The sequence below is a fragment of the Cupriavidus sp. 05L411 genome, assembly GCF_056398045.1.
The window spans coordinates 1-112,790 of the sequence record NZ_JBFTOQ010000017.1; the positions used below are offsets into that span (position 1 = coordinate 1).

At 66.1% G+C, this 112,790-nt stretch carries 107 protein-coding genes (1 of these 107 running past the window's edge); 54 read left to right on the forward strand and 53 right to left on the reverse strand.

Translation table 11 applies throughout. The annotated features are described in order from the left end of the window. The first annotated feature begins 408 nt into the window (after window positions 1–408). The 4 genes from AC1DQR_RS20590 (at window position 409) to thpR (ending at window position 3,491) form a co-directional block, all read left to right on the forward strand. Window positions 409–705 (forward strand): hypothetical protein, encoded by a 297-nt coding sequence (locus tag AC1DQR_RS20590; RefSeq protein ID WP_150986516.1) that lies wholly within the window; start codon window positions 409–411, stop codon window positions 703–705. 129 nt (window positions 706–834) lie between these two features. Further along, window positions 835–2,328: an AlkA N-terminal domain-containing protein gene (locus AC1DQR_RS20595; protein WP_416053331.1), complete on the forward strand. Its 1,494-nt coding sequence runs from the start codon at window positions 835–837 to the stop codon at window positions 2,326–2,328. Further along, window positions 2,325–2,858, forward strand: coding sequence for a methylated-DNA--[protein]-cysteine S-methyltransferase (locus tag AC1DQR_RS20600; RefSeq protein ID WP_416051213.1), 534 nt, complete (start codon window positions 2,325–2,327; stop codon window positions 2,856–2,858). Before AC1DQR_RS20595 ends, AC1DQR_RS20600 begins: the two co-directional genes overlap by 4 nt. Before the next feature lie 63 nt (window positions 2,859–2,921). Next, a complete protein-coding gene (gene thpR, locus AC1DQR_RS20605) occupies window positions 2,922–3,491 on the forward strand; it encodes an RNA 2',3'-cyclic phosphodiesterase (RefSeq protein WP_477133701.1) in 570 nt (189 codons plus the stop codon). Window positions 3,492–3,512: 21 nt separating this feature from the next. Here the strand turns inward: thpR and AC1DQR_RS20610 are convergent, their stop codons facing one another. Then, window positions 3,513–4,151 carry a LysE family translocator gene (locus AC1DQR_RS20610; protein ID WP_477133702.1) on the reverse strand — a complete coding sequence of 213 codons (639 nt, stop codon included), beginning with the start codon at window positions 4,149–4,151 and terminating at the stop codon, window positions 3,513–3,515. 124 nt (window positions 4,152–4,275) lie between these two features. Between AC1DQR_RS20610 and AC1DQR_RS20615 the strand changes: the two genes are divergently transcribed. Beyond that, window positions 4,276–5,214, forward strand: a complete 939-nt coding sequence (locus tag AC1DQR_RS20615; protein ID WP_416051211.1) for a LysR substrate-binding domain-containing protein — start codon at window positions 4,276–4,278, stop codon at window positions 5,212–5,214. Between the two features lie 225 nt (window positions 5,215–5,439). Next, window positions 5,440–6,189 carry a flagellar brake protein gene (locus AC1DQR_RS20620; RefSeq protein ID WP_416051210.1) on the forward strand — a complete coding sequence of 250 codons (750 nt, stop codon included), beginning with the start codon at window positions 5,440–5,442 and terminating at the stop codon, window positions 6,187–6,189. 32 nt (window positions 6,190–6,221) lie between these two features. Here the strand turns inward: AC1DQR_RS20620 and AC1DQR_RS20625 are convergent, their stop codons facing one another. Then, entirely contained in the window at window positions 6,222–7,319 is a 1,098-nt protein-coding gene (locus AC1DQR_RS20625) for a diguanylate cyclase (RefSeq protein WP_477133703.1), read from the reverse strand. A 38-nt stretch (window positions 7,320–7,357) separates the two neighbouring features. Continuing rightward, window positions 7,358–8,206: an IclR family transcriptional regulator domain-containing protein gene (locus tag AC1DQR_RS20630; RefSeq protein ID WP_174423415.1), complete on the reverse strand. Its 849-nt coding sequence runs from the start codon at window positions 8,204–8,206 to the stop codon at window positions 7,358–7,360. Window positions 8,207–8,627: 421 nt separating this feature from the next. Between AC1DQR_RS20630 and AC1DQR_RS20635 the strand changes: the two genes are divergently transcribed. Beyond that, complete coding sequence (locus AC1DQR_RS20635; RefSeq protein ID WP_477133704.1) at window positions 8,628–9,149, forward strand: hypothetical protein; 522 nt, start codon at window positions 8,628–8,630, stop codon at window positions 9,147–9,149. 16 nt (window positions 9,150–9,165) lie between these two features. On the opposite strand, the gene AC1DQR_RS20640 is transcribed toward AC1DQR_RS20635, so the two are convergent. Then, complete coding sequence (locus AC1DQR_RS20640; RefSeq protein ID WP_416051207.1) at window positions 9,166–9,948, reverse strand: IclR family transcriptional regulator; 783 nt, start codon at window positions 9,946–9,948, stop codon at window positions 9,166–9,168. 214 nt (window positions 9,949–10,162) lie between these two features. On the opposite strand from AC1DQR_RS20640, the gene AC1DQR_RS20645 reads away from it, so the two are divergent. Further along, a complete protein-coding gene (locus AC1DQR_RS20645; RefSeq protein ID WP_477133705.1) occupies window positions 10,163–11,533 on the forward strand; it encodes an MFS transporter in 1,371 nt (456 codons plus the stop codon). Between the two features lie 57 nt (window positions 11,534–11,590). Beyond that, complete coding sequence (locus AC1DQR_RS20650) at window positions 11,591–12,031, forward strand: type II 3-dehydroquinate dehydratase (RefSeq protein WP_477133706.1); 441 nt, start codon at window positions 11,591–11,593, stop codon at window positions 12,029–12,031. Window positions 12,032–12,055: 24 nt separating this feature from the next. Here the strand turns inward: AC1DQR_RS20650 and AC1DQR_RS20655 are convergent, their stop codons facing one another. Next, window positions 12,056–12,601 (reverse strand): cupin domain-containing protein, encoded by a 546-nt coding sequence (locus AC1DQR_RS20655; RefSeq protein WP_477133707.1) that lies wholly within the window; start codon window positions 12,599–12,601, stop codon window positions 12,056–12,058. Window positions 12,602–12,806: 205 nt separating this feature from the next. Here AC1DQR_RS20655 and AC1DQR_RS20660 point away from each other — a divergent pair, with 205 nt between their 5' ends. Both AC1DQR_RS20660 and AC1DQR_RS20665 read left to right on the forward strand, forming a co-directional pair. Further along, window positions 12,807–13,217, forward strand: a complete 411-nt coding sequence (locus tag AC1DQR_RS20660; protein WP_477133708.1) for a copper resistance protein CopQ — start codon at window positions 12,807–12,809, stop codon at window positions 13,215–13,217. Between the two features lie 210 nt (window positions 13,218–13,427). Next, window positions 13,428–14,417, forward strand: coding sequence for a VTT domain-containing protein (locus tag AC1DQR_RS20665; protein ID WP_416051203.1), 990 nt, complete (start codon window positions 13,428–13,430; stop codon window positions 14,415–14,417). Between the two features lie 12 nt (window positions 14,418–14,429). Here AC1DQR_RS20665 and AC1DQR_RS20670 read toward each other — a convergent pair whose 3' ends face one another. The 7 genes from AC1DQR_RS20670 to AC1DQR_RS20700 form a co-directional block, all read right to left on the reverse strand. Then, window positions 14,430–15,128, reverse strand: a complete 699-nt coding sequence (locus AC1DQR_RS20670; protein WP_477133709.1) for a hypothetical protein — start codon at window positions 15,126–15,128, stop codon at window positions 14,430–14,432. Window positions 15,129–15,248: 120 nt separating this feature from the next. Beyond that, window positions 15,249–16,208: a DUF1177 domain-containing protein gene (locus tag AC1DQR_RS20675; protein ID WP_477133710.1), complete on the reverse strand. Its 960-nt coding sequence runs from the start codon at window positions 16,206–16,208 to the stop codon at window positions 15,249–15,251. A 326-nt stretch (window positions 16,209–16,534) separates the two neighbouring features. Continuing rightward, window positions 16,535–17,683, reverse strand: a complete 1,149-nt coding sequence (locus tag AC1DQR_RS20680; protein WP_477133711.1) for a porin — start codon at window positions 17,681–17,683, stop codon at window positions 16,535–16,537. A 138-nt stretch (window positions 17,684–17,821) separates the two neighbouring features. Further along, window positions 17,822–18,577 carry a dipeptidase PepE gene (gene pepE, locus AC1DQR_RS20685; RefSeq protein ID WP_416051199.1) on the reverse strand — a complete coding sequence of 252 codons (756 nt, stop codon included), beginning with the start codon at window positions 18,575–18,577 and terminating at the stop codon, window positions 17,822–17,824. 34 nt (window positions 18,578–18,611) lie between these two features. Further along, on the reverse strand, window positions 18,612–19,796 hold the full coding sequence (locus AC1DQR_RS20690) for an aminotransferase class V-fold PLP-dependent enzyme (protein WP_477133712.1): 1,185 nt from the start codon (window positions 19,794–19,796) through the stop codon (window positions 18,612–18,614). Between the two features lie 45 nt (window positions 19,797–19,841). Continuing rightward, on the reverse strand, window positions 19,842–21,431 hold the full coding sequence (locus AC1DQR_RS20695; protein ID WP_477133713.1) for an OPT/YSL family transporter: 1,590 nt from the start codon (window positions 21,429–21,431) through the stop codon (window positions 19,842–19,844). Between the two features lie 66 nt (window positions 21,432–21,497). Continuing rightward, window positions 21,498–22,232, reverse strand: coding sequence for an IclR family transcriptional regulator (locus AC1DQR_RS20700; protein WP_416051196.1), 735 nt, complete (start codon window positions 22,230–22,232; stop codon window positions 21,498–21,500). Window positions 22,233–22,431: 199 nt separating this feature from the next. Here AC1DQR_RS20700 and AC1DQR_RS20705 point away from each other — a divergent pair, with 199 nt between their 5' ends. Continuing rightward, a complete protein-coding gene (locus AC1DQR_RS20705; protein WP_477133714.1) occupies window positions 22,432–25,281 on the forward strand; it encodes a hypothetical protein in 2,850 nt (949 codons plus the stop codon). On the opposite strand, the gene AC1DQR_RS20710 is transcribed toward AC1DQR_RS20705, so the two are convergent. From AC1DQR_RS20710 to AC1DQR_RS20740, 7 genes are all read right to left on the reverse strand, one after another. Continuing rightward, window positions 25,278–26,042: an IclR family transcriptional regulator gene (locus AC1DQR_RS20710; RefSeq protein ID WP_174423430.1), complete on the reverse strand. Its 765-nt coding sequence runs from the start codon at window positions 26,040–26,042 to the stop codon at window positions 25,278–25,280. The genes AC1DQR_RS20705 and AC1DQR_RS20710 overlap by 4 nt on opposite strands. Window positions 26,043–26,144: 102 nt before the next feature. After that, window positions 26,145–27,215, reverse strand: coding sequence for a nucleotidyl transferase AbiEii/AbiGii toxin family protein (locus tag AC1DQR_RS20715; protein ID WP_477133715.1), 1,071 nt, complete (start codon window positions 27,213–27,215; stop codon window positions 26,145–26,147). Next, on the reverse strand, window positions 27,196–27,603 hold the full coding sequence (locus tag AC1DQR_RS20720; RefSeq protein WP_183034867.1) for a DUF6088 family protein: 408 nt from the start codon (window positions 27,601–27,603) through the stop codon (window positions 27,196–27,198). The genes AC1DQR_RS20715 and AC1DQR_RS20720 overlap by 20 nt, the downstream gene beginning before the upstream one ends. A 244-nt stretch (window positions 27,604–27,847) precedes the next feature. Next, window positions 27,848–29,158 carry an MFS transporter gene (locus tag AC1DQR_RS20725; RefSeq protein ID WP_477133716.1) on the reverse strand — a complete coding sequence of 437 codons (1,311 nt, stop codon included), beginning with the start codon at window positions 29,156–29,158 and terminating at the stop codon, window positions 27,848–27,850. A gap of 412 nt (window positions 29,159–29,570) precedes the next feature. Then, the gene (locus tag AC1DQR_RS20730) at window positions 29,571–32,585 is read right to left on the reverse strand and encodes a c-type cytochrome (RefSeq protein WP_477133717.1); all 3,015 of its coding nucleotides are present in this window, start codon (window positions 32,583–32,585) and stop codon (window positions 29,571–29,573) included. Beyond that, on the reverse strand, window positions 32,582–33,088 hold the full coding sequence (locus AC1DQR_RS20735; protein ID WP_174423434.1) for a (2Fe-2S)-binding protein: 507 nt from the start codon (window positions 33,086–33,088) through the stop codon (window positions 32,582–32,584). The genes AC1DQR_RS20730 and AC1DQR_RS20735 overlap by 4 nt, the downstream gene beginning before the upstream one ends. Before the next feature lie 84 nt (window positions 33,089–33,172). Continuing rightward, a complete protein-coding gene (locus tag AC1DQR_RS20740) occupies window positions 33,173–34,327 on the reverse strand; it encodes an FAD-dependent monooxygenase (RefSeq protein ID WP_416051191.1) in 1,155 nt (384 codons plus the stop codon). A gap of 381 nt (window positions 34,328–34,708) precedes the next feature. Between AC1DQR_RS20740 and AC1DQR_RS20745 the strand changes: the two genes are divergently transcribed. From AC1DQR_RS20745 to AC1DQR_RS20760, 4 genes are read left to right on the forward strand one after another with little or no spacing between them, the layout of a single operon-like run. Then, window positions 34,709–35,461, forward strand: a complete 753-nt coding sequence (locus tag AC1DQR_RS20745; protein ID WP_043352885.1) for a maleate cis-trans isomerase family protein — start codon at window positions 34,709–34,711, stop codon at window positions 35,459–35,461. Between the two features lie 28 nt (window positions 35,462–35,489). Next, window positions 35,490–36,332, forward strand: a complete 843-nt coding sequence (locus tag AC1DQR_RS20750) for an alpha/beta fold hydrolase (RefSeq protein WP_416051190.1) — start codon at window positions 35,490–35,492, stop codon at window positions 36,330–36,332. 29 nt (window positions 36,333–36,361) lie between these two features. Continuing rightward, window positions 36,362–37,420: a 2,5-dihydroxypyridine 5,6-dioxygenase NicX family protein gene (locus AC1DQR_RS20755; RefSeq protein ID WP_416051189.1), complete on the forward strand. Its 1,059-nt coding sequence runs from the start codon at window positions 36,362–36,364 to the stop codon at window positions 37,418–37,420. Then, the gene (locus tag AC1DQR_RS20760) at window positions 37,413–38,072 is read left to right on the forward strand and encodes an N-carbamoylsarcosine amidohydrolase (protein WP_477133718.1); all 660 of its coding nucleotides are present in this window, start codon (window positions 37,413–37,415) and stop codon (window positions 38,070–38,072) included. The genes AC1DQR_RS20755 and AC1DQR_RS20760 overlap by 8 nt, the downstream gene beginning before the upstream one ends. A gap of 44 nt (window positions 38,073–38,116) precedes the next feature. Here AC1DQR_RS20760 and AC1DQR_RS20765 read toward each other — a convergent pair whose 3' ends face one another. After that, complete coding sequence (locus tag AC1DQR_RS20765) at window positions 38,117–38,869, reverse strand: TetR/AcrR family transcriptional regulator (RefSeq protein WP_183033307.1); 753 nt, start codon at window positions 38,867–38,869, stop codon at window positions 38,117–38,119. A 162-nt stretch (window positions 38,870–39,031) separates the two neighbouring features. Between AC1DQR_RS20765 and AC1DQR_RS20770 the strand changes: the two genes are divergently transcribed. Further along, the gene (locus AC1DQR_RS20770) at window positions 39,032–41,296 is read left to right on the forward strand and encodes a xanthine dehydrogenase family protein molybdopterin-binding subunit (protein WP_477133746.1); all 2,265 of its coding nucleotides are present in this window, start codon (window positions 39,032–39,034) and stop codon (window positions 41,294–41,296) included. A 7-nt stretch (window positions 41,297–41,303) separates the two neighbouring features. Here the strand turns inward: AC1DQR_RS20770 and AC1DQR_RS20775 are convergent, their stop codons facing one another. The 3 genes from AC1DQR_RS20775 to AC1DQR_RS20785 all read right to left on the reverse strand — a co-directional run bounded on the left by AC1DQR_RS20775 (window position 41,304) and on the right by AC1DQR_RS20785 (window position 43,287). Then, a complete protein-coding gene (locus AC1DQR_RS20775) occupies window positions 41,304–41,816 on the reverse strand; it encodes a MarR family winged helix-turn-helix transcriptional regulator (RefSeq protein WP_416051186.1) in 513 nt (170 codons plus the stop codon). A gap of 103 nt (window positions 41,817–41,919) precedes the next feature. Then, window positions 41,920–42,891: a CDF family Co(II)/Ni(II) efflux transporter DmeF gene (gene dmeF / locus AC1DQR_RS20780; protein WP_416051185.1), complete on the reverse strand. Its 972-nt coding sequence runs from the start codon at window positions 42,889–42,891 to the stop codon at window positions 41,920–41,922. A 117-nt stretch (window positions 42,892–43,008) separates the two neighbouring features. Next, window positions 43,009–43,287, reverse strand: coding sequence for a metal/formaldehyde-sensitive transcriptional repressor (locus tag AC1DQR_RS20785; RefSeq protein WP_416051184.1), 279 nt, complete (start codon window positions 43,285–43,287; stop codon window positions 43,009–43,011). A 53-nt stretch (window positions 43,288–43,340) separates the two neighbouring features. Here AC1DQR_RS20785 and AC1DQR_RS20790 point away from each other — a divergent pair, with 53 nt between their 5' ends. Both AC1DQR_RS20790 and AC1DQR_RS20795 read left to right on the forward strand, forming a co-directional pair. Beyond that, on the forward strand, window positions 43,341–43,604 hold the full coding sequence (locus tag AC1DQR_RS20790) for a hypothetical protein (protein ID WP_416051183.1): 264 nt from the start codon (window positions 43,341–43,343) through the stop codon (window positions 43,602–43,604). Beyond that, window positions 43,597–44,037 (forward strand): YbaN family protein, encoded by a 441-nt coding sequence (locus AC1DQR_RS20795; RefSeq protein WP_416051182.1) that lies wholly within the window; start codon window positions 43,597–43,599, stop codon window positions 44,035–44,037. Before AC1DQR_RS20790 ends, AC1DQR_RS20795 begins: the two co-directional genes overlap by 8 nt. Before the next feature lie 15 nt (window positions 44,038–44,052). Here AC1DQR_RS20795 and AC1DQR_RS20800 read toward each other — a convergent pair whose 3' ends face one another. After that, on the reverse strand, window positions 44,053–44,730 hold the full coding sequence (locus AC1DQR_RS20800; RefSeq protein ID WP_416051181.1) for a TetR/AcrR family transcriptional regulator: 678 nt from the start codon (window positions 44,728–44,730) through the stop codon (window positions 44,053–44,055). An 81-nt stretch (window positions 44,731–44,811) separates the two neighbouring features. Here AC1DQR_RS20800 and AC1DQR_RS20805 point away from each other — a divergent pair, with 81 nt between their 5' ends. After that, complete coding sequence (locus tag AC1DQR_RS20805; RefSeq protein ID WP_416051180.1) at window positions 44,812–45,828, forward strand: LLM class flavin-dependent oxidoreductase; 1,017 nt, start codon at window positions 44,812–44,814, stop codon at window positions 45,826–45,828. Window positions 45,829–45,859: 31 nt separating this feature from the next. Here AC1DQR_RS20805 and AC1DQR_RS20810 read toward each other — a convergent pair whose 3' ends face one another. The 3 genes from AC1DQR_RS20810 to AC1DQR_RS20820 all read right to left on the reverse strand — a co-directional run bounded on the left by AC1DQR_RS20810 (window position 45,860) and on the right by AC1DQR_RS20820 (window position 48,069). After that, the gene (locus tag AC1DQR_RS20810) at window positions 45,860–46,387 is read right to left on the reverse strand and encodes a GNAT family N-acetyltransferase (protein WP_416053330.1); all 528 of its coding nucleotides are present in this window, start codon (window positions 46,385–46,387) and stop codon (window positions 45,860–45,862) included. A 14-nt stretch (window positions 46,388–46,401) separates the two neighbouring features. After that, entirely contained in the window at window positions 46,402–46,989 is a 588-nt protein-coding gene (locus AC1DQR_RS20815) for a helix-turn-helix domain-containing protein (RefSeq protein ID WP_043352911.1), read from the reverse strand. A 159-nt stretch (window positions 46,990–47,148) separates the two neighbouring features. After that, window positions 47,149–48,069: an EamA family transporter gene (locus AC1DQR_RS20820; protein WP_477133719.1), complete on the reverse strand. Its 921-nt coding sequence runs from the start codon at window positions 48,067–48,069 to the stop codon at window positions 47,149–47,151. Between the two features lie 115 nt (window positions 48,070–48,184). Here AC1DQR_RS20820 and AC1DQR_RS20825 point away from each other — a divergent pair, with 115 nt between their 5' ends. Continuing rightward, window positions 48,185–48,967 (forward strand): AraC family transcriptional regulator, encoded by a 783-nt coding sequence (locus AC1DQR_RS20825; RefSeq protein WP_416051178.1) that lies wholly within the window; start codon window positions 48,185–48,187, stop codon window positions 48,965–48,967. 684 nt (window positions 48,968–49,651) lie between these two features. Beyond that, window positions 49,652–50,485, forward strand: coding sequence for an IclR family transcriptional regulator (locus AC1DQR_RS20830; RefSeq protein ID WP_416051177.1), 834 nt, complete (start codon window positions 49,652–49,654; stop codon window positions 50,483–50,485). A gap of 35 nt (window positions 50,486–50,520) precedes the next feature. Here AC1DQR_RS20830 and AC1DQR_RS20835 read toward each other — a convergent pair whose 3' ends face one another. After that, window positions 50,521–51,435, reverse strand: a complete 915-nt coding sequence (locus tag AC1DQR_RS20835; RefSeq protein ID WP_416051176.1) for a 3-hydroxyacyl-CoA dehydrogenase family protein — start codon at window positions 51,433–51,435, stop codon at window positions 50,521–50,523. A gap of 289 nt (window positions 51,436–51,724) precedes the next feature. On the opposite strand from AC1DQR_RS20835, the gene kce reads away from it, so the two are divergent. The 11 genes from kce to AC1DQR_RS20890 all read left to right on the forward strand — a co-directional run bounded on the left by kce (window position 51,725) and on the right by AC1DQR_RS20890 (window position 61,411). After that, window positions 51,725–52,657: a 3,5-dioxohexanoate:acetyl-CoA acetone transferase gene (gene kce / locus AC1DQR_RS20840; RefSeq protein ID WP_477133720.1), complete on the forward strand. Its 933-nt coding sequence runs from the start codon at window positions 51,725–51,727 to the stop codon at window positions 52,655–52,657. A gap of 41 nt (window positions 52,658–52,698) precedes the next feature. After that, a complete protein-coding gene (locus AC1DQR_RS20845) occupies window positions 52,699–53,520 on the forward strand; it encodes a cyclase family protein (protein ID WP_150992334.1) in 822 nt (273 codons plus the stop codon). 11 nt (window positions 53,521–53,531) lie between these two features. Continuing rightward, window positions 53,532–53,906, forward strand: coding sequence for a cupin domain-containing protein (locus AC1DQR_RS20850; protein WP_477133721.1), 375 nt, complete (start codon window positions 53,532–53,534; stop codon window positions 53,904–53,906). Between the two features lie 37 nt (window positions 53,907–53,943). Next, complete coding sequence (locus AC1DQR_RS20855; RefSeq protein WP_416051173.1) at window positions 53,944–54,687, forward strand: SDR family NAD(P)-dependent oxidoreductase; 744 nt, start codon at window positions 53,944–53,946, stop codon at window positions 54,685–54,687. A 190-nt stretch (window positions 54,688–54,877) separates the two neighbouring features. Beyond that, window positions 54,878–56,089, forward strand: coding sequence for an ABC transporter substrate-binding protein (locus AC1DQR_RS20860; RefSeq protein WP_477133722.1), 1,212 nt, complete (start codon window positions 54,878–54,880; stop codon window positions 56,087–56,089). 8 nt (window positions 56,090–56,097) lie between these two features. Further along, on the forward strand, window positions 56,098–56,835 hold the full coding sequence (locus AC1DQR_RS20865) for an ABC transporter ATP-binding protein (RefSeq protein WP_416051171.1): 738 nt from the start codon (window positions 56,098–56,100) through the stop codon (window positions 56,833–56,835). Beyond that, the gene (locus tag AC1DQR_RS20870; protein ID WP_416051170.1) at window positions 56,828–57,526 is read left to right on the forward strand and encodes an ABC transporter ATP-binding protein; all 699 of its coding nucleotides are present in this window, start codon (window positions 56,828–56,830) and stop codon (window positions 57,524–57,526) included. Before AC1DQR_RS20865 ends, AC1DQR_RS20870 begins: the two co-directional genes overlap by 8 nt. Beyond that, the gene (locus tag AC1DQR_RS20875) at window positions 57,523–58,395 is read left to right on the forward strand and encodes a branched-chain amino acid ABC transporter permease (RefSeq protein WP_416051169.1); all 873 of its coding nucleotides are present in this window, start codon (window positions 57,523–57,525) and stop codon (window positions 58,393–58,395) included. Before AC1DQR_RS20870 ends, AC1DQR_RS20875 begins: the two co-directional genes overlap by 4 nt. Beyond that, complete coding sequence (locus tag AC1DQR_RS20880; RefSeq protein WP_416051168.1) at window positions 58,392–59,471, forward strand: branched-chain amino acid ABC transporter permease; 1,080 nt, start codon at window positions 58,392–58,394, stop codon at window positions 59,469–59,471. Before AC1DQR_RS20875 ends, AC1DQR_RS20880 begins: the two co-directional genes overlap by 4 nt. 90 nt (window positions 59,472–59,561) lie before the next feature. Then, window positions 59,562–60,680: a porin gene (locus AC1DQR_RS20885; protein ID WP_416051167.1), complete on the forward strand. Its 1,119-nt coding sequence runs from the start codon at window positions 59,562–59,564 to the stop codon at window positions 60,678–60,680. Between the two features lie 44 nt (window positions 60,681–60,724). Then, complete coding sequence (locus AC1DQR_RS20890) at window positions 60,725–61,411, forward strand: DAPG hydrolase family protein (RefSeq protein WP_416051166.1); 687 nt, start codon at window positions 60,725–60,727, stop codon at window positions 61,409–61,411. 406 nt (window positions 61,412–61,817) lie between these two features. Here AC1DQR_RS20890 and AC1DQR_RS20895 read toward each other — a convergent pair whose 3' ends face one another. After that, complete coding sequence (locus AC1DQR_RS20895; protein ID WP_416051165.1) at window positions 61,818–63,389, reverse strand: methyl-accepting chemotaxis protein; 1,572 nt, start codon at window positions 63,387–63,389, stop codon at window positions 61,818–61,820. Between the two features lie 284 nt (window positions 63,390–63,673). Here AC1DQR_RS20895 and AC1DQR_RS20900 point away from each other — a divergent pair, with 284 nt between their 5' ends. From AC1DQR_RS20900 to AC1DQR_RS20945, 10 genes are all read left to right on the forward strand, one after another. Continuing rightward, complete coding sequence (locus AC1DQR_RS20900) at window positions 63,674–64,639, forward strand: aldo/keto reductase (RefSeq protein WP_150992316.1); 966 nt, start codon at window positions 63,674–63,676, stop codon at window positions 64,637–64,639. Between the two features lie 27 nt (window positions 64,640–64,666). Next, window positions 64,667–65,428 carry a haloacid dehalogenase type II gene (locus tag AC1DQR_RS20905; RefSeq protein ID WP_416051164.1) on the forward strand — a complete coding sequence of 254 codons (762 nt, stop codon included), beginning with the start codon at window positions 64,667–64,669 and terminating at the stop codon, window positions 65,426–65,428. Between the two features lie 263 nt (window positions 65,429–65,691). Then, entirely contained in the window at window positions 65,692–67,716 is a 2,025-nt protein-coding gene (locus AC1DQR_RS20910) for a sigma-54-dependent Fis family transcriptional regulator (RefSeq protein ID WP_477133723.1), read from the forward strand. A 260-nt stretch (window positions 67,717–67,976) separates the two neighbouring features. Next, entirely contained in the window at window positions 67,977–69,101 is a 1,125-nt protein-coding gene (locus AC1DQR_RS20915) for an ATP-NAD kinase family protein (RefSeq protein ID WP_477133724.1), read from the forward strand. A gap of 11 nt (window positions 69,102–69,112) precedes the next feature. Next, window positions 69,113–70,117 carry a thiamine pyrophosphate-dependent dehydrogenase E1 component subunit alpha gene (locus AC1DQR_RS20920; RefSeq protein WP_416051161.1) on the forward strand — a complete coding sequence of 335 codons (1,005 nt, stop codon included), beginning with the start codon at window positions 69,113–69,115 and terminating at the stop codon, window positions 70,115–70,117. 60 nt (window positions 70,118–70,177) lie between these two features. After that, window positions 70,178–71,194, forward strand: coding sequence for an alpha-ketoacid dehydrogenase subunit beta (locus tag AC1DQR_RS20925; RefSeq protein WP_006157630.1), 1,017 nt, complete (start codon window positions 70,178–70,180; stop codon window positions 71,192–71,194). Next, window positions 71,194–72,306: an acetoin dehydrogenase dihydrolipoyllysine-residue acetyltransferase subunit gene (locus AC1DQR_RS20930; RefSeq protein WP_416051160.1), complete on the forward strand. Its 1,113-nt coding sequence runs from the start codon at window positions 71,194–71,196 to the stop codon at window positions 72,304–72,306. The genes AC1DQR_RS20925 and AC1DQR_RS20930 overlap by 1 nt, the downstream gene beginning before the upstream one ends. A gap of 133 nt (window positions 72,307–72,439) precedes the next feature. Continuing rightward, complete coding sequence (locus AC1DQR_RS20935; RefSeq protein WP_477133725.1) at window positions 72,440–73,216, forward strand: SDR family NAD(P)-dependent oxidoreductase; 777 nt, start codon at window positions 72,440–72,442, stop codon at window positions 73,214–73,216. A 65-nt stretch (window positions 73,217–73,281) separates the two neighbouring features. Then, window positions 73,282–74,037: a lipoyl protein ligase domain-containing protein gene (locus AC1DQR_RS20940; protein WP_416051158.1), complete on the forward strand. Its 756-nt coding sequence runs from the start codon at window positions 73,282–73,284 to the stop codon at window positions 74,035–74,037. 133 nt (window positions 74,038–74,170) lie between these two features. Then, on the forward strand, window positions 74,171–75,328 hold the full coding sequence (locus AC1DQR_RS20945) for a CaiB/BaiF CoA transferase family protein (RefSeq protein ID WP_416051157.1): 1,158 nt from the start codon (window positions 74,171–74,173) through the stop codon (window positions 75,326–75,328). Between the two features lie 323 nt (window positions 75,329–75,651). On the opposite strand, the gene AC1DQR_RS20950 is transcribed toward AC1DQR_RS20945, so the two are convergent. From AC1DQR_RS20950 to AC1DQR_RS21010, 13 genes are all read right to left on the reverse strand, one after another. Beyond that, entirely contained in the window at window positions 75,652–76,488 is an 837-nt protein-coding gene (locus AC1DQR_RS20950) for a shikimate dehydrogenase family protein (protein WP_416051156.1), read from the reverse strand. Between the two features lie 94 nt (window positions 76,489–76,582). Then, window positions 76,583–78,031: an NADP-dependent succinate-semialdehyde dehydrogenase gene (gene gabD / locus AC1DQR_RS20955; RefSeq protein ID WP_416051155.1), complete on the reverse strand. Its 1,449-nt coding sequence runs from the start codon at window positions 78,029–78,031 to the stop codon at window positions 76,583–76,585. 127 nt (window positions 78,032–78,158) lie between these two features. After that, entirely contained in the window at window positions 78,159–78,899 is a 741-nt protein-coding gene (locus AC1DQR_RS20960) for an SDR family NAD(P)-dependent oxidoreductase (protein ID WP_416051154.1), read from the reverse strand. Window positions 78,900–78,913: 14 nt separating this feature from the next. After that, on the reverse strand, window positions 78,914–80,314 hold the full coding sequence (gene lpdA, locus AC1DQR_RS20965) for a dihydrolipoyl dehydrogenase (protein ID WP_416051153.1): 1,401 nt from the start codon (window positions 80,312–80,314) through the stop codon (window positions 78,914–78,916). A gap of 10 nt (window positions 80,315–80,324) precedes the next feature. Then, window positions 80,325–81,557, reverse strand: a complete 1,233-nt coding sequence (locus AC1DQR_RS20970; RefSeq protein WP_477133726.1) for a pyruvate dehydrogenase complex dihydrolipoamide acetyltransferase — start codon at window positions 81,555–81,557, stop codon at window positions 80,325–80,327. 1 nt (window position 81,558) lies between these two features. Then, window positions 81,559–82,047, reverse strand: a complete 489-nt coding sequence (locus AC1DQR_RS20975; protein WP_416051151.1) for a VOC family protein — start codon at window positions 82,045–82,047, stop codon at window positions 81,559–81,561. A gap of 45 nt (window positions 82,048–82,092) precedes the next feature. Beyond that, window positions 82,093–84,282, reverse strand: a complete 2,190-nt coding sequence (locus AC1DQR_RS20980; protein ID WP_416051150.1) for an alpha-ketoacid dehydrogenase subunit alpha/beta — start codon at window positions 84,280–84,282, stop codon at window positions 82,093–82,095. Window positions 84,283–84,340: 58 nt separating this feature from the next. Next, window positions 84,341–85,165, reverse strand: coding sequence for an SDR family NAD(P)-dependent oxidoreductase (locus AC1DQR_RS20985; RefSeq protein WP_416051149.1), 825 nt, complete (start codon window positions 85,163–85,165; stop codon window positions 84,341–84,343). Further along, entirely contained in the window at window positions 85,162–85,896 is a 735-nt protein-coding gene (locus AC1DQR_RS20990; protein WP_253932153.1) for an ABC transporter ATP-binding protein, read from the reverse strand. Before AC1DQR_RS20990 ends, AC1DQR_RS20985 begins: the two co-directional genes overlap by 4 nt. Then, on the reverse strand, window positions 85,893–86,651 hold the full coding sequence (locus AC1DQR_RS20995) for an ABC transporter ATP-binding protein (protein WP_253932152.1): 759 nt from the start codon (window positions 86,649–86,651) through the stop codon (window positions 85,893–85,895). Before AC1DQR_RS20995 ends, AC1DQR_RS20990 begins: the two co-directional genes overlap by 4 nt. Next, complete coding sequence (locus AC1DQR_RS21000; RefSeq protein WP_416051148.1) at window positions 86,648–87,943, reverse strand: branched-chain amino acid ABC transporter permease; 1,296 nt, start codon at window positions 87,941–87,943, stop codon at window positions 86,648–86,650. Before AC1DQR_RS21000 ends, AC1DQR_RS20995 begins: the two co-directional genes overlap by 4 nt. Window positions 87,944–87,945: 2 nt before the next feature. Then, complete coding sequence (locus tag AC1DQR_RS21005) at window positions 87,946–88,887, reverse strand: branched-chain amino acid ABC transporter permease (protein ID WP_477133727.1); 942 nt, start codon at window positions 88,885–88,887, stop codon at window positions 87,946–87,948. 115 nt (window positions 88,888–89,002) lie between these two features. After that, entirely contained in the window at window positions 89,003–90,250 is a 1,248-nt protein-coding gene (locus AC1DQR_RS21010; protein WP_477133728.1) for a branched-chain amino acid ABC transporter substrate-binding protein, read from the reverse strand. Between the two features lie 425 nt (window positions 90,251–90,675). Between AC1DQR_RS21010 and AC1DQR_RS21015 the strand changes: the two genes are divergently transcribed. Further along, complete coding sequence (locus tag AC1DQR_RS21015; protein WP_477133747.1) at window positions 90,676–91,380, forward strand: FadR/GntR family transcriptional regulator; 705 nt, start codon at window positions 90,676–90,678, stop codon at window positions 91,378–91,380. Between the two features lie 77 nt (window positions 91,381–91,457). Here the strand turns inward: AC1DQR_RS21015 and AC1DQR_RS21020 are convergent, their stop codons facing one another. Continuing rightward, on the reverse strand, window positions 91,458–92,015 hold the full coding sequence (locus tag AC1DQR_RS21020) for a hypothetical protein (protein ID WP_416051145.1): 558 nt from the start codon (window positions 92,013–92,015) through the stop codon (window positions 91,458–91,460). A gap of 106 nt (window positions 92,016–92,121) precedes the next feature. Continuing rightward, window positions 92,122–93,018, reverse strand: coding sequence for a LysR family transcriptional regulator (locus AC1DQR_RS21025; RefSeq protein ID WP_174423471.1), 897 nt, complete (start codon window positions 93,016–93,018; stop codon window positions 92,122–92,124). 116 nt (window positions 93,019–93,134) lie between these two features. On the opposite strand from AC1DQR_RS21025, the gene AC1DQR_RS21030 reads away from it, so the two are divergent. From AC1DQR_RS21030 to AC1DQR_RS21050, 5 genes are all read left to right on the forward strand, one after another. Further along, the gene (locus AC1DQR_RS21030; protein ID WP_043352961.1) at window positions 93,135–94,256 is read left to right on the forward strand and encodes a muconate/chloromuconate family cycloisomerase; all 1,122 of its coding nucleotides are present in this window, start codon (window positions 93,135–93,137) and stop codon (window positions 94,254–94,256) included. Between the two features lie 37 nt (window positions 94,257–94,293). After that, complete coding sequence (catC, locus tag AC1DQR_RS21035) at window positions 94,294–94,572, forward strand: muconolactone Delta-isomerase (RefSeq protein ID WP_416051144.1); 279 nt, start codon at window positions 94,294–94,296, stop codon at window positions 94,570–94,572. 97 nt (window positions 94,573–94,669) lie between these two features. Continuing rightward, on the forward strand, window positions 94,670–95,656 hold the full coding sequence (locus tag AC1DQR_RS21040; RefSeq protein WP_477133729.1) for a tripartite tricarboxylate transporter substrate binding protein: 987 nt from the start codon (window positions 94,670–94,672) through the stop codon (window positions 95,654–95,656). A gap of 7 nt (window positions 95,657–95,663) precedes the next feature. Beyond that, window positions 95,664–96,452 carry a 3-oxoadipate enol-lactonase gene (gene pcaD / locus AC1DQR_RS21045; RefSeq protein ID WP_416051142.1) on the forward strand — a complete coding sequence of 263 codons (789 nt, stop codon included), beginning with the start codon at window positions 95,664–95,666 and terminating at the stop codon, window positions 96,450–96,452. Between the two features lie 165 nt (window positions 96,453–96,617). After that, complete coding sequence (locus AC1DQR_RS21050; RefSeq protein WP_416051141.1) at window positions 96,618–96,824, forward strand: FitA-like ribbon-helix-helix domain-containing protein; 207 nt, start codon at window positions 96,618–96,620, stop codon at window positions 96,822–96,824. Window positions 96,825–96,903: 79 nt separating this feature from the next. Here the strand turns inward: AC1DQR_RS21050 and AC1DQR_RS21055 are convergent, their stop codons facing one another. Together AC1DQR_RS21055 and AC1DQR_RS21060 are read right to left on the reverse strand one after the other, a co-directional pair. After that, a complete protein-coding gene (locus tag AC1DQR_RS21055) occupies window positions 96,904–97,740 on the reverse strand; it encodes a DUF3047 domain-containing protein (RefSeq protein ID WP_416051140.1) in 837 nt (278 codons plus the stop codon). Window positions 97,741–97,863: 123 nt separating this feature from the next. After that, a complete protein-coding gene (locus AC1DQR_RS21060) occupies window positions 97,864–98,607 on the reverse strand; it encodes an SDR family oxidoreductase (RefSeq protein ID WP_477133730.1) in 744 nt (247 codons plus the stop codon). A 157-nt stretch (window positions 98,608–98,764) separates the two neighbouring features. On the opposite strand from AC1DQR_RS21060, the gene AC1DQR_RS21065 reads away from it, so the two are divergent. Beyond that, entirely contained in the window at window positions 98,765–99,688 is a 924-nt protein-coding gene (locus AC1DQR_RS21065) for a LysR family transcriptional regulator (RefSeq protein WP_416051136.1), read from the forward strand. 14 nt (window positions 99,689–99,702) lie between these two features. On the opposite strand, the gene AC1DQR_RS21070 is transcribed toward AC1DQR_RS21065, so the two are convergent. From AC1DQR_RS21070 to AC1DQR_RS21095, 6 genes are all read right to left on the reverse strand, one after another. Further along, entirely contained in the window at window positions 99,703–99,885 is a 183-nt protein-coding gene (locus AC1DQR_RS21070) for a hypothetical protein (protein ID WP_174423480.1), read from the reverse strand. Window positions 99,886–99,970: 85 nt separating this feature from the next. Then, complete coding sequence (locus AC1DQR_RS21075; RefSeq protein ID WP_416051135.1) at window positions 99,971–103,066, reverse strand: efflux RND transporter permease subunit; 3,096 nt, start codon at window positions 103,064–103,066, stop codon at window positions 99,971–99,973. 1 nt (window position 103,067) lies between these two features. Beyond that, window positions 103,068–104,249, reverse strand: a complete 1,182-nt coding sequence (locus AC1DQR_RS21080) for an efflux RND transporter periplasmic adaptor subunit (protein WP_416051134.1) — start codon at window positions 104,247–104,249, stop codon at window positions 103,068–103,070. Between the two features lie 21 nt (window positions 104,250–104,270). Next, on the reverse strand, window positions 104,271–105,521 hold the full coding sequence (locus AC1DQR_RS21085; RefSeq protein ID WP_416051133.1) for a TolC family protein: 1,251 nt from the start codon (window positions 105,519–105,521) through the stop codon (window positions 104,271–104,273). Between the two features lie 625 nt (window positions 105,522–106,146). Next, the gene (locus AC1DQR_RS21090; protein ID WP_416051132.1) at window positions 106,147–106,839 is read right to left on the reverse strand and encodes a DUF746 domain-containing protein; all 693 of its coding nucleotides are present in this window, start codon (window positions 106,837–106,839) and stop codon (window positions 106,147–106,149) included. A 174-nt stretch (window positions 106,840–107,013) separates the two neighbouring features. Next, window positions 107,014–107,619 (reverse strand): response regulator transcription factor, encoded by a 606-nt coding sequence (locus AC1DQR_RS21095; RefSeq protein ID WP_150984423.1) that lies wholly within the window; start codon window positions 107,617–107,619, stop codon window positions 107,014–107,016. A gap of 80 nt (window positions 107,620–107,699) precedes the next feature. Between AC1DQR_RS21095 and AC1DQR_RS21100 the strand changes: the two genes are divergently transcribed. Then, window positions 107,700–109,337 carry a sensor histidine kinase gene (locus tag AC1DQR_RS21100; protein ID WP_416051131.1) on the forward strand — a complete coding sequence of 546 codons (1,638 nt, stop codon included), beginning with the start codon at window positions 107,700–107,702 and terminating at the stop codon, window positions 109,335–109,337. A gap of 54 nt (window positions 109,338–109,391) precedes the next feature. On the opposite strand, the gene AC1DQR_RS21105 is transcribed toward AC1DQR_RS21100, so the two are convergent. Next, a complete protein-coding gene (locus AC1DQR_RS21105) occupies window positions 109,392–110,726 on the reverse strand; it encodes an MFS transporter (protein ID WP_416051130.1) in 1,335 nt (444 codons plus the stop codon). A gap of 111 nt (window positions 110,727–110,837) precedes the next feature. On the opposite strand from AC1DQR_RS21105, the gene AC1DQR_RS21110 reads away from it, so the two are divergent. From AC1DQR_RS21110 to AC1DQR_RS21120, 3 genes are all read left to right on the forward strand, one after another. Continuing rightward, window positions 110,838–111,866 (forward strand): asparaginase, encoded by a 1,029-nt coding sequence (locus AC1DQR_RS21110; protein ID WP_477133731.1) that lies wholly within the window; start codon window positions 110,838–110,840, stop codon window positions 111,864–111,866. Next, entirely contained in the window at window positions 111,863–112,570 is a 708-nt protein-coding gene (locus AC1DQR_RS21115) for a GntR family transcriptional regulator (protein WP_416051128.1), read from the forward strand. Before AC1DQR_RS21110 ends, AC1DQR_RS21115 begins: the two co-directional genes overlap by 4 nt. Before the next feature lie 128 nt (window positions 112,571–112,698). After that, window positions 112,699–112,790, forward strand: partial view of an IS1595 family transposase gene (locus AC1DQR_RS21120; RefSeq protein WP_477133732.1) — the 5' portion only. The gene runs 874 nt beyond the window's last position; 92 of the gene's 966 nt are visible here — the first part of the coding sequence; it begins with the start codon at window positions 112,699–112,701; its stop codon lies off the right edge, out of view.

Consider the following 112,790-nt stretch of genomic DNA (forward strand, 5'->3'; position numbering starts at 1 on the left):
TATCTCGCGCACCCCCGTGCCTCGCCTTGCTAATACCCTGATTTCCACTGCTTGCTCCTGTGTCAGCATCGGCGGCAAATCCGCCATCCTCCATCAGGTGGGTCAGTTTTACTTCGGCGGGGTGGGTCATTTTTACATCGGCGCTAACATGTGGCCGTTGGCTAGCGTAGCGGGTGTGACTTTTTGTTGCGGCTGGGTTCGGCTGCATGGCCCCACGATATACTCCGCTCGTTGCTGCAACCACAGCGGCCGGGTTTGACAGCCCGACGACAAAAAACGCTGTCAAACACGCTCGCAAAGGAGGCACTCCCATGCCCCAGTCTTCATTCGCCCATTCCGGGCAAATCGCATCCCCCAAGCTCCCCGTCATCCACCAGCGCCTGCGCGCCTCCCACCGGAGGGTGCTCGATGTATAACTACCCGCGCTACAACATCACCGCCCAACGCACGGGCCGCGATACCTTCCTGACCGCGCATGCCCCATCCGAAAGCCCGCTAAGCCTCGCTGCCGAAAAAACCGCGCAGCTCAATGCGTTGTTGTCTGTCGCTGTCGAGAACGCGGCGGGCGGCACTTTCTGCAACCTTGGTGAGGAAACCCAGGCCCATCTGCTTTCGCTGGTGGCCGTGCTTGCGCACGAGACGCTGGTGTTGAGCGAACTGGCCGCCGCGATGGATGAGCCGAAGGGCGAGATTGGCGACGGATGATGCCAGCGCGCTGCTGTGCTGCTGCTGTGCTGGTGGTCTTCGTGTCGGAGTGGCAGGTCAATACACGCCGCCGAGGCAAATGTCCGAATCCAGCTAGTTCCGCCTTCGCAACGGAGTAGCATGCTGGCTATGAAACTCGATCCGGATACCTGCTACAAGGCCGTGGCTTCGCACGACCGCCGCTTCGACGGGCGCTTCTTCGTGGGCGTGTCGTCCACCGGCGTCTACTGCCGGCCGATCTGCGCGGTGCGCACGCCCAAGCGGGAGAACTGCACCTTCTACGACAGCGCCGCCGCGGCCGAGAAGCAGGGCTTCCGGCCCTGCCTGCGCTGCCGGCCCGAGCTGGCGCCGGGACATGGGCTAGCCGACTTGTCGGGGCGCCTGGCCCAGGCCGCGGCCACGCTGATCGACGAGGGTTTCATGGTGGATGCCGGCGTGGCCGGGCTGGCCGCGCGCATCGGCATTACCGAGCGCCACCTGCGCCGGCTGTTCGATGCGCAGTTCGGCGTCTCGGTGCTGGAGTATGCGCAGACGCAGAGGCTGCTGCTGGCCAAGCGTCTGCTGACCGATACGGGGCTGACCGTGACCGACGTGGCGCACGCCGCTGGCTTTGGCAGCGTGCGGCGCTTCAACGATGTGCTCAAGACGCGCTACGGGCTGACGCCCATGGCTATGCGCAAGCGCGCCGCCGACAACGTGGCCGACGAGCTGGTGTTCGAGCTGGGCTACCGCCCGCCGATGGCGTGGGCCGCGTTCCTGCAATTCCTGGGCGTGCGCGCGGTGGATGGCATCGAGCAGCTTGGCGATGGCAGCTACGCGCGCACGCTGGCGATCGACAGCGGCGGCCGCATGCATGTGGGCTGGCTGCGGCTGGAGCATGTCGCGCGCCGCCATGTGATCAAGGTGACGTTGTCCGGCTCGCTGGCGCATGTGATTCCGCAAGCGCTGGGCCGCGTGCGGCGCTTGTGCGACCTGGGCTGCCGGCCCGATGTGGTCGATCAGCATCTGGGCCCGCTGGCTGCCGAAGCGCCCGGCATGCGCTTGCCGGGCGCGGTGGATGGCTTCGAGATCGCCGTGCGCGCGGTGGTGGGCCAGGTGATCTCGGTGAAGCACGCGCGCACGCTGCTGGCGCGGCTGGCCGAGCGCTACGGTTTGCCGCTGGCGCAGCCCACGCCGGTGCTGCGCGTGACGTTTCCCGGCGCGGCTGCGCTGGCTGGCGTGCCGCCCGAGGCCTTGCGTGAGATCGGCATCCCGCTGGGCAAGGGCCGGGCCATTCATGCTATCGCTGCCCGCGTGGCGGCGGGCGAGCTCAAGCTGGAGCCTAACGCTGCGCCGGAAGACACCATGGCGCGCCTGCGCGAGGTGGAAGGCGTGGGCGACTGGACCGCGCAATACGTGGCCATGCGCGCGCTGGGCTGGCCGGATGCCTTTCCTGGCACCGACTATGTCTTGCGCAAGGTGCTCGGCATCGCTACCGTGCGAGGCATGAACCAGCACGTTGCGCAGTGGGCGCCGTGGCGCGCCTACGCCGCCATCCACCTGTGGCGGCGCTACGAAGAAGGCAAGTCGGACAACTCGGAACGAGACGACAAGACAAGAGACACAACAAGGAATACACCATGATTGCCTACCGCATCGTCGCCAGCCCGTTGGGCGAAGTGCTGCTGCGCGTCGACGGCGCGCGCTTGAGCGGGCTGTTCTTCTCCGGGCAGAAGTACTACCCGGCGGCGGCCACGCCGGACACCAACGTGCCCGCCGCCGCGAAGCCTGTCTTCGAGCAGGCCGCCGATGAGCTGGCCGATTATTTCGCCGAGCGCCTGCAGGCCTTCACGGTCCCCATGGTGCTGGGCGGCAGCCCGTTCCAGCACGCGGTCTGGCAGGCACTGTGCGAGATCCCGTTCGGCGAGACCACGTCATATGGCGAACTGGGCGCCGGGCTGGGCCTCGCCCCCACCCATGCGCGCGCGATCGGCGGGGCGGTGGGGCGCAACCCTTTGTCGGTGATCGTGCCTTGCCATCGCGTGCTGGGCGCCAGCGGCGACCTCACCGGTTATGCCGGTGGCACCGACCGCAAGCGCGCGCTGCTCCGGCTTGAAGGCACGGCCGCAGCCATGGCACTGCCCATCCTGCGTCAGTCGGCGTTGGCGTTTTGAGCCAGCGGCATCGCGCCGCTGTGCTTGACCACCCGCGCCAGGCCGTCACGGGAGGTGAGACCGATGGCACGTTTGTTCGTGGCGATTGAGGTTCCGCCAGCGCTGGCGGCCGCGTTGCTGGCTCGCGTGCCGCGCGTGGCGGGCATCCGGGCGGCGGCGCCGCATCAGGTCCATCTCACGCTGCACTTCCTCGGTGAGCAGGACGACGCCACCGCGGCATGCATCGAGCAGGCGCTTGGGGGCGTCTGCGGCGCGGCCTTTGCGCTCACGGTGAAAGAGGCCGGCTATTTTCGCGGGCGGCGGGCGAGTGTGCTGTGGGCGGGCGTGGCGCCCAATGCGGCGCTGGACAGCCTGCATGCGCAGATGGCGCAGGCGCTTGCCGGATGCGAGGGCACAACGTTACCCGATGCTGGCTTGCAGCAGCGTGCGGGCTTCCACCCCCACATCACGCTGGCGCGCTGCGGGCCTGCCGTGGCGGATACCGCGCTGCAGGCATGGCGCGACGCGCAGGCCATGCTGGTGTGCGAGCCGTTCCCTGTGGCGCGCTTCATCCTGTATCAAAGCCACCTGCGCGCGGGCGGCGCGCAGCATGTATGCCGGCGTGCGTATGGGCTGGATCCGGCGCCAGGCTGATGCCGCCGGCAACGGCTGGCGTCATGCCAGGTTGCCCAGGCCAAGCGCTACCCCCAGCGCCAGCAACACCGAACCAATCGCCCGATCCAGCCAGCGCTGGCGCCGCAGCATGGCGGCGCGCAACGCGGGCGTGGAAAAGCAGCACGCAATCAAGCCAAACCAGGCCAGGTGCGCCAGCGACATGAACAGGCCATAGCCGAACTGCACGGCCAGCGGCGTTTGCGCATTCACCACCTGCGTATAGGTGCTGACCACGAACAACGTGGTCTTGGGATTGAGCGCATTAGTGAGAAAGCCCATCTTGAGCGCGCCGAGCGCTGTCAGCGCAGGTGTGCCCGCATCCGCACCGAGCGGCGGCGCATTCGGGTCCGGCGCGCGCTTGCGCAAAGTCTGGATGCCGATCCAGATCAGGTAGGCGGCGCCGAGCAGCTTCACCACCGTCAACAGGTTGTGCGCGTGCTCCATCAACAACGCCACGCCAAACATCGTGTAGAAAACGTGCACCTGTACGCCAAGGGCGATGCCGAGCGCGCACAGCAGCCCGGCCTTGCGGCCATGCACGAAGCTGTTGCGCATCACCATGGCGAAGTCGGGGCCCGGGCTGATCACGGCCAGCACGGTGATGGTGGCGACGGCCAGCAGTTCGGTGAGAGGGTGCATTTTGTACGAGGATCCTTGACCGGATAGAAATCGGGTTCCAGGCATTCTCTGCGTTGATATGTGGCACCACAATCGATTTATACTCGTGCAAATCCGTGAGAAAAACTGACACATCAAGGCGAGCATGCACTGGCTGGGCGGGATCCGTTTCTTCGAGGCCGCGGCGCGGCACCAGAGCTTCATGCGGGCTGCGGACGAACTGCACCTGACCCACGGCGCGGTCAGCCGCCAGATTCGCCAGCTGGAGGAAGCGCTCGGCGTGGCGCTGTTCGAGCGCCGCAACCGCGCCGTGTTCCTGACCGAGGCGGGGCACATCCTGCATGCCGCCGCCACGCAGTCGCTCGAAGTGCTGGGCGCGGCCGCGCAGCGCATCCGCGCGCATGCGCAGCCCAGGGCGCTGGTCTTGTCGTGCGAGCCGACCATCGCCATGCGCTGGCTGATTCCCCGCCTGCCGCGCTTTACCGAGGCGCATCCGGAGGTGACGCTGCACCTGATGGCCGCCGGTGGTCCGGTGGACTTCGCGCGCAGCGGCGTGGACCTGGCGCTGCGCCGCAACGATTTTCATGTGGGGCCGGAGCTGCATGCCCATGAAGTTGCCGAGGAATGGGTGGGCATGGTCTGCCGCGCCGGGGCCAGCGCCGGGGCGTCGTCCCACCGGCTGCACACGCGCTCTCGCCCGGATGCCTGGCAGCGCTGGGCCAAGGCCGCCGGCGGCGCGCAGCGCTTTGGCGCGGATGCCTGGTACGAGCATTTCTACCTGACCATCCAGGCCGCCGCGGCCGGGCTTGGCTGCGCGATCGCGTCGCGCCTGATGGTGGCCGACGAACTCGCCGACGGCCGCATCGCCGCGCCGCGCGGCTTCGTGCGCGACGGATCTTGCTATCAGTTGCTCTCGCCAGTGGCGTTCGAGCACGATGCGCGGCGTCGCGCGGTCAGGGACTGGCTGTGCCAGGAGGCGCAAGCATCGCTCGGCGCGGATCCGGGCCAGGTGGCCGCATCGCCACATCCAGCACGCGGGGCCAAGGGCGCGGCAAAACGTGCTGGGCGCAAAGACGGCAAATGAGGCGCGAACCCGCCCCGGCGGGCTACCCCACGGAAGTCTGGCTCAAGTTTTGCCACACTTCGCCGTTGTTCAAACAAGAGCTTGCGCAGCAGCAGGCGTCGCGCTTAACATGCGGCGCTAGCCGCTCGCCCCCGTCTGCATCCGGGTACGCGGGCAGCCCGAATTCCCCCGTCGCAAGCCAGTCTGGCGCGACGCAGGCCTCTCTCAGACGTTTGCGTGATTTTCATGAGTCTCCAAGATTCCCCGGAGCAATCCGAGCTTGACGCCGGCGCGTTGCCAGACGACCGCTATCGCCTTACCCATTCCTCGCAGATCGGCACCGTGCTGCGCGACCTCGCCTGGCAGAAGTGCATCCTGAACGTGCGCGCGCGTACCGCCCACGAGATGGTCACGTCCGTGCTGCATGTGGATCCGGCCAGCCGCACCTTTGTCTTCGACTGGTGCTCCACCGAGCCCGAGCGGCAGGCGCTGCTGGCTTCCAACGAGAATGCCTTCTCGGCATCGCTGCGCGGGGTGCCCGTGAACTTCATGATCGGCACGCCCGAGATCACCCAGTACAAGGGTGGCCCGGCATTTTCCGCGCCGTTCCCGGAGAAGCTCTATCACTTCCAGCGCCGCCGTCATTTCCGCGCACGCACGCTGGTCACCAAGGGCTACGTCTGCACCATCAAGATGAGCGACGGCACCGTGCTCAAGCTCGATATTGCCGATCTCTCGCTCTCGGGTGTCGGGTTGCGCTCCAAGACCGTGGACGCCACGCAGCTGCCGGTGGGCACCACCATCCCCGGCGTGCATCTGGATTTTGGTGCGCTGGGCAAGCTGGACCTGAGCCTGCAAGTGGTGGGGCACTGGCTGGCCGGGCGCGATGACAGCGCCATCCACCATTTCGGCTGTGCGTTCTCCAACCTTGACGGCCGCATGGAGAATTTCCTGCAGCGCCTGGTGTTTGCGCTGGAGCTTGCCAGCCGCGGCTAAGCGCATCTGGCCGCTGCTTGCGCTGTTTTCGCTCAACCCGCGCTGATGCGAATCCGGTTGCGGCCGGCCCGCTTGGCTTCGTAAAGCGCGCGGTCCGTGTGCGCCAACCATTCGTGGTGGCCCGCCATGCCGGCATCAAAGGCGGCCACGCCAAGGCTGGCGGTGTGGCCGCGCAGCGCGGCAATGCCCGCCCCGCAAGCCGCGCCCGGCTGCAGCGAGCGCGACAGACGCTCGGCCATTTCCACCGCCTGCGTCAGGCTCGCGCCACTGAGCAGCACGCCAAACTCCTCGCCGCCGTATCGTCCCACCAGGCATTGCCGCGCTTCACCGCGGCCAGCCGGGCCGTGCTGTGCGGCGTGCTGCACTACCAGCGCGGCAAAGGCCTTGAGCGCTTCGTCGCCGGCCAGGTGGCCGTGGGTGTCGTTGAGCTGCTTGAAATGGTCGATGTCGAGCATCACCAGGCTGGCGGTGCTGCGCCGCCCGGTCTTGCAGGCCTGGAACTCCGCGGCCAGCATGGCCTCCCAATAGCCCCGGTTGAGCACGCCGGTGAGGCCATCCAGGCGGCTGTTGGCCTCGATCGCCTTGCCGTGCGCGGCCAGGCGGCGGGAGATGCTGTAGGTGGTGCGCCCCAGCGCCAGCGGGTAGAGCACCAGCATCGGCAGGCTGGCGACGATGGTGGCGAGGTTGGCCTCCGGATGCCAGGCCGCGCCGAAGGCCACGATACCCGCCAGCACCCCCGCCAGGTGCCACCCCAGGCCATGCAGCAGCAGGCGTGTGCCGCCTGCCGCCACATTGTTCATGCTCATCATCGACAGGATCAGCACGCTCGGCAGCAGGTTGAATTTCATGGCTGCGGCCCAGATGCCACCGAGCACGGCATCGATCATCATGTTGTGGATTTCCGCCCGGAACGGCACCTCGCTGCGCCTTGAGCGCCAGGCAGCGGCGTGCGGCCAGACAAAGCCGTGCAGGAACACCAGCGCCAGCAGCCAGTGCGGCGCGCCCGCTTCCAGCATGGCCGCCGCCACCGCAAAGAACCCGATCGCCAGCCCGATGGCGCGCATGGCGTAGACCCGCCGGACAAAACGCATGCCCTTGCCTGCCAGCGGGTTAAGGGGGCTTTGCGCCATGAGTCTGCGGTTCCTTGTCGGTTTTGGTTTCAGGCGGCTCAGGCGGCGATCAGCTTGCCGATCGCCACTGCCGCTTCGCGCATCGGCGGCAGCAGGCGCGAGATCATCTCTGCTTCCGATACCTGCGCCGCGCGCACGCTGACGCTGATGCCCGCCATGACGCTGCCCGAGATGCCGCGCACCGGTACCGCGATGGCGCGCAGGCCGGGCTCCAGCTCTTCGTCGATCAGCACATAGTCCAGTTCGCGCGCATGCGCAAAGCTGGCCTCCAGCTCGGGCCGCGAGATCTTGGTCTGCAGCGTGCGCGGGCGCAGGTCGACGTGATCGAAGAAGTCTTCCAGCGCCGGCTCGGCCAGGTGGGCCAGCAGCATGCGGCCGATCGATGTGCAGTACGCCGGTAGCCGGCTGCCCATGCCGAGCGAATAAGTGAGCACCCGCTGCACCTCCGAGCGCACCAGGTAAAGGATGTCAGTGTCGTCCAGGATGGCCAGTGCCGAGGTCTGCTGGATGCGCGTGCTCAGCGCGTCGAGGATCGGCTGGGCCAGCGACACCAGCGAAGTCGACGAGAAATAGGCATGGCCCAGGTGCAGCACGCGCGGGCGCAGCGCGAACTGGCCGCCTTGCTGGCTGACGTAGCCAAGCTGCTCCAGCGTGTACAGGCAGCGCCGAACCGATGCGCGCGAGAGCTGGGTGCGCTGCGCCACCTGGGAAATGGTGAGCGGGCGCTTACGCTCGGAGAAGGCTTCGAGCACGCTCAAGCCGCGCGCTAGCGACAGCATGAAATTCGGGTCGCCGGCAAAACTGTTGAGAAGGTCGGCCTGGGGGCGGGCGACGCGGACAGTGGCGGCCGTTGCCTGGCCAGGGCTGCTGGGAATGGGGGCGTCCATGTGGGCGAGTGCGCGCGGGTTGTTCGATAATCGCGCATCTTAAACCGGCTGGGCGCCTCGGGCCAGCGCTTTTGTTGCGGCCGATCCCCATTTTGGTGCGGGGATCGGGTTGGCTGGTAAAAAAACGTCGCCGTCTCAAGGGCACGGCGACTGGAAGGGTGTGTCATCAAGACGGGGGTCTCAGCGACATGTCCAGCATAGGACGCGGCGGTTAGACATTAAATACAACTTCCGAGGGGATTCATGCCTCGCTATGTCTCAGCCGCCGGGCGCGCGTGACGCCTGGCGCCCCCCGCCGTGGCGAGGGGGGTAAAATCGCGCCTTTGATGCCGCCGCCGTCCCGGTCCGCCCCCGCCAAGCATCGCGTGGCGCCCCGGCCAGCGCCCGCAGCCCACCGCGCAGCCCCGAATTGAAGCCAGCCATGACCCATCAGCCCGAACTCTCCCCCGAAGCCGACGACCTGGACGCCGCCGGGGACAACGCAGAAAAGATCCAGGAGCCGCGCCTGTGGCGTGCCGACGGCTGGACTGCCCGCGTGATCAAGAACGAGGACGACGACGGCTGGGCCGTTGCCATGATCAAGGACGGCGAGCCCGAGCCCGCCCTGGTTGGCCCCTGGACCATGGGCCGCGACAAGAAGAACCCCAAGCCGCTGGACACCAACGCCTTTTCGACGCTGGTCAAGACGGCTTCCGAAGTGCTGCGCCGGCACGAGCAGCAACTGCACGCCATGCTGCACAAGAGCGTGATCGTCGACACGGACACGGCGCGTATCAGCGTGACGCTCGACATCGTGCCCGACGAAGACAATCCTTTCGCGGTGCTGCGCGCCACCGACGAACTCGGCGATGAACTGGCCCAGGTGCGCGTGTCGCCGGGCTTCAAGCTGAGCAAGGCCAGCGCCGCGGACTGGATCGAGAACGAGTACCGCAAGCCGCGTTGAGCGGCCAGCAGAAGGCTCACACAGCGCGGTTGAACAGCGCCGAGGCCGAGCTTGCCAGCGCCAGTTCCGCGGCGGCGGCAAGCAGCGCCGGGCCCAGCGCCTTCATGCGCTGCTCGGTCAGCCGGCTCAGCGGGCCCGCAATGCTGATCACGCCGATTGCCGGATAGCCCCCACGGCGCTGCACGGGGGCCGCCATGGCCGTCATAGCTGGCGCAAAGACTTCATTGATCGTGGCATAGCCGCGCTCCCGCGCCCGGTGGATGAAGCCCAGCAGGGCCTTGATGGTGGTGGGCGCATTAGGGCCGTACTGATTCGGCTGCCCGAACCCTTGCCGCGACACCAGCTCCAGGGCGCGTTCGTCCGTCATGGTCTGCATCCAGGCGTGCCCCGTCGCGCTGCACGAAAGAATCGTGTCCATGCCCATGTCGGGGTCATAGCGCAGTCCCCGCAGCGCGCCTTGCGCCTTGGCCACCCAGGTCAGGCGATCCCCATCGACAATGGCCAGGCGCACCAGCTCGCCCGACGTATCCGCCAGCCGGTCCAGCCTGGCCTGCGCGATGTCCACGATGCCGGACGTTGCTAGAAAGCCCAGCCCCATTCCCACCAGCTTGGTTGTCAGGATGTAGTCGCCGTGGTCCCGCATCTGGCGTACATAGCCCGCATTCTTGAGGTCGACCAGCAGGCGGTGGCACGCGCTGCGCGGGATGTCGAGATCGTCGGCGATGGCGGCGAGCGGCACGGCCTCGACCTGGGTGCAAAGGTATTCGAGGATGCCTAGTGTGCGTAGTACGCCTGACATGGCGAACTCCCTGCTGACGTCAATATAGTTCGTGACTATCCAATACGAATTTCAATGCGTCAAGATTGGAATAGTATTCACGAACCCTTGCTAGCATGCTTTCACCGATCCAACCGGCACGAAGGCAGAAGCGCGAGAGCGTTGGACGGCTTCAACGAACATCGGAAGGGCAGCGACGCCTACCCTTCCCAGGAAGTGAATGCCAGGAGACAAAATGACTGCAGAGACACTACGCCCGGCCAATGCAGCGATGCGCACGCGCGCCGTGGCGGCCGCCACCATCGGCACCGCATTAGAGTGGTTCGACTTTACGCTTTACGGGGCACTGGCGGCCACCATCCTGCCCAAGCTGTTTTTCCCGGCCATGGAGCCAACATCCGCGCTGCTGGCATCGCTGGCCACCTTCGGCGTTGGCCTGGCGGCACGGCCCCTCGGTGCCATCATCTGCGGCCACCTTGGCGACAAGCTCGGGCGCCGCAACCTGCTGCTGGGCACGGTCACGATCATGGGGCTGTCCTCCGTGCTGATGGGCTTGCTTCCCACCTACTCGCAGATCGGCGTCTGGGCGCCGGTGTTGCTGGTGCTGTTGCGCATCCTGCAGGRCTTCGCGCTCGGGGGCGAATCGACCGGCGCGCAACTCATGGCTATCGAGCACGCCAGTCCGGACCGGCGCGGCAAGTACTCCGGCCTGCTAGGCCTTTGCTCTCCGCTGAGCCAGATACTTGCCAATGGCGTGCTGTTGCTGCTTGCCTCCACGATGTCAGCGGAATCGTTCGACGCCTACGGATGGCGGGTGCCGTTCCTGCTGAGCTTCATCCTGGTGATCGTCGGCGTGTATATCCGCCTGAAGGTCAGTGAAACGCCGGCATTCGTCGAGCTGCGCAAGAGCCAGGTGGCCGAGGTGGGCAACCCGCTGCGCGATGCATTGCGCCTGCACGGCAAAACGGTGTTGCGCTGGATGCTGTTCTTTTGCGGCCCGGCGGCGATTTTCTACCTCATCGTCGTGTTCTCGCTGAGCTACATCACCAAGACGCTTGAAGTGCCGAAGCAGACCGGCTTCCTGCTGCTGATGGGCGCCAATGTCTGCGCCATCGTCGGCGCGCTGGCGGGTGGCATGCTCAGCGACAAGATCGGCCGCAAGAAGGCGCTGGCCATTGGTTCCGTCGCAACGCTGCTGATCTTGTTCGTCTACTTCCAGATCCTCGACACCAAGAGCTTCCTGCCGATGCTCGCCATCATGGGCCTGTTCCTGGGCTTCACCCAGTTCCAGAGCGGCATCCAGCCGGTCGCCTTCGCCGAAGCGTTTCCGACCAATGTCCGCTATTCGGGATCGGCGCTTGCGTACACCGGCGCAAACCTGATTGCCGGCGGGCCGATGCCGGTGGTCGCGGTGTGGCTGCTGCAGGTTTGCAACGGCTCGCCGTGGGGCGTGGTCGCCGTCTGCGTCGTGTTCAACCTGATCTCGCTGGCCATGATCCTGACGGCGCCCGAGACGCGTGGCGTCGACATGAACCGCTCCGATGCACCCGGCGTCATCGCCGAGGGCGCTCGGTTCATGCCGATCGGCACGCGCAAATCTCACTAACCCTGCAAATCCCACTAACTCATTCAGCGCGCGGCGCCTTGCCGCGCGCCACAAATCATGACCGAACTCGTCTATGTCCTGAATGGCTCCAACCTCAACATGCTGGGCAAGCGCGAGCCGCACCTGTATGGCACGACCACGCTTGCCGAGGTCCAGCAGCGGGTTGCGGCGCTGGCGGATGAACTGCGGATCGCGTGCGATTTTCGCCAGACCAACAGCGAAGCCACGATGGTGGACTGGCTGCAGGAAGCGTTTGAGAAGAACGCGGGCGTGGTCATCAATCCGGCCGGATTCTCCTTCGCCTCCATCCCCGTGCTGGATGCTGTCAAGCTGATCCAGCGTCCGGTGATTGAGCTGCACATCACCAATATCCATGCGCGCGAGGAGACCCATCGCCATTCGCTGATCTCGCGCGCAGCCACCGGCGTGATCTGCGGGCTTGGCGTTGCCGGCTACACGCTGGCGCTGCGCGCCATGGCCGACGCCCTGCGCAGCTAGTACGACGCCAGGCGTTTTAGCGCCTCAGCGTTGTGGCGCAGGGGCGAGCCGCGCGATCAGTGCGGCATGGCGCGGGTGCGATGCCAGCAGGCTGCCGGCATCGGCCAGCTCGAACTCGCTGAACTCAAAGCCCGGTGCCACGGTGCAGCCCACCAGCGAGAAGCCATCCGGATCGCTGCGCTCGGCGGCGAACCAGCAGCCAGCCCCGACCACGGCCTGGAACACCGCGTCGTCATCGGCGAGCGCGTCGCCCAGCCGGTGCGTGGTGAGGCTGCCGTCTTGCTCCAGCACATGCACGTTGAGCGGGCAGCCCGCGTAGAAGTGCCACACCTCGTCGGAGCGGATGCGATGCCAGGCGGAGTAAGCGCTGTCGCACAGCAGGTAGTAGATCGCGGTGGAGGCGGCATGTGTGGCGGGGTTGCCTGCCCCTTCACGCGACACACGCACGGCGTCGCGATGGGTCTCGCGGTAGTAGCCGCCTTCCGGATGCGGCTGCAGGCTGAAGCGCTGGATCAGCTGGTCTTTGTCTTTGTCTTTGTCTTGGTGTTGCGAGTCAGGTTGGGCAGGCATGCGCGGGGCTCCGGGATCGGTAGCCGCCATCATGCCCGCTTGCCGGCGCGGTAAGCAACCAGCGTCGTTGTGCATCCACGCCGCGCTTCGCCGCGTATCTGGTTTAACCGCGCGATTCACGTGTGGCCGGACCAGCGCAAGGCGCTGCTCCCCTGCAAGCCAGCCGCGATCCGCCGATCCGCCGATCGCCCAGAAGGAGATTGCCATGACCCGCCATTTCTTCAAGTTGTTGATGACTTCGGCCGCACTTGCCGGCATTGCCGCCACGGCGGCTCCGGCGCAAGCCGCTGGCCCCAGGGACAGTGCCGTGTCCGGGGACCGCTACGGCTACGTCTTCCATGCGTCGCGTTTCGATGTCTTTAGCGATGGCGCGCGCCTGGACCCGGCCGCTCCGGCGACGGGCGCGGACGGCAGCCGCCGGAGCAAGCCGGATCCGTTCTCGGACGGCGCGCAGAAGCTGGCTGGCATGGACCGCGGCGGCGTTTCCGCGGATCCGTCGCGCACGGTCGATCCGTTCCAGGACGGCGCGCAGAAGATGGCCGGCATGGACCGCAGCGGCCCTTCCGCGGATCCCGCGCGTCAGTTCGACACCTATCAGGACGGCGCGCATGCCTGACCATCAGAGCAATAACCGGAGCGCTGGCCCGCGGCCTCGCAGGCGCCTCGTTCAGGGTTTTTGAAGCTCGCATGCAAGGTGGCGCGCTGCACCGAGCCACCTTGGTGGCACACTACTGCCTATGCCCGTCGGCGCGAGCATCCTCGCTCGCGCTGATTATCTTGAGGGGGCGAAAACGGCCATAAAATGGCCATAGTGCGGGAGATCGGTGTGGGTGAATTGCAGTCCTTGCTGGAGAGCCACGGCGTGATGCTCGTGTTTCTCAATGTGCTCGCCGAGCAGGCCGGGCTGCCGGTGCCGGCCGTTCCCATGCTGTTCGTTGCCGGCGCGCTCGGCATGCGCGAGGGCGGCCCGGCGCTGGGCGCCGTGCTGGCGGCCGTTATCCTGGCCTGCCTGATTGCCGATACGGCCTGGTACTTTGCCGGCAAGCGGCTCGGGCAACCCATGCTGCGCACCATCTGCCGCGTTTCCATCTCGCCTGACAGTTGCATCCGCCAGACCCAGTCGCTGTACCTGCGCGTGGGTCCGCGCTCGCTGGTGTTCGCCAAGCTGCTGCCGGGCGCCGGCGCATTGTCCACCGCCATGGCCGGCATGACCTCCACGCCGTTCGCGGTGTTCCTGTTCTACGACGCCATCGGGGCGCTGGTGTGGGCCGGCGGCGCGCTGCTGGTTGGCGTGGTGTTCACCGATTTTGTCGAAGTCATCCTGGACGCCTTCAGCACCTATGGCCCGGTGGCCGTCATGGTGGTGTTGGGCGCCTTCGCCGCCTTCGTCGCGTGGAAGTTCTGGCGGCGCGTGCGCCTGTTGCGCCGCACCCGGCGCGTGCCCCGCATGTCGGTGGGGGAGCTGGAAGCGCGCCGGCTGGGCGATCGCTTCCCGCTGGTGCTTGACGTGCGCAGCGACGCGGTGGAGCGGATCCCCGGCGCGATGATCATCGACCTGAATGCGCCGCTGGAATTACTCTCCGAGCATCCGACCAGCATCGACATCGTGGTCTACTGCGCCTGCCCGCATGAGGTGTCGGCAGCGGTGCTGGCGGAACGCCTGAAGGCGGCCGGCTACGCCAATACCTGGGCGCTGGCCGGCGGCTTCGACGAATGGAAGCGCCTGCATGGCGAAGCATTGCAGGCCGCTGCCACCGAGGGCGATGCCGCAGCGGCGCTTGCGCCACACACGGGTGGTCCCGGCGCGCTGCGCTAGCGCAGCGCGGGGTCAGCAGCCAACCCAGTAGGCGTAGCCCACCAGCCGGTCGCCGAGGAAGTACAGGCGGTACTGGTCGCCGTCGCCGTCCAGCGTGTAGAGCGTGGTGTAGGCGAGCTGCTCGAGCGGGTCGCCCTCGTCGCGGTCGGACGGGCTGCGTACCTTGCCCGGTGCCTCCGCCAGCTTCCAGCGCGGGTTCTTGCGCAGGGCCGTGTTGAGCTGCGTCAGCGTGGAGGCCGCGGTAACGTCCTGGCTTTCCAGCTTGAGCGTCAGCCCGGCCGGGATGCCGTGCAGCGCGCGGATCACGGCGTCGCCGCTGCGGCCCACTTCGATCAGCGCATCGGGGTAGTGGTAGTCCATCAGGTGCTCTTCGTCGAGCGCCGTGCCGCATTCATCCTGGTTGGGCGTGATGTCCGGCGGCTTGCCCCACGCCGCCTGCACGTCCGCCATGCTGGTCAGCCCGCGCAGSGCGACCAGCGGGCGGGCCAGCGGCGCGGGCRCAAAGCTGGGCCCGTCGTCCGGCTGGGCCGCGTCGTCGGCGCGCGCCGCCTGCGCATCCGATGCGGCAGCGGCGGATGGGGAYGTGGCGGAGGTGGCCGGAGCCGGTTCATTGCGTTCGCAGCCAGGCAGCGCGGCTAGCGCGGCGCAGGCGGCGAGGGCGGACAGGCAGCGGGACAGCGCGGGGCTGTCGGTGTCGTTCAGGTGGAGCATGTTGCAAGAATAGCCGCTAAGGCGGCGACTGCGTCAGGAGCGCAACCATACACCGAAGCGCGCCCGCTGAAAATGCCCGCGTGTGGCTTGCCGCACGTCCGGGCACCGCTGCGCCTGGTTTCAGTGCGCCGCGCCGGCGCGCTGGAATCCTGTCATGTCGGGATAGATCGCGCGGATCTTGCCCCATTCCACCACGTTGAAGAACTGGCACTTGCCAGCGCCGAAGCGCTTGGCCACTTCCACGCAGAAGCGCACCGCTTCGGCAATGTCGATCTCGTGGTTGGCGCTGGTGGCGCTGCCCGAGACCACCGACTGCGCGGTCAGCGCCACGCCTACCACCGGAGCGGCGGTGGCCACATGCGGCTGCATGATGCTGTTGAAGTGGTACAGGCCGTTGTGATAGGGCGTGATGTCCTGCTGCGAGATCGGGAAGGTCACTGCCGGGCAACCGGTGGTGGATTCCATCGTCGCCACCAGGTCCGGGCTCACGCGCAGGATATAGCCCTGCATGGCGGTGGGCGAGATCGCAAAGCCGCGGTGCTTGATGATGCTGTTGCCCTTGGAGGCATCGAGCGACAGGATCGCATCCATTTCCGGCAGCACCTGGTACTGGTTCATGGTGTCGGACGACACCGGCATGCCCATGAAGGGCACCGGATCGTGCGGCTGCATCGACACGTTGGTGGACAAGTGCGTGGTCACGATGACGTCGCCGGCCAGGTGGTCGCCCTTGTGCTTCATCTGCGCCAGCTTGAGCGCCACGGCCAGGCTGCCGATCGGGCCGTCCGCGTCGGACACCAAGCCTACCAGCTCCGGGCGCGCGCCGATGGCGCCATTGCGGCCGATCACGCCTAGCGTGGGGGCTTTGCCGCCGCCGCGCTTGCCTTGGGTGCCGGGGATGACGATGGTGATGAAGTCGGTGGTGTTTGTGGTGGGTTCCGGCGGGGCGTTGTTGATGGTGACGACGTCTACCGTTACGCCGGCGGTGGTGTAGGCACCGAACAGTTCGCGGACAACTGCGCCGTTGGCGTTGGGGCTGTCCAGGGCTTCGTGGATGACCAGGGTTTGTTGCAGGGTCATGGGGGTCTCCTTGAATGGGTTGGGTTGAAGTCAACTTCAAAGGCCTAAGGTCAAAGGCTTTGAGTCAAAGACTTAGAGTCAAAGGCAGTTTCACCACCCCTGCGGGGCGGTGACCTACTTTCTTGTCTTGCCAAGAAAGTAGGCAAAGAAGGCGCCCCATACGGCCAGGGCACACCTTGACGGCTCGCTTCGCATCGCGCTTGGGTGTTTCCCGCCCGAAGGGGCGGGAAACACGGCTACCACAGTTGGTTGATCTTGCAGCTGGGGGAGAGGGCGGGCGCCGGATATGCCGCCGTCATTCCAATCCGCGTTGGCCTGCCGTACCTTCAAAACAAATGGCGCATGCCTAGCATCACGGTGGTCTGGTTGTTGCGGCCGTCCAGCTTCTTGCCGCTGTCGCCGGTCCAGTTGGTCGTTGCGTTGCCGAACAGGCCGGACCAGTCGCCATGTACCCAGTCATACGCCAGCGCCAGGTAGAGGTCGGTGCGCTTGCTCAAGGCGTAGTCCGCCACGCCGTAGGCCGTGGTGCGGTTGCCGCTGAAGGCGTCGGCGCGGGTGCGGTCGTGCATCACACTGGCGGTCAGCGTGACGGCGGGGGTGACCGTGTAGTTGGCACCCACGGTGAAAAAGTCGTCGCGCCGGCTGCTGCCGAACACCGAGTTGAACGCGGCGCGGTTAGTGGCCGTGGCGGCGGTCGACATGCTGGTGATGGTGGCGGTATCGGTGCCGCCCTTGGACGAATCGAAACCAGCGTCGCGGTCGCTGTAGATATAGTTGGCGAACAGGCTCGCGCGGCCGACCGAGGCCTTCAGCCCGGCCAGGTAGATGCGCGCGGCGCGGCTCATGCTGTCGCGGGTTTGCTGGAAGTTGCCCACGGCCACGAGCGGGCCCGAGGCGTACTTCACGCCCAGCGAGACCGACGACATCGCGGAGCCCTTGCCGGCGGTCTCGCCCAGCGCGTACTCGGCAATCAGCGCCACCGGGCCGTAGTTGCCGGTGTAGCTGATCGCGTTGTCATAGCGCTGGCCGGTCAGGAAGACCATCCACGCATTGGACGGCGCGGCGCCCACGCCGAGCGGGTCCACGTAGTACAGCATGGTGTTGGCCGTGGTGTACTGCCGGCCCAGCGCCACTTCGCCGTAGCGCTTGCTGCCGATCTTCACATAGGCCTGGCGCCCGAACAGCTGGCCCTGCTGGTCGAGCTTGCCGGTGTCCGCCAGCAGGCCGTTTTCCAGCACGAAGCCCGCTGACAGATCGCCGCCCAGGTCTTCGCTGCCCTTCAGGCCGAAGCGGCTGCCGGACAGAAAGCCCTCGCCACCCTGTTGCAGGCCAGCCAGCGCGCTGCCGTTGGGGTCCGAATGGGTCTGGTAGGTGAGCGCGGTGTCCATTACGCCGTACAGCGTGACGCCGCTCTGCGCCATTGCGGCGGCGGGCAGGCTCAATGCGAGCGCGCCAAGCCAGTGCTTGTTAGTCATGGTGTTTCCTCCTCCAAGGGTAATAGGGGGCCCGCGCAGGGGTCTTTCGCCCTGCGTCGGGGTGTGGCATGGGTGGTTTGGCGCCGCGAGGCGCCTGGAATCAGGTCCCGGATTCAGTCCCGGATTCAGGCCCGGAAATCAGGCCCGGAAGTCTTGCCAGCCGTCCATGCCGGCCGGCCCGGTGATACGCGACAAAGGGAAGGTCTCGCCCTCGCGCAGCGTCTGTACCTGTCCCTCGGCCGTGAAGTGCAGCGCGTGGCGCTCGCCCAGCACCGTGCCGTTGCTGCCGTCGGAGAACAGCGCGGAGCCCTCCGGCAGCGCGAAGACCTGCTCCGGCGCGTTGATGTGCAGGAACTCCGCCAGGCGCTCTTCGCGGCTTTCGCCGTTATGGCCGGCGGGCTTGCCGCTGATGAAGTGCGGGTTGATCTGGAACGGCACCAGGCGCAGCGCGCGCAGCGAGGGTGGCTGCACGATGGGCATGTCGTTGGTGGTGCGGATGGTCGGGCAGGCCACGTTGCTGCCGGCGCTCCAGCCCACGTACGGCGTGCCGGCCTGTACCTTGGCGCGGATCGCGTCGACGAGATCGGCGTCGTACAGGCGCTTGAGCAGCGCGAACGTGTTGCCGCCGCCAACCGCGATGGCTTCGGCCTCGTCCACCGCGCGGCGCGGGTCGGCGCTGTGGTGGATGGACGCCAGCGTGTAGCCCAGGCGCTCGAACACCGGCTTGACCATGCCTTCATAGGTATCGAAGCTGAAGCTCACGCCGGCGAAGGGGATGAACAGGACCTTGCGTGGCTCGTGCCTGAGCAGGGCATGGATCTGCGCGTCAGCGTGTTCGAGGTAGCCGAGGTTGTCCTTGCGGGAGCTGCTCATCAGCAAGATGCGTTGGTTCATGTCGGGTTCCGGTAGTTCAGTCGTGATGTCAGGCTCAGGCCACGGCGGCGGCGATCAGTTCGGCCACGCGGTCGATTTCCTCATGGGTATTGAAGTAATGCAGCGAGACGCGTGCCATGGTGGACACGCCGTAGCGCGCCAGGATGGCATCGGCCATGAAGTTGCCGGCTTCGATGATGCACTGCTGCTGCTCCAGCGCGGCTACGATCTTGGCCGGGTCCACGCCGCGCACATTGAAGGGCACGATGCCGATGCGGTCGGCGGCATTGGATGGGCCGTAGAGTTCGAAGCCGGCGACGGCGGAGAGCTTTTCCACGGCGTAGGCGGTGAGATCGCGCACGCGTGCTTCGATGGCGTCGATGCCGATGTGCTCGGCATAGCCGATGGCGGTGCCCAGGCCGAGGATGGCCGGCACGATCGGGCAGCCGGCTTCAAACCGGCGTGCGCCCGGCACCAGCGACAGCGCGCCGGTGGCGCGGTCATAGCTGCCGTTCCACCAGCCCACCAGCGCGGGCTCGATGGTCTCGATCAACGCGCGGCGCACATAGAGAAACCCCGATCCTTCGGTGGCGCGCAGCGCCTTGCGCCCGCAACCGGCCAGGAAATCGCAATCCAGCGCCTGCACGTCGGCGCGCAGCATGCCCACGCTTTGCGCGGCATTGACCAACGACAGCACGCCATGCGCGCGTGCCACCGCGCAAATGGCGGCGGCCGGCTGCACCGCGCCGGTGGAATTGGGCAGGTGCGAGAACGTCAGCAGGCGCGTGCGCGGCGTGACGGCGGYGGTGAAGCTGTCGGGGCTCAGCAGACCTTGCGCATCGGCCGCGACCATCTTCACCACGATGCCGTGGGTTTGCTCCAGGCGCTTCCACGGCAGCAGGTTGCTGAGCATTTCCGTGTCGGCCACCAGCACTTCATCGCCCGCTTGCCAGGCGATGCCGCGCGCCACGATGGAGATGCTCTCGGTAGCATTCTTGGTGAAGGCGATCTCGTCGGCGGCCGCGCCCAGCAGGCCGGCGAGTTGTGCGCGCACGGCCTCCACGCGGGCATAGGTGGCCTTGCGGAAGGCCGGCAGGTAGATGCCAACGTGGCCGGTATCGAGCAGGTACGCGCGCACCGCGTCGAGCACGGCGTCCGGCGGCAACGAGGCCGCCGCGGTATCGAGATAGATGGTGGAGGCCGTCAGCGGGGTGTCGGCGCGGATTGCTTGGATGTCCATGAAACGTCTCTGGGTGATGCGGGAAAGAAGGTGCTTCGGCAAGGCTTACTTGCGCAGCTTGGTGACCGAGCCGAAGAAGCTGAACAGCGCGTCGCCCGCGATCACGCCGCCGGCGAAGGCGCTTATCTCCGCGATATCGCGCTCGCCACGCAGGCGCAGCAGCACGAAGCGGATCAGCAGCCCTGCGAGTACGGCCCAGCCGGCCAGCGGCGAGGCGATCAGCATGCCGGTGGACAGCAGGATGCCAAGCTGGCGCCTGGAGCCGCCCAGCCACTGCAACAGCGCGCCCGGAATGGCCCAGATCACCAGGTTGCGCGCAATCTCGGCGGACGAGCCGGCCTTGATCGATGCGGCATAGACGCGGTCCACCGGCGGCAGCAGGCCCTGCGAGAAGAAGGTGCCGTGGAACACCAGCACCACCACGGCCGCCACGGCAAAGCCGATCATCGCGGCGAAGAATTGTTGCTTGCGCCCGGCCAGCTCCGCCTCCATGTCGCGGCCTTCGCCACGCAGCAGGTAGCCGGTCTTGAGGTCGTAGCCCATGTCGGCAAAGGCCGGGCCGGTGGCCGCGGAGAAGCCCACCAGCACTGCCAGTGCCGTCGGCGGGAAGCCGATCAGGATGCCGATGGTCAGCGTGATCAGCGCCACCGCGAAGGCCGGGAACCAGCCCGAGTGCATGGCCGCGATGCCCACGATGAGCTCGTGCACATAGGCGGCAAACGCGGCGTAGAGCACGAATGCCACCAGCATGCCGAGCGACATGTCGGAGACATGGCCGGCCAGCACCGAGATCAGCAGCGCGATGGCCAGGTAGACCAGGAAGCCGCCCGGGAGAATGCGGCTGGCGCGCGCGGCCGGGACTTCGATGGTGCGCGCGTCGGCGGCCGGGGCGTTGCGCGACTTGTGGATCTCGCGTGCCACCTGGAACAGCGCCACCAGCCCGGCGCCGATCATCAGGCCGTGCGGGATATAGGCCTTGGCAATGTCGATGCCGAGTAGCGGCACCGAATAACCGCGCGTCAGCAGCCCCAGGCCAAACATGGTCAGCGCGGCCAGGTTGCCGAGGAACGCAGCGCCAAAGGCCGACATCGGGATGCCCAGCCAGGCTCCGCCCACGCCCACCGCGATGCCCAGGCCGAGAAAGGCCGCTTTGCGCCCGCCACGGTCGCCAGCCCAGATCGCCTCAGCGGTGGCGATGCCGGCCGGCCAGGTGCCGGTCGCCGGGAAGATCTTGCTGCCGAACAGGAAGTACAGCATGGCGCCGTCGACAAACATGGCGATCACCGCGCCGATCAGCATGGGCGTGGCCAGCTCCGGCATGCCCATGGCGTAGGGCACGCCGAGCGGGATCATCAGGGAATTGGCCGCGCCGAAGGTGGCCGAGGAAATCGCCGTCTGCACCAGGTTCTGGCGCTCCAGCACGCGAAAGCGCCGCGTGATCTCCAGCGGGATGCGCGAGAACACAATGGCGATCAGCGCGCCGATGATCGATGTATTGGCCGAGATGCCGAGCGAGACGATCAGCTGCATGCCGATCATCGCGCCGAAGACCGACAGCCCCACCGATACCAGCAGCAGGAAAGGTTCGGTGATGCGCGCGCGCGTGGCGGGCTTGGCCGCCAGGGGTGGGTTCATTGCTGCCGGGGCTTCCATGGTTCTACCTTTCATCATCTGTCCTGCCAGTGTTCTCCGCACGTTTTTTTAGCGGATGAAGCCGGCAACCTCCTCGATTGGCCCCTTGGCCCGGCGCATCGCGTCCAGCAGGCGGGGAACGGCCTGTATGTCCAGTCTTTGCAGCGGCCCGGCGATGCCCAGCGAGCCCACCACCGCGCGCCTGTCGCGCGACCACAGCGGCACCGCCACCCCGGCCACCGCGGCGGCGGCTTCTTCACGGGTATGCGCCCAGCCGTCGGCGCGGATGCGGGTGAGCTGTGCCTCCAGTGCATCCACCGCCGCGTCCTGCAAGCCGCCCGCGCGGTACACCTGCAGGCGCAGGGCCTCGTCCTGGAAGGCCAGGATGGCCTTGGCATGCGCGCCGGCAAACAGCGGAAAGCGCTGGCCCACTTCGATGGAAAAGCGCAGCTGGTGCGGGCTCTGTGCAATGTCCGTGCACAAGCCCTCAAAGCCCTCACGCCACGACAGAAAGACGGTCTCGCCGCTCTGCGCGGCCAGCGCCTCCAGCGCGGGCTGCACGACTTCGCTGGGCGAGAAAGCCTTGCGCGTGGCCTGCCCCAGTTCCAGCCAGCGCAGGCCCAGGCCATAGCGGCCGGCCGCGTCCTGCACCAGGAAGCCGTTGGCGGCGAAGGTCGCAAGTACGCGATGCACCACCGCATGGTGAATGCCGGCGTGCTTGGCGAGTTCGCGCACGCCCCAGCTCGGCTGGCGCACGCTGAAATGCGTCAGCAGGCCGAGGGCGCCGTTGAGGGTCTTGAGCATGCGATCTTTGCGTCTTGTTGTTTGTGTCTCTATTTAAGAGACAGCGTCTCTGTATTTGTAAAATGCTAGGCCTCGCCATGGACTCGAACAATCAGGGTAAACACGGAATGCTGCCGCGCAACGGTGCACGCGTGTGTGCTTTGCCACGCCACAACGCCGCCTATACTTGGGCGGGAATGTGCAAAGGAAAGGGCCCCGCATGCCAGTTCAAGAGCAGCCTTCGGATGACGAACTGGCCCGCATCGCGCGCCGGCGCCGCCAGCTCGGGATTGCCCGGCGCGCGCGCGATGGCGACAGCAACTGGGCGCTGGCACTCTCGGGCGGCGGGATCCGCAGCGCAACGTTCTGCCTGGGCGTGATGCAGGCACTGGCCAAGGCGCCTGCGCCACCGGTGGCCGGTCCTGCGCTGCACGCAGTTGCCAACGAGGCGCCGCCGGACGCCATCCAGGAAGGCGACGGACCGGATGCCATCGTCCCCGCCCCCGCGCCAGCCACCACCTCCTTGCTCGGCCAGTTCGATTACCTGTCCACCGTCAGCGGCGGCGGCTACATCGGCGCTTTTTTCTGCAGCCTGTTTGTGCCGGGCAGGTTGAAGCCGGGCACCACGCCGCCGGAGGCTGCAGCACTTGCTTACCGCACGTTGCAGCATGAGCCGCCAGAGCGCATCCGCTCGTCGGCGTCCTACGCCCCCGATCCGGGGCGCGCCGCGGTGGCGTGGCTGCGCGAGAACGGCCGTTATCTGACGCCGACCGGCGCTGGCGATTCGCTCTACGCGGCCTCGCTGGTGGTACGCAACTGGTTCGCCATGCAGTACGTGATTGGCAGCGCGCTGCTGTTGCTGCTGGCGGTGCTGGCGTTGCTGCGCCATCTCGCCATCGGCACCTGGCTCGACCTGGGCCGGCACGAACTGGACCTGCTGCACGACGCTCGCCAGGTGTTCAACGAGGGTGGCCTGGCGATCTGGTGGAGCGAGCTGCTGTGGCTGCCGCTGGCGGCGCTCCTGCTGTTTGCCGTGCCGCCGGGCGTGGCGTACTGGCTGGTCTATCCGCACGGCGGTGATGGCAAGGAGGCCTTGCGCTTTGACAGCCTCGCCACGCGCCTGGCTGCGCTGGCTGGCGTGGCGATGCTGGTCATGGCCGCGGTCCTGCACCACGTCGGCCCGGGGCTGGTGTTGTCGTGCCTGCTGCTGGCGATGGCGGTGCTGACGCTGGCGGGCGTGGCTTGCTGCTTTGTGTTGTGCCGGGTGCCGCCGGCTACCGTGCAGGACTACCGGGTGCGGGCCACGCGCCTGCTGAGCCAGGCCATTGGCATTGCGCTGTGGCTCGCGGCGCTGGGCGTGGCGGACACCGTGGCGGGCACCTTCTATCTCTACACGCAGGCCTCCCATCAGCCCTGGCGCACGCTCGGGCCAGCGGGGATGCTGGGTGCGCTGGTCTGGCTGATCCGCTATGGCGCGGCGCTGGTCGATGGCAAGGGCCGCAATGGCGGTAATGGCGGTAACGGCGGCAATGGCAAGGGCGGCACGTGGCGCGCGCGTCTGCCAGTGTCGCTGCTGGCGGGCATTGCCGCCGCCGTGGTGGCGCTGCTGGTCTTCGTGCTGTGGTCGTGGCTGGTGCTGTGGGTGCGCTGGAATGGCGGCGAGCCGCTCGACTGGTTCACCTTCGGCAACGCCTACACCACGCCGGTGCTGTGCACGCTGATCGTGCTGGCGCTCGGGCTGACCATGATCGCCGGGCGTTTCGCCGGCTTTCTGAACCTGTCGACGCTGCAGCCGTTTTACTCGGCCCGCCTGACCCGCGCCTACCTCGGCGGCTCCAACGGCAAGCGCTTCATGCCTGGCAGCGGCGCGGCGCCCGCGCAGCAGCATGCCAGCCAGCGTGCCAGGCTGAGCGTGGCAGAGCCCGCGGACGGCGACGCGCTCAGCCTGAACACCTACTACGATCCCGCCATGCTGGCGCCGCTGCACCTGATCAACGTCACGCTCAACCTCACCGTGGATCCCGCCGAGCAACTGGTGCAGCGCGATCGCAAGGGCAAGCCGCTTTGTGTGGCGCCAGGCCCCTTCGTGCTGCCGGCAACGGCCTCGCGCACCGTGCCCGAGGATTCCTTCGTGCGCTTCACCGTGGACGGGCAGCGCTATTTTCCGGAAACGCACAAGGCGGGCGGCAGTGAGCTCTCGCAATCGCGCACGCTGGGCGACTGGATCGCGACCTCGGGCGCGGCGGTCTCCACCGGGCTGGGCCGCTCCACCACGCTGGGCACATCGCTGCTGCTAGGGCTGGCCAACCTGCGCCTGGGCACCTGGTGGCCGTCGTACCCGCTGGATGCCGGCAGCGCGCCGCGCGCCGGCGGCGCAGACCGCAACCGCGTGCAGGCGGACCTGCCCGGGTCGCCCTGGCTGGGCGGGTTGATCACGCTGTTCCGCACGCAGTACTACCTGGCCTGCGAACTGAGCGCGCGCTTTCATGGCACGCGGCGGGGCTGGCAATACCTGTCGGACGGCGGGCATTTCGAGAACACCGCCGTGTATGAGCTGCTGCGGCCCGAGCGCGGGGTGGGGCTGGTCGTGCTGTGCGATTGCGGAGCGGACCCGGACTACCAGTTCGGCGACCTGGCCAACCTGATCCGGCTGGCCCGCATCGACATGGGGCTGGAGATCGTGGTCGATGCCGCAGCCGCCGGCGATACCGTGCTGGGCAGCGTGTTCGGCACGCCGGAGGATTTTCTGCCGGCGGCTCGCCAGAACCCGGCAACGGCCAACAAGTGTGCGCTGCTGTTGAACGTGTACCGAGCGCTGGAGCCCGCCGCCATGCGCCGTCCCGTATCGCGCATCGTGCTGCTCAAGCCCTGCCCGATTGCCTCGGCGCCGGTTGATGTGCAGCAGTACCGCGCCGGCCATCCGGCCTTTCCGCAGGAACCCACGATCGAGCAGTTCTTCAATGAAGCGCAGTGGGAGAGCTACCGCGAGCTGGGGTTCTCCATCGGCCAGCTTGTGTTCGGCGGTGGCGCCCGGGGCGATGCGGTGGCGCGCGCCTTGTGGGCGCGCTAGCGCCCGAAACCCACCACCTCTTCCAGCCGGCGGCTGGCTTCGCGCAGGGCTTCCAGCAGGCGCGGGACCGACTCCTCATTCAGGCGTTGCTGCGGGCCTGCGATGGCCAGCGAGCCAACCACCTCGGTCTGGTCGCGCGACCACAGCGGCAGGGCCAGCCCCGCCACGCTGGCGGCGGCCTCGCCGCGCGTGTGGGCCCAGCCCTGCTGGCGGATCTCGGCAAGCTGCGGCTCGATGACGGCGGGATCGGGCGCGGCCAGCGTAGGCTGGTCCTGGGCGCGCTGCCTGGCGTTTTCCAGCACACGGGCCCGGAAGGCGTCGTCCTGGAAGGCCAGGATGGCTTTGGCGTGCGCGCCCGCGTGCAGCGCAAAGCGCTGTCCAAGCTCGATCGAGAAGCGCAGCTGATGCTGGCTCTGGACCATGCCGACGCATAGCCCTTCATGACCGTCCAGCCACGACAGGAAGACAGTCTCGCCGCTTTGCGCGGCCAGTTTTTCCAGCACGGGCTGCACCACCTCGGCGGGCGAGAACGTCTTGCGCACCACCTGGCCTAGCTCGAACAGCCGCAGCCCCAGCGAATACTTGCCGCTGGCCGCGTCCTGCACCAGGAAACCGTTGGCGGCAAAGGTGGCCAGCACACGGTGCACCACCGCGTGATGCACCCCGCTGTGCTTGGCCAGCTCGCGCACGCCCCAGGTGGGCTGGCGCACCGTGAAGTAGGTCAGCAAGGCCAGCGCGCCGTCGAGAGTCTTGAGAGTCATACCGTTATCCTGCCTTGATCCTGCTTTGCATGGGCAGCATGGTACGGATAAGCGGCGCGCGGCTCAATCTTTGTTGTCGAGAAGGCACGGTGGCGGGGAGCCCTAGCCGGACCTCGTGGTACTTGCCGTTGTCAGGAAGTGCTCTGCGATTGCGGCGAAAGACGCAAAGCAGGTCTCGAAAGCTGGCTTCTCTTTTGCGAACAGGAGAGGGAGCAGGCGCTGCGAGAAATCTCGGCGCAGGCCTTCGTCGCTACGGGCGCGATCCAGCGCGTTGCGCAGGACGGCGTAGGGCTTGGTATCGAACCCGGGATGTTGGCCCTTGAACTCTTCAACGTCTTTCGCCACGAGCGCGGCAAAGACAGCACGAGCCGGCTCGATTGCGTCTGGCCGTGCCGCGTGGATACGCCAGACGTCATCGACGTGGCGAACCAGAGCCGGGTCGGAGTCGCCACGCTGGTGCCCATCCCACTTCCAGGCGCAGCGTCGCAAGAGCGAAAGCACCTTCTCCGCGAGGGTCTCCGCGACCGAGATCGCAAGCATCTGGAAACGAACCGGCGTGTCGCGGGGAATGAATCGATCCAGCAGGTAGCCCATATCGAGCGCTTCGACCGGGAGCTTGGGCGGACGATGGATGAGTTCGACTTTCAACTCTGGACGCAAGACGCCGGAGACATCCTTGAATTGCGGACCATACTCAACCGCAAGCCTGTAGTAGCGACGGTTGTCGTTGGAGAGTGGGTTGTTCCTGTCTTCGATTTTCGTAAAGACGAAGCCAACCCGGGTCAGGCGCTCCTCCAGTTCGGTCTGGATGTCGCCCAGACGCTTGCGCGTCGAATGACCTTTGGGCAGCGCATAGCCATCCGGAGCGTCTTCCAGCAGAACCTTGATGTCGATGTCTTCCGACATCCGTTCGATGAGGCCGTGGGCTTTCGACAGGCAGGTGCCGCCGGCAAAGACAAGCTGGCTCTTCAGCGCTACCCGAGCCGGGCGCGTATCTCCCGTCCTGCGCTCTTGCCGATGTGCGATGTGCGCGATCCGGATTTTGGAGAGTGCAATCAGCGCATCGGTGATGTGGATGTCTTTTTCCGCTACGGCGGGCGGTAAGTTGTTCAGCAGGCCTGCAGTGGCAGCGTCTTCAATGTCGGACTTGAGCTCAGCGGTGATGGCTTTCATATTGGATGGTCCGATCGCCTACCGTGATTTGCCGGCTGATGCGTCGGCGTCCAGTGTTGACAACGCTTCCCATCGGGATCTGGGTGCTCCTGCCGCTGTTGTAGTCCTGCGCGAGCTGGCTTGGGGAGATCGCGATGCCAAGCTTTTGGAACAGCTCGGCAGCTATGTCCTCGAGCGTGCCGGCGGGCGTCGGTTTTCCGGTGAACTTGTTAACGCGCGTCTTGGCAAACGCCCCCTTGCTAACGCGGACCAGCTTGCCCTCATCCACAAGACGGGCTAGCACGCGGCCAACCTGTGCGGAGCTTCCCAGCTTGGCAAGCTCCGAGCGCAGGATGACAGTCGCAGCGCGCTGCGTTAGCGAGCGATTGATTCGGTCTTCCAGTTTCATGGCTCGCCTGCCGGGTCGGATTTAAGTTGATAGTGACTCTATCACATGAAGTGCCAGGAACTGGCTCTGGAATTGGGAAGTACGTTTCAGAATCTGCTCATTTATGATCAGTTTTTGTGAGCGAATTCAGTGAAAAAGTGCGTAAAAATACACAAAAAAGCTCCCGATTCCTCGGGAGCCTCTTGCTTTCGCGCTTAGCCCGGCCGTGCCCGCATTGCACGGAGCCGGACGGCCAGGCCAAACACTACCGGTTGACGACCTTGGCCGGCATCGCCAGCACCAGGAAGCAACTCGCCACCAGGCAGCCTGCGAACAGGATCAGGCCGGCGCTGGGGCTGTGGAATGTGTCTTTCAGCCAGCCCAGCAGGTAGGTGGCCGCGAACCCGCCCAGGTTGGCGATGGAGCAGGCCAGCGCGATGCCAGCGGCGGCCGCGGTGCCGCTCAGGAAGGTGGATGGCAGGCACCAGAACACCGGGAAGGTCGCCACGATGCCTACGTTGGCCACCGTCAGCATCACCAAGGTGGCGGAGGTGGAGCCGGTGACGAAGGTGCTGCCGACCAGGCCGGCGGCGCCGGCCAGGGTGGGCAGCACAATGTGCCAGCGGCGCTCGCGCGTCTTGTCGGAGTGGGCGCCGTTGAGCAGCATCCCGATCACCGCCGCGGCGTGCGGGATGGCGGTGAGCAGGCCGATGTGCAGCGGGCTGGCCACGCCGGAGTCGCGGATGATGGTGGGCATCCAGAAGCCGATGGAGTACGTGCCCATCAGCAGGCACATGTCGATCAGGCCCAGCATCCACACGCGGCGATCGGTGAAGGCGGCCATGAGCGAGTGGTTGTTTTCCACCAGCACGTCCGTATCCAGGTTGCGCTGCAACGTGCGCTTTTCGTCAGCCTGCAGCCACTTGGCGTCCTTGATGCCGTTGGGCAGGTAGATGAACACCATCACGCCCAGCAGCACCGAGGGGATGGCCTCCAGGAAGAACAGCCACTGCCAGCCGGCCCAGCCGTGCATGCCGGCAAAAGCGGTCATGATCCAGCCGGACAGCGGGCTGCCGATCATGCTGGCAAGCGGCAGGCCCATCATGAACAGCGCGATGATCTTGCTGCGCTTGTGGGTGGGGAACCAGTAGGTCAGGTACAGCAGCACGCCGGGCAGGAAGCCCGCCTCGGCCGCGCCCAGCAAGAAGCGCAGCACGTAGAACTGCGTTGGCGTGGTGACGAACATGGTCGCCCCGGACAGCAAGCCCCACGTCACCATGATGCGGGCGATCCAGAGGCGCGCGCCCACCTTTTGCAGCACCAGGTTGCTGGGCACCTCGAACAGGATGTAGCCCACGAAGAACAGGCCCGCGCCCAGCCCGTAGATCGTCTCGCTGAAGTGCAGGTCGTCCAGCATCTGCAGCTTGGCCAGCCCGACGTTGATGCGGTCGAGATAGGCGGCGAGATAGCAGGCGCAGAAGAACGGGATCAGGCGCCAGGTCACCTTGCGGTAGATGTCTGGCTCGGCCGCCGCGGGTAGTACGCCCGCCGCGCCGTCTGGATACTGATACGACATGTTCACTCCTTTACTGTTTACCGTTGTCTACCGTGTGTGTCTTTGCCACCGCTGCGGGCGGCTGGCTTGTGCGGTTTGCTATGCAAGCAGCGGGCCAGGCCTGTTCAGTGATGGATGGCTGTCTTCTTATGGTTTCCGGCGGGCTGGCCGGGGTGTTACGCGCCGTCCTTGTGCAGGGGCGGCACCGCTTTCCTTCATGCGGCACTCATGTAGTGCCTGCTACATTATCGTTCAGCGTAAGCTACATAAAACAAGCTAGCAAGAGCGTGGTGGTGGTTTTCTCCTCGGGGTTTTCCCCCTGCCGCGCGGCGTATGCACCGGGTATGCGCGGCAGGGGGCTGCGGCAAGGCGGCTTGCCGGAAAAATGGCGGACGGATGGCTTCAGGCCGGCCCGGTATTGTTCAGTGCCTGCTTAATGAGTGGGTTGGTGAGTGGGGGCCGCGCGCAGCCGCGCGAGCGTATCGTCCACGTTGTCCCAGGCGGGTTTGTCGGGGGCGAAGCGCTTGCGCAGGTAGTGCACCAGTTGCGTCAGCTGACGGTCGTCCAGGCTCTCGCCAAAGGCTGGCATATAGCCCAGATCGCTTGTCCCCGGCGTGGGAATGCCATCCAGCAGCACGCGGATCAGGTTGTCCGGCTTGTCGCCGTGCAGATTGGTATTGAGCGCGAGCGACGGCTTGATGCCGAATTGCCTGATGCCCTGGTCGCTCTGGTGGCAGACCGCGCAGGCATTCTGGTACAGGCGCGCGGCGGGTCCGCCAAGCGTGCGCGCGGCATCGGCGCTGCGTTGCTCAAGCTGCTGCGCCTGTGCGCTGGCCGCCGCCGCATCGGGCTGCGCGTCGCCGAACGATGCCACATAGTGCGCGATGGCGCGCACATCATCCTCGGGCAGCAGCGCCAGCTCTTCGATGACCGGCGCCATCGGCCCGGCCGCCGCGCCATGATGCGGGGCGTAGCCGGTGCGCAGGTAGGAGAACAGCGATTGCTCCGTCCACGGCACCGGCGCGTGCGACAGCTTGCCCAGCGCGGGCGCTTCCCAGCCTTCGGCCTCGCCGCCGCCAAGATAGCGCCGCCCGCCTTGCTCGGCGCCCAGCGCGTTGCGCGGCGAATGGCAGGCGCTGCAGTGGCCCAGCCCTTCGGCCAGGTATGCGCCGCGGTTCCACTGCGCCGAGCGGGCCGGATCCGCCTCGAAGGGCTTGGGGCTGTGGAACAGCAGGTTCCATCCGGCCATCAGCGGGCGCAGGTTGTAGGGGAAGGCCAGCGCGGTCTCGGGCGCCTTGGCGCGCACTGGCTCGGCGGCCATCAGGTAAGCGTAGAGCGCCTGCAGATCGCCATCGCTGGTCTTGGCAAAGGCGGTGTAGGGGAACGCCGGGTAAAGATGCCGGCCATCGCGATGAATGCCCTGGCGCATGGCGCGCTCGAACGCCGCGTAGGACCAGTTGCCGATGCCGGTCTCGACATCGGGTGTGATGTTGGTGCTGTAGATGGTGCCGAATGGTGTGTCCAGCGCCAGCCCGCCCGCATTGCGCGCGCCGTTGGGCGCCGTATGGCAGACCGCGCAATCCCCGGCCGCCGCTACCAGCCGGCCGCGCTCGATGGTGGCGGCCGAGTAGAAGCCGGCCCCCGGCGGGGCCACCGGGGCGATGGGCGCGCGCCATGGCATGGCTGTGACAAACAAGCCGGCCGCGGCGGTGGCGCCGGCCAGCAGCCAGTTGCGCTTGCGGGCGGCACCGCGCTTGGGTGTGCCCTCGGGATTGGCCTGCGCGGCCAGCGCAAGCCGGATGCGTTCGCCGCTGAAGGGCGGCTCGCGCAGGCGCACGCCGGTGGCGTCGAAGATGGCATTGGCCACGGCCGGCGCGGCGGGCAGGGTGACTGCCGCGCTCGTGCCGAGCGTGGCGCTGGCGGGGCGCAGCGCGCCGGCAACGCGCACTTCCGGCAATTGCGCGGTGGCAAGCGCCGGCAGGTTGGCATCGTGTACCGCGGGCAGGTTGGCGGCGGGCCAGCTATCGAAGCGGCTGCCGTCGACGGTGAGTTGCTGCGCGGCGCGCGCGGCCTCCTGCTGCAAGGCCACGGCATTGGCCCCGCCTTGTTCGCCCGCATCGCTGTCGTGTCCTAGCGTGACGCCGGTGACGCTGACCTCGCCGGTGGTGGCATCCACTTCGACTTCCGCCACCCAGGCCGACCAGCTGTGCACGGGCTGGCCGCCATCGGCCTGCCCGGCTTCGATGGTGCTGGCGTACGCAAAGCCGCGTCCGCGCCGTACGTTCTGTTGCGCTTGCGCGCGTTCGCCGCGTGGCTGCCAGTTGGCCTGCGCCGCGACCCGGCGCACGAGGTCAGCGCCGCGCGTGTCGTCGAGATGGCGCAGCCGCAAGGCCACAGGATCCTGTGCGCTAGCTGCCGCCACTTCGTCCAGATGCGACTCATGCGCAAACACGTGGGCGCGTGCTGCCTGCGCTGGCGTGCTCTCCACGCGCGGCTGTCCCGGCAGCTCGGCCTGCGCGACGCTCAGGCTGTCAAAGCGGTAGGGTGGCAGGATGGCATCGTCGCGCGTGTCGCGTCCAGCGGATGCTTCCGGCTCTATTTCGGTGACCGGCGCTGTCGTGCGGGTCAGCCACAGGGCCAGCGGCGGCGCATGCATGACCGCAGCGCTGCCGCGCGCATCCACGGCTGTGTTGACGGCATAGGCGGCGATTTCGCCATCGCGCGTCCAGGCGCTTTCGATGTGGGTGTTGACCATGGCCTGCATGGCGCCAAGTTCATGGGCCTCCACGCGCACGCGCACCACTCGCCCGGCCGAATGCGCCAGCAGGGCGGCATCGGCGGCGGCGTGGTGGGCGTACAGGGGATCTTCGTCGTGGCCCGGGGCCTGCCAGCAGATCAAGGTAATGCGGTCTTCGCCGATGCCGAGCAGGGCGGCGAGTTCGGCCCGCAACGCGCCGGGGCGACGGCTGGGCAGCCACACGCGCAGCGCGCTGTCGCGCCAGTCCGCCATCGCGGAGCAGCCGGCGGCTTGCAGGCCGGCGAGTGGCCATTGATAGTCCTGCGCGCTGCGGCCGGCGGCATCCGCCATGGCCTGCGCGGCGTCGCCGTGTTCGGCAACGATGCGGCGGGCGAGCGGCAAGCCCGAGGCTGCCGCTTTCGGCGGGGCTTGCCAGTGGGCGCGCAGCGCGTGGGCGGCTTGCAGCGCCCGTGGCGCGGTATCGGCAGCGATGCCGAGAAAGTCGCCCCGGCGCAGTACCGTGGCAACACCGGGCACCGCGCGCGCGGCCGTCTCATCGCAGTCGATCAGGCGGGCGCTAAGCAGCGTGCCTGTTTGCCATGCCAGCACGGGCGGGCGGATGACGTGCCCGGCCAGCCACTCCCGCTCGGGCGGCGGCTGCCATGCGCCGGGGCCGGCCTGCGCCATGACGAGGTCGTCGCGCCCGCTCATGCCGCGCCATCCCGGCCTGCGGCCTGGCGCAGCAGCACGGCGGCGCGTTGCACCGCGCGCAGGATCTCCACGTGCGTGCCGCAGCGGCAAAGGTTGAAGCGCAGCGCCTCGCGGATCTGCGCCTCGCTGGGGTCGGGGTTTTCCGCCAGGAGTGCCTTGGCGGTCATGATCATGCCGTTCAGGCAATAGCCGCACTGCGCGGCCTGCTCATCGATAAAGGCTTGCTGCACCGGGTCGGGCTGCCCGCCGGTGGCCAGCCCGTCGAGCGTGGTGATGGCGCGTTGCGCCACCGCTTTCACGGGAATCACGCAGGAGCGCGCCGCCACCCCGTCCACCAGCACCGTGCATGCGCCGCACTGGCCCAGCCCGCAGCCGTACTTTGGCCCGTTGCAGGCGAGGTCATTGCGCAGGACATAGAGCAGTGGCGTGTCGGGATCGACCTCGGCATCGAGCTGGTACGTAGTCCGGTTGACCCGGAGGCACAGGGGGCGGGGCGTGTTCATCGGGGGGCTGTGGGGCGTTTTAGAACATCACTCGCTCGGGGCCGGGGCCCCGGAAGGCTCCCGGCGGTCTGGCTGGGGCGTGGCTCAGGCTGCGGCGGCCACGCGCCCGGCTTCCACCAGCGGTTCGTTGAACACATCGTAACCGAAGCACCAGTCCGGGTTCTCGTTGGTGCGCAGCCAGGTGTTGTTATGCGAGACCAGTTGCACCTTGCCGGCGCGCTCGGCCCGGTTGGCTTCGTACAGCGAGAACGCGGCGCTGAAGTCCGACAGCCCGGTTTGCTGCAGGCAGCGGGTCAGCATGGCTGCGTCTTCGATGGCCATGGCCGCGCCCTGCGCCATATGCGGCTTCATTGGGTGGCAGGCGTCTCCCAGCAGCACCAGGCGGCCGCGGCTCCACACCGGCAGCGGATCGCGCTCCAGCAGCGGCCACTTGGTCACTTCCACGGTGCCTTCGATCAGCGATTGCACGCCTTCGTGCCAGCCGTCGAACGCGGCGCGCATTTCCTCGATGCTGCTGGGCAGCCAGCTCTTGGTCATGTCCCAGGTGGGCTCGGGCACGCCGGTGACGTAGTAGATCTCGTCAAGCTTGCTGGTATCGAAGTACACCATCATATGGCGATCGTCTGACCACCACTTGGTGCAGCGGTCATGGGTGAAGCCCTTGACGCGCGCGATCGGGAACACGGCGCGGTGCGCCACGTAGCCGGTGTACTTGGGCGGCTCGGCGCCCAGCAGTGTCTCGCGGATGCGGGAGTTCACACCGTCCGCGCCGATCACGATGTCGGCTTCGTCCACGGTGCCGTCGGCAAAGCGCAGGCGCACCACGTGGCCCAGGTCTTCCACGCTGGCCAGCTTCTTGTCGAACAGCAGCGTGCCGGGCGCCACCGCCTCGGTCAGCAGGGCGTGGAAATCGCCACGGTGCACGGTCAGGTAGCTGGCGCCGTAATGCGACAGCGCGTAACGCCCAAGCGGGATCTGGGCGATCACTTCGCCGCTTTGCCAGTCGCGGCTGTACCAGTAGTCCGGGTGGCAGCCCATGTCGTTGAGCGCATCTTCGAGGCCGATCCTGCGCATGACCTTCATCACATTGGGCCCGACGTGGATGCCGGCGCCCAGGCGCGAGAACGCCGGAGCCTGCTCATACAGCTTGACTTGGAATCCGGCGCGCTGCAGCAGGGCGGCCGCGACCGTCCCCCCCAGTCCGGCGCCAATCACTGCGATCCGTGGTTTGCCTTGCACGATATTTCTCCTGGCGGTGTGATGTGGGTCTGAAGTGGCCGTCTGGCCAATCGGTAAATCGAGTGTACACACGAGAAATTTGCTTGTAAAGAAATGGCATGCCATCCCTATGGAAAACCCTTATGCCAAAGTGACTGCCCCGTGTTAATGCCAAAAAACCGTGAAATCAAGCACCGTATGAGGGGTTCATTCATGAAGCGGGCACTGAAATCGTGCACCGCGCCCGGTCGAACGCCTTGTTGTGAAAATAGCGTGTGTACACTACAATCGTTCGCAGGACACGGAGACCGGCGAAGGCTCCGGTCCGGCCGTGCAGGGCGCTTCTCCGCTAGGACGGGCGCCAGGGCGGGTGGACAGAACAGACAGATGACGGAGTCGACAGTGCAGAAAATTTTCCGTATCGGCCAGATCGTGCCGAGCTCGAACACCACCATGGAAACCGAGATCCCGGCGATGCTGACGTTGCGCCAGCAGGTGCGCCCCGAACGCTTCACCTTCCATTCCAGCCGCATGCGCATGAAGAAGGTGGTCAAGGAAGAACTGGCGGCCATGGACGCCGAGTCCGACCGCTGCGCGCTGGAACTGAGCGACGCCCGCGTCGATGTGCTGGGCTATGCCTGCCTGGTGGCCATCATGGCGATGGGCCACGGCTACCATCGCGTCTCTGAAAAGCGCCTGCAGGCCCATACCGCCGCCAACGGCGCTGACGCGCCCGTGATCACCAGCGCCGGCGCGCTGATCGACGCGCTCAAGGTGATCGGCGCCAAGCGCATCGCCGTGGTTGCGCCTTACATGAAGCCGCTGACCGAGCTGGTGGTGGACTACATCCGCAACGAAGGCTACGAAGTGGTGGACTGGCGCGCGCTGGAAATCCCCGACAACCTCGAAGTGGGCCGCCACGACCCCGCCAGGCTGCCTGGCATCGTCGCGCAGATGAACACCAAGGATGTGGACGCCATCGTGCTGTCTGCCTGCGTGCAGATGCCGTCCCTGCCGGCGGTGGCCAAGGTGGAAGCCATGACCGGCAAGCCCGTGATCACGGCCGCCATTGCCACCACTTACGCCATCCTCAAGCAGCTCGACCTGGAGCCGGTCGTGCCCGGCGCGGGTGCGCTGCTGTCGGGTGCCTATTGATCACGTATTCGGTAAAGGGAGCCCAGCAATGAGCGAGTTTCTCCATGGCGGCAACGTGTTCGCCAACGGCATCCGCCAGCATTACCTGCGCTACGGCGGCAGCACCGGCGCGCGCGCGCAGCGCGATGCCGTGGTGATCGTGCCCGGCATCACCAGCCCGGCGGTCACGTGGGGCTTCGTCGGCGAGCAGTTCGGCAAGCACTTCGATACCTATATCCTGGATGTGCGTGGACGTGGCCTGTCCGAGACCGGCGATGCGCTGGACTACGGCCTGGACGCGCAGGCGGCGGATGTGGCCGCCTTTGCGCACGCGCTCGGCCTGGCGCGCTACGCCATCGTTGGCCATTCCATGGGCGCGCGCATCGGCATTCGCGCCGCGCGCGGCAATCCCGCCGGGCTGACCCGGCTGGTGATGGTGGACCCGCCCGTCTCCGGCCCGGGACGGCGCGCCTATCCTTCGCAGCTGCCGTGGTACGTGGATTCCATCCGCCTGGCGCGCCAGGGCATCGATGCCGAAGGCATGCGCCGCTTCTGCCCGACCTGGACAGATGAGCAACTGCGCCTGCGCGCCGAGTGGCTGCACACCTGCGACGAGCGCGCCATCGTCACGAGCTTCGAGGACTTCCACCGCGATGACGTGCACGCCGACATGCCGTCGGTACGGGTTCCCACGCTGCTGATGGTGGCCGGCCGAGGCGACGTGATCCGCGCCGAAGACATCGAGGAAATTCGCGGTTTGCTGCCTGCCGTGCAGGTTGCGCGCGTGGCGGATGCCGGCCACATGATCCCGTGGGACGACGAGGCCGGCTTCTACCGCGCCTTCGGCGACTTCCTCGGCGCGCCGCTGCTGCAGGACCAGGCTGCCGCCTGAGCTGCCTGCATCACCAGAAAGGAGAACACATGCCAGTAAGCGATCACGACCTGACCCAGGCATGGCGCCAGGTGCTCACCCTGTCAAAACTGGAGCCGGGCCAGACGGTCACGGTGCTGACCGGCGCCGCCACACATCCGCAAACGCTGCGCACGGCGCAGATGGCGGCCTCCGCGATGGGCGCCATCGTCAACCGGCTGGACCTGCCGCCCGTCAACGCAGACAAGGCGCTCAGCCGCGACGCGCTGGCTTATCTCGGCACTACGCCGCTGACCGGCAACCCGGCCGCCATCGCCGCGCTCAAGGCCAGCGACCTGGTGCTGGACCTGATGACGCTGCTGTTCTCGCCCGAGCAGCACGAGATCCTCTCCGGCGGCACCAAGATCCTGCTGGCCGTGGAGCCGCCCGAGGTGCTGGTGCGGCTGGTGCCCACCGAAGGGGACCGCACCCGCGTGAAAGCCGCCACGGCGCGGCTGGCGCGCGCGCGGGAGATGCACATCACGTCAGATGCCGGCACCGACCTGCGCTGCGCGCTGGGCGAGTTTCCCGCCATCAGCGAGTATGGCTTTGTCGATGAGCCGGGCCGCTGGGACCACTGGCCAAGCGGCTTCGTGCTGACCTGGCCGGACGAGGGCGGCACCAATGGGCGCATCGTGCTCGATCGCGGCGATATCCTGCTGCCGATGAAGTCCTACGTGCAGGAGCCGATCGACATCACGGTGGAGAAGGGCTACGTCACCCGCATCGAAGGCGGCCTGGATGCCGAGCTGCTGAGCGATTACATGGCCTCGTTCAACGACCCCGAGGCCTACGCCATGTCGCATATCGGCTGGGGCCTGCAGCCGCGCGCGCGCTGGTCCACGCTCGCCATGTATGACCGCGAGGCCACCATCGGCATGGATGCGCGCGCGTTCGAAGGCAACTTCCTGTGCTCCTTCGGCCCGAACAACGAAGCCGGCGGCAGCCGCACGACGGCCTGCCATATCGATATCCCCGTGCGCCATTGCACGGTGCGGCTTGACGGCGAGGCGGTGGTTGAACAAGGCAAGGTGCTGGATCACGAATCCAAGGGAGCCATCCATGCATGATGAAGTGAAGACCTACCAGCGCCAGGGCTTCGGCGCCGCGCTGGAACCCAAGGCACCCTACGGCCTGCTGATCATCGACTTCGTCAACGGCTTCGCCGACCCGGCCGTCTTTGGCGGCGGCAATATCCCCCAGGCCATCGCCAACACCGTGCCGCTGCTGGCCACGGCGCGCGAGCAGGGCTGGCCGGTGGCGCACAGCCGCATCGTGTTTGCCGACGACGACAGCGACCACAACATCTTCACGCAGAAGGTGCCCGGCCTGCTGGCCCTGAAGGAAGACAGCCACAACAGCGCCATCGTCGGGCAACTGGCGCCGCGCCCGGGTGAACTGGTGGTGCGCAAGACCGTGCCATCCGCCTTTTTCGGCACCTCGCTGGCCGCGTGGCTGAACCAGCGCGGCGTGCAGACGCTGCTGGTGGCGGGCTGCGTGACCAGTGGCTGCGTGCGCGCCAGCGTGGTCGATGCCATGTCGTACGGCTTCCGCCCGCTGGTGCTGTCCGATTGCGTGGGCGACCGCGCCATCGGGCCGCACGATGCCAACCTGTTCGACATGGCGCAGAAGAACGCCACGGTGATGCCGCGCGACGAAGCGCTGGCGATGCTGGCGCGGGCTACGGCGGCGGCTACGGCTACGGCTACGGCTACGGCTTAAGGGGAAGGCATCCGGCGCTGCGTGATGACCGCCGGATGCGAGGCTCAGGCGCGCTTGGCGCGTGCCGGCTTCTTGCGGGCGGCGGGTGCCGCCGCTTCGGCTTCGGCCGGGGCCTGCCCAGCCGGGGCGATGCCAGTGCCCGGCACGCAAACCGTGCTCAGTACCGTACGCTGGATCACATCGCGCCAGTGCTCCAGCGCCGGCTTGCTCATCATGGGCTCGCCCAGGAATGCGCTGAGCGTATGATGATTCGAGTTGTAGAAGTAGCCCAGCGACGCGATCACCAGGTAGATGTCGCGGGCGAGCACGTCGGGTTGGAACAGCCCGGCAGCCTTGCCGCGCGCCAGGATGCCGTCCAGCACAGACAAGGCGTAGCTGGAGATCTCCCTGAGCCGGCTCGACTTCTTGGCATGCTTGCCCTGGCTCATGTTCTCGCTGGACAGGATGGCGACGAACTCGGGATGATCGAGGTAGTATCCCCAGACGAAGTCGATCAGCTGGGTCAGCGCGCGCACCGGATCCTCGGGGTCGAGCTTGAGCGCTTGCTCGGCCTCGTTGAGCTGGATGTAGATGGTTTCGAGCACTTCGACGAACAGCTTTTCCTTGCTGCCGAAGTAGTAGTAGATCATCCGGTCGTAGGTCTTGGCCAGCGAGGAGATCTTCTCCACGCGCCCGCCTTCGTAGCCGCGCAAGGCGAAGACTTTGATGGCGGCCTTGAGGATCTTGGCTCGGGTGTCCTGAGCTTGCCGGGCCCGGGTTCCGGCTGCCGCGCTTTTCTTAGCGGTCGGGGTGCTCATATGTTTGATACGTATTGCTTGTTCGAGCCTGGCAGTATAACGGCCAGGGCGGGCGGCGCCGGAATCCGGCAGTCCGCCAGCGTGCCTACCTGAGACATGGAACGAATGGAAACGACACCCGGCTCCGGACCCCGGTCCGCCTCTCTTCCCGCATCGGCGCCGATGTCCCCGGGCGCGCAGCGCGACGCCCTGCTGCAAGCGCGCGGCGTGCTGCTGGTGACGCGCGCGCCGCAAGCCGCGCCGCGGCCCGCGCCCGGCCAGCCTGGCGCGGCCTCCGATTACATCGCCGCGCAGCCCGACATCTTCGTGGCGGTGCGCGACACCGGCGAGATCCTGGCCTTCAACGGGCACGTTGACCTGGGCACCGGCATCCGCACCTCGCTGGCGCAGATCGTGGCCGAAGAGCTGGAGGTGCCGGCGGCGCGCGTGGCGATGACGCTGGGTCATACCGAAGCTACGCCCAACCAGGGCCCCACCATCGCCAGCGCCACCATCCAGATCTCGGCGCTGCCGCTGCGCCGCGCGGCGGCGCAGGCCATGGCCTGGCTGCGCGAGCGCGCGGCGCAGCGTCTTGGCGTGGCGCCCGAAGCGCTGATCGCCGAAGATGGCCGCCTGCGCTTGCGCGGAAAAGGCAATGAGAGCGCCGAAGGCCTGGCCTACGGCGACCTGCTGGCCGGCGAGCATATCGAGCTGCCCCTGGCTGACRCCATTGCCACCAAGCCGGTCAGCGAATACCGCGTGGTCGGGCGTGCCGCGCCGCGTGTGGATATTCCCGCCAAGGCCACGGCGCAGCTCACCTTCGTGCACGATGTGCGCGTGCCTGGCATGCTGCACGGCCGCGTGGTGCGCCCACCTTACGCCGGGCGCGATAGCGGTGGCTTTGTCGGCACCAGCCTGCGCGGCGTCGACCGCGCGTCGATTCGCGATGTGCGCGGTGTCGTCGACGTGGTGGTGCAGGGCGATTTCATCGGCGTGGTGGCGCAGCGCGAGGAGCAGGCCATGCAGGCGGCGCGCCGCCTGCGCGTGGACTGGAAGCCGGCGCCGCCGTTGCCCCCGCTCAGCGAGCCGGAAGACACCGAGGCTGCGCTGCGTGCCAATCCCGCGGCACGCCGCACGCTGGTGGAAGAGGGCGACGCCCAAGGCGCCTTCGACTCCGCTGACCGGATACTGTCGCGCGGCTACGCGTGGCCCTACCAGATGCACGGCTCCATCGGCCCGTCCTGCGCCGTGGCGGACTACCGCGAAGACGGCCTCACGGTCTGGTCCGGCACGCAAAACCCGCATGTGTTGCGCATCGACCTGGCGCGCCTGACCGGACTGGATGAAGGCTGCATCGAGATCGTGCGGATGGAAGCCGCCGGCTGTTATGGCCGCAACTGCGCCGACGACGTTTGCGCCGATGCGGTGCTGCTGTCGCGCGCGGTGAGGCGCCCGGTGCGGGTGCAGCTCAGCCGCGAGCAGGAACATCTGTGGGAGCCCAAGGGCGCGGCGCAGCTCATGGACGTGCGCGGCGCCATTGGCCCCCATGGCGAGTTGCTGGCCTACGATTTCGTCAGCCGCTATCCGTCCAACGACGCGCCCACGCTGGCGCTGCTGCTGACCGGCGTGGTCGACAACGCGCCGCGCATGCTGCAGATGGGCGACCGCACCGCGGTGCCGCCTTACCAGTACGCCGCCACGCGCATCGGTTGCGACGACACGCCAGCCATCGTGCGCGCCTCCTGGCTGCGCGGCGTGTCCGCGCTGCCAAACGTGTTCGCGCACGAGTGCTTTATCGACGAGCTCGCGCATGAGGCCGGCGCTGATCCGCTGGCGTACCGCCTGCGCCACCTGCCCGATGCGCGCGCCACGGACCTGCTGCGCGCGCTGGCGGCGCATGCCGGCTGGCGCGAAGGCGCGCGCGGCACGCGTGGCCAGCCGGACGCGGATGGGCTGCTGCGTGGGCGCGGCGTGGCCTATGCCCGCTATATCCATAGCAAGTTCCCGGGCTTCGGCGCCGCCTGGGCCGCCTGGGTGGTGGACCTGACGGTCGCGCCCGAAACCGGCCAGATCATGGTGGAGCGGCTGGTGGTGGCGCAGGACACCGGCATGATGGTCAACCCCGACGGCGTGCGCCACCAGGTGCAGGGCAATGTGGTGCAGGCGCTTGGCCGCGTGCTCAAGGAACAGGTGCGCTTTGACGCCAACGGCGTGGCCAGCCGCGAATGGGGCAGCTATCCGCTGCTGACCTTTCCCGAGCTGCCGCCCATCGAAGTGCTGCTGATGCCGCGCCAGGAGGAAGCGCCGATGGGCGCGGGCGAATCCGCGTCGCTGCCGGGCGCGCCGGCTATTGCCAATGCGCTGTTCGATGCCACGGGGGTGCGGCTGCGGCGCGCGCCCTTCACGCCGGAGGCGGTGCTCGCGGCGCTGGCCGACCAGCCCGCCTGAGACGGGCTTACTCTGGCTCGCCGTCCGGTGCGTTGCCGCGCTCGTCGCGGTCGTCGAACTCGCTCATCTTGCGCAACAGGTAGGTGATCGCTACCCGCTCGGCGGGATTGAGGTCGCCGAAAGTCTGCTCGGAGATCTTGTGCGCGAACGGCACGGTTTCCTCGATCAGCGCATGGCCGGCCGGGGTCACCGTGACCACGACCTTGCGGCGGTCGTTGGTATCGTGCGAGACGGCCACCAGCTCGCGCGTCTTGAGGCGCTCGATGATGCCGCGCACGGTGGCCTGGTCGATGGCGGTGGCCCGCACGATTTCGCTGAGCGAGCACGAGCCGCGCTCGTTGACCGCGCACATCACCACGAACTGCGCCGCGGTCAGCTGCGAGTCGGCAATGGTCTGCTGGAAGATCGCCACATGGCGCTGGTAGGCGCGCCGCAGCAGGTGCCCGACTTGCTCGGTGAAATCGTAGTCGGCGGCGGCGGGTTTTTGCGCGGCGGTCTTGCGCGCGGAGGAGTTGGACACGATGGGCGGTCTGCAGGCATGAGATAAACGTGCCTCAGAGTATACCGAGTGGGGCCGCGCGCAGCGGGTTTTTTGCGCGTGCACGGCCCCTCGCCGCTTCAGCTTAATCCGCGCACCGGTGGATTTCCACAGTGATATGCACGAGCTCTTCATGCACGGCAAGGGCGCTCCTGATGCGCGCTGCCGTCAGTGCGGGGTCGTGAGTCACCAGGCTGACAAGGCAGGAGAATTTCTCCTTACCCACTCGCCAGACATGAAGGTCGGCAACACGGGTACCCTCGTCGCCGGTATCGAAAGCCTGCAACACTTCGCGTACCTCATCCACGACCGGATGGTCCATTTCGCGATCGAGCAGAACGACGCCGGTTTGTTTCAGCAGGCCGAAGGCCCACGCGCCGACCAGCCCGGCGCCAACGATGCCCATGACCGGGTCGAGCCAACGCCACCCGAGCAGCCAGCCTCCCGCGAGTGCCAGAATGGCAAGCACCGATGTCGCGGCATCCGACAGCACATGGACATATGCCGAGCGCAAATTCAGGTCGTGCTGGTGATGGCCGCCTTGGCCATGCGCGTGCCCATGTTGGTGCCCATGCTCATGCCCATGTTCGTGGCCATGGTCATGCGCATCGCCCAGTATCAGCGCGCATCCTATATTGACAAGCAGTCCGATGACCGTGACTGCCATGGCCTCTTTGTAGTGAATTGCCTGCGGACTGAAGATCCGTTCAACGGACCCGAAGACCATCAAGGCTGCGATGCCGAGAAGAAAGATCGCGCTGGCGAATCCCGCCAGGATTTCAATCTTCCAGGTGCCGAACGCGAACCGATGGTCATGCGCAAAGCGCCGCGCCGCAACATAGGCAAAGGCGCTCAACCCGATGGCAAGCGCGTGGGAACTCATATGCCACCCGTCAGCCAGCAGCGCCATCGAGTTGAACCAGAGGCCGGCGGCGATTTCCACAACCATCATCGCGGCGGTGATCAGCATGACGAGGCGCGTTCCTCGCTCGGCGGCCTTGTTGCCTGAGTCGAATACGTGGGTATGAGTCCACGGGGTGATGTCATGTGTATGCATGGTCGATCTGCTTGGTTGTCGCCCAAGCAGCCGCAGGCTTGAGCAGTTTCGTGGCGATTCGAGTGTGAGCGGGTCGTAAACCGTGAAGCGGGTAATAAACTGAGTGAGCCAGGCTGCTCATTTGAAGTAGCTGTGCACCACCTCGATGAGCTGCTCCCTGGCGTCGCCTTCGGACTCGCCATGGGCTGGCTCGGCGTCAACAAGGTGCGTGCGGATGTGGTCTTCCAGTACCACCGCCAGCAGGCCGTTCATGGCCCCACGGCAACTCGTGATTTGCTGCAGCACGCCCACGCAGCCTTGCTCTTCCTCGAGTGCGCGTTCGATGGCATCGATCTGACCCCGGATGCGGCGCACCCGGTTCAGCAACTTCTGTTTCTCGCGGATGGTGTGGCTCACGGCTTTGCCTCAAATATAGTATGGGGGAGTATATATTCTCTGCCGGGAAATGGATGATGACCTTGCAGGCGGCCGGGTCTTGCCCGCTGTCCGGTACCTGGCAAGTCTTCCTGCTCGTCCTGCTAGGAGAAGCGTTGACCACCTGCATCGCCCGCGTGGACAATGGTGCCAGTCGTGCCTTCTGCCAGAACCGAGAGAACTGCCACATGCCTTCTGCCGTTGCTGTAGCGGTTGCTGCCGCCTGCCGGCTTTCACTGCCGCAGCGCCGCTTCCGCTGTGCGCCAACTGCGACATTCGCGGTGACCGCTCTTGGATGACGCCGATACGGCTTCGCCGGTGCCGGGCGCCAACCCGAGCGATCCGCCGCTGCGGCTGGCGCGTACCCGCACGGCACGCGCGCTGCTGACCGCGCTGGCGTTGCTGAGCCTGGGGGTGGCCATCCTCGGGTTGTTCCTGCCCGGCCTGCCCAGCACCGAGTTCATCCTGCTGTCCGCCTGGGCCGCGGCCAAGGGATCGCCGCGCCTGCATGCGTGGCTGCTTGGCCATCGCGTGTTTGGCCCGATGCTCTACAACTGGCACAACGGCCGCATGGTGAGCCGCCGCGCCAAGTGGAGCGCCACGGCGGCCATGAGCATCTGCAGCGCCGTGCTGCTGTTCGGCATGCATCGGCCCTGGCTGGCCTACGGGGCAATTGCCTGCATGGCTTGCGTGCTGGCATGGCTGTGGCGCCGGCCCGAGCCGGCGGCCTGATGCCGCTCCCGCGAGTTACGCTGTCTGGGTTTCGCGCGGCCTGGTCTTCTTTGCCGCCTTTACTGCCTTTGCCACCTTTACCGGCCACGCCAGCATCGCGGTAGCGGCCAGTGCCTCGAGCGCGGCGCGCGACGCGCCATCGCGCGCCTGCATCGACATCCCCTGCATGACCGTGTTGAAGAACTTGGCCAGTGCTGGCGCGTCGGTGCCAGCCGGCAGTTCGCCGCGCCGGATGCCCTGCTGGATGCAGGCCTGCAGGGCTTGCTCCTTTTCCTTGCGGCGCTGGCGCAGCGTGTCTTCGATATAGGCGCAGTCGGCCGAGCAACTGGTGCCCGTCATCAGGAAGCAACCGGCGGGGTTGCCCTTGGCGCTGAACAAGGCCGCCGCGCCGGCGAGCAGCCCGTGCACGGCGTCATGCGCGCTGCCAGCGCCTTGCAGCGGCGCGTAGAGCAGCGCGCCGTGGGTATCCGCATAGCGGTCCACGGCTTCATAGAACAATTGCTCCTTGCTGCCGAACGCGGCGTACAGGCTCGGCGCGGTGATGGCCATGGCCTCGGTGAGCGCGGAGATCGAAGTGGAGCTATAGCCATAGCGCCAGAACAGCGACAGGGCCTGGCCCAGCGCCTCGTCGCGATCGAACTGCCTGGGCCGTCCGCGGCCCGCACCGGAAACACTCTTTTTCATAGTGGTCATTATATTTTTCCGTTGCCAGTGACGCCAGTGGTGATTAGTATAGTGATCGTTCAATAAATTGCTGCGCCGCAGTCGCTCGCCATGATCCCCTATTCCCTGCTTGACCTGTCGCCCATCGTGGAAGGCGGCGACGCCGGCCAGGCCATGCGCAATTCGCTCGCGCTTGCCCAGCACGCCGAGCGGTTGGGCTACCAGCGCTTCTGGCTGGCCGAGCATCACAATATGCCTGGCATCGCCAGYGCCGCCACGGCGGTGCTGATCGGCTACGTTGCCAACGGCACGTCCACCATCCGCGTCGGTTCCGGCGGCATCATGCTGCCCAACCATTCGCCGCTGGTAGTGGCCGAGCAGTTCGGCACGCTGGCCTCGCTGTTCCCCGGCCGTATCGATCTTGGCCTGGGCCGTGCGCCCGGCACCGACCAGTCCACCGCTCGCGCGCTGCGCCGCAGCGCCACGCAAGACACCGCCGATGCCTTCCCGCAGGATGTGGAGGAGTTGCAGGCCTACTTCGACGACCCGCGTCCCGGCCAGCGCCTGCGCGCGGTGCCCGGCGCGGGCCTGAAGGTGCCGCTGTGGCTGCTTGGTTCCAGCTTGTTCAGCGCGCAGTTGTCGGCGGCGATGGGCCTGCCCTTCGCGTTTGCCTCGCACTTCGCGCCGGGCTTCATGCGCCAGGCGGTGGACCTGTACCGCAAGACCTTCCAGCCGTCGGCGCAGCTCTCCAAGCCGCATGTGATGCTGGGGCTCAATGTGTTCGCGGCGGATTCGGACGCGCAGGCGCGCCGGCTGTTCAGCTCGCTGCAGCAGCAGTTCCTGGCGCTGGTGCGTGGCAACCCCGGCCCGATCCGGCCCCCGGTGGATAACATCGAGCTGATGTGGACGGAGACCGAGGCCACGCATATCCGGCGCTCGCTGGCGTGCTCGGTGGTGGGTGATCCCGAGGGCGTGCGCAACGGCCTGCGCGCCTTCATCGAGGACCTGCAGCCGGATGAGCTGATGCTCACCGCGCAGATCCATGATCACGAGGCCCGCCTGCGCTCCTTCGAGATCGCGGCGCAGGCCATGCGGGTGGCGGCGTCGACAGCCAAGGTCATAATCTGAAGCGTCGGTCGTGCGGATGGCGCCGATGCGCTCAGAGGTGCTTGTAGAAGAACGTTGTCCCGCAGAACTCGCCATCCGGCATCAGCGCGTACTTCGGCACCACGCCGGCGCGCTGCCATCCCGCGCGCGCGTACAGGCGCTCGGCATCGCCGCCGGTCACCGTGTCGAGCAACAGCACCGACTTGCCCGCCTCGCGCGCGGCATCGTCCAGGGCCGCCAGCAGCCGCTGCGCTACGCCGCGGCGGCGGGCCGTGCGGTGCACCAGCATCTTGGCCACGTCGGCGCGGTGGGGCTGGTTGTCAGGCATCGACAGGATGATCTGGACGGTGCCAAGGATCTGCCCTTCGCCGTCCTGCGCGATCAGCAGCACGCGCTTTGCGCGCGCGACGCCATCGGCCACGCCGCGCCAGAACTGCAGGGCCTTCTCGCGCGGCAGCGGCAGCATGAAGCTCACCGACGCACCCCCCTCCACGCAATCGATCAGCACATCGGCCAGCGCCTCGATGCAAGCGGCGGCTTCGCCGGCGCCGACGCGCCGCACGGTGATAGGTTCGGTCATCCCGGGCATCTCGGTCATGCGTTTCTCCTGGTTGGCGTGAATGGCATGGTGGCCAGCGCTACGACGTAGCGCGCAGGCTTGCGGGTGGGATTCTTGTAGACGATGGGGCGGTCCAGCCGCATGGACAGGCAGTCGCCGGTTTCCAGGCGCCAGTGCTGGTCGCCCACTGTCATTTCCATGACGCCGTCGATCATCCAGACCTGCTGATGGATATCGGCTTCGCGCGCGGCGGTTTCATAAGCCACGCGCTTGCCCGCCGGGAAGACCACGTCAACCAGCTGGATCGGCGAGGGTGCCGCCGGGGAGAGGTTGCGGCGGATATAGCCGGAGGCGGGGTCGGTCCACACCGGCTGCTCCGCTGCACGGGCCATGGGCGACGGCTCGGCCTGCGGCGTGCTGTCCTCGAACAGCGATGCCACGGTGACGCCCAGCGCGGCGGACAGCTTGTCGAGCACCGTGGCCGTGGCGCTGCTCTGGCCACGCTCGATCAAGGAGATGTTGGAGCGGCTCACGCCGCTGCGCTCAGCCAGCGCGGCCAGCGAGAAGCCCTGGGCGTCGCGCAGCGTTCGCACGCGCCGGGCGATCAGGTCGTTGATGTCCATGGGTTTCCAGTATTCTGGATGAAAGTGTCCTGTAAACTGACACACATCGCGATGCAAAGCAACTGGAACTTGCCAATGCGCATGGCGCGTTTCGGACCTCAGACCTCAGAAGTCAGAAGACCGGAGCGCGTTTCGGGCCGGGGGCCGGGTCGGTGCCGCTCAAGGCTCCCTCATAGCGACTCGGCTTTCAAGGGGCCGGCGCTCAACGGGCTGCCTTGCCGGCAGGATGCGGCCCTTGTTCATGCCGACGGCGAGTGCCAGCAGGATCAGCGCGATGCAGACCCCATCCGAGGCGCTGGGATATTGGCCGATAATGAACAGGGAACTGACGATGCCGAACACCGGAATCAGCAGCGACAGGGGCGCAACCCGCGACACCGGGTACTCGCGCAAAAGCAGGTTCCATCCCCAGTAGCAGAAGTGCGTCGCGCCGTAGACCTGGAACGCCAGTGAAAACATGGCGGCCCCCCTCAAATGCGAGGGCAACGCGGCAAATGGCCCCGGCCCATGCAGCAGCCAGGTCAACAGAATCAGCGGAATCGGCGGGAACAGGCTGGCCCACACCACGAAGGCGAAGATCTCGCGCACCTTGGACACCTTGATGACGATGTTGCCGATGCTCCAGGCCACGGCGCTGACCATCACCAAACTAAAGCCGATTGTGGTGGCCTTGCCGGGACTGCCCAGCAGGATGCCCACCAGCCCGATGGCAGCCAGCACCATGCCGATCAACTGGGGCAATGCCAGGCGTTCACGGAACAACAGCACGCCCCAGCCCAGCGTGAAGAATGCGCTGAACTGGATCAACAAGGAGGCGCTGCCGGGCGGTACGCCCATCGCGATCCCCAGGTTGATCAACGCCCACATCGCCACGCCGAAGATCAAGCCATAGACCGCTAGCCAATGGAAGGCCACCTGCGGCCGTTTCACGAAGAACACCCACGGCAAAGCGGCCAGCGTAAAACGGATGGCCGTCAACAGTAGTGGATCGATCCCGGCAAGCCCGAGTTTGGTGATGGGGAAGTTGAATCCCCAGACGGCCGTCACGACGACGGCCAGCAACAGGTGTTTTCTCTGCATGGTCGGTGTGTCTCTTCCTGGCTGCAAGGCGTAAAGCGCTGGCATCGACGGAAATTTGCCGGAAATCCGTATGGCCTGCTTTCGATTACAGGTCAAAAAGAAATAAAATCAGGCCATGCGGAAAATCACGATCGATCCCTACGAGAACACGCCGCGCGATGCCGTCGTGACGGCGCGAGACTACGCGGACGGCGAGCTTTTCCCATCGCACCGCCATCAGCGTGGGCAATTCGCCTACGCCGCACGTGGTGTCATCACGGTGCTCACCGACGAGGGCAACTGGGTGGTGCCGCCCCAGCGCGCCGTCTGGGTGCCGTCCCAGCTGCCACACGCCATGCAGATGCGCGGCCCGGTCACCATGCTCAACACCTACATCCGCGAGCAGGCCGTGCAGCGGCTTGGCTTGCCTGCGCATTGCCAGGTCTGCGACGTGTCGCCGCTGTTGAGGCAATTGCTGGAGCAGGCGCTGGCGGTGCCCACGCATTATGCGGCCGACGGGCGCGACGGCTATCTGATGGGTTTGTTGTTGCACGAGATCGCCGCCATGCCCGCGCTATCTCTCAACGCGCCATTGCCCGCGGAGCCGCGTCTTGATCGCGCTTGCCGTGAGTTCCTGGCATTCCCCTCGCTGGAAATCGGCATCGACGACATGGCGCAGCGCACCGGCATGAGCCGCCGCACCTTTACCCGTCAGTTTCGGCTGCACACCGGCGTCAGCTATATCGAATGGAGGCAACAGGCCTGCCTGCTCGCGGCCGTGGTTCGGCTCGGCAATGGCGAACCTGTCACGCGCGTTGCCATGGAGCTGGGTTACAGCAGTGCAAGTGCATTCGCGACAGTCTTCAAGCATGTCCTGGGTGAGGCGCCCAGTCGATACTTCGCAACGCATAGGGCTTAGAGGCCGGTTCAAAAAGATTCTGGCCACGGGTAACTCTCGGCATTGCCGGCCGCATTGATAATTCCCGAGCTGCGCAGCATCCGGGATCTCGTCGTAAAGGGTCAAGAATGGAGTGTGTTGCCCGACAACCAACGCACGGAAGCGCTTGCGTCGGGGCGGTTGATTTCCATTACACCTGAAACCAGCGCCCCTACCAATACTTCCACCTTGTGCCCCCGATCGCGGCACCCAGTCACAGCCGATCACGAATCCACGTGGTGTTGGCACTGGGCATTGCGATGCGATCATGACAGGGCTCACTTGAGAGTATTGTTTTTTGGGCTGTGAGTTTGCCGCTCAGGTCATGGTTCGCGGCGCTCGAATGCGATCGAAATAATAAGTCGTTGCAGGCTGCAAGGCTGCTGCATTCCAATGCGAGGTGGAGCCGCACGGTTCTTGCGCGACGGTCAAGTGAGGCGCGCAATCTACGTTGATCTATAATCCACATCGGCTTTCCTGAACCCGTGTTTTTAGGGCAGCAGGCGTCCTTGATGCATCCATAGGGCTCCATGCGTAGCGCTGTTGCATAGAGATTCTGCCCAGGGACCGGCGCACCGAGGACGAAGGATCTACCTCAGCATGGCAGTTGGCAGACTTTTTCTCTTCCGCCGTCCTACATCCGTGCAACCATTTGAGTATTGAAGAATGCGGAAGTCAGAATCATCGGTCGCAGCCGCGGCACCGTCCCCCACCCCACTCTCCGAATACCCCGGAGAGGACCCCCGCGCCGCGAGGGCAGGCATCCAGGTCATTGCGCGGGCGGCGGAAATACTGCGCACGTTGAGCAGCCACCCAGGCGGCCTGAGTCTCGGGGCCATTGCAAAAGATGTGGATTTGCCGCGCTCGACTGTGCAGCGGATTGTCGATGCCCTGGGCGCGGAGGGTCTGACAATGTCCGCTTCGGGCGGCAGTGGCGTGCGGCTTGGTCCGGCTATCCTCTCGCTGGCCAACGCGACGAAGTTCGAGATCGCGGATCTGGTCCGCGACGCGCTTGTCGACTTGTCGAAAGCGACAGGAGAAACGGTGGACTTGTCCATACTGGACCAGAACAAGGCGGTGTTTATCGATCAGGTACAGGGCACGCATGTGCTGCGGGCCGTTTCCGCTGTCGGAGCCGCGTTCCCGTTGCATTGCTCGGCGAACGGCAAGGCCCTGCTCGCCATGCTGGACGACGCGGCCCTGGCCAAGATGAGAGGCAAGCTGAAGTTCGAGCAACTGACGCCGCATACCCTTCGCAGCTGGGACGATCTCGCAAAGGATATTGAGTCGACGCGGGCCACCCATGTCGCCGTGGACCGCGAGGAGAACTCATTGGGGATTTGCGCCGTCGCAATCGGCTTGCTCGGACCAATGGACCAGCGTATCGCCATCTCGGTGCCGACCCCGACCCACCGTTTCGTGCAAAGCGAAGCGCTTCTCACTGAGAAGCTTGTGGAATGCAGGGCACGGCTGCTGGCAGGACCGCTGCGCAGGGCCTGACCTAGGTTTCCGGCCCTATCTCCCAAGGCGACGCCTTATGCCTGGGCACCGCCGCGTTCCTTTAGGGCGGCGGCAAGATACGCCAGGAGCTGCTCCCTGACGCCCTGCGCACTCGAATACGTCCATTCGTAGAATCCCTTTCCGGACTTCATGCCGAGGTTGCCGTCGCGCACGCTGTTCGTCAGGATACGGTTCGGCCACGAGGTGCTATCCAACGTCGGCAGGATAACAGCGTGAATGTCCTGCGTCAGGTCCAGCCCGACCAAGTCGGCATTCTCCAGCGGCCCCAATACCGGCAGCCGCAGGCCAAACGAGTTCTTGACGACCAGATCGACCGTCCGCGCATCGCAAATGCCTTGCGACACAAGGGCAATTGCCTCGCGCCAGAGCGCATGCTGCAAGCGATTGCCGACGAAGCCGGGAACATCCTTCTTGACGTGTACCGCCACCTTGCCGACTGATTCCAGCAGCGAGATCGTGCGTTCGACGACCTGTTGGTTGGTGGCCGTCGCCTGCACGACTTCAACCAGCGGGATGAGGAAAGGCGGATTCCACCAGTGCGTTCCCACGAGGCGATCCTTTTTGCTGACAGCTTCGCCGATATGTCCGATGGGAATGACGGAAGTGTTCGACGCGATGATGCACTCGCCAGATACGACCGCCTCGATCTGGCGCATGACGTGATGCTTGATCTCGAGCTTCTCGGGCACAGCTTCGAACACGATCTGACAGCCGGATAAGGCTTCGCTGATGTCGTCGCTCAGCCTGAGCTTTGCAAAAGACACAGCAGGACGACCCAGCGCTTTCAGATTGGAAGCGATGCGCTCCTGCACAGTTTCAATCAAGCCCGGCGCGGCGTCATAGACGCACACATCGAACCGGCCGTCCTCCAGGAATACCTGCGCAATGCCGTGGCCCATCAGCCCGGCACCGACGACACCGATACACATTGAATTCAATGTCCTCTCCCTCTTAATTTAACCGTTATACGGTACATGTGTACCGTATAACGACTCACAATAAGCAGCAAAACGGCATCGGTCAACCAAGGGTAAACGCTGTCGAACATCCGGATTCCCAGTCCTGGCATGGGCTGCGAGGGAATTGCATGTCTCCCGTTGGACGCGTCACAGGGAAAGCCGCTGCCGGCACGCTTGACAACCCTGACGGCGATCCATAAAGTAACCGCAAAGCGATACATCATAACCATATTGCGGTACATACAAATAGGAGGCAGCCATGGCAGCTGAGAAGGTCATCATTTCATGTGCGGTAACAGGGGCGATCCACACGCCCACGATGTCACCCTATCTGCCAATCACGCCCCAAGACATCGCGCAGCAGGCGGTCGATGCCGCGCGGGCGGGAGCGTCGATCCTGCATCTGCATGCGCGCGATCCGCTGGACGGCCGCCCGAGTGCCGATCCCGACGTCTTTATGCAGTTCCTTCCGGAGATCAAGCGGCAGACCGATGCCGTGATCAACATCACGAGCGGCGGCAGCACGAAGATGACGCTGGAGGAGCGGCTCGCGCCCCCATTGCGCGCGCGGCCCGAGATGGCCTCGCTCAACATGGGCTCGATGAACTTCTCGATCCACCCTGTCGCTTCGAAGATTGCCCAGTGGGAGCACGATTGGGAGAAGCCATACGTGGAGGGCACGGAAGATACGATCTTTCGCAATACCTTCAAGGACATCCGACGCATCCTCATGGAGCTTGGCGAAGGATGCGGGACCCGGTTCGAGTTCGAGTGCTATGACGTTGGGCACCTGTACAACCTGGCTCACTTCGTCGATGCCGGCCTGGTGAAGCCGCCGTTTTTCGTGCAGACGATCTTCGGGATCCTGGGCGGTATCGGGCCTGCCGCCGAGAACGTGACGTTCATGCGCGAGACCGCTAACCGGCTGTTCGGCCGCGACTATTACTGGTCCGTGCTGGGGGCCGGGCGCCACCAGATGCCGTTGCTGACCTACGCATCGATCATGGGGGCGAACGTGCGGGTCGGCCTCGAAGACAGCCTGTACCTCGGGCGCGGCAAGCTGGCGCAGTCCAATGCCGACCAGGTCAGGAAGATCCGCCACATCCTGGAAGAACTCGGTTTCGATATCGCATCGCCCGCCGAAGCGCGATCCATGCTGCAACTCAAAGGGCGCGACAACGTCGCGTTCTGAACCCATTGAAATTACGCCATCCTTTCCACAACGGAGACATCATGTCGATATCCGCATACCCCGCCACGCCCCCTTCCAATACCGACGGCGTCGAATTCGTCGAACTGAGCCACCCCTGGGGTCACGGCGTACCTAACTGGCCGTACTTCGAAGACGTGAAGATCGAGCGGATCCATTACATGGCGAAGTCCGGGGTGCTGACGCAACGCATTACCACCGTCATGCACAGCGGTACGCATATCGATGCGCCTGCGCACGTGATCGAAGGCACGCCGTTCCTGGACGAGATCCCGCTGGACCGTTTCTTCGGCACAGGCGTGGTGGTCAGCATTCCCAAGAAAAAGTGGGAGGTGATCACGGCCAAGGACCTGGAGAATGCCTATCCGAAGATCCAGAGGGGCGACATCGTCATGATCAACACCGGCTGGCACCATCACTACGGAGACAACAGCCAGTACTACGCCTACTCTCCTGGCCTGTACAAGGAAGCGGGCGAATGGCTGGCCGAAAAAGGCGTGAAGATGGTCGGCGTCGACCAGCAAGCCCTTGATCATCCGCTGGGCACTGCTATCGGGCGCCACGGTGTCGGGCCGCTCTTGCCGCGGGTATGCGAGGAGTATGAGCGTGAAACGGGCCGCTCCGTCGAGCAGGACTTTCCGTATTGGGAGCCGGCGCATCGGGCGCTGCTCGAAGCGGGTATCCCTGGTATCGAAAATGTCGGGGGCGATCTCGACAAGGTAACCGGGAAGCGGGTGACGATAGCGGCGTTCCCCTGGCGCTGGGTAAAGGGCGACGGATGCATCGTGCGTGTGGTGGCAATGCAGGACAAGAGCCAGTCCTTCCGTATCGAAAGCGGTCTGTAACGGAAGCGGCCATGGAAGTCAAACGACTGCATGCCGCCGCTCGCTATGACGCGGCCAGGCATTTCGACATGCGGTCCCTGCGCTTGCAGGGGCTCGATGCCACGCACGTGGAGCATTTTTGGGTAGGCCTGTCGCACTTTTTGCCCGAGGGCGGTGCGCAATGGGACGCAGGGCCGACAGAGAAGGTCTACGTGGTGGTGAGCGGTGAGATCACGCTCACCACCGCCGGCGGGGACGTCGTGCTCAAGGCGTTGGATTCGTGCGTGATTCCGGCCGGTGAAGGGCGAAGCATCAGGAACGATTCCAGGTTGCCGGCCTCGATGCTCGTGATCCTGGCTTCGGCCTTGCCCGGTAGCCAATCTACAGGAGAAGGAAACAATGGCTAGTACCAGTGCCGCCTTTGGCTTGTCAGGCAAGGTAGGCGTGATCACCGGTGCCACCGGCGCGTTCGGACGGGCCGCGGCACATAGCCTAGCCGATGCCGGCGCGAGACTCGTGATCGCGGGGGCGAATGCGCAGGCGCTGCGCGAACTCGAAGTGCAATTGAATGCCGACGGCATCCGGGTCAAGGCCAAGGCATGCAGGCCCGACACAGAAGCCAATGCCCGCAACCTGATCGACGAAGCGGTTGCGCAGTTCGGTGCCATCGATTTCGTCGTCGTCGGCTCGGGTACCAACGATCCCGCGCCGATCCAGGATATGACCACGGAACAGTGGGACCACGTAATGGCAGCCAACGTGCGCGGATCGTGGCTGGTCTGCAAGGCTTTCGCCACCCACTGTATCGAGATGGCGCAGCGCGGCAGGGTTGTCCTGCTGTCGTCGACGCGCGGCAAGCTCGGGCTTGCCGCCGGCTACTCGGCTTACTGCCCCTCAAAGGCGGCGATCGATGGCCTGACGCGGACACTGGCATGCGAGCTGGGCCGCTACGGCATCAACGTCAACGCCATCGCGCCGACGGTGTTCCGGTCCGAACTCACGGCATGGATGTTCGCCGATGACGATCGCGGTCGCGCGGCGCGCGAAGGGATGCTCGCGCGTATTCCTCTCGGGCGCCTGGGGGAACCCGAGGATCTCGTCGGGGCGTTGCAGTTCCTGCTTTCCAGGGCGTCGGAGTTTTGCACCGGCCAGACGCTATACATCGACGGAGGCTACACAGCCGGATAGTGATTCGCCCTGCCCGGAGCGGCAGGCACGAAAGGCAAGCGGTTCCAAAGAAGAGCCGCGCCGACATCAGCATGACAGGAGACAAGACATGAAGAAGGAAATGGAAGGTGGCTCTGTCCACCGAATGCACTCCGCCGGGCGCCGCGCCACCTTGCGCAGCCTGGTAGCACTGGGTGCGTCCACGGTCGGCGTGCAATCGATCCGGCCCGCTTCAGCGGCCGCGCGGCCGCTGAAGATTGGCTATGTGAGCCCTCGAACAGGGCCGCTCGCCCCGTTCGCAGAGACCGATGGATTCATCCTGCAGCGCGTGCGCGCAGCGATTGCGAACGGCATCTCTGTAGCGGGCAATGTGCATCCTGTACTGATCATCGAAAAGGATAGCCAGTCGAATCCGAATCGCGCCGCCGAAGTCACGGCAAGCCTGATCAAGGACGACAAGGTGGACCTGATTGTGTCCGCGTGCACTGCGGACACCGTCAACCCCGTGTCCGATCAATGCGAACTGGGCCGGATCCCCTGCATCACCACGAACTGCCCGTGGCAACCTTACTACTTCGGGCGAGGCGGTTCGCCGGCGAAGGGCTTCGAGTATACGTATCACTTTTGCTGGGGACTGGAAGACCTGATCGCGGTATATACGGCCATCTGGGACAGCGCCGGCGCCGCTACCAATCGCACCGTCGGAGCGCTCTGGCCGAACGATGCAGAAGGCAACGCATTCAGTGACAAGGCATTTGGCTTTCCGGCGGCGCTTGCCGCGAAAGGCTACAAGCTCATCGACCTTGGCCGGTTCCAGCCGACCGCCAATGACTTCTCGGCGCAGATCCGCGCGTTCAAGGCGGCAAACGTGGAGATCGTGACGGGCGTCCTGCCGCCCGCAGCGTTCGCTACATTCTGGAGCCAGGCAGCCCAACAGGGTTTCAAGCCGAAGATCGTGACCTTTGCCAAGGCGCTGCTCTTTCCTTCCGCGGTTGCAGGACTCGGGCCACGAGGCGTCGGCTTGTCCACGGAGGTGGCGTGGTCGCCCGCCTATCCCTATCGCTCCACACTGACCGGCGAAACCAGCGCACAGTTTGCCGCTGCCTATGAAGCGGCTACCGGCCGGCAGTGGGTGCAACCCCTTGGCGCAACGCTGTCCTTGTTCGAGGTCGCACTCGACGTGCTCAAGCGGAGCGCCGCGCTGACGCCACAGGCGATTGTCACGTCGATCCGCGCTACCGACTACGCGTCGGCCGTCGGTCCCGTCAAGTGGACTGGGAGCCCGGTCAAGAACGTCACCAAGACGCCGCTGGTAGGCGCGCAATGGACCGCGGGCAACAGGTATCCACTGGATCTGCAGATCGTGAGCGCAACGCTTGCGAAGGATATCGGCGTGCAGAAGCGCCTGGCAATTCTCACCTGAGGGGTCGTATGGATCATTGTGTCCTTTCTGCCGAAATGCTGGTGAAGCGATTCGGCGCGGTGACGGTCGCCGACAATTTGTCCGTTGCGCTCGGTGACGGCGAAGCGCTGGGCGTCATTGGCCCCAACGGTGCCGGAAAGAGCAGTTTCTTCAACCTGCTGAGCGGCAACATCCGCGCGGACAGCGGCCGTATCCTGCTGGAAGGGCGGGACGTCACCAATGCATCTCCAAACGAGCGGGCGATTGCCGGGATCGGGCGAACGTACCAGATCCCCCGGCCTTTTTCCCAGCTGACGGTATTTGAAAACCTGCTCGTGGGCGCATTCTTTGGCGCCAGGTTGGACGCGCGCCGAGCTCAGCAGCACTGCTACGAAACGCTGGCACTGACCGGGTTGCTCCGCCATGCCGATAAGCCGGCGGCTGCGCTGTCGCTGCTCGAACGCAAGCGACTGGAACTGGCGCGAGCGTTGGCGACCCGCCCGAAGGTCCTACTGCTCGACGAAATTGCAGGCGGCCTGACGGAGGGCGAGGCGGCGGAGCTGGTTGCAACCATTCAATGCATCCACGCCCAAGGCACCGCCATCATCTGGATCGAGCACGTCGTGCACGCGCTCCTGGCGGTTGTCTCCCGGCTGATGGTGCTGAGCTTCGGCAAGAAGCTCATGGAAGGCGAGCCGTCGGCTGTGATGCACAGCGCCGCGGTGCGGGATGTGTATCTGGGTATCGAGGTGGAAGCCCATGCTTAGCATTCATGAACTCGATGCGTACTACGGTGACTTTCAGGCGCTGTTCGCCCTGAGCCTGACGATCCGGCAAGGCGAGTCGGTGGCGATCATCGGTGCGAATGGGGCTGGGAAATCGACCTTGCTCAAGGCGATCTCTGGAGCGCTCCCTGTCAGGCACGGCGCGATCCGCCTACGCGAACACAGTCTCGGACACGACAGTGCAGCGCAAGTGGTGCGCAAGGGCATTGCGCTCGTTCCCGAGGGGCGCCGCATGTTTCCGAGCCTGAGCGTGGAGGAAAACCTGCAGATTGGAGCATACGCCAGGCGGCCGGGCCCGTGGAATCTTGGGCGCGTTTACACGATGTTTCCCCGACTCGCAGAGCGGCGCCGGCAGAACGTGACGTCCCTGAGCGGTGGCGAGCAGCAGATGGTCGCCATCGGGCGTGCGCTCATGTCGAACCCCTCCATGCTGATGTGCGATGAGCTGTCGCTGGGCCTAGCGCCCAAGATCATTCGAGAGATGTATGGCCACCTCGCAACCCTCAAGGAGGAAGGCACGACTCTGCTGATCGTCGAGCAGGATATTCATCAGGCGCTTCGCTTCTCGGACCGCTACTACTGCATGCAGAAGGGGCGGGTCACTCTATCCGGCAAATCCGCATCGGCCAGCAAGGAAGAGATCGGACGCGCGTATTTTGGAGAAGAACAATGACGGGCTGGATCGATGTGATCGTTCAGGGCATTCTTCTGGGCGGCCTCTACGCCTTGTATGCCAGCGGGCTGTCGCTCATTTTCGGTGTCATGCGATTGGTCAACGTCGCGCACGGCGACCTGATCGTGCTGGCGGCATTCCTCGCCTTTGCCATTCGCATCCCGGGGGCAGAGACTTCATTTGCCTCGTTGCTGCTAACTGTCCCGGTCATGTTCGCGATCGGTTATGTCTTGCAGCGCGCGCTACTGAACGGTGCCATGGGCGCCAACGTGCTGCGTCCGATGCTGCTGACGTTCGGCCTGTCCATCGTCCTGCAGAATGGTCTCCTGGGTATTTTCTCTGCGGACTCCAGGAAGCTTCCTGGCGGCTCGATCGAGACAATGAGCCTGCCCCTTGGCGGCGGCATCGCTGTCGGCATCCTCCCGGTGATCACGCTGCTGGCGGCCATTGCCGTTCTTGGCGCGCTCCAGTTCATGCTGCGACGCACCGCTATCGGACGGGCATTCAGGGCAACCTCCGATGACGCGGAGGCGGCTGGCTGGATGGGTATCAATCACCGCAACCTGTTCGCACTGGCGACCGGCATGTCGATGGCCGTCGTCGGCATCGCTGCGGTCTTCATGGGGACGCGGGCGAGTTTCGATCCTGCCAGCGGACCGGACCGGTTGATCTTTGCGTTTGAAGCGGTGGTCATCGGCGGCCTGGGTTCGCTGTGGGGCACCCTTGCCGGCGGCATCGCGCTCGGCGTCGCACAGAGCATCGGCGCATCACTTGACCCCGACTGGCAACTCCTTGCCGGCCATCTGCTGTTTCTCGTGGTGCTGTTGATCGCGCCCAACGGACTATTTCCCCAACGAGGCAACCAATGAGCGCACACCTGACATCTCCCTCGGCGCTGCCTGCCAGCGCGCCGAGGCTTTCGCGCACCGACGGCGCCTTTGCGGCCACGGCCGTTGCGCTGGCCGCACTGGCTTTCGTCCTCGATGCGGGACAGCAGTCCATGCTCGTCGAGTTCTTCTATTTCGTCGCGCTCGCACAACTCTGGAATATCCTGGCTGGCTACGGCGGATTCATGTCGCTCGGACAGCAGGCCTACCTTGGCAGCGGGGGGTATGTGCTCTTTGCCCTGGCGATCTTCTTCAAGATGCCGCCGCTGGCGTCGATTGTCCTGGCCGGGTTATTCGCTGCCGGCATGGCGTGCATCGTCGCATTTGCGGTCTTTCGCCTGGCCGGACCATACCTGGCGATCGGGACCTGGGTAATCGCCGAGGTGTTCCGGTTGGCATTTTCACAAGCGAGCGCGCTTGGTGCCGGGTCGGGAATCAGCATTCCCCTGGATGCGGTGCGCTCCCTTGACCTCGGCTGGATGAGCCGCGACATGCTGCTCTATCTCATCGCCCTGCTGCTTGCCGTCGCGGTGAACTATGGCGCGTACCGCATGCTCAGGTCGAAATATGGTCTCGCCCTCTGCGCGATTCGAGACAACGAGAGCGCGGCGTCCACCATGGGGATTCATCAACGGCACCTCAAGTTCGCTGTCTATGTCGTGGTCAGCGCTGCCTACGGCATGCTGGGCGCGTTTATCTTCCTGACCAAGCTGCGTATTTCACCGGCTTCCGCGTTCGACATCAACTGGACCGGCTACATCATCTTCATCGTGGTGATTGGCGGAATCGGCACGCTTGAGGGCCCGATCATCGGCTGCATCGTTTATTTCGTGATGCGGCAGTACCTTGCCGATACCGGTAGCACCTACCTGATTCTCTTGGGATTGATCGGCATCGTCGTGATGCGTTTCTATCCCAGGGGAATCTGGGGGGAACTCGCCGCGCGCCATGGCATTGCCTTTCTGCCCACGCGTTGGCACCTTCCGGCCGCGTACCCAAGTGCCCCGCCTGCGCGGGAGAGTGAACGGCGGGCAGCGGAAGTAGCCGGCAACCGGTGATGACCGATACGTGATGGCGGCACGTTCGATGTGGCGCGCCGCAGTTCGCGCCCGCAGCGCAGCATACAAGAACATAACGAGGAGGCGACGATGAAAACAACAAAGACGGTAAAGGCAAGATGGCTGTTGGCGCTGCCGTGTCTTGGATTCGGTGCTGGCGCTTGCGCCCAGAGCAGCGTATCCCTGTTCGGCATGCTTGATGCCGGTGTGACGTATGTAAGCAATCAATCCGGCAAACGGGGCGTATTGCTCGATACCGGGGTGTATGTGCCAAGCATTTTCGGGCTGCGTGGGAACGAGGACATTGGCGGAGGCAGCAAGGTATTCTTTGAACTGGCCAGCCAGTTCAGCAATGACAATGGAGCAACGATTCCGTCGAACGGTTCGCTCTTCGCCAGGCAGGCATTAGTCGGTCTTGGCAATGCATCCTGGGGGAAAATTTCTCTGGGGAACCAGTACGACTTCATGACTGAATCCCTATTGTTCTCCGGTCTTGACGGTGGCCTTTTCTATGGCGGCTTCTACAATTTCCGGAATGGTCCGTTCACTGGCCTCGGCATTCCGAATAATCCAACCGGAGCGACCGACTTCGATCGCGTCGGCGCCTCCACGCGCGTAGCAAATTCCGTCAAGTATGTGACGCCGTCAACTGGAGGCTTCACTCTTGGCGCCTTGTATGGTTTCGGAGAGATCGCGGGCTCGATAACCTCTGGGCGGACCGCCAGCGCCGGAGTGAATTATGAGCGCGGCCCGCTGACGCTTGGCGCTGCCGTCACGGACGCGCGCTACAGCGCGATCAACAATGGCCGGGACGGCATACGCAACATCGGCGTGGGCGCGCACTATGGATTCCCTTCGGTGTTGGCCCACGTTCTTTACACGAACACGCGCAACACACTCTCCGGTGCAATGGTGAACGTCGTGCAGGCGGGCGCAAACTGGACCCTCTCCGGCGGCCTGACTCTTGGCGCCAACTACCAGTGGATGAAGGGAAATGCACAGCTCAGCCACAATAAAGCGCACCAGATCACGTCGACCTTGATGTATGCGCTTTCGAAACGTACCTCGATCTACCTGGAAGGCGTCTACCAGCATGCTGCCGGCGACCACGGCGCGCAGGCATGGATCAACGGACTTTTCGGGCCAGACGCGGCATCGTCCGGATCCAGTCAGGCCATCGGGCGTATCGGGATGGCCACGCGGTTTTGAGGTGACAGTCAGTTGGTGTTCTTTTCTTTTTGAAGGAGATTGGAATGGATTTATCTGAAGCGCACGCCTTGCTCGATCCGGCTCCGCTTGCCCTGGAGACCGGCTATGAACGTCTCGCGAGCGGCGTCTTGCACGTGGCCTGCCGTACGGAACTACACAGCTGTACGGGGGAAATGTTTGAATGGTGGTTCCGCTTTCGCCCAAATACGCAGCAGTACATCTGGTGGCATCCGGCCGACCATGTCTCCAGCAAGTGGGCAGAGGCTCAGGATGGGACACATATCGGGTCCATTCATCTGGTCGAGGAGCATTTCTCCGGATCGCCAGCGGAAAAGCTCGCCATCCAGTTTCGTCATCCCCATGAGTATTTCGACGCTGCGGCGTACGACGATGCCAGGGACAGGGGCGCCATCAGCGCGGCGGTTTGCGGCCGGGTAGGCATGGGGGATGCGCCTGAACGCACTGGCGGCGGCGAAGTACTTGGCGGCCGGCTGTTGCACATGGGACGCGATACGCCATCGGGAATGACGCTGAGAAGTCATTTCTACCTTGGCGAGGATATGCCCGCGCAAGGGCATAGCGCCGAGGAGATCAAGGCGGTTTTTTCCGATGCGTTCGGACAGGCACTGCTCATGCATTGCTACAACGAATTCACCTTCCTTTCTCGCTTCCTGCCGTCGCTATATATCGCAGAGCATAGGGATAGCGTCAAGGTTCGGCTTCCGTGGTGAGGGAAATGGGAACTCTCTCGGCCAAACCATTTCCTTCATTTTGCTATGTCGTAAACTAAGCCGATCATCGATTGATGCGCAGCGTGGGCTGGTCGCGAGTTGATCAAGATGGCGACACGCGTTGATCCCCGCGCGACGCGCAAGCATACGCGGGGGCCGAAAGCGCCGAAGAAGAAAGTCTATGTGGCCGGATGCGTAGCACGGCGGCATGTTTCTACCGCTCGTGTCATCAAGGCTGGACGTGTCGTTTAATCACCTTGAAAGGGGTGCCTCTTAGGCTTCCAATCCCGGACGGACGTTGGGCTCCACCAGGAAATGAAAAGAGCTCGCTGCTGGTGTGGCGCGGGCTCATTTTTGCTGTCTGGCTTGCTCCCTTCTCCCTTCTCCCTCTTCCCGGCCCCRCTCCCTATGCCGCCAGCCGGAACGACGCCACCGAGCGCATCATCGATTGCGCCTGCTCGGCCAGCGCTTGGGCCGCGGCGGCGGCCTGTTCCACCAGTGCTGCGTTCTGCTGGGTCACGGTGTCCATCTGGTTCACCGCTTGCCCGACCTGCTCGATGCCGGCGCTCTGCTCGTTCGATGCCGCGCTGATCTCGCCCATGATGTCGGTCACGCGCTTGACCGCGCCAACGATGTCCTCCATGGTCTGGCCGGCCTTGGCAACCAGCGCCGAGCCGTTGTCCACCTGGGCCACCGAGTTGTCGATCAGGCCCTTGATCTCCTTGGCGGCGGTGGCCGAGCGCTGGGCCAGGCTGCGCACCTCGCCCGCCACCACGGCAAAGCCGCGGCCTTGTTCGCCGGCGCGGGCCGCTTCCACGGCGGCGTTCAGCGCCAGGATATTGGTCTGGAAGGCGATGCCTTCGATCACGCCGATGATGTCGACGATCTGGCGCGAGGCGCCGTTGATCTCGCCCATGGTGCTCACCACCTGGTTGACCACCTGCCCGCCGCGTTGCGCGATATCGGAAGCGTTGACCGCCAGCGAGCTGGCCTGGCGCGCATTGTCCGCGTTCTGGCGCACGATGCCCGTCAGCTCTTCCATGCTCGAAGCGGTTTGCTCCAGCGCCGAGGCTTGTTCCTCGGTGCGTTGCGACAGGTCGGTATTGCCCGCGGAAATCTGCTGCGTGGCCGAGGCGATCGAATCCGCGGCGCCGCGGATCTCGCCGAGCGTGCCGGACAGGCGCTGCTGCATGCGCTGCATGGCCGCCAGCAGGCTGGTCTGGTCGCCGGCGTGGATGCGCACGGGCACGGTGAAGTCGCCCTCGGCAATGCGCGTGACCACTTCGGTGGCGTAGGCCGGCTCGCCGCCCAGGCTCTTGCGCACGGTGCGCATGATGGCCAGCATGAACGCCGATACCAGCGCGCCGATCAGCAAGGTGCTGACGGCCGCCGAGATCAGGTCGTCGCGGAAGCTGCTTTCGATGTCCTTGAGGAACACGCCGGTGGCCACGTGCCAGTCCCATGCCGGCACATAGCGCACATAGGTCAGCTTGCGCGCGGGCGTTTCGGTGCCTGGGAGGCGGCCACGGTAGGTGACGAAGCTGTCATCGGGGCTCGCGCCGGCGCGCGCGCTCGCCTTGCCCGCATCGACGATGCTCTGGTAGACCAGCTTGCCGTCGGGGTCCTTGAAGTCGCCCACGATCTTGCCTTCCGTATCCGGCAGGCCGGGGTTGAGCACCACCTGCGGCTTGGAGTTGAGCAGGAACAGGTAGCCCTTGTCGCCGAAGCGCATCACGCGCAGCGCATCCTTGGCCGCGGCCTGGGCGTCCTCGATGCTCATGGTGCCCTTGGCGGCGCGGTCCACGTAGAGCTTGACGATGCCTTCGGCGGTCGCCACCAGGGACTGCAGGCTCTCGCGGCGCTCGGCCATCATGGTGGCGCGGGTGTGCACGGCGCTCCAGGTGCCCAGCGCCACCAGTGCCAGCCACATCGCCACCAGCGCGGCCCAGAGTTTGGCGTTCAACGAGATTCGATTCATGATCATGCTTACCGGGTATGGGCAGCCGGTTTGCGCCGGCGGCGCGGCATCGGCCTGACCTTGGTGTTGACAGAGAGGCACAGGCGAGACGAATCCGCTCGCTGCGCATAGCCTGGCCACAGCCGGTTAACGACCCATCACCGTTAGGACTTGAATGGGGGAAGGAGAAGTGAAGAAAGGGATGCTTTTACCCGGCCCGGCAAGCTTTCCGATCCCTGCCTACAATGTGACTTTCGCCGCGCCTGGATGACGGGCGGCTCGACGCAACCCGCGGAGTAAAACGCATGACATCAAGCATCACCACACGCAAATTGGGCAGGTCCGGGCTGGAAGTCTCGCCCCTGGCATTTGGTGGCAACGTGTTCGGCTGGAGCGCCGACGAGGCCACCTCCTTCAAGCTGCTCGATGCCTTTGTCGGCGCCGGGCTCAACTTCATCGATACCGCCGATGTGTACTCGCGCTGGGTGCCGGGCAACCAGGGCGGCGAGTCCGAGGCCATCATCGGCAAGTGGTTCAAGCGCAGCGGCAAGCGTGCCGAGGTGGTGCTGGCCACCAAGGTGGGCAAGGACATGGGCGAGGGCCGCAAGGGTTTGTCGCGCGCCTATATTGAACGCGCCGTCGACGCGTCGTTGCAGCGCCTGCAGACTGACTACATCGATCTCTACCAGTCGCACGACGACGAAGACCGGGACACGCCGCTCGAGGAAACCCTGGACGCCTACGCCCGCCTGATCAAGGCCGGCAAGGTTCGCGCCATCGGCGCCTCCAACTACAGCGCCGCGCGCCTGGCCGAGGCGCTGGAAACCAGCCGCCGCCACAACCTGCCGCGCTACGAGAGCCTGCAGCCGCACTACAACCTCTATACCCGCAGCGAGTATGAGGCCGAGCTTGAGCCGCTGGTGCTGCGCGAAGGCCTGGGCGTGTTCAACTACTATGCGCTGGCCAGCGGCTTTCTCAGCGGCAAGTACCGCTCCGAGGCTGACCTTGCCAAGAGCGGCGCGCGCGGCCAGCGCGTCAAGGCCTATCTCGATGCGCGCGGCCTGCGCATTCTGGCGGCGCTGGACGACGTCGCGGCGCGCACCGCCACCAACCCGACGCAGGTAGCGCTGGCCTGGCAGATTGCGCGCCCAAGCATTACCGCGCCGATTGCCAGCGCCACCTCGCTGGCGCAGCTGGACGACCTGATTGCCGCCACGCGCCTGCCACTGAGCGCCGGCGATATCGCGCTGCTGGACCAAGCCAGCGCGTGAGCTGGCCTACCCCGGAGGAGATGAGGGATGCATGAGAACAGATTGAGCCACGGCAACAGCGCCGGTAGCAAGGCGGCGGACCTGAGCGCGGTCAAGGCGCTGGTGTTCGACGTCTTCGGCACCGTGGTGGACTGGCGTACCAGCGTGATCGCGGACTTGTCCGCATTCGGGCGGAACAAGGGCATCGAGGCCGACTGGACCGCCTTTGCCGACGCCTGGCGCGCCGGCTACGTGCCGGGCATGGAGCGCGTGCGCAAGGGCGAGCGGCCGTGGGCCAATATCGACGTGCTGCACCGCGAACGGCTCGACGCGCTGCTCGACCAGTTCGGCATCGAGGACCTGAGCGAAGCGGAGAAGGACTACCTCAACCGTGCCTGGCACCGCCTCCGAGGCTGGCCGGATACCGTGCCCGGCCTCACGCGGCTAAAGCAGCACTACATCATTTCCACCTTCTCCAACGGCAGCGTGCAGTGCCTGGTCGACACGGCCAAGCATGCCGGCCTGCCGTGGGACGCGGTGTTCAGCGCGGACATCGTGCGCCACTTCAAGCCGGAGGCGGAGATCTATCAAGGCGTGATTGCCTTCTTCGACCTGCAGCCGTCGGAGGTGATGCTGGTTGCGGCGCACAACAATGACCTGCGGCATGGCCGCTCGCATGGCATGCGGACCGCTTATGTGAACCGGCCTACGGAGTACGGGCCGAACCAGGCGAAGGATCTGGCGGCCGAGTCGGACTGGGATGTGGTGGTGGATAGCTTGACGGAACTGGCGCAGCGGCTCGGCGCTTGAGCGCGCGCGTGCGCCAACCAGCGCACACCGGCTTGGGAAAGCCTGCGATTGCGGCCTCCCGCAGTGAAGCGCCGGCTGCACTTGGCGCGCGTCTCGCGTGCCCGGCCAGCGCGATCGGGTTTGCCCAAGCCGCTCCCTGTCGGATACATTAGGACTCCCGGCCGCCCACGCTGCAACCCTGCGGCGCCACAGAGGCCATGCGAGAGCCGGGAGTTGGCACGCGCCGGCACGGCAGCGCGCCAGGAGACGACAAGGAGACCACGATGGACCTGCGGCAACGCGAGCACATCGACACGGTAGTCCAGCTCACCACCCGCGCCGGCGCGCCGATGGTGCGTGCGCCGGAAACCATCATCCAGAATTCGTGGCGGCGCTGCGTGCATCAGTACGGGCTGGATCCGGCGCGCATGCAAGAGGCGCGCATCCTGCCGCAGACCCGGCTGCGCGAGCACCAGCAGCGCATCGACGATTTTGCGCGGATTGCGCGCCACGGGCTGCAGACGCTCTATAGCCAGGTGGCCGGGATGGGCTACGTGGTGCTGCTGACCGACGCGCAGGGCGTGACGGTGGATTACCTGGGCGACGCCAACGCCGATGCCCGCCTGCGCCACGCCGGCCTGTACCTGGGCGCGCAATGGAGCGAATCCGGCGCCGGCACCTGCGCGGTGGGCACCGCGCTGGCCACGGGCCAGGCGCTGACCGTGCACCAGGCGGATCATTTCGACGCCACCCATATTCCGCTCACCTGCACCGCGGCGCCGCTGTTCGATTCGCACGGCAGCCTCTGCGCCATCCTCGACATTTCCGCGCTGACCTCGCCGCAGGCCAAGGACAGCCAGGGCCTGGCGCTGCAGATGGTGCGCATCTACGCCAGCCGGATCGAGAACGCCAGCTTCGTGCGCAGCCACCGCGAGGACTGGATCCTCAAGCTCAACGCCGCGCCGGAGTTTGTCGACGTCAACCCGGAATACCTGCTCGCGCTCGATGCGTCGGGCCGCATCGTTGGCCATAACCGCCGCGCGCAGCAGATGCTGGAGGCCGAGCTCGGCGTGGCCCCGGGTGGCGCGCCGCTGCTTGGCATGCCGTTCGAGTCGCTGTTCGAGGCGCGGCTCGATGAGCTGGGCCGCTTCATGCATTCGCGCCCCAGCGAGCAGCGCGCGCTGGCGCTGGCCCGCACCGGCGCGCGGCTTTATCTGAGCGTGATGCCGCCGGCGCTGCGCTGGCAGCGCGCGCGTGATACCGCCGAGCGGGCCACGCCGCTGCAGGCGCCGCTGGCCGCGCTGTGCGGTGGCGATGCCGCATTGCAGCAGCAATTGCAGCGGGCCGCAAAGCTGGTGGATTCGCCCATCAACCTGCTGATCAACGGCGAGACCGGCAGCGGCAAGGAGTACCTGGCCAAGGCCCTGCACCGGGCCAGCGCGCGCCGCGACGGCCCCTTCGTGGCGGTGAACTGCGCGGCGATTCCTGAATCCCTGATCGAGAGCGAACTGTTCGGCCACCTGCCCAACAGCTTTTCGGGCGCGGGCTCGCGGCCCAAGCGCGGGCTGATCCAGGAGGCTGACGGCGGCACGCTGTTTCTTGACGAGATCGGCGACATGCCGCGCGAGCTGCAATCGCGCCTGCTGCGCGTGCTGGCCGAGGGCGAGGTGCTTGCCATCGGTGCGGCGCGCCCGGTGCCGGTCAACCTGCGCGTGATTTCCGCCACGCACCATCCGCTGGACCAGCTGGTGAGCAGCGGGCGCTTTCGCGAGGACTTGTACTACCGGCTCAACGGCGCGCGGCTGATGCTGCCGCCGCTGCGTGAGCGCACGGACCTGGACTGGCTGATCGGCAAGATGCTGGACGCGGGCGGCAAGCCAGCTACCGTGAGCCTGTCGCCCGCGGCGCGCGCGCGGCTGCACGCGCACCGCTGGCCCGGCAACCTGCGGGAGCTGCGCAATGCGCTGGAGTACGCGCGGGCGGTCTGCGACGACAGCCACATCGAGGTGGAGGATCTCCCGGAAGGGATCGGCGAGGGGATGCCGCAGCAGGGCTTGCTTCCGGTTTCCGCCAGCGTCCCGCCGGGCAGCGCGGCCACCGAAGCCGCCAGCGCGCCGGCCTTGCCGGCCCCCGGCTTCGACCCGCATCAGTTGCCGCCGGAAGGCATGCTGCTGATGCAATACCTGCGCGCGGCTGGCTGGAACCTGAGCGCGGTGGCGCGCCAGATCGGCGTGAGCAGGATGACGCTGTACCGCCGCATGGCCCGCTACGGCATCGCATCGCCCAACCAGCGCGACGCGGCGCATTAGCCAGCCAGCGAGCATGGCGGCGCGGCTCGCCCGCGCCGCCCTCCCTGCCCGGCGCAAGATTCCCGCTACACCTGTTCACCCCCTGTACACGTGATGCTGTGACACCTGTCACGCTGCGGCGTGCGCATGGCCCGCAACGTCCCTGCGCGCCCCGTATTTTCCTGGGGTAATCCCGAGTATTTGCCGTCTCCGGCGTGCCGATGCGGGGTGGCACGGCCGTTGCGATATGCCTGTCATAACCAGAAAGACAGGAGACAGGCATGGGTGAGCAAGCGCTGGCCGACCGGCCACTGGTCGGCATCATCGCCAACCCGATTTCCGCGCGCGATATCCGCCGCGTGATCGCCAACGCCAACACGCTGCAACTGGCCGATCGCGTCAATATCGTGCTGCGCCTGCTGGCCGCGCTGGCTGCCTGCGGCGTTGGGCGCGTGCTGATGATGCCGGACCGCGAGGGCATGCGCGTGCTGCTGGCGCGCCACCTGTCGCGCCGCCAGGGGCCCGACGCCGCGCTGCCGGAGGTGGAATACCTTGACATGCCGGTCACCGCGCGCGTCGACGACACCTTCCTGGCCGCACGCATGCTGCGCGAGGCGGGCGTTGCCGCCATCATCGTGCTCGGTGGCGATGGCACCCACCGCGCGGTGGTGCGCGAATGCGGCAACGTGCCGATTGCCGGCATCTCCACCGGCACCAACAATGCCTACCCCGAAATGCGCGAGCCCACCATCACCGGGCTGGCCACGGGGCTGTTTGCCAGCGGCCGCGTTCCCGCCGCGCATGCGCTGGCCGGCAACAAGCGGCTCGACATCACGATTGCCGGCGAGGGCGAGGTGCGCCACGACATCGCGCTGGTCGACGCCGTGATTTCCCACGAGCATTTCATCGGCGCGCGCGCCTTGTGGAAGACCGAAACGCTGGGCGCGGTCTACGTGTCCTTCGCCGATCCGCAGGCGATTGGCCTGTCCGCCATCGGCGGCTTGCTGGAGCCCGTGGGCAGGCATGAGCCCGGCGGCCTGGCGATCGAGCTGGCCGCGCCCGGCGAAGGCCGCTTCGCGTTGCACGCGCCGATTGCGCCGGGCCTGCTGCGCGCGGTACCCATCGCGGGCTGGGAACGCCTGACCGACGGTGTTGCGCACCGCGTGCGCCAGCGCGCCGGCATCGTCGCGCTCGACGGCGAGCGCGAGCTGGTGTTCGGCCCGCAGGACGAAGTCACCGTGACGCTGCGCGAGCACGCCTTCCTGAGCATCGACGTGGCGGCCTGCATGCACTACGCCGCCGCCGCCGGATTGATGCGCAGCGGGCGCGCGCCGCCGCCCCGGCAACCACAGCATTCCCCACCCCAGCCACTCGCCCAGCTTTCTACCGCCACCACAAAACCATGAAGGAGACAGACATGACAGCCAACGCATCCGGTACCACCGGGAACACGCTGCCCCTCGACAAGCAGGAACTGCTCGCCGTTTATCGCAGGATGCGCACCATCCGCGATTTCGAGGAGCGCCTGCACGTGGACTTCGGGCGCGGCGATATTCCCGGCTTCGTCCACCTCTATGCCGGCGAGGAAGCCGCCGGGGTCGGCATCCTGCACCACCTGGGCGACGGCGACCGCATCGCCAGCACCCACCGCGGCCACGGCCACTGCATTGCCAAGGGTGTCGACCCGGTGGCGATGATGAAGGAGATCTACGGGCGCAAGGGTGGCTCCTGCAACGGCAAGGGCGGCTCCATGCATATCGCCGATCTGTCCAAGGGCATGATGGGCGCCAACGGCATCCTCGGCGCGGGTGCACCGCTGGTCTGCGGCGCCGCGCTGGCCGCCAAGTTCCGCGGCAAGGGCGAGATCGGCATCACCTTTGCGGGTGACGGCGCGTCCAACCAGGGCACCTTCCTGGAGAGCCTGAACCTGGCCGCGGTGTGGAACCTGCCGGTGATTTTCGTGATCGAGAACAACGGTTATGCCGAATCCACCGCGCGCGACTACGGCACCGCAGTGGACAGCTATGTGGACCGTGCCGCCGGCTTCGGCATTCCCGGCGTGACGGTGGATGGCACGGATTTCTTCGCGGTGCATGAGGCGGCGGGCGAAGTCATCAAGCGGGCCCGCGAAGGCGGTGGCCCGGCCCTGCTGGAATGCAAGATGGTCCGCTTCTACGGCCACTTCGAAGGCGACGCGCAAACCTATCGCGCCGCCGGCGAGCTCGACGACATCCGCGCCAACAAGGACTGCCTGAAGAAGTTCACCGCCACCGTGACCCAGGCAGGGGTGATCGCGCTGGACGAACTCAAGGCCATCGACGAGCAGGTTGCCGCGCTGATCGAGGATGCCGTGCAGCAGGCCAAGGCGGCGCCGTTCCCCACGCCCGCCGACCTGCTGACCGATGTGTACGTCAGCTACTAAGCGCGCGCCCTCAGCCATTCCGAGACATAACGACAGCAAGCACGRTCAGGAGACCACACCATGTCCCGCAAATTAAGCATGAAGCTGGCGATCAACGAAGCGATCGACCAGGAAATGACCCGTGACCCGAGCGTGATCATGCTCGGCGAAGACATCGTCGGCGGCGCCGGCGCGGACGGCGAGAAGGACGCCTGGGGCGGCGTGCTCGGCGTGACCAAGGGCCTGTACGCCAAGCACGGCGACCGCCTGCTGGACACGCCGCTGTCCGAATCCGCCTATGTGGGCGCGGCCATCGGCGCCGCCGCTTGCGGCATGCGCCCGATTGCCGAGCTGATGTTCATCGACTTCATGGGCGTGTGCTTCGACCAGATCTTCAACCAGGCGGCCAAGTTCCGCTACATGTTCGGCGGCAAGGCCGAGACGCCGGTGGTGATCCGCGCCATGGTGGGCGCGGGCTTTCGCGCAGCCGCCCAGCACAGCCAGATGCTCACGCCGCTGTTCACGCATATCCCCGGCCTCAAGGTGGTGTGCCCCAGCACGCCATATGACACCAAAGGCCTGCTGATCCAGGCGATCCGCGACAACGACCCCGTCATCTTCTGCGAGCACAAGAATCTCTACGGCTTTGAAGGCGAGGTGCCGGAGAACTCGTACGCGATCCCCTTTGGCGAGGCCAACATCGTGCGCGACGGCAAGGATGTTTCCATCGTCACCTATGGCCTGATGGTGCACCGCGCGCTGGAGGCGGCGGCGACACTGGCCAAGGAGGGCATCGAGGCGGAGATCGTGGACCTGCGCACGCTCTCGCCGCTGGATATCGACACGGTGCTGGAGTCGGTGGAACACACTGGCCGCCTGGTGGTGGTGGATGAAGCCAGCCCGCGCTGCAACATCGCCACCGACATCTCGGCACAGGTGGCGCAGCGCGCGTTCGGCGCGCTCAAGGCCGGCATCGAGATGGTCTGCCCGCCGCATACGCCGGTGCCGTTCTCGCCCGCGCTGGAAGACCTCTACATCCCCAGCGCGGCGCACATCGCCGATGCCGCGCGCAAGACCGTGAAAGGAGGGAAACACTGATGGCCGAGATCACCCCGATCGTCATGCCCAAATGGGGCTTGTCGATGAAAGAAGGCACGATCAACGACTGGCTGGTCGAGGAAGGCGCGCAGATCACGGTCGGCATGCCGATCCTCGACGTGGAGACCGACAAGATCGCCAACGCGGTGGAAGCGCCGGACGCCGGCACCCTGCGCCGCAAGGTGGCGGCCGTGGGCGATATCCTGCCGGTCAAGGCGCTGCTGGGCGTGCTGGCGCCGCCCGAGGTCAGCGACGCGGATATCGACGCTTTTGTCGCCGCCTATGAAACGCCGGCGGCCGATGAGGAAGAGGAGGGCGCCGCCGCCGCGGCCTATCAGTTCATCGAAGTCGACGGCATCCGCACGCGCTACGCAAAGCGCGGCGAGGGTGCCGACACCGTGTTGTTCATCCATGGCTTCGGCGGGGACCTGGACAACTGGCTGTTCAACCTCGACGCGCTGGCCGATGCGCACACCGTCATCGCGCTGGACCTGCCGGCGCACGGACACGCCACGCCCAGGCTGCCCGGCGCCACGCTCGCATCGCTGGCAGGGTTCGTCGCGCATTTCATGGATGCACTCGACATCGGCCAGGCCCACCTGGTGGGCCATTCGATGGGCGGCGGCGTAGCCGCGCAGCTGGCGGTGGACGCGCCGCAACGCGTGCGCTCGGTCGCGCTCGTATCGCCGGCGGGCCTTGGCGAGGAGGTCAACAGCCAGTACACCGAAGGCTTCGTCAACGCGCAATCCCGCCGCGACCTCAAGCCGGTGGTGGAACTGCTGTTCGCCGATGCCGGGCTGGTCAGCCGCCAGATGCTGGACGACCTGCTCAAGTACAAGCGGCTGGACGGCATTACGGAAGCGCTCGGCACACTAGGCGCCAGCCTGTTCGGTGGCGGCCGGCAAACCGAACTGCCCGGTCACAGGCTGGGCGATACCGGCAAGCCTGTGCTGGTGATCTGGGGCGCGCAGGATCAGATCATCCCCGCGTCGCATGCGGCCAACGCGCCAGCCGGCGCGACGGTGAAGGTGTTCGACGATGCCGGCCATATGAGCCAGATGGAGAAGGCCAACGAAGTCAACGCGCTGCTCAAGCGGCATATCGGCGGCTGACGAAGCGGAGTCCCGCTGGTTTGCACCCCTCTCCCACGCAGCGGGAGAGGGGAGAAAGCCAGCGCGTCGCGCGACGTATTTCGTGGCGGTATGCACTGAAGAAAATCAACAAAACAAGCCTAGGAGACCACCCATGGACGAACCCCTGAAGGGACAAGTCGCCGTCATCACCGGCGGCGCGCGCGGCATTGGCCGCGGCATCGCCTTGACACTCGCCAAAGCCGGCGCTGATATCCTGATCGCCGACCTGCTCGAAGACGCCATGCGCGAAACCGCGCAAGACGTGCGCGCGCTCGRCCGTCGGGCAAGCACCCTCAAGGTCGACGTGACAAAACCCGAGATGCACCGCGCCATGGTCAAGCAGGCACTCGACCAGCTCGGCGGCCTGGATATCCTGGTCAACTGCGCAGGCGTCATCAGCATCCACCCTGTCGATGCACTCAGCGAGCGCGACTGGGACTTCGTCATGGACGTCAACGCCAAAGGCACCTTCCTCGGCTGCCAGGCCGCGCTGGAACACATGAAAGCCCAGCACAAGGGCCGCATCATCAACGTTGCCTCGATCGCCGGCAAGGAAGGCTTCCCCAACCTTGCCCACTACAGCGCCTCGAAGTTCGCGGTGGTTGGCTTCACCAACGCCCTGGCCAAGGAAGTTGCGCGCGACGGCATCACCGTCAACGCGATCTGCCCCGGCATCGTGCGCACCTATATGTGGGATCGCCTCTCCGACGAATGGAAGGCAGACGGCGAATCGGTGGAGGATTCCTGGGCCCGCCACCAGCTCACGCTGATCCCGCAGGGCCGGGCGCAGACACCCGAAGACATGGGCCGGATGGCGCTGTTCTTCGCGACCATGGACAATGTGACCGGGCAGTCGGTCAACGTCGACGGTGGCTTTACCTTCCATTGACCGGCACCGGGCCGCGGTGCGGCCCGTCATGCGCGCGTTCCGCCCCGGCGCTTACCGGTCATGCCATGCGATTTGAATTCCTCGATCCCGATCCCACCGACCCCGATCCCTTGCACGCCGAGCAGGCGCTGCTGGAACAGGCATCCGCTGGCCGCTGGCTGGCGCACCTGTGGCAGGCGCCGGTTTCGCTGGTGGTGCCGCGCAGCTACCTGCGGCATGCGCATCTGGAGGCCGCGCGCGCCGATTTTGCCGCGCGTGGCTGTCCGGTCTGGCTGCGCCTGTCAGGCGGCGGGCTGGTGCCGCAGGGCCCGGGCATCGTCAACCTGAGCCTGGCCTATCCGGTGCGCGGCGGCGCCGGGACCCATGCCGAGCCGGCCTATCTGCATCTGTGCGAGGTGCTGGCCGCCGCGTTGAGCCGCCTGGGGTTGCAGACGCACTGGCAAGCGGTGGATGGGTCGTTTTGCGATGGCCGCTTCAATCTGGCCTGGGGCCCGCCGGAGCGGGCCCGCAAGATTGCCGGCACGGCGCAATACTGGCGCCGCGTGGCGGGCGCGGGCGACGCCAGCCTGCACGTGGTGCTGGCGCACGCCGTGCTGCTGGTCAGCGCCGATCCTCAGGAGATCAATGGCCGCGCCAACGATTTCGAGGCCGCCATCGGCAGCGGGCGCCACTACCGTGCCGACAAGGTGGTCAGCGTGGCCCAGGCACTGGCCGACAGCGGGCAGCCGGTGCCCGGCGACCTCGCCGAGCGCACGTCCCAAGCGCTTGCCGAGGCGCTTGCCGCGACGCCGCCGGCTTTCGCGGCAATGGTCCCGGCCTAGGCCCGGGGCACTGTTGCGCGCGTGTTCGCGTATTCGCGTATTCGTCGTTATTGACGATTCCACATCCCGGCGAGCGTGGCAAACTGACCGGCACGACGCTTCCCACGCGGGAGCAGACAACCGGAGACAGGATATGGCGGGACCGTTGGCTGGACTGAAAGTGGTGGAAATGGTTGGGATCGGCCCGGCGCCGTTCTGCGCGATGATGCTGGCCGACCAGGGCGCCGAAGTGATTCGCATCGACCGCCCTCGCCCGGCCAATCCCGGCGAGGCACCGGCCACCGGCGCCGGCCGCGCACGCTGCGACGTGACCGCGCGCGGCCGGCGCTCCCTGGCCATCGACCTGCGCAAGCCCGGCGCGGCCGAGGTCGTGCTGGACCTGATCGCCAAGGCCGACGTGCTGATCGAAGGCTTCCGCCCTGGCGTGATGGAACGCCTGGGCCTGGGGCCGCAGCCTTGCCTGGCGCGCAATCCGGCGCTGGTGTACGGCCGTATGACCGGCTGGGGCCAGCACGGCCCGCTGGCCCAGGCCGCCGGCCACGATATCAACTACATCGCCATCGGCGGCGCCCTGCACGCCATTGGCCGGGCGGGGGAGCCGCCCGTGGTGCCGCTCAACTACGTCGGCGACTTTGGCGGCGGCGGCATGCTGCTGGCATTTGGCGTGATGTGCGCCATCAACGAAGCCCGCAGCTCCGGCAAGGGGCAGGTGGTGGACGCCGCCATGACCGACGGCACGGCCTTGCTGTCGGCCATGATGTACGGCTTCAAGGCCGCCGGGCGCTGGACCAACCAGCGCGGCGACAACCTGCTGGATGGGGCGGCGCATTTCTACGACACCTATGCCTGCGCGGATGGCAAGTACGTCGCGGTGGGGGCCATCGAGCCGCAGTTCTACGCGCTGTTGCGCGAGCGCTGCGGCCTGGACGATCCGCTCTTCGACAAGCAGCTCGACAAACGCCACTGGCCCGAGCTCAAGGCCCGCATGACCACGCTGTTCCTTACCCGCACGCGCGCGCAGTGGTGCGAGCTGCTGGAAGGCAGCGACGCCTGCTTTGCCCCGATCCTGGACTGGGACGAGGCGCCGCAACATCCGCATAACCGGGCGCGCGAGACGTTTATCGAGATCGACGGGGTGATGCAGCCGGCGCCGGCGCCGCGTTTCAGCCGCACGCCGGCGGGGGTGCCTCAGGCGCCTGCGGAGCCTGGTGCGGATAGTGAGGCGGTGTTGCGGGATTGGGGGGTGGCGGGGGAGGTGATTGGGGGATTGCGGCGGGATGGGGTGATTTGAATTTGATATTGCTGCTGTGACTGCTTGCCGTTCAAAGTCAACGTCAAAGGCTTAAAGTCAAAGGCAGTTTCACCACCCCTGCGGGGCGGCGACCTACTTTCTTGTCTTGCCAAAAAAGTAGGCAAAGAAGGCGCCCCATACGGCCTGGTACACCTGCACGGCTCGCTTCGCATCGCGGGTTGGTGCGGCTCGCCCCTCGGGCGCTCCGTACGGCTACACCGAATCGTTGATCTGGCTATATCTCATTTGTTTGCAACTGGTTTGCTCCCCTCTCCCGCTTGCGGGGGAGAGGGCGGGCGTTCGTTATGCCGCCGTGCTCGTGCTCAGTCCGCCGGCCCCAGGATCCGTTCGACAAACTCCGGCGCCAGCGCAACGCCCAGGAAGCGCGAGATTTCCACGATCTGTCCATACAGCATCCATTGCCCGTGATGCACCGCGCAGCCGCGTTCGCGCGCGGCCTTCAGCAGCGGGGTGTCGCCATCGCGGATCACGGCCTCGCAGACCAGCGTGCCTGCGCCTAGTTGCGCCGGGGGGAGCGGCGTGGCGTCGGTATCGCGCAAGCCGAGCGCGGTGGCGTTGACAACCACGTCGAAGCCGGCGGGGTTGTGATCGCCGGCACGAATCGAGACGGTCGGCAGCACCGCTTTCAGGCTTGCCGCCAGCTCTTGCGCCTTGTCGGCGGAGCGGTTGTAGATGACCAGTTCGGCCGGGTTCTCACGGGCGATGGCGTAGGCCATCGACTTGCCGGCGCCGCCGGCGCCTAGCTGCAGCACGCGCTTGCCAGACAAGCTGTGGCCGCGTTCGCGCAGGCCGGCGACGAAGCCGTCGCCATCAAAGTTGCCGCCGACCCAAAAGCCTTTCTGGCGGTCGAAGCGCATCGCATTGACGGAGCCGAGCAGGCGCGCGGCATCGGTCAGTTCGCCACAGATGGCCACCACCGCCTCCTTGTGCGGCATGGTGACGACGAGGCCTTGCAGGTTTTGCGCGGCCGGCGCGCCGGCGAGGAATGCCTGCAATTGCGCCGCCTCCACATGGAAGGGCACGCAGACGGCGTTCAGGCCCTGGCGGGCGACCGAGGCATTGAAGAGTTGCGGCGTGCGCACGTGCGCGATGGGGGCGGCGATGATGCCGACAAGCTGGGTATTGCCATCGATCTGCATTGCGGGATTCTGGGTAACGTGGAAAAGGGAGTGGGAGAGGAAGAAGGGCGCGGGAGGCGGGACGGCAGCGCCGTCCCGCGGGCATGACGATGGTTCAGATGCCGGCCATGCAGGTGTACTTGATGACCAGGTAGTCCTCGATGCCGTAGTGCGAGCCTTCGCGGCCCACGCCCGATTGCTTGACGCCGCCGAATGGCGCCACCTCGTTCGAGATCAGGCCGGTGTTGACGCCGACCATGCCGTACTCCAGCCGCTCGGAAACGCGCCACACGCGGCCAAGATCGCGGGCGTAGAAATAGCTCGCCAGGCCGAATTCCGTGTCATTGGCCATGGCGACGACTTCGTCCTCGGTCTCGAAGCGGAACAGCGGCGCGAGCGGGCCGAAGGTTTCTTCACGCGCGACCAGCATGCCGGGCTTCACGTCGGCCAGCACGGTAGGCTCGAAGAACGATTGCCCGAGCGCGTGGCGCTTGCCGCCTTGCAGCACGCGCGCGCCCTTGGAGATCGCGTCGGTGATATGTTCCTCGACCTTGGTCACGGCCTTGCCGTCGATCAGCGGTCCGATGCGCACGCCGTCTTCCATGCCGTTGCCCACCTTCAGCGCGCGTACCGCCGCAACCAGTTTTTCGGCGAACGCGTCATAGACCTTGCTGTGCACATAGAGGCGGTTGGCGCAGACGCAGGTCTGTCCCGCGTTGCGGTACTTGGACACGATGGCGCCTTCGACGGCGGCATCCAGGTCGGCATCCTCGAACACGATGAAGGGCGCGTTGCCGCCGAGCTCCATCGAGACCTTCTTGATGGTGGACGCAGTCTGCGCCATCAGCGTACGGCCGACTTCCGTCGAGCCGGTAAAGGTGAGCTTGCGCACCAGCGGGTTGCTGCTGAGTTCGCCGCCGATGGCGGTAGCCGAGCCGGTGACGACCGACAGCACGCCTGCGGGAATGCCGGCGCGTTCCGCCAGCGCCACCATCGCCAGCGCGGTCAGCGGGGTTTGCGAGGCGGGCTTGACCACCATCGTGCAACCTGCCGCCAGCGCCGGGCCGGCCTTGCGCGTGATCATGGCCGCGGGGAAATTCCACGGCGTGATGGCCGCGCACACGCCCACCGGTTCCTTGGTGACGACGATGCGCTGGTTGCTGACCGGTGCGGGAATGGTCTCGCCGTAGACGCGCTTGCCTTCCTCGGCGAACCACTCGATGAACGAGGCCGCGTAGCCGATCTCGCCGCGGGCTTCGGCAAAGGGCTTGCCTTGCTCGGCGGTCATGATGCGGGCGAGGTCGTCCTGGTTCGCCAGCAGCAGTTCGAACCACTTGCGCAGCAGCGCGGAGCGTTCCTTGGCGGTACGCGCGCGCCAGGCCGGCAGGGCGCGGTTGGCGGCCTCGATGGCCTGGCGCGTCTCGTCGGCGCCCAGCAGCGGCACCTGGCCGACGCGCTCACCGGTGGCGGGATTGGTCACGTCGATATGACGCTGCGCATCGGTCCAGCGGCCATCGATATAGCACTGCTGGCGCAGCAGGGAGGGGTCTTGGAGTTGCAACATGGTCTGGTTCCGGTTCCGTAGCGATGTTGGGGGGATTCGGCGCAGCGCCGCTGACGGCAGGTTAGCAGGATCCGGCGATCTCGTTTGGCCGCCGGAGGAATGATCAAGCCGCGATTCAACCCGCGATTCAACCCGCGATATACAGTCCGCCATTGACGTGCAGCACCTCGCCGGTGACAAAGCTGGCCGCGTCGCTGCACAGGAAGCCGATGGCGGTGGCGATCTCGCGCGGCTGGCCGAGGCGCTTGAGCGGTGTCTGCTCGACGGAATCGGCGCCGCGTTTCTGGATCAGCTCGGTGGTCATGGGGGTTTCGATCACGCCCGGCGATACAGCATTGACGCGGGTGCGCGGCCCGAGTTCCCGCGCCAGGCTGCGGGTGAGGCTGAGCAGGCCACCCTTGGAGGCCGAATAGTGCGCATTGTAGTAAGCGCCCCGGTGCGCCGCCACCGACGTCAGGTTGACGATGGCGCTGTTCTCGCGCAGCGCGGGAATGGCGCGGCGCACAAGATAGAACACGCCATCGAGATTGATCGACAGCGTCTGCCGCCATTGCGCGTCGCTCATCTCGGCCACTGGCTGGGCCTGGTACAAGCCTGCCGACGGCACCAGGAAATCGATGCCGCCGAAGCGCGCCTGCGCGAGCGCCACGGCACGCTCGCAATCGTCGGGGCTGGCGGCGTCCATGCGCAGCGTGGCGATGCGCTCGCCGCCCGGGTCCAGTTCGCGGGCAAATCCGGCGACGCCGGCTTCGTCCAGATCCGTCAGTACCAGGTTGGCGCCGTGCGCCAGGAACAGTTTGGCCGTCTCACGGCCGATGCCGCCGTTGGCGCCGGTCAGCAGCAGCGTGCGTTGATCGAAGTTGTACATGTTGTCTCCCGTGTTCAGATATGCAGTGCGCGCCCGTAGGCCGCGAGCACGGCTTCGTGCATGGCCTCGGACATGGTCGGGTGCGGCAGGACGGCGGCCATCAGGTCGGCCTCGGTGGTCTCCAGCGTCTGCGCGATGGCGTAGCCCTGGATCATCTCGGTGACCTCGTCGCCCACCATATGGGCGCCGAGCAGTTCGCCGCTGCCAGCGTCGAATACCACCTTCACCAGGCCGGCAGTGCTGCCCATGGCAATGGCCTTGCCGTTGCCGACGAAAGGAAACTTGCCGACCTTGACGGGATGGCCGCGCTCCCTGGCCTGTGCCTCGGTGAGCCCCACGCTCGCCACTTGCGGGTGGCTGTAAGTGCAGGCCGGAATACGTGTGGCATCGAGCGCATGCGGATGCAGCCCGGCAATCCGCTCCACGCAGATCACGCCTTCGTGGCTGGCCTTGTGCGCCAGCCACGGTGGGCCCGCCACGTCGCCGATTGCGTACACGCCAGGCTCATCGGTGCGGCCGAAGCCGTCGGTGACGATATGCGTCTTCTCGACCTTGACGGCGGTCTGCTCCAGGCCGAGGCCTTCCACGTTGCCGACAATGCCTGCCGCCACCAGCACGACGTCGACGTCGACTCTCGCGCCGCCGGACTTGCCGCCTTGCAGCTCGACGGACCAGCCCTGCCCCTTGCGCTCAGCGCTCCGGATGCCGGTGCCCGTATGCAGCACGATGCCTTCCCGGGTCAGGCTGCTTGCCACCTGCGCGCAGATGTCGGCATCCTCCACCGGCAGGATGCGCTCCGCCATCTCCACCACCGTCACTTCGACACCCACCGCGTGATAGAAGCTGGCGAACTCGACGCCGATGGCACCGGCGCCAACGATCAGCATGCGCTTTGGCACTACGGGCGGCGCCAGCGCGTCGCGATAGGTCCAGACCGTCTTGCCGTCCGCCGGCAGTGCGGGCAGCTGGCGGGCGCGTGCGCCGGTGGCGAGCAGGATGTGGGCGGATGAAACGGTACTGATCGTGCCATCCGTTGCGGTGACTTCCAGCTTGCCCTTGCCCGACAGCCGTCCGTGGCCGTTGAGCACGGTCACGCCGTTCTTTTTCATCAGGTGGGCCACGCCCTTGTTGAGATGCGCGGCCACCGCGCGGGAGCGGGCCACCATGGCCGGCAGGTCGGCGGTAGGCGCGGCTGCGCGTACGCCAAAGGCCGAGGCATCCTTGACCAGCCGCAGCACATCGGCGGAGCGCAACAGCGCTTTGGTGGGAATGCAGCCCCAGTTCAGGCAGATGCCGCCCAGGTGCTCTTTCTCGACCAGCGCGGTTTTCATGCCTAGCTGCGTGGCGCGGATGGCGGCCACGTAGCCGCCCGGGCCGCCGCCCACGACGATCAGGTCAAATGAGGAGTTCGCCACGTCATGGTCCTTAGATCAGCATCGACAAGGGGTTTTCAAGCAGGCGCTTGAACGCGGCCAGCCATTGCGCGGCCAGCGCGCCGTCGATGGCGCGGTGGTCCACCGAGAGCGTGCAGCGCATGACCTGCCCGGCCTTCAGCTCGCCGTCTTCCACCACCGGCACCGCTTGCGTGGCGCCCACGGCAAGGATGGCGGCCTGCGGCGGATTGATGATGGCGGAGAACTCGGACACGCCGAACATGCCCAGGTTGCTCACGCTGAAGCTGCCCCCCTGGTACTCCTCGGGGCGCAGTTGCGAAGCGCGCGCACGCGTGGCCAGGTCGGCGATCTCGGCGCTGATGACGGACAGCGGCTTCGTATCGGCAGCGCGCACGATGGGGGTGATGAGGCCGGCGTCCGTCGATACCGCTACCGCGATATCGGCCTGCCGATACTGGCGCATCGCCGTATCGGTCCAGCCTACGTTGGCCGCCGGCACCTCACGCAAGGCGACCGCCACGGCGCGCACGATGAAGTCGTTGACCGAGATCTTGCGCGGCGCACCGGCGTTGATCTGCGCGCGCAGCGCCAGCAACTGCTCCATGCGGCAATCCGCCGTGAGGTAGAAATGCGGGATGGTGGCCTTGCTCTCGCTCAGGCGGCGCGCGATGGTGCGGCGCATATTGCTGTGCGGGATTTCGGTGAACGCTTCGCTGGCCTGGGCTTGCGGTGCGGCGGGGCGCGCAACGGCAGGTGCGCTGGCAGCGACCGGAGCCGCGGCGGCCTGCTCGATATCGCGCTTGACGATGCGGCCATTGGGGCCGCTGCCGCGCAATGCCGCCAGGTCCAGCCCGCGCTGCGCAGCCAGGCGGCGGGCCAGCGGGCTGGCGAAGATGCGCGCGGCCTGCGGCGTGGCAGTCGTGGCAGCAGCAACCGCCTCGCCGGCGGATGCCGCCTCGGCCCGCGGCGCTTGCGCGCTGCCACCGGCTGCGGCGATCAGCGCATCGATATCCACGCTGGTTTCGCCATTGACCAGCAGCACGCCGATGGGCGCGCCCACTTCCACGTCCTGGCCGGCCGCCACCAGGCGGCGGGCGAGCACGCCGGCCGAATCGGCATTGAGCTCGACCACGGCCTTGTCGGTTTCGATCTCGGCGATGCAGTCGCCCACGGCAATCGTATCGCCTTCGTTCTTGGTCCACGCTTGCAGCGTGGCCTGGGTGGCATTGGCCGCCACCTCGGGCATGCGTAGCAGGGTGGCCATGTCAGGCAGTCCTCGGCTGTTGCAGGTCGGGGCGATAAGCCGCGATATCCGCGTACTGCACGATCTCGAGCACATTGCCTTCAGGGTCGCGGCAGAACGCGAGGTAGGTGCCGGGGCGCACTTCGATGCGCTGCGGGCCGGTCAGGAATTCCACGTCTGCCGCGAGCAGCTTGTCGACGGCGGCCTGGATGTCGTCCACGATAAACGTGAGGTAGGTGGCGTTGGCCTTGTCGAGGATGTACTCGGGCGTTGCCGCAGGTGCGGGCGCTTGCACCGGGGCCAGCAGCTTGATGCGCTCTCCGTAGCTGGTTTGCAGGCGCACGGCGGTATAGCCGCCGGCGTGCATGGCAGCCTGCACGGCGCTTGCCGCAGGCACGGCCACTTCGCTGACAAAGGCGAAGCCCAGCACCTGCTCGTAGAAGCGGCGCATGCGCGGCAGGTCGCGCACGGCGATGCCGACCTCCAGGGGAACAATCATGTTCAGGGTCATTGGTATTCCTTGGGTTCGTTCAGTTGGCCAGGCGGGCATCCGGACTCACGCCGCGCCCTTGTCGCGCATCACCTGGCGCAGGCCCTCGGCCACTTCCTCGGTGCGGGCGGCGGCGGCACGCTCCAGCACCTTGGAGATGCTCGGCGCGGCTTCGGCGCCGGTCACGCGCTGCACGGGCTGGTCCAGCCAGTCGAAGTAGCGGCGCTGGATCTCGTCGGCCAGCCATCCGCCGTAGGAGGTGCCCCGCGCGCCTTGTTCCACGATCAGTACGTTGTTGGTCTTCTTTACGCTCTGCGCGATGGTGTCCCAGTCAATGCTGGCGCGGTCCAGCCAGCGCAGGTCGATCACCTCGGCGTCGATGCCGGTCTGCTCCACCGCTTCGAGCGAGTGGCCGACCATCGACAGGTACGTGATGACAGTGACGTCGCTGCCGCCGCGGCGTACCGCCGCCTTGCCCACCGGCAGGTGATAGTCGAAGTCATCCACGGGGCCCACGCCCGAGGCGTTGTACAGGTCCACGTGCTCGATCACCAGCACCGGGTCCTTGCACGCCAGCGCGGTGTTCATCAGGCCCACGTAGTCGAACGGCGTGGACGGCGCCACGATGCGCCAGCCCGGGTTGGTGGCGAAGATGCCGGCCGGGTCCATCGAGTGCTGCGAGCCATAGCCCGTGCCCATCGCCACCTTGGTGCGCAGCACCAGCGGCACGTCGCTCTCGCCGCCGAACATGTGGCGCGCCTTGCCGATCTGGTTGAAGACCTGGTCGGCCGCCACCCACATGAAGTCCGGGTACATGAATTCCACGACCGGCTTGTAGCGGCCATCCAGCGCCAGCCCGCCACCCAGGCCCACGAACGCGTTCTCGCTGATCGGCGTGCCCAGCACGCGGTCCGGGAAGTTGTCGCGCAGGCCGCGCGTGGCGCCGTTGGTGCCACCCTTGAGGCGGTGCACGTCCTCGCCCATCACCACCACCGACGGATCGGTCTCCATGCGGCGTTGCATGACGTCCGCCACCACGTCGATGAACTTGCGCTTGTCCAGCTTGCCGGAGAAGCCGGCCTCCTCCTCGCAGCGCAGGCCTGCCAGCTCGCTCAGGTCGCCACGGATGCCCACATCGCGGAAGTCCGGGCTCGGCCACAGCTCGGGACGGATGCGGCGCTTGCCCGGCTTGCCGGAAGGGTCGGCTTCGGTCAGTGCGGCCATCGCGTCGCGCATGGCTTGCTTGATGCGTTCACGCAGCGCGGCGATCTCGTCGGCGCTGATCAGGCCGCGCGCCTGCATGCGGCGCGCCATCAGTTCGAGCGGGTCGCGCGCGCGCCATTGCTGCTCTTCTTCCTTGCTGCGGTAGCCGAAGGCGCTCCCGGGGAAGGGGCCGTTCTGGTGGAAGAAGCGGTACAGATCGGCTTCGATGATCGTGGGGCCCTTGCCGGCGCGCATATGCGCGAGCGCTTCCTGCGTGGCCAGGTACACCGCCAGCGGGTCCATGCCGTCCACCTTCCAGCTCGGGATATTGAAGCCCATGCCGCGCGCGGACAGGCGCGGCTCGGCGGTGGACTCTTCCACCGTGGTGGAGACGGCGTAGCGGTTGTTCTCGATAAAGAAGCACAGCGGCAGCTTCCATGCGGCGGCCAGGTTCATGGTCTCCAGCACCGAGCCGATATTGACCGCGCCGTCGCCGAAGTAGGTGATGGCGACCGCATCCGTGCCGGCATGCCGGTGCGACCACGCCGCGCCCGCGGCCATCGGCACGCCGCCGCCCACGATGGCATTGGTGCCCAGCGCGCCGGCCTCGGCCCATTGCAGGTGCATGGAGCCGCCACGGCCTTTGCAATAGCCCTGCGCCAACCCCAGGATTTCCGCCAGCGTGCGTTGCAGCAGCGTTTGCACGTCCGCCGGCAGCGGCGCACGCGGGTCGATGCCGTTGGGCGCGAGGTAGCCCAGCGCCTTGGAGACGAACTGGTGATGCCCGCGATGCGAGCCATTGATCTGGTCCGCGCGGGTCAGCGGCACGATGGAGCCGGCGGCGCCGCCCTCCTGCCCGATGCTGGAGTGCGCCGGGCCGTGGACCAGGCCTTCGGCGGCGAGTTCGAGCACGGCTTCCTCGAAGCCGCGGATCAGGTGCAGGTGGCTCAGCAGGGTGCCGAGCAGGGCCGGGTCTGCCTTGGCCCAGTCTTCATCGGTGGTGCGCAGTTCCACCCATTCGGCGGCGGGGCGCAGGGCGCTACGTTCAGACATTTGAGAATCCTTGATTACCGTTCGATGGTGCTTTCAATCGTGTTGGGGGACTGCGTGCTCAGAAGCCGTCGGCGGTCCAGCCGCCATCGGAGACCAGCGCATGGCCGGTGATGAACGCGGCCGAGTCCGAGGCCAGGAAGAGGGCGACTTCCGCCATCTCCTCCGGCGCGCCAAAGCGGCGCAGCGGCGTGCGCGCCAGCAGCGCCTCGCCGTCGATGGCCTTGCTGGCCAGCAGCGTTTCCATCAGCGCGGTGCTGGTGTAGCCCGGGCAGACCGCGTTCACGCGGATGTTGTACTCAGCCCATTCCGCCGCCAGCGACTTGGTCAGCGACACCACGCCAGCCTTGGCGGCGCAGTACGCCAGGCGCCGTGCGGACGAGGCCAGGCCCCACATCGACGCGGTGCTCAGGATGGAGCCGCCGCCCTGGCGCACCATGCGGCGCGCCGCGGCTTGCGTGCAGAAGAACACGCCGGAGAGGTCGATATCGATGGCGCGGCGCCAGTCGTCGGGCGTTAGTTCCAGCGACGGCTTGTTCATCGAGATGCCGGCGTTATTGAGCAGGATGTCGATGCGGCCGAAGCGGGCCTCGGTGGCGGCGCAAGCTTGCTCCACGGCCTCAGGGTCGGTGATCGAAGCCTTCACGACTTCGACCTGCACTTCCGGGTAAGCCGCTTCCAGTTCCGCCTTGGCGCTGGCAAGCCCATGCGCATCCAGGTCCAGCAGCATCAGGCGCGCGCCGTGCCGGGCAAAGCCGTGCGCCATCGCGCGGCCGATGCCGCTGGCGCCGCCGGTGTTGAGCACGACCTTGCCGGCCAGGCCGGGGTAGCTGGCGCGCGCAAAGGGCTGCGCGTTCGGGTATCCAATAGGCAAAGAGGTGCTCATACGGCTAACCAGTCCTTCAGAAGTTGGGTATTGGAGGTGAGTTGTTCGGGCGTGCCTTCAAAGACGATGCGGCCGTGGCCCATCACGCAGACGCGGCTCGATACCTTCAGGGCGATGGCGAGCTTTTGCTCCACCAGCACCACCGAGACGCCCCGGCGGTGAATGTCCTGGATGGCCTCGCCGACCACCGTCACGATCTTTGGCGCGAGGCCTTCGGTGGGCTCGTCGATCAGGATCACCAAGGGGTTGCCCAGCAGCGAGCGGCACATGGTCAGCATCTGCTGCTCGCCGCCGGAAAGGCTGCCGGCCTTGGTATTGCGGCGCTCCTTCAGGCGCGGGAAGTAATCGAACATCTGCTCGAAGGTCCATTGCGGCGCGCCTTCGGTGGCGCGCTGCTCGCCCATGCGCAGGTTTTCATCCACGGTCAGGTTGGCGAAGACCTCGCGCTCTTCCGGCACATAGGCAATGCCGCGCCGGCAGATCGCATACGATTGCGCGCCGGCCAGATCGCGTCCGCGCAGCCTGATGTGGCCGGCGCTTGGCGGCACCAGGCCCATGATGGCCTTGAGCGTGGTGGAGCGGCCCGAGCCGTTGCGCCCCAGCAGGCTTACCACTTCGGCCCGCCCAACGTGGAAATCCACGCCGTGCAGGATGTGGCTCTTGCCGTAGTGCGCGTGCAGTCCTTGCACGCTCAGCAGCGGATCGGCGCCTTGTACGGACTGCGCGCTCATACCGTGACCTCCTCGCCCAGATAGGCTTCCTTGACGCGTGCGTTGTTGCGGATCTCGTCGGGCGTTCCGGTGGCGACGATCTCGCCGTAGACCAGCACGCTGATGCGGTCGCTGAGCGAGAACACCACGTCCATGTCGTGCTCCACGATCAGCAGCGTGCGGCCCTGCGCGATCTCGCGGATCAGGCCGGCGGTGTAGTCGGTTTCCTCCTGCGACATGCCCGCCATCGGCTCGTCGAGCATGATGACCTTCGGGTCCGAGGCCAGCGTCATGGCGATCTCCAGCGAGCGCTGCTCCGAATACGACAGCTCGCCGGCGATGGCTTGTGCGCGCCCGGCCAGGCGCACCTGTTCGAGCAGGTGCTGGGTCTCGTCGCGCACGGCACGCACCTTGTGGGCGAATTTCCACAGCGTGTATTGCAGGCCGTGGCGCCGCATGACGGCGAGGCGCAGGTTCTCGAAAACCGTGAGGCCCGCGAAGATATTGGTGATCTGGAACGAGCGCGCCAGGCCGCGATGGTTGATGCTCTGCGGCGACAGGCCGTGGATTGGCTCGCCGTTGAGCATGATCTCGCCTTTGGTCAGGGGCAGGCGCCCGGAGATCAGGTGGAATAGCGTGGACTTGCCGGCGCCGTTCGGGCCGATCAGCGCGTGGCGTTCGCCGCTGACGAGATCGAGGTCCACGCCACGGATGATGTCGACGTCGCCGAAGGATTTGCGCAGTCCGCGCAGGGAGAGCATCGCTTGCGTGTTCATGCCGGGTTCCTCCGGACGTTGGTGGCCGCGGTAGCGGGCGCGTCGATGGCGGGGGTGGCGTCCTTCAGGCGCAGCCAGCGGCCGTTGGCCAGGCGGGTCGTGGCGATGCCTGCCACCAGCAGCGCCGCGGGCACCAGCCAGGTCAGCGGCGAGATGGGATCCCACTCGCGGCCAAACAGCGCAATCGCGGGCCAGCCACCGCCATTCAGGGCAGCCATGGAGCGGTAGTCTTGCGAGAAGAAGCGCTGCAGCATCTCCACCGTGAACACCGTGCCACCCGCGAGCAGCAACGTGCCGATGACGAATGCCAGCGCCATGGGCAGCAGCGCACGCAGGCCATAGGTCTTGCTGTGCGTGGCGAAGGACTTGATCAGCCCGGCCAGGCCCGTCGGCATGAACATCATCACCAGCACGAACACGATGCCCTGGTACAGCAGCCACGAGCGCGTCAGGTCGGATACCGCATAGCCGAAGAAGGTCATTACCGCCGCGCCCAGTGCCGGGCCGAGGAAGATCTTCACGCCGCCGATATAGCTGTTGAGCACCACCGCCGCGGAGGCGGATGACTCGAACACCACGTAATTGGCCGCTTCCATATTGAGTGCCTGCAGCGCGCCAGCGATGCCAGCGAACATGGCCGAGACGGCGAACACCAGCACGCCGAGGCGGTGCGTGTCATAGCCGAGAAAGCGCAGTCGGTTGGCGTTCTCGCGCAGGCCCAGGGTCAGGCGGCCCACCGGCGTCAGCGTGAACAGGTACAGCAGCGCCAGCGACAGCAGCACCCAGAACAGGGTCAGGTAGTAGACCTGGTTGCTGTCGCCGAAGGCGAGGCCCCACGCCGGCATGCGCATGGTGGACAGGCCCGCCTCGCCGCCGAACCAGCCCTTCAGGTGCGGCGCCAGCGAGTGCAGCAGTTCGGCCAGCGCCAGCGTGATCATGGCGAAGTAGACACCGGTACGCTTGGTGGCGAACCAGCCGGCGGCCAGGCCGGCGACCAGGCCCATGGCGCCGCCGGCCAGCGGCAGCAGCGGCGTGGGCAGCAGGCCGTTGCCGCCGAAGGCGTTCATGGCGTGCACGGTGGCAAAGCTGCCAATGCCGAAGTACGCCGCATGGCCAAACGACAGCATGCCGCCCTGGCCACTGAGCAGGTTGAACGAGGCCGCGAACAGCACCGCGATCAGCATCTGGATGGATGCGTTGACCAGCGATTGCGACAACACCATCGGCAGCGCCAGCAGTGCGCCTGTGCCGAGCAGCAGCAAGGTCTTCTGCGTGTTGGAGAGGTTGGTCATGGTTACTCCTTCTCGCCCATCAAGCCTGATGGACGGACCAGCAAGATCAACAGCATCAGCGCGAACGGGATCGTCCCGGCCAGGCTGGAGAGTTTCAGGGTCATCAGCCCTCCGGCTTGCTCGGCCCAGGCGCTCGCCCCGACCAAGGCCAGCAGGTCGGCCAGGCTGCGATCGATGCCGACCGAGAACGACGTGATCAGCCCGATCAGCAGCGAGGCGAGCATGGCGCCCTCCAGCGAGCCCAGGCCGCCCACTACCACCACGACGAAGACCATCACGCCGAGTTCCAGCGCCATGTTCGGGTTGGTGGTGTAGAACGCGCCCGCCACCGCGCCGGCCAGGCCCGCCAGCGCCGCGCCGATGCCGAACACACCCATGAAGACCAGCGGCACGTTGTGGCCCAGCGCCTCGGCCATGCGCGGCTTGTAGATCGCCGAGCGCACCACGATGCCGACCCGGGTGCGCGTGAGCAGCAGGTAGATCACGGCGAACATGGCCACGGCGATGCCGCCCATGAATACGCGATAGAAGGGATAGGAGGACACGCCCAGGTGGAAGGCCGCGAAGTCCAGCGATGCCGGGATGCGGTAATCCACCGGGAAGTTGCCGAAGAACAGCTTGATCAGCTCGGCAATGATGAAAGACAAGCCAAAGGTCAGCAGTAGTTCGTGCGCGTGGCCGTGGTGATGGACGCGGCGCAGGAAGAAACGCTCCACCGCCACCCCGACCAGCCCGACCAGGATCGGCGAAACCGCGATGGCCGGCCAGAAGCCGATCGTGCCTTGCAGCGTATAGGCAAAGTAGGCGCCCAGCATGTAGAACGACGCATGGGCAAAGTTGAGCACGCCCATCATGCCGAAGATGAGGGTCAGGCCAGCCGAAACCATGAACAGCAGCAGGCCGTAGATGGTGCCGTTAAGCAATGAGACGACGAGGTATTCCATGAGGCTTCCTTGGAACGAGCCTGTGCGGCCAACTGGCGCATGGCCGTACTTGCCGGCGCCCGCGCCGCAGCGGCGCGAGCGTGGCTGATGTTGCTAGGGTGGCTTGGACAGGGGATCAGCTGGGGCGCTGCATCTTGCAGCTGGCCTGGGCCGGCGTGGCGGCCTCGGCGGCGGAGAAGGTCTTGACCGGCTTGAAGCCCATGTCGGTGCCGTCGACCTTGAACCTGGCATCCTTGGCGACCACGGACACCACCATCGGCAGCAGCACCTGGTGATCGGCGGCGCGCATGCTCATCTCGCCCAGCGGCGACCGGACCTTGGCGGTTTCGAGCGCCTTGGCCAGTGCGCTGGTGTTGAGCTTGCCGCCTTCCGGCTTCACGGTTTTCAGCGCCTCGCCCAGCATCTCCACCGCGAACACCGTCTGTGGCTCGATGTAGGCGGGCATATGGCCCTGCCTGGCCTTGAAGTCGTTGGCGAAGCGCTCACTGTCGGCGCCACCCGCCTCGGCATTGAAGGGGTGCGCAACATAGTGGCCCAGCGCCACGTCGGCGGCGTTGCCGATATTGCCCGGCTGGTCGAGGAACACGGTGGCGAAGCGCGTCTTCAGGCCGGCCGCCTTGCTGGCCTTCATCAGCAGCAGCAGGTCGTTGGACCAGTTGCCGGTGATCACGCTGTCCGCCTTGGCGGCAGCGATCTTGGCCACATAAGGCGAGAAGTCCTGCACCTTGTTCACGTCATGCAGCGTCTTTTCCACCACCGTGTAGCCGCCGGCGCTGGCGTAGTCGCCGATGGCCTTTTCCATGTCGACGCCCCAGGAGTAGTTCTGGTTGATCGAATACACGCGGGTGCCCAGCGCATGGAGCGGCTTCATCGCACCGACCAGCGCCTTGACGCGGATCTGCGCATTGGTGGCGAACTTGAAATGGTAGAAGTGGCACTTCTSGCCGGTCAGYTCCAKSGCYTCGCCGCCSACGTTCATGAACAGGATTTCCTTGCCCGGATTGCGCAGGTTGAACTTGCGCACGTCCTCGGTGATCTGGCCGGACACGGCCGACGACGAGCCTTGCATGACGATCTGGGCGCCATCGGCAACGGCCGCCTTCAGCTTGTCCGCCGCGCCTGCCGGGCCGCCCTGGTTGTCGTACTCGACCAGCTGGAGCGGCTCGCCGTTCCAGCCGCCGGTGGCGTTGATCTTGTCGATCGCATAGCGCGCCGCTGCGCGGAACATCAGGCCGGTGGATGCCTGCGGGCCGGACAGCGTCTCGACCAGCGCAATCTTCACCGGCGCCGCCGATGCCGTGCCCGCCAGCACGGAGAGTGCCGCGGCTGCGAACAAAGGACGGGTAATGCGGCTACCGCTCATGGGTGTCTCCTGGCTATTGTTTGGATTCATCTGGCGGGCGCCGAACTGGCCCGCCATAGTGGTCTGACCTGCTTTTAAAGTGGTCTGACAGGTTTACTATAGGGAGATGAACGGCGGTCGTCAACGGCGACTTGCGCGCCATGCGGGTTTCTACTGAGAGTTCGATCGGACATGTATCCGCGTGGCGGAACGAGGGGCTCATGCCCTTGCAGAGCTTGGATTACGGACGGATAACGGGTGCCGGCACGGCTTCGTGCTGGTACATTCCACACGTTTCATGCACGCGAAGACGTGCTACATTGACCTGTAAGACCAATTTGAAATCGAGCGCCAGCCAGAGGCTGGCTGGCGCCAGGGAGCCCGTATTGAACAAGACTGTGCCCGGTGCCGCGGCGCCGCCGCCCACCCAGCGCCCGGAGGGAACCATGTTCCATCCCGAGCCCAAACACCTGCCGGACGAGATCGCTAGGCGCCTGATCCAGGCGATCCAGGCGGGCGAGTTCGCCGTGGGCGACCGCCTGCCCAGCGAGCGCTTGCTGTGCGAGCAGTTCTCGGTCAGCCGCGCGGTGGTGCGCGAGGCCCTGTCGCAGCTCAAGTCGGAGGGGCTGGTTGCGCCCAAGGCGGGCAGCGGTGTGTTCGTGACCGAGCGCAGCCAGCGCCAGGCGTTTCGCATGCAGGATGTGGCCATCGACGAGAAAGACTCGCTGGCCATGGTGATGGAACTGCTGGTGACGATCGAAGTGGCGGCCACCAGGTTCGCGGCCATGCGCCGCACGCCGGAAGACCTCAAGCGGATCCGGCGCGCGCTGATCGGCATGGAGTATGAGATCGCCAACGACAGGTTGGGCGATGAAGAGGACTTCGCCTTTCACCAGGCCATTGTCGAGGCGACGCACAACCCGCACTTCCAGGCCTTGAGCGAACACCTGGAGCACGGCGCGCGGCGCGTGATCCGGCAGGCGAGGAGCAATACCAAGAGCCATCACGCGGACATGGTCGAGGCCGTGCAGGAAGAGCACAAGACCATCTACGACGCGATCRTGGCGGGCGATCCCGAGCGGGCGGCGGAGGCGGCGGAAACCCACCTTCGCAACGCCGCCAAGCGGCTGAACATGTACCTCAAGGGGTGACTGGCGGCTGACTGGCGGGGTGGCCGGCAACCGCCGATGGGCTGTCCGCGTTCTTGTCCCGTCCGGGCTTGCCCGGCTTATTCCAGCCCGGCCAGGCCCAGTTGGAAGCGTTGGCTCAACCGCTCGCCGCTGGCTAGCAAAACGGTCACTTCCACCCCCGATGCCATCGTCTGGCAGGCCGCGCGGCTGGTGCCGGAGACCGACACGCTGGCACCCTGCGGGCAAACGCACACGGCATGCCCCTGGCCCTCGGTATCGACCGTGACCGCGCCGTAGCCGGCCCGCATCGACAGGCCGGAAGCCTGGCGCCAGGTCCATGCGGACGGGGGCACAGAGGCGGTAATGTCGGTGCCGTCGCCCCGCAGCACCGCGGCGGTGGCGGTGACCCGGGGCACACCGGGCGTCAGCGGCGTGTCGGCGTAGGTGAGTTGCAGGCGCAAGGCGCAGTCCGGCGCCAGGGCGGAGGTGGCGTTGCGCGCCGTGGGCGGTTGGAGCAAGGTGAGTGCTACCTCACCTTGCTCGCCGCGCCAGACCATGCGCAGCGTGTCCCCGCACGCTTTTAGCAGCGCAATGAGCAGGCCGCCTGGCCGTGGCGCGGCGTGGCCCGATAGTGACCCTGAGTGCATCGATGGCACGATTTCCCCGTATCCTTTTTATAAGGGCACTCTACAAACCGAGCGGCCTTCGCGCATCACCCATTCATGGGATGCCGCCGGGTTTTCTCATGGCCGGTGCGGGATTTCAGGCCGATGGCGGTGTCCCGGCCAGTTCGCCGACGCGCCTGACCACCTCGGCCAGTAGCGCCGAGCTGTCGTCGCTGCGATAGCTCATCATCACTGGCGAGGTAAAGCCGGGTGCGTCAATCGGCACGTAGGCCACGTCGTCGCGGTGCAGGCGCTGCACCGATGCCGGCACCAGGCAGATCCCAAGCCCCGCCGCCACGAGGCCGATGGCGGTCTGCAGCTCGTTGGCCTCCTGCGCCACGCGCAACTGCAGGCCCTGCGTGCGGAACAGCGCCAGCACGTGGTCGGCGTAGCTGGGGCGGGGCCGCGCCGGGTAGAGCACGAAGGGGTGGGCCGCCAGCTGCGCCGGCGTCATGGGCGGGCCCTTAAGCGCCGGATGGCCGCTGGGCACGGCGGCCACCAGCGTTTCGGCCATGACCACCGTGCGGGTGATGGCGGGGTCGTCCAGCACGATGCGGCCGAAGCCGATATCGATGCGCCCGGCTTTCAGCGCTTCCATCTGCTGTACGGTGGTCAGCTCCGACAAGCCCACCTCCAGCGCCGCATCGGAGCCCCGCACCAGCCGGATCAGTTCCGGCAGGAAGCCATAGAGCACCGATGGCACGAAGCCGATGCCGAACCAGCGCTTTTCGTTGCGGCCGATGCGCCGCGTGCCTTCCACGATCTCGTCGATGCGCTGGTTGAGCTGCAGCGATTGCTCCAGCAGGAAGCGGCCGGCCTCGGTCAGCCGCACCGCGCGCGAGGAACGGTCCAGCAGCACGGTGCCGATTTCGTCCTCCAGCTGGCGGATCTGGCGCGACAGCGGCGGCTGGGCGATATGCAGGCGCTCAGCCGCGCGGGTGAAGTTGAGTTCGGCCGCAACGGCCTGGAAATAACGCAGGTGACGTAGCTCCATGACCCCGTCCTTTCATACTTTAAAGGTATTGATCGGGACATACTCGGTCTTGGACACCCTGGATGTCAAGCCACATACTGCTTCTCAACGTATTCCATACTTGGCAGACACCCAGCATGAAAGCAACCGTCACCTCCGTCGAAGCCATCCTGGTCGACCTGCCCACCATCCGGGCGCACCAGCTTGCCATGACCACCATGCAACGCCAGACCCTGGTGATCGTGCGGCTGCGTTGCAGCGACGGCATCGAGGGGATTGGCGAAGCCACCACCATCGGCGGCCTGAGCTACGGCGACGAAAGCCCCGAGGGCATCAAGCTGACCATCGATACCTACCTGGCGCCTGCATTGGCCGGCATCGACGCGTGCAATATCCACGCGGCCATGCAGCGCCTGGCTTCGGTGGCGCGGGGAAATCGCTTCGCCAAGTCGGCGCTGGAGTCCGCGCTGCTCGATGCGCAGGGCAAGCGCCTGGGCCTGCCCCTGTCCGAGTTGCTGGGCGGCGCGGTGCGGCCGAACCTGGCCTGCCTGTGGACGCTCGCCAGCGGAGACACCGGCCGCGATATCGAAGAAGCCGAAACCCTGCTGGCCGAGCGCCGCCACAACACCTTCAAGCTCAAGATCGGCCGTCGCAGCGTGCGCGATGACGTGGCCCACGTGTCCGCCATCAAGCGCGCGCTGGGCGACCGTGCCCGCGTGACCGTGGACGTCAACCAGGCCTGGAACGAAGCCGATGCCGCCACCGGCATCGCCATGCTGGAAGCCGCCGGCATCGATCTCGTCGAGCAGCCCGTGCCGCGCGAGCAGCGTGGCGCGCTGGCCCGGCTGGCGGCGCGCTTCGTGGTGCCGGTGATGGCCGATGAGGCCGTGTGCGGTCCCGAGGATGCGATGGAACTGGCGCGCATTGCGGGCGCGGACGTGTTTGCGCTGAAGATCTCCAAGTCCGGCGGCATCTTCGAGATGCTGCGCACAGCGGCGGTAGGCGACGCGGCCGGCATCGCGCTGTACGGCGGCACCATGCTGGAAGGCAGCGTGGGCACCATCGCCGCTGCCCACGGCTTTGCCACGCTGCCGCGGCTGGCCTGGGGCACCGAGCTGTTCGGCCCGCTGCTTCTCAAGGATGATGTGGTGACGGCGCGCCCCGAGTACCGTGACTTTGCCTTGCACCTGCCGGTTGGCCCGGGGCTTGGCCTGACGCTGGACGAAGACAAGCTGGCCCATTACCGCCGCGCCGCCTGAGGCGCTGCCCAAGCAAACATAGACCGAGGATTCAAGCATGTTGTTTCTGGTGAGAATGGACGTAAAGATGCCCGCGGACATGCCGGCCGCGCTGGCCGACGAGATCAAGGCGCGCGAGAAGGCGTACTCGCAGGACCTGCAGCGCCAGGGCAAGTGGCCGCATCTGTGGCGCGTGGTGGGCGAGTACGCCAACTACAGCGTGTTCGATGCCGAGTCCAACGACGAACTGCACACCATGCTCTCCAGCCTGCCGCTGTTCCCGTACATGGAAATCCATGTCACGCCGCTGGCCAAGCACCCGTCGTCGATCAAGTAAGCCGCCGGCTCGCCGTTACCCCGAAATACCGCCGCGGCCCCCGATGGCCGCGTTCCAACACCAACAGCAACTCCGAATCCATTTGGAGGAGACTCTGATGCGCTTGCCATTCCTGCGCGCGTGGGCCGCCTGCGCCTGTGCGCTGGCCACCCTGGCCGTGCTGCCGTCCGCCGCCCACGCCGACACCTATCCCGATCACCCGATCCGCTGGGTCGTGCCATTCCCCGCGGGCGGCGCGATGGACAATATCGCCCGCACGCTGGGCGAGGAAATGTCGAGGAGCCTGGGCCAGTCCATCGTGGTGGAAAACCGCCCCGGCGCCGGCGGCAATATCGGCGCCGAGATGGTGGCGCGCTCGCCCGCGGACGGCTACACGCTGATCATCGTCGCCAACGGCATGGCGGTGAACCCCGCGCTGTACGGCCGCCTCAGCTACGACCCGGTCAAGGATTTCGCGCCGGTCTCGCTCCTGGCGGTGGTGCCTAACGTGCTGGTCACCAGCAAGGCCAAGAAGCTGCCCGCCACGGTGCCCGACCTGATCGCCGCGGCGCGCGCCACGCCGGACAAGTACACCTATGCCTCCGCCGGCAACGGCACCTCGATTCACCTGGCCGGCGAACTGTTCACCTCGCTCACCGGTGTCAAGATGCTCCACGTGCCCTACAAGGGCAGCGGCCCGGCCATGACGGACCTGCTGGGCGGCCAGGTCGACTATATGTTCGACAGCATCACCTCGGCCAAGCCGCATATCGACTCCGGCAAGCTCACGGCCATCGCGGTGACCACCGCCAAGCGCTCGTCGACGCTGCCGAACGTGCCGACCCTGGCCGAAGCCGGCGTCAAGGGCTATGACCTGTCGCCATGGTTTGCCGCCTTCGTCCCGGCCAAGACGCCGCCCGCCGTGGTCGCACGCCTGAACCAGGCCATGGTGGACGCGCTGGCCAAGCCGTCGGTGCGTACCCGCTTGGCCGCCATCGGCGCCGAGCCGATCGGCAGCACGCCCGCGCAGCTGGGCAAGCACCTCGCTGCCGAAACCGATAAATGGGGCAAGCTGATCCGCGAACGCGGCATCCGCGCGGACTGAGAACGCCATGGCCACTGCATTGCATCAAGGCATCGCGCTGCATTACGAGATCGAGGGGGCACCCCACGCGCCCGTGCTGGTCATGTCCAACTCGCTGGGCACCGACATGCAGATGTGGGCGCCGCAGATGGATAGCCTGGTGTCGCGCTTTCGCGTGCTGCGCTACGACACGCGCGGCCACGGCGGCTCCGGCCTGCCGTCCCCGGCTGCGGCGCCGTTCGGGTTTGCCGAACTCGGCCAGGACGTGCTGGCCATCATGGATCACGCCGGCATCCAGCGCGCGCATTTTTGCGGGCTGTCGATGGGCGGCATGACCGGCATGTGGCTGGCGGCCAATCACCCCGAGCGTTTCGACCGCTTCGTGCTGGCCAATACCGCCGCCCTCATCGGCCCGGCCAGCGGCTGGGACACGCGCATCCAGACGGTGCGCAGCCAGGGCATGGCCGCCATCGTCGATGCGGTGCTGGCGCGCTGGTTCAGCGCCGCCTGGCTGGCTGGCAACGCCGCGCGCATCGCGCCGGTGCGCCAGATGCTGCTGGACGCATCGCCCGAAGGCTACACGGCCAACTGCGCCGCCGTGCGCGACGCCGACCTGCGCGCGCAGCTGCCGCGCATCTCCTGCCCGGTGCTGGTGATTGCCGGCACGCACGACCTGGCCACGACGCCGGCGCAAGGCCGCGAAGTGGCGCAAGGGATTGCCGGGGCGCGCTACGTGGAGCTGGACGGGGCCCACTTGTCGAACTGGGAGCAGCCGGAGGGGTTTGCGCAGGCGGTTTGCGGGTTTTTGGCAGGCTGAGGCCTGCCGGACGCCGTTCACGCAGTCGCGTGTCGATTGCAACGTCGATATCATGACAGCCGGGTCTAGGGCTGGCCACTCAACTATCTCCTCCCGCTACCCTGGCAGGATGTGTGCTGGGCAAGATCGGCTATGGTTTTGCCAACGCATCAGGGGGATATGAGCATGGCCGAACTTGTGGTTCGCGGTGTTGACGAATTGCTGGTGCGCAAACTGCGCGAGCGGGCTGCTGCAAATGGGCGAAGCGAAGAGGCGGAACACCGCGAGATTCTCATTCAGGCGCTGAGACAAACGACGCGAAGTAGTTTGGCCGAAGTACTTGCGAGCACGCCGGGCGTTGGTGAGGATGCCGATTTCGCGCGCTGCACTTGAGCCGACTTGCTGAAGACATTATGGCGAAGTGACGTCGGCGAGGGCCAAGGTGGACCTGACGCGGTGGCCTTCGCTTTCACTACTTCGCCGCCCCGAACCGGATATCCCCATACCAGGCCCGCGCGTTCCCGCCCGTGTTGTCGGTATCGGTGAGCAGGCCGTAGGCGGTCAGCTTGCCGGGCTTTTCCTTGAAGGCATGCTCGAAGTCCTGCTCCACGTTGCGGCTCAGCGTGAGCCACTTGCCGGCGGCGTCGGGCCCGCCTGACACCACGATCATCTTGACCCGCGAGGTGTGGGGGTTGTCGATGACCGTGCCGACCGGCGCGGTGTCGGACCAGATGTACATCAGCGTGGCATAGGGCAGTTCCTCGCCCGCCAGCGTCTTGGCCAGCTTGATGGCGGTGCGCTCGCCCAGCGATAGCTTGTCCGTATCTCCATCGAACATGAACACCAGGCGCGCCGGCGCGTCTTCCTTGGCGGCGACGCTGTTGTCGGCTGCATCGATCGGGTGTTCCACCTTCCAGCGCCAGCTGACCTGCGGGGTGGCCTCCAGGTCCAGGTTGTTGCCTTTGTGCATCAGCGCGGAGGCGGAGGCGGCCGCGTCGGCTTCCAGCACCGTGGCGTGGTCCTGCGCCACCAGGCTGTAGTGGGTCGACGCCTTGCCGTGCGCCACCGGCAGGTTCTTCCACCCGGGCGGCAACGGGCCGCCGGGCGTGCCGGCGGAGAAGGCGGCGCCGGGGGCGGCCGCCGGCGCCGATGCTGCCGATGCCTGCGCTTGGGCCGGCGCAGCGTGCGCGAGCAGCAGGCCGCAGGCTAGCAGGGTGGCCAGCACGTGAGCGCGAGGCGCCACCGAGCGGGTGGAATGCGTCAAAGCCAGATGGGGGGTCATGATCGATTGCCCGATGGTCGCCGTCATTGTTTTTATTGTCTCCATTGTAGGCAGCGGCCCGGGCCTTTGTGCGTGCGCCGGCCGGCGCATTGCCGAAGATCTTGGCGTAGTAGCGGTAGCCCGCGTCCAGATGCCGTGCCGCGCAAGCGCTCAGGCCACGCCGCCGTTGGCGCGCAGGATCTGGCCGTTGACCCAGCCGGCATCGGCGCCGGCGAGGAAGGCGACGACGCACGCGATGTCTTCCGGCTGGCCCAGGCGTTGCAGCGGGGGCATCTTGGCGAAGGCCTGGATCTGTTCTTCGGTCTTGCCGTCGAGGAACAGCGAGGTAGCGATCGGGCCGGGGGCCACCGCATTGACCGTGATGTTGCGGCCGCGCAGTTCCTTGGCGAACACGTGCGTGAACGCCTCCACCGCTGCCTTGGTGGCGTTGTAGACGGCATAGCCGGGCATGTTCAGCGCCAGCGTGGTGCTGGAGACATTGACGATGCGCCCGCCGTCGGCAAGCCGCGCGGCGGCTTCGCGCAGGGTGTTGAAGGTGCCGCGCACGTTGATGTTGAAGATCTGGTCATAGAGCGCGTCGCTGGTGTCGGCCAGCGGCACCGTCTTGAGTACGCCAGCGTTGTTGACCAGCACGTTCACCTTGCCCAGTTGCTGCTCGGTGATCTCGAACAGGCGGCGCACATCGTCGGCCTTGGACACATCGGCCTGTACCGCGATGGCCGACGCGCCAGCGGCCTTCAACTCGGCCACGAGGGTATCGGCCTGGGCCGCGCCGGCCGCGTAGTTGATGGCGACGGCGAAACCGTCCTGCGCCAGGCGCCTGGCAATGGCGGCACCGATGCCGCGGGATGCGCCCGTGACGATGGCGACTTGGGTGGGGGTGGTGGTGTTCATGATTCGTTTCCTTTCAGGTGGTGGGTTGGTGAAACGGATCATGGACCATTCCTGTGCAAAGATAATTAGTGGTATTTTGATATCATTGCTCCGTTTACATTAACAATAGGGCGCCCCAGGGTCTTTCATTGCCCACGCAGGCCCCGTTCAGCTACGCATGGACCGATTCCAGGAAATGCAGGCCTTCGTGCGCATCGCCGAGCGCCAGAGCTTTACCCAGGCCTCCGAGGATCTCCAGATCCCGCGCGCCACCATCACCAACCTGATCAAGCGCATGGAACAGCGGCTCGGGGCCCGGCTGCTGGAGCGCACCACCCGCACGGTGCGCCTGACGCACGACGGCGAAGCGCACTACCGGCGCTGCGTGCGCCTGATAGCCGACCTGGAAGAAGCGGAGGGGTCATTCCGGGATACCGCGCCCAAGGGCCTGCTGCGCGTGAACCTGCAGGGGACGCTGGCCCGGCATTTCGTGGTGCCGGCGCTGCCGGATTTCCTGGCGCTCTATCCCGAGCTGGAAATCCATATCGGCGAGGACGACCGGCTGGTCGACCTGGTGCGCGAGGGAATCGATTGCGTGCTGCGCGCGGGCAACCTGCAGGATTCGTCGATGGTGGGGCGCCGGGTTGCGCTGCTGGAGCAGGTGACCGTGGCCAGCCCCGCCTACCTGGCCCGCCATGGCGAACCGGCGGATCTTGATGCATTGACGGCGCACCGCGCGGTCCACTACATCTCCAGCAGCACCGGCAAGCCGGTGCCGCTGGAATTCACGGTAGCTGGCCGCGTGACGGCCGTGCAACTGGCGGCTGCCATTTCGGTCACCGGCGCCGATCTCTATACCGGCGCAGCGGTGGCCGGGCTGGGGCTGGTCCAGGTGCCGCGCTATCGGGTGGCGGGAGAGTTGCGGGAGGGCCGCTTGCAGGTCGTGCTGGCGGACCTGCCGCCGCCGCCGATGCCGGTGTCGGTGCTGTATTCGCAGAACCGCCAGCTATCAATGCGGGTGCGTGTGTTTGTGCAGTGGTTGCGCGATGTGTTCGAGGCAGGCGCCGATGGGAACCAAGGCTTGATGCCTATCGGCGCCTGAGGCGCGCCGGCCGGTTATTTCCGCACGTTGGACGGCAGCACCGAGTTCCGGCTGGACTGCTTGGCGGATTGCCCTGACTGCGCCGACTGCCCCTTGCCGCTGGCCGACGACTTCGGCGACGCGGCGCCGGCAACCCCGACGCCGGCGCAAAGCAGGATGGCGAGCAGTGCCGCCGGTGCATTTTTTCGCATGCTCATGATGGACTCCCGTTGCGTGGCCGGTCCGCCCCGGGCGTGCCGGCCACTGGTTGGTTCAGGTTCAGATTCCGTTTCAGATTCCGGCTCAAATACCTTCTGCCGGCGTCAGCGAGGCCGCGTCCGGGCCGCCCTTGCGCCCGCGATGGCGGTTGACCCAGGAGAACACCACCGGCAGCACCAGCAGCGTCAGCAGCGTGGTGGTCACCATGCCGCCCACGATCACCAGCGCCAGCGGCCGTTGCGCCTCCGAGCCGATGCCGTGCGACAGCGCCGCCGGCAACAGCCCCAGGCCCGCCAGCATGGCCGTCATCACCACCGGGCGCAGGCGCAGCGCCGCGCCCTCGACCACGGCTTCATGCAAGTCTTCGGACTGCGCCAGGCGGTTGACGTAGGAGATCAGGATCACCCCGTCCTGGATCGCGATGCCGAACAGCGACAAGAAGCCGATGCCCGCCGAGATCGATAAGGTCTCTCCCGCGATATGCAGCGCCAGCAAGCCACCGATGGCCGCGAACGGCACGTTCAGCACCACCATCAGCGCATCCTTGAAGTTGCCGAAGGTGCTGTACAGCAGCAGGAAGATCACCAGGATGGTCAGCGGCACGATCACCGCCAGCTTCTTCTGCGCGATCTTCATCTGGTTGAACTGGCCATCCCAGAAGATGCTGTAGCCTGCCGGCAGCGTCACCGCCTTGCCTACCTTGTCCTGCGCCTCGGCCACCGCGCTGCCAAGATCCCGTCCGCGCACGCCGAACTTGATGGCGATATAGCGCTTGCCGGTCTCGCGATAGACGAAGAACGGCCCATCGGTCGCCTCCACCTTGGCCACCATCGACAGCGGAATGCGCTGGCCATCCGGCGTATCCACCAGCAAGCGGTTGATGACATCCGGGTTGTTGCGCGCCTGGTCGTTGAGCCGCACCGACAGCCCGAAGGTCTTCTCGCCTTCCAGGATGTTGGTGACCGCGTCGCCGCCAATCGCAAACTGCACGGCGGACTGGATGTCGCTCACATTCATGCCGAAGCGCGCGCTCTTTTCGCGGTCCACCGTGATGTTCAGGGTGGGCTGGCCGAGTTCCTTGAAGATGCCAACGTCAGCCAGGCCCGGCACCTTCTTCAGGATGGACTCGACCTCCTTGGCCTTGTCCTGCAGCGTCACCAGGTCGGAGCCGTAGATCTTCACCGAGTTCTCGCCCTTGACCCCGGACAGCGCCTCGTTGACGTTGTCCTGGATGTACTGCGAGAAGTTGTACTCGATGCCCGGGATACGATCCAGGTGCTTGGACAGACGTTCCACCACCTGCTGCTTGGTCGCACCCTTGGGCCAGTCGGCCGGGGGCTTGAAGTACAGCGCGTACTCCTGGTTGAACACGCCGGTGGAGTCGGTGCCGTCGTCAGGGCGGCCAATCTGCACCGACACGGTTTTCACCTCGGGCTGCTGGCGGAAGAAGCCGCGCAGGTCGCGTGCGACGGAAGCCGAGTAGTCGAGATCCACGGTGTTGGGCAGCGTGATGCGCAGCCACAGGTTGTTCTCCTCCAGCGTGGGCAGGAACTCGGTGCCGAGGTAGCGCGAGCTGTATAGCGTGCCGGCCAGGCCGATGAACGCGGCCAGGAACACCAGGCCGGGCTTCTTCAGCAGCTTGCGCAGCAGCGGCTTGTAGGCGCGCAGGATCACCGCGATGAATTTCGGCGAGTGCGGCCGCAGCGAGCCGCGGAACACAAAGGACGTCACCGCCGGCACGAAGGTCAGCGCCAGCACGATCGAGGCCAGCAGCGCGAAGCCCATGGTGAAGGCCATCGGCTTGAAGATGATGCCTTCTACCCCGCCCATGAAGAACAGCGGCGAGTAGGCCACGATGATGATGCCGGTGGAGAAGATCATGGCGCGCTGGACCTCGCTGGTGGCCTTGACGATGCCATCCTCCACGTTGGTCTCGCCCTCCTCCAGGTGGCGCATGATGTTCTCCATCACGATCACCGCCGCATCCACGATCAGCCCGAAGTCGATCGCCCCTAGCGAGATCAGGTTGGCCGGCACCTTGAAGTGGGCCATGTTGATGAACGACACGCACAGCGCCAGCGGGATCACCGCCGCCACCACCGCCGCGGCGCGGAAGCTGCCGAGGAAGATGAACAGCACGATCAGCACCAGCGAGATGCCGACGAACAGCGCATGCTCGACGGTACCCATGGTGATGTCGAGCAGGTTCTGGCGGTCATAGAACGTCTTGACCTGGATACCCTTGGGCAGCACGTTCTGGTTGATGTCGGCGATCTTGTCGCGCACCCGCGCCAGCACCTCGGTGGCGTTCTCGTCGCGCTTCATCAGCACGATGCCTTCGACGATATCGTCGTGCTGGTCGAACTGCACCATGCCCAGGCGCGGCGTGTTGCCCACCCGCACCTCGGCGATATCGCGCACCCGCACCGGCACGCCGTTGGACACCGACACGGTGACGTTGCGGATGTCGTCGAGCGTTTGCAGCAGGCCCACGCCGCGTACCACGAACTGCTGCTCGCCGGCCTTCATCAGGCCGCCGCCGGTGTTGGCGTTGGCATTCGACACCGCATCCACCACCTGCTTGAGCGAGAGCCCATAGGCCTGCAGCTTCTCGGGCGTCGGCACGATCTGGTATTGCTTGACCTTGCCGCCAAAGGCCGTGATATCGGCCACGCCCGGGACGTGCTTGATCTCCTTGTAGACGTTGTAGTCCTGGTAGGTCTTCAGCGTGGTCACGTCGATGCCGTCGGCGTCGATCCGGTAGCGCAGGATTTCGCCGGTGGCGTCGCCGTCCGGCGACAGGTTGGGCTGCACGCCCGGCGGCAGGTTGGCTTGCGACAGGTAGGTGACAAAGTTCTGGCGGGCCTTGAAGTTATCCACGCCCTCCTTGAACTTGACGGTCACAACAGACAGCCCGAACAGCGAGACCGAGCGGAAGGACTGCACGTCCGGCACGCTGGCCAGCGCGTTCTCCACCGGAATCGTGATCTGCTGCTCGACCTCCACCGTGCTGCGGCCAGGCCACTGCGTAATGGCCTGCACCGTGACCGGCGCCACGCCTGGGTACGCCTGCAGCGGCAGCTGCAGGAAGCTCAGCACGCCGGCCGCCAGCAGGCCAACGGCCAGGAAGACAATCACCAGGCGCCGCTTGAGGATGCTCTTGATTGGCGAGAAGACCATCTCAGGCCTCCTGCTTGAGCAGCATTTCGTTGAGCAGCATGCCGCCCTGCGTCACCACCCGCACCGACGCGCCGGCCGGCACGCCTTCGGTGACCTGGAAGGTACCGTCGCTGCGTGGCGTGCCCTGCACGGTCACGCGCTCGATGTGCTTGTCGTCCGGTTGCGTCATCAGGTAGAGCTTGCCCTGGTCCTTGACGATGGCCGATTGCGGGACCACCAGCGCCTGCGCGCTGCCGGTGACGATGCGCGCGGTGGCGTACATCTCCGGCTTGAGCGTGCCATCCGGGTTGGGCACATCGCAGCGCACTTGCAGGGTGTGCGTATCGGCGTCGACATTGGGCGCGATAAAGCTGACGCGCCCGCGGTAGTGCCGGCCCGGGTAGGCCGGGGTCTCGATCTCGATGACCTGGCCCAGGCGCACGTTCTTGATGTCGTTCTCGTACAGGTTGCCGGTGAACCAGATCGAGCGGGTGTCGATGATGCTCATCAGCGAGTCGCCGACATTGAGGTAGGAGCCGGGGTCCATGTCGCGCTTGACGATGGTGCCGCCGATCGGCGCGCGGATGGTCAGCGTGTCGGAGGCCACGCCGCGCTCGCGGATGCGGGCGATGTCCTCGGTGGTCGCGCCCAGCACGCGCAGCTTGTTCTCGGACGACTGCATGGTCAGGCGGGCATCGTCCACCAGTTCCTTCAGGTCGCTGTTGTTGAGCGTCTTGAAGGCGTTATGCGAGAGCAGGAATTCGTTCTGCGCGGAGATGTACTCGGGCGAGTACAGCTCGGCCAGCGGCTGGCCGGCATGCACCACGGCCCCCTCGAACACCAGGATGCGCTCAACGCGGCCGGCCACGCGGGCCGAGGCCAGCTTGGCCTGCTGCACGTTGTAGGCCAGCTTGCCGGGCGTGGGCGTGTCGACCGTCACCGCTTGCGCGCTGAACACCGCGGACTTGACCGCGTTCGGGTCGAAGCCGCCTTCGGGCAGCGTCAGCAGCGACGGCACGTTGCGCGGTTTCGCCGCCTCGGGCTTGGCGTAGGGCGCGGCCATGCCGGCCTTGCCGGCTTGCTCCGCCTGTTGTGCCTGTTGTGCCTGTTCAGGCTGTTGGGACTGGGCCCAGTACTTCCCGCCCCAGATACCGCCGGCCAGGACCACCACAAAGCCAGCGCCGATCATCAGATTCTTGTTCATAGGTTCAAGGCCTTGCGGCCATCAGAATTTGTCCCGGCCCACCGCGGCGGCGAGCGTGTAGTAAGCCTGGCGCGCCTCGGACTCGGCCTGCGTCACCGCCAGTTCCGCGTTCTTGAGCGCGGAGCTGGCGGTCAGCAGGTCGGTGAAGTCGGCATTGTTGTTGGCGTAGTTGGTGAAGGCCATCTTGTAGGCGGTCATGGCCTCCGGCAGTTGCCGCTGGCGCAGGAACTCGGCCTGGTTCACCGACTGGCGCAGGTTGTTGTGCGCGGTATCCACCGCCAGCAGCGTTTGCTGGCGCACCGACTGTTCATTGGCGTCGGACGCCACCTTGTTGGCCACGGCTTCATCCACGCCGTACTTCTCCTTGGTGAAGAAGAACAGCGGGATGATCACGTCGAACTCGATGCCGTAGCTGGCCGGCTTGAAGCCCAGCGGCGGGTTGTTGCCATTGAAGGTGCCGATGATCTGGAAGTCCGGCAGGTAGGCCTTGCGGGCCAGGCGCACGCCCTTCTCGGCCGCTTCCACCATGAAGCGCGAGGCCCGCACATTGGGATGCTCGCGCAGGGCGAGATCCTCCAGTTCGGGCAGCGGCGTGGGCGGCAGGCGCACCGCGCTGGCATCCGGGCGCAGTTCCAGCGGGAACTCGGGATTCTTGCCGATCAGCGTGTTGATGGTCTTGAGCGCGTTGTCATACTGGCGTTCCAGGCCAAAGGTATCGTTCTGCGCGCTGCTCTGCGCCACCTGGGCATTGAGGTAGTCCACATAGCCCGCCGCGTTGTTGGCGTAGCGGATGCGCGCCACCTGCTTGACCTGTTCCAGCCGTTTGAGATTGAGGCGCAGCACATCGAGCTGCGCCTTCTGTGCCAGCGCCTGGAAGTAGGTCGTGCTCAGTTGCGCGTAGAGCTGCAGGTACAACGCGTCGCGCTGCGCGTCGATCGATTCGGCTTGCGTGTTGGCGATATCGGCGGCCAGCGCCTTCTTGCCCGGGAACGGGATCGACTGCGTGAGCGTGTAGCTGAAGCTCTCGGCGCGCGCCAGCGCCAGCGGGCTGTTCTTGGGCAGGTTGCCCCAGATAAAGCCCACCTGCGGGTTGTTCGGCGCCGCGATCTGCGGCACGGTGGCCTTGGCCGCCATATAGAGCGAGCGGGCCTGGATCAGCTGCGGGTTGCTGGCGCGCAGCTCTTCCGACAGCTCCCACAATGAGAACCCGGGGCCAACGAGGCCCTTTGTCTTTTCTTCGGCACTGAGCGTGGCCGCTGGCGCGGCGCTCACCCCGGCGCCGCGCGGCGCTGCCTGGTCCCACCCGCTGGCTGGCGCTTTGCCGGCAGCAGGCGCTTTCTGCACAGGCGGAACAAGCGGGACCGGATCGGTATCTCCGCTCAGTTGAACACCCCATGCGACCCGAGCCGAAAAGACCAGGATGACGGCTGCTCCAACTTTTCTGTTAGTTGGTTTTTTAATCATAAACACTCCCATCGCTACTTGTAACGGTTATGACAGGACAAGCTTTCAATTGCCCTTCCAGAACATTGCAAATGGCTTTCGGAAATTTAGGGGATTACCCGAATTTGGAATTGAAAATTGGAATACAGCATCGACTATTTCGCAGAGCGATAGCAGAATCGCTATCGAAACCCTTCGGATTGCCATGTCACGCCGCAAGCCGGTTGGCGCGCGCTGTCCCATGAAATGGGGGAAATGCAGGAAGTGGCCGGGACTATCCATTCCGCGGGACGCTCTGTATCCGGCGTGCGAAAGAAATAGGTGGCCGTATTTAAAGGCAATAGGATATCCACATCGAAATCAATATGGATTGATCGATGGTATTGCTGATTAAATCTGTTCTAGGGCCGTGAAAAAATGGATCCTGACTTTCCTTTATCTGGTTTATTCCATGCTAGTGCGCCGTCTGTTCGCATAGCGGGCACACCCGGATCAACAGGGGCGCGTTTTCCATTTCTGCGAGCGCATCGCTATCGTCGGAGGCGACGGTGCACTTGCACTCGCGCGCCGCGCTTGCGGGCTCGCCGCGGGAGTTCGCCGGCAGTACCGCGTAACGAACGCCGAGCTGCACGCGCCGCTCCCAGTCGCCTTGCGGATCCAGCGTCAGCAGCCACAAGCGGGTCTGGATCGACCAATGCCTGACGGTTTCGCTTTTGATCCCCAGGCGGCGTGCCGCTTCGGCGACCGACACTTGCTGGGAGGCCAGGTTGAAGAAGGCTTCCGCCTTGTCCTCCAGCCTGAGCCGCGCCATGGGCGTGCCGGTCAGCCGGCTGAAGCGCTGGCGGCAGCCGGCGCAATGAAAGAGCGGCAGGCTGCCGCCATCGGTACCGTCATAGGTCGACTTGCGGGCCCGGCAACGCGGGCATTGCGGCGGCCGGTGGCTGGTGCTGTGCAGCTTGCGCCATGCTGACAGCAGGAAGGCGGTCAGGTCGGCATCAGCCACGTCCGCCGCCCCGCTCGCACGCACATGGATCAGCGTCGTGGCACGGCGCAGGTCATCCGCATGGAGATGCACGTTCGCGTTCGCGCGGCTGGCGGTGGGATCGACCTCGGCTCGCGTGGGTCGTTGCTGCTGAAATCTGCTCATATCGTCGGCGCGGGTAGATCCGGCCATGACGCCGTGGACCCCGGGGCTGGCGCCCTGGTCGTAAAATCCCGCTGACCCGTGCTCCGGGAGCGATGAAATTGCGCCGATTCTATGTGGATTGGCCGCCGCCGAGTACTGTGATTGATCACAGTAGGCCGGGGGGCAGCTGTGCCGCTAGGGCTTGATGATGCCGGCGGACGCGGCCTTGACGACCGCTTCGATGCGGGTGGCCACGCCGAGCTTCTGGCGGGCGTTGTCAATGTGGAAGTCGACCGTGCGCTTGGACAGGCCCAGGATGGTGGCGATCTCGCCCGAGGTCTTGCCGCGCGCCGACCAAACCAGCGCTTCCACCTCGCGCTCGCTGAGCTGCACGGCCGGCAGGCCCGGCCGCGTGCGCGCAACCCGCGCAAGGCGCGCCTCGACAATGCTGGACAATATGTCGAAATCGACCGGTTTGGTCACGTAGTCGTCGGCCCCGAGCCTGCGCCCCCTGAGCTCCGCCTCGCGCTGCGCCAGCGCCGTGAGGAACACGAAGGGCATGTCGGCAAAGCGCGGCGCCAGCGAGGTGATCTTCTCCAGCAGTTCGAAGCCGGTCATCACTGGCATACTCACGTCGCAAAGGACGAGGTCCGGCGTGTCGCGCAAAATGGCGGCAAAACCTTGCTGGCCGTCGTGTGCGATGCTCACGGCAAAGCCCCGCTCGATCAACTCTTCGGCGATCAGCGCGGCCGTTTCGGCATCGTCCTCGATGCAGAGGATCTTCCGGCGGGCATCGGTCATGGTGGTCCTTGGTGGCGGCGGCGAGCCGCGTTTTGCGGCCCGCCGAGGTACAGCGTAGCGAAATTCAGGATAAAAGTCTTATGAATCACTCGATTCGTCCGGCGCCCGCCAGCCGGCGAGTGCGTCGCGGCCTGGGGCGGCGCCTGGTCGGGCTGCCCGATTCAGTGCCCATGCTCAGGCCGATTCGTGTCCGGCTGTCGCTTGTGTTCGTGCTGTTCCTGCTGCTGGTGGTTGGCGTGGGCCTGTTTGGCATCAACCGGCTCAGCAACTTTCACAGCGTGTCGGCGCAGATCAGCGGCCGCTGGCTGCTGAGCAACCGCATCCTGGGCGACCTCAACAATTATATTTCGGACTACCGCGCGTTCGAGGGCGACGCGCTGATCGCGACGACGCGCGCCGACCTGCGCGCGGCCGAGGGGCAGATCAGCCGGCTGGACGATGTGATCAAGGAAGTCGAGGCCCGCTATGGCAAGATCGAGCACGATCCGGCCGAGCTGGCGCTCTACGAGCAGTTCATGGCGCAGTGGTCGGCTTACCGGCAACTGGTCGATCGCGTGGTCGCGCTGGCCCACCAGAAGGACACGACGCAGGCCGTGGCGCTTTATCGCGGCGAGTCGCGCCGCGCCTTCGAGCAGGCCAACGGCACGCTGGGCGTGCTGACCGAGCGCAACGTGGTTGGCGCCGCGCAGGCAACCGAGCGCGAGGCGGACGCCTACCACGAGGCCCGGCAACTGATTGCCAGCGCCATCCTGGTGTCGGGCTTCCTCGTGATCGCGGCGGTGATCTATCTGGTCAGGGCCGTGTCGAACCCCATCGCGGGGCTGGTCGAGCGCATGCACCGCATCATGGACAACGATCCCCACGTGGAGATCCCCGGCGCCGGGCGCAAGGATGAGATCGGTGAAATCGCCCGCGCCGTGGTGCGGTTTCGCGACAATACGATCGAACTGGAGCGCAGCAAGGCGGCGCTGGCAGCCCAGACCACGATGCTGCTGGATACGCTGGAAAACGAGCGGCGCCTGGCGGTGCTCCAGCGCAATTTCGTCTCGATGGCCTCGCACGAGTTTCGCACGCCACTCAATGTGATCGACGGCCATGCGCAGCGGCTCATGCGCATGAAGGAGGCGCCCACCGCCGAAGTCCTCGGCGAGCGCTGCGGGCGGATCCGGGTCGCCGTGCGGCGCATGACCAACCTGATCGACCACCTGCTCGATTCCTCGCAACTGCTGGACGGCGGGCGCCTTGCCACGCTGCAAGGCGTCGACTTTTCACTGGCCCTGCTGGTGCACGAAGTCTGCGAGATGCACCGCGAGAGCTCCCCCACGGCCGTCATCGAGGAGATCATCGACCCTGGCTTGAATGAGATCTTCCATGGCGACGCCAAGCTGCTGTTCCAGGCCTTCAGCAACCTGGTTGGCAACGCGATCAAGTATTCGCCCGCAGGCACCCCGGTCACCGTGCACGTTTCCGGCGGCGCCGACATGATCCGCGTGTCCGTGTCCGATCGTGGCCTGGGCATCCCGGACAAGGACCGCGAGCATATCTTCGAGCGCTTTGTGCGTGGCGGCAACGTCGCCGGCACGGCAGGCGCGGGCGTTGGCCTGTACCTGGTCAAGCTGGCTGTCGACCTGCACCAGGGCGAGGTCCTGGTCACCAGCAAGGAAGGGCAGGGGTCGAGCTTTGTGGTCCGGCTGCCGCGCGCGGCGGCATCGGGCTGAAGGATTGGGCTGGATTTAAGACAGATGCCCGGGCCAGGGCATCGACCTCTTGGATCATTCTGCCGAGGCAATGATCCCCGCATCGCGCTCAAGGCGGGGACCCACGCCCGGACGGACCTGCAGCATGGCGAACACGCCCAGCGCCGTCGCAACCGACGTGGCGATGAACATGGACGAATAGCCGTAGCGTGCCGACAGGATGCCGGCCAGCGTGGGCGCCAGGACCGCAGCGATGTTGGCGATGAAATGCATGATGCCGCTGAACGTGCCGACGCGCGAGGGCGCGGTATCGATCACCACCGCCCAGTAGACGGAGTTCGGCAAGGCGTTCAAGGCGTTGCCCAAAGTCATCAGGGCGATGACGGTCCACACGCTGTGCGCCTGCGACACCATCAGGAAGCACAGGGTCGTCAGCAACAGCGAGGCGGCGGCAAACCAGCTTCTTGCAATGACCAGCTTGCCCGTGCGCTTTAGCAGCCAGTCGGAGATACGCCCGCCCAGCAATACCGTAAAGCACGCGCCGACCCAGGGAATCATCCCGATGTACCAGAGGGAGGAAAGGGTGAAGTTGAACTCGTCGTGCAGGTACTTCGGTGTCCACGTCAGCAGCATGAAGTTGACGTAGATAAAGGAGAAATAGCCGATGGAGTTGAAAACCAGCGTGCGGCTCTTGAAGAACGCCCACCAAGGCAAGGCGGCGCTTGCGGCGCCTTTGGGGGCTTCACCGCGTCCGGCCTGAATCTGGGCGAGTTCTGCCGCATTCACCTTCGGGTGATCCTCGGGCCGGTTGGTGTAGACGCGCGAGAATAGGGCGATCAGCACCAGGCCCAGGACGCCGAGCACCACATACATGGCGCGCCAGCTGTCGGTGAGCAGCAGCAGGCCGACCGCTACCGGCGCGGTRAGCAGCGCGCCCAGCGGCGTGCTCARCAGGCCGATGGAYACCGCGAAGCCGCGCTCSGCCGGYGATGCCCAKGCSGACATGGTCTTRTTGATGATCGAATAGGCAGGCCCCTCCGAGAAGCCGAAGAGGATGCGCACCATGGCAAATCCGCTCAGGGCCGAGCCGCCGAACACCGCGAGGCCGATGTCGCCCGCCCAGACCATGCAGATCGCGAACAGTGACCAGGCCACGCCTGCGATCACCCAGACCCGCTTCGCGCCGAGGCGGTCCGCCAGCGCACCGCCGATCAGCGCGCCAAACATATAGCCGTAGCCGAAGTAGCCCAGCACCGCGCCCCAGCCGGCGCGGTCGAAGCCGTACTCCCCGATGATCTGCCCGGCCGAATAGGCGATGGCGCCGCGGTCAATGTAGTTGACCAGCGCAATCACGACGATCAGCAAGAAGATGGTGAAGCGATACCGGGTGGGCGGCGGGTGTTGGTGCATCGTGCGTCTCCGTAACGGGTTTGGGAGTTGGCTTAGGAGCCTCAGGTTGTCTTGCAGATTGTATAGTATATATAATGCACAATGCATACATTAACGCTACGGGAAAACCATATGTCTCGCCCATCAGTTGCCATCGCCTCGCTAGGGGGCACCATCAGCATGACGCCGTCGGATGCTGCCGGCGGGGTTGTCCCCAAGCTGGACGCCGCCCAGCTGGTCGCGGCCGTGCCGGGGCTGGGAGAGCTGGCCGATATCTCCGCCGAGCCGCTCTTCCAGTTGCCGAGCGCTTCGCTGGGCCCCGAACAGTTGCTGGCCTGCCTGGCATGGGCCGAGGGCAAGGTTGCCGGCGGGGCATGCGGCGTCGTCCTGACCCAGGGCACGGACACGATCGAGGAGACCGCCTTTTTCTTCGATCTGTATTGGCGCCACCCAGAGCCCTTGATCATGACCGGCGCGATGCGCACGCCGCTGGCCGCGGGAGCGGATGGCCCTGCCAACCTGCTGGCCGCCGTGCAGGTCGCCATGGACGACCAGAGCCGCGGGCGCGGCGTGCTGGTTGTCATGAACGACACCATTCACAGGGCGCGCTGGGTCTGCAAATCGGATTCCCTGTCGGTCCAGACCTTCGTCTCGCCTGACGGCGGGCCCGCGGGGAGGGTGGTCGAGGGGCAGCCCGAGTACTTTCATCCGCCGGTCGACAGGCCGCTGGCAAGCCCGCCCACGCGGCGTTTTCCAAAGGTGGCGGTGGTGCCGGCGCTCCTGGGCGACGATGGCGATCTGGCCGTGGCCGCGCTTGATCTCGGCTACGAGGCAATCGTGGTCGCCGCGTTCGGCGCCGGGCACGTCTCCTTCGGCTTCGCCGAGCATGTCGAGCGCCTGTCCAAGGTGGTGCCGGTGGTGATCGCTAGCCGCACCGGGGCTGGGGCAACGGCCTCCCGAACCTATGGTTTCTCTGGCTCCGAAGTCGATCTGGCACGGCGCGGCGCCTTGCTTTCGAAGTGGCTCCATCCGTTGAAGGCGCGGCTGTTGCTAGGTGCGTTGCTGGCTGCCGGCACGCCGCGCGAGCAGATCCCGGATGCGTTTGCGAAGTGGGGTACACTGCCACGCCATTCGCCCATCCAACAGCAGCCCGTTCCTTGAAGACTTCGCCGAATCCCCCGTCCCGAGCGCAAGCCGCGCCTTCGCGCCGGCTGACTGCCTACCAGTATGCGGTGCAGACCTTGCGCGCCGACATCCTGCAAGGCCGCATGACCGCGGGCGAGCGCTTGCGCCAGGATGACCTCGCCAAGCGGCTGGAGATGAGCACGACGCCCGTTCGGGAGGCATTGCGCACACTGATCTCCGAAGGGCTGGTGTTCTTCGACGCGCATCGCGGCGCGGTCGTGCGCGGCCTGACGCTGGATGATGTGCAGGAAATCTACCGGCTGCGCAAGGTGCTGGAGCCGATGATGGTCGAAGAGGCGATCCGGGGCATCACGCCGGAAGATATCGCCCGGGCCGAGTCGTTCCATGCGGAGATGCTGCAGACGCAGGATGTCACGCGCTGGACCGAGCTGAACCTGGAGTTCCACGCGGCACTCTGGGCATCCCAGGAACACAGCAGGCTGGCCCACCTGGTCAAGACGCTGCGCGATTCGGCGGCGCCGTATATCTCGCTGTCGCTCTACATGAGCCCGGAACATATCGCGCAGAGCAATGCCGAGCATGCCGAAATCCTGTCCCAGTACAGGCAGCGCGATGCCGAGACCGCCAAGCGCCAGACCATCCATCACCTGGATGACACGCTGAAGATCATCGTGCGGGCGATCGATAGTTCCGAGGCTGTGGACAACGGCGGGGCATAGCGCACCGGCGGGCGTTCGCCGTGAGCCCGCCGGGTGGTGGCAGGCAGGTGGCAGGCAAAAAAAATGGCTCTGTCACTAAATCGTGTTGGTAGTATCCTGCTTTTGTAGTTGGTCGGGCAGGGGCAGTCATGAGGAAGCGAGATTTTGAGCGGTTGCTGGGCGCGCTGGATAAGCTGAGCCCGGCCCAACTGCGCCATATAGAGCACCGGGTGGGCGAGCT

Bases quoted from the DNA above. Each gene is read 5' to 3' on its own strand.
- AC1DQR_RS20615 (WP_416051211.1), top strand. From the start codon at position 4,276: ATGCACTGGCTGGGCGGGATCCGTTTCTTCGAGGCCGCGGCGCGGCAC.
- AC1DQR_RS20970 (WP_477133726.1), bottom strand. From the start codon at position 81,557: ATGGCCACCCTGCTACGCATGCCCGAGGTGGCGGCCAATGCCACCCAG.
- kce (WP_477133720.1), top strand. From the start codon at position 51,725: ATGGCAGCTGAGAAGGTCATCATTTCATGTGCGGTAACAGGGGCGATC.
- AC1DQR_RS20635 (WP_477133704.1), top strand. From the start codon at position 8,628: ATGACCCATCAGCCCGAACTCTCCCCCGAAGCCGACGACCTGGACGCC.
- AC1DQR_RS20600 (WP_416051213.1), top strand. From the start codon at position 2,325: ATGATTGCCTACCGCATCGTCGCCAGCCCGTTGGGCGAAGTGCTGCTG.
- AC1DQR_RS20925 (WP_006157630.1), top strand. From the start codon at position 70,178: ATGTCCCGCAAATTAAGCATGAAGCTGGCGATCAACGAAGCGATCGAC.
- AC1DQR_RS21080 (WP_416051134.1), bottom strand. From the start codon at position 104,249: ATGAACAAGAATCTGATGATCGGCGCTGGCTTTGTGGTGGTCCTGGCC.
- AC1DQR_RS20640 (WP_416051207.1), bottom strand. From the start codon at position 9,948: ATGTCAGGCGTACTACGCACACTAGGCATCCTCGAATACCTTTGCACC.
- AC1DQR_RS20595 (WP_416053331.1), top strand. From the start codon at position 835: ATGAAACTCGATCCGGATACCTGCTACAAGGCCGTGGCTTCGCACGAC.
- AC1DQR_RS20715 (WP_477133715.1), bottom strand. From the start codon at position 27,215: ATGAAAGCCATCACCGCTGAGCTCAAGTCCGACATTGAAGACGCTGCC.
- AC1DQR_RS21025 (WP_174423471.1), bottom strand. From the start codon at position 93,018: ATGGAGCTACGTCACCTGCGTTATTTCCAGGCCGTTGCGGCCGAACTC.
- AC1DQR_RS20620 (WP_416051210.1), top strand. From the start codon at position 5,440: ATGAGTCTCCAAGATTCCCCGGAGCAATCCGAGCTTGACGCCGGCGCG.
- AC1DQR_RS20910 (WP_477133723.1), top strand. From the start codon at position 65,692: ATGGACCTGCGGCAACGCGAGCACATCGACACGGTAGTCCAGCTCACC.
- AC1DQR_RS20870 (WP_416051170.1), top strand. From the start codon at position 56,828: ATGCTTAGCATTCATGAACTCGATGCGTACTACGGTGACTTTCAGGCG.
- AC1DQR_RS20750 (WP_416051190.1), top strand. From the start codon at position 35,490: ATGAGCGAGTTTCTCCATGGCGGCAACGTGTTCGCCAACGGCATCCGC.
- AC1DQR_RS20705 (WP_477133714.1), top strand. From the start codon at position 22,432: ATGCCAGTTCAAGAGCAGCCTTCGGATGACGAACTGGCCCGCATCGCG.
- AC1DQR_RS20940 (WP_416051158.1), top strand. From the start codon at position 73,282: ATGCGATTTGAATTCCTCGATCCCGATCCCACCGACCCCGATCCCTTG.
- AC1DQR_RS20915 (WP_477133724.1), top strand. From the start codon at position 67,977: ATGGGTGAGCAAGCGCTGGCCGACCGGCCACTGGTCGGCATCATCGCC.
- AC1DQR_RS21110 (WP_477133731.1), top strand. From the start codon at position 110,838: ATGTCTCGCCCATCAGTTGCCATCGCCTCGCTAGGGGGCACCATCAGC.
- AC1DQR_RS20610 (WP_477133702.1), bottom strand. From the start codon at position 4,151: ATGCACCCTCTCACCGAACTGCTGGCCGTCGCCACCATCACCGTGCTG.
- AC1DQR_RS20660 (WP_477133708.1), top strand. From the start codon at position 12,807: ATGACCCGCCATTTCTTCAAGTTGTTGATGACTTCGGCCGCACTTGCC.
- AC1DQR_RS21090 (WP_416051132.1), bottom strand. From the start codon at position 106,839: ATGAGCAGATTTCAGCAGCAACGACCCACGCGAGCCGAGGTCGATCCC.
- AC1DQR_RS21070 (WP_174423480.1), bottom strand. From the start codon at position 99,885: ATGAGCATGCGAAAAAATGCACCGGCGGCACTGCTCGCCATCCTGCTT.
- AC1DQR_RS20905 (WP_416051164.1), top strand. From the start codon at position 64,667: ATGCATGAGAACAGATTGAGCCACGGCAACAGCGCCGGTAGCAAGGCG.
- AC1DQR_RS20830 (WP_416051177.1), top strand. From the start codon at position 49,652: ATGCGGAAGTCAGAATCATCGGTCGCAGCCGCGGCACCGTCCCCCACC.
- AC1DQR_RS21040 (WP_477133729.1), top strand. From the start codon at position 94,670: ATGCGCTTGCCATTCCTGCGCGCGTGGGCCGCCTGCGCCTGTGCGCTG.
- AC1DQR_RS20990 (WP_253932153.1), bottom strand. From the start codon at position 85,896: ATGAGCGCGCAGTCCGTACAAGGCGCCGATCCGCTGCTGAGCGTGCAA.
- AC1DQR_RS20890 (WP_416051166.1), top strand. From the start codon at position 60,725: ATGGATTTATCTGAAGCGCACGCCTTGCTCGATCCGGCTCCGCTTGCC.
- AC1DQR_RS21100 (WP_416051131.1), top strand. From the start codon at position 107,700: ATGAATCACTCGATTCGTCCGGCGCCCGCCAGCCGGCGAGTGCGTCGC.
- pepE (WP_416051199.1), bottom strand. From the start codon at position 18,577: ATGAACCAACGCATCTTGCTGATGAGCAGCTCCCGCAAGGACAACCTC.
- AC1DQR_RS20725 (WP_477133716.1), bottom strand. From the start codon at position 29,158: ATGTCGTATCAGTATCCAGACGGCGCGGCGGGCGTACTACCCGCGGCG.
- AC1DQR_RS20730 (WP_477133717.1), bottom strand. From the start codon at position 32,585: ATGAGCGGGCGCGACGACCTCGTCATGGCGCAGGCCGGCCCCGGCGCA.
- AC1DQR_RS20680 (WP_477133711.1), bottom strand. From the start codon at position 17,683: ATGACTAACAAGCACTGGCTTGGCGCGCTCGCATTGAGCCTGCCCGCC.
- AC1DQR_RS21050 (WP_416051141.1), top strand. From the start codon at position 96,618: ATGGCCGAACTTGTGGTTCGCGGTGTTGACGAATTGCTGGTGCGCAAA.
- AC1DQR_RS20900 (WP_150992316.1), top strand. From the start codon at position 63,674: ATGACATCAAGCATCACCACACGCAAATTGGGCAGGTCCGGGCTGGAA.
- AC1DQR_RS20880 (WP_416051168.1), top strand. From the start codon at position 58,392: ATGAGCGCACACCTGACATCTCCCTCGGCGCTGCCTGCCAGCGCGCCG.
- AC1DQR_RS20975 (WP_416051151.1), bottom strand. From the start codon at position 82,047: ATGACCCTGAACATGATTGTTCCCCTGGAGGTCGGCATCGCCGTGCGC.
- AC1DQR_RS20735 (WP_174423434.1), bottom strand. From the start codon at position 33,088: ATGAACACGCCCCGCCCCCTGTGCCTCCGGGTCAACCGGACTACGTAC.
- AC1DQR_RS21065 (WP_416051136.1), top strand. From the start codon at position 98,765: ATGGACCGATTCCAGGAAATGCAGGCCTTCGTGCGCATCGCCGAGCGC.
- AC1DQR_RS20945 (WP_416051157.1), top strand. From the start codon at position 74,171: ATGGCGGGACCGTTGGCTGGACTGAAAGTGGTGGAAATGGTTGGGATC.
- AC1DQR_RS20895 (WP_416051165.1), bottom strand. From the start codon at position 63,389: ATGAATCGAATCTCGTTGAACGCCAAACTCTGGGCCGCGCTGGTGGCG.
- AC1DQR_RS20835 (WP_416051176.1), bottom strand. From the start codon at position 51,435: ATGTGTATCGGTGTCGTCGGTGCCGGGCTGATGGGCCACGGCATTGCG.
- dmeF (WP_416051185.1), bottom strand. From the start codon at position 42,891: ATGCATACACATGACATCACCCCGTGGACTCATACCCACGTATTCGAC.
- AC1DQR_RS20875 (WP_416051169.1), top strand. From the start codon at position 57,523: ATGACGGGCTGGATCGATGTGATCGTTCAGGGCATTCTTCTGGGCGGC.
- AC1DQR_RS20845 (WP_150992334.1), top strand. From the start codon at position 52,699: ATGTCGATATCCGCATACCCCGCCACGCCCCCTTCCAATACCGACGGC.
- AC1DQR_RS20700 (WP_416051196.1), bottom strand. From the start codon at position 22,232: ATGCTCAAGACCCTCAACGGCGCCCTCGGCCTGCTGACGCATTTCAGC.
- AC1DQR_RS20790 (WP_416051183.1), top strand. From the start codon at position 43,341: ATGATGACCTTGCAGGCGGCCGGGTCTTGCCCGCTGTCCGGTACCTGG.
- AC1DQR_RS20810 (WP_416053330.1), bottom strand. From the start codon at position 46,387: ATGACCGAACCTATCACCGTGCGGCGCGTCGGCGCCGGCGAAGCCGCC.
- AC1DQR_RS21055 (WP_416051140.1), bottom strand. From the start codon at position 97,740: ATGACGGCGACCATCGGGCAATCGATCATGACCCCCCATCTGGCTTTG.
- AC1DQR_RS20800 (WP_416051181.1), bottom strand. From the start codon at position 44,730: ATGACCACTATGAAAAAGAGTGTTTCCGGTGCGGGCCGCGGACGGCCC.
- catC (WP_416051144.1), top strand. From the start codon at position 94,294: ATGTTGTTTCTGGTGAGAATGGACGTAAAGATGCCCGCGGACATGCCG.
- AC1DQR_RS21060 (WP_477133730.1), bottom strand. From the start codon at position 98,607: ATGAACACCACCACCCCCACCCAAGTCGCCATCGTCACGGGCGCATCC.
- AC1DQR_RS20980 (WP_416051150.1), bottom strand. From the start codon at position 84,282: ATGTCTGAACGTAGCGCCCTGCGCCCCGCCGCCGAATGGGTGGAACTG.
- AC1DQR_RS21000 (WP_416051148.1), bottom strand. From the start codon at position 87,943: ATGACCAACCTCTCCAACACGCAGAAGACCTTGCTGCTGCTCGGCACA.
- AC1DQR_RS20960 (WP_416051154.1), bottom strand. From the start codon at position 78,899: ATGTACAACTTCGATCAACGCACGCTGCTGCTGACCGGCGCCAACGGC.
- AC1DQR_RS20630 (WP_174423415.1), bottom strand. From the start codon at position 8,206: ATGGACGCCCCCATTCCCAGCAGCCCTGGCCAGGCAACGGCCGCCACT.
- AC1DQR_RS20815 (WP_043352911.1), bottom strand. From the start codon at position 46,989: ATGGACATCAACGACCTGATCGCCCGGCGCGTGCGAACGCTGCGCGAC.
- AC1DQR_RS21095 (WP_150984423.1), bottom strand. From the start codon at position 107,619: ATGACCGATGCCCGCCGGAAGATCCTCTGCATCGAGGACGATGCCGAA.
- AC1DQR_RS20760 (WP_477133718.1), top strand. From the start codon at position 37,413: ATGCATGATGAAGTGAAGACCTACCAGCGCCAGGGCTTCGGCGCCGCG.
- AC1DQR_RS20655 (WP_477133707.1), bottom strand. From the start codon at position 12,601: ATGCCTGCCCAACCTGACTCGCAACACCAAGACAAAGACAAAGACAAA.
- AC1DQR_RS20825 (WP_416051178.1), top strand. From the start codon at position 48,185: ATGCGGAAAATCACGATCGATCCCTACGAGAACACGCCGCGCGATGCC.
- AC1DQR_RS20920 (WP_416051161.1), top strand. From the start codon at position 69,113: ATGACAGCCAACGCATCCGGTACCACCGGGAACACGCTGCCCCTCGAC.
- AC1DQR_RS21075 (WP_416051135.1), bottom strand. From the start codon at position 103,066: ATGGTCTTCTCGCCAATCAAGAGCATCCTCAAGCGGCGCCTGGTGATT.
- AC1DQR_RS20820 (WP_477133719.1), bottom strand. From the start codon at position 48,069: ATGCAGAGAAAACACCTGTTGCTGGCCGTCGTCGTGACGGCCGTCTGG.
- AC1DQR_RS21005 (WP_477133727.1), bottom strand. From the start codon at position 88,887: ATGGAATACCTCGTCGTCTCATTGCTTAACGGCACCATCTACGGCCTG.
- AC1DQR_RS20650 (WP_477133706.1), top strand. From the start codon at position 11,591: ATGACCGAACTCGTCTATGTCCTGAATGGCTCCAACCTCAACATGCTG.
- AC1DQR_RS20710 (WP_174423430.1), bottom strand. From the start codon at position 26,042: ATGACTCTCAAGACTCTCGACGGCGCGCTGGCCTTGCTGACCTACTTC.
- AC1DQR_RS21030 (WP_043352961.1), top strand. From the start codon at position 93,135: ATGAAAGCAACCGTCACCTCCGTCGAAGCCATCCTGGTCGACCTGCCC.
- AC1DQR_RS20625 (WP_477133703.1), bottom strand. From the start codon at position 7,319: ATGGCGCAAAGCCCCCTTAACCCGCTGGCAGGCAAGGGCATGCGTTTT.
- AC1DQR_RS20865 (WP_416051171.1), top strand. From the start codon at position 56,098: ATGGATCATTGTGTCCTTTCTGCCGAAATGCTGGTGAAGCGATTCGGC.
- AC1DQR_RS20720 (WP_183034867.1), bottom strand. From the start codon at position 27,603: ATGAAACTGGAAGACCGAATCAATCGCTCGCTAACGCAGCGCGCTGCG.
- AC1DQR_RS20695 (WP_477133713.1), bottom strand. From the start codon at position 21,431: ATGAACCCACCCCTGGCGGCCAAGCCCGCCACGCGCGCGCGCATCACC.
- thpR (WP_477133701.1), top strand. From the start codon at position 2,922: ATGGCACGTTTGTTCGTGGCGATTGAGGTTCCGCCAGCGCTGGCGGCC.
- AC1DQR_RS20675 (WP_477133710.1), bottom strand. From the start codon at position 16,208: ATGACCCTGCAACAAACCCTGGTCATCCACGAAGCCCTGGACAGCCCC.
- AC1DQR_RS20985 (WP_416051149.1), bottom strand. From the start codon at position 85,165: ATGAGCACCTCTTTGCCTATTGGATACCCGAACGCGCAGCCCTTTGCG.
- pcaD (WP_416051142.1), top strand. From the start codon at position 95,664: ATGGCCACTGCATTGCATCAAGGCATCGCGCTGCATTACGAGATCGAG.
- AC1DQR_RS20755 (WP_416051189.1), top strand. From the start codon at position 36,362: ATGCCAGTAAGCGATCACGACCTGACCCAGGCATGGCGCCAGGTGCTC.
- AC1DQR_RS20850 (WP_477133721.1), top strand. From the start codon at position 53,532: ATGGAAGTCAAACGACTGCATGCCGCCGCTCGCTATGACGCGGCCAGG.
- AC1DQR_RS20995 (WP_253932152.1), bottom strand. From the start codon at position 86,651: ATGAACACGCAAGCGATGCTCTCCCTGCGCGGACTGCGCAAATCCTTC.
- AC1DQR_RS20930 (WP_416051160.1), top strand. From the start codon at position 71,194: ATGGCCGAGATCACCCCGATCGTCATGCCCAAATGGGGCTTGTCGATG.
- gabD (WP_416051155.1), bottom strand. From the start codon at position 78,031: ATGTTGCAACTCCAAGACCCCTCCCTGCTGCGCCAGCAGTGCTATATC.
- AC1DQR_RS20885 (WP_416051167.1), top strand. From the start codon at position 59,562: ATGAAAACAACAAAGACGGTAAAGGCAAGATGGCTGTTGGCGCTGCCG.
- AC1DQR_RS20590 (WP_150986516.1), top strand. From the start codon at position 409: ATGTATAACTACCCGCGCTACAACATCACCGCCCAACGCACGGGCCGC.
- AC1DQR_RS20765 (WP_183033307.1), bottom strand. From the start codon at position 38,869: ATGAGCACCCCGACCGCTAAGAAAAGCGCGGCAGCCGGAACCCGGGCC.
- AC1DQR_RS20950 (WP_416051156.1), bottom strand. From the start codon at position 76,488: ATGCAGATCGATGGCAATACCCAGCTTGTCGGCATCATCGCCGCCCCC.